A 115,343-nucleotide genomic window follows, 5' to 3' on the forward strand; every position below is an offset into this window, starting at 1 on the left:
TAGCAGAATTAGAAGCGTATATCATTTTAGCAAGCGCCCTATGTGAGTAATACATAACTGGATATGCAAGCAATGTAATTAACAGTAATGACAATAAACCACCTGAACCTGCATTAATAGGTAGAAAGAGTACTCCTGCTCCAATTGCTGTTCCAAAAAGGCTCAATGCCCATGTAGTATCTTGTTTATGCCACTTTTTAGGATCTAGATAGTTCTCATTTTTCACTGCAGTATTTTCAGCTTGAAATTCTATTTTTTTTGCAGTATTCCCATTCATATAATAAATCCCCCTTGTATCCTATTCTTACGTCTCTTTTTAGGCTTAAGAATATAGACCATTCTTAAAAAATGAATCGCTTACTAGATGCGCCATATTGTAAACGATTCCACCTAAAGCTGTCTCTCTTAATGTGCGAGGCATTTATCCTCCAACCCTATACTTCGTCAGCATTGTTGATATTGTTTACACCAGCTAATACGATGTCCGCTGCTACTAAACTATCTTGAAGAAATTCCCCCTTCTGGTCACACACCTTTCTGCAATTAATCGTTTCAGTCTGTCCAACTTTAAAATGTTTGATATTTTCTCCGTAGGTAACCGATTACCTCTCGACGCCCTCATTATAACGTTTATATTTGCAAGTCTAATATTTTTTTATTTTTAGAAAGACAGAATAAACAGAATTATGAATAGATAATAAATTACAATTAGTATATAGCAGTTGTGTCTATTTTTTGAAGCTGTATTAGTTAGCAAAAAGGGGAAAATAATACAGATATCATTTTTGTTAACACGTTAATTATATTGGGAACTCATTATAAAGATAGTTATATTCCCCTTTGCTGAAACATCTTATTTTAGATGTAAAAACTGTTATAATAAATAATCACTGTAGATATAAAGGAATAAATTAAGAAAACATAAAATCATCTAAACGAATATTTATTACTAACGTCGAATCAATATACATTTTTCAGAAAAAAAGAACTTCTTTTTCAAGGAGCCTCTACATCTTCTATAATGATTGACATGTTACGCCTTTCAAAAGGATAACACCATAAGTTTCCATTTACTATATGTAATATTTATTAAGTGTAGTTTTTTTCTAAATATGCATAATTTCATGTTTAGAAAAAGATAGTATACTGTCGTATTGTGTAATAAATATATAGCCTACCTATGGAAATAGGCATACAAAAACGTCACCCTTTTCTATGAGGAAACAGAAAGAATAGCACATTTTTCATTTTAGGGGGTATTTTATTTTGTTAGCTTGATAGCGATGTGGTTGTACCCCTTAAACTATAAACGTATTTTGTAAACGGGTTTATACTGTTCAGAACTTTGCAACGGAACCCTTTCTTTCATCAAAGCCTGTTGAGATTTATCTCGCATAATCCCTTGTCTTTCATGCTAAATGCATTTATAACAAAACTTTCCGAGCTGACCCGATTGTTGAACAAAGAAATACGCTACAAAATAAATCTTCTGATTAAACTTTTTACAAATTATCAATCTTTATTATTAATGATTAGACTGATTTATAAATTATCGAACCTTATTTTAAACCCACAGTAGTTGGAGGAAGCTTGACGCTAACAGATGATACACCTGAAATATCAGAAAGATAAAAAGTACCGGCATCCTTCCCATGAAGAATACCGGTACTTCTCATTTATCCCGCTATTTGTGGGCAGTAAGACTCCCACTGATTAAAGTTTCACTTTATCACCCATACAAAACCGCATGAAATACGCCTAACAGTAAGTATTGATCTTGTATATAATCCTCATCATATACATTCATCTCGATGTAATACATATCTTCCTCAAGACGAATATTCCAATCTGCGATTACATAGCCTTTTCGTAATAACTTTCCAAGCCCAAGTGAAGTTTTGTGAATAACATATTCTTCTGCCTTATATGTAAAGGTAAATAAGAAATTTGCATCCAATAACTTTCCGTCACATACAATTATTTCATGCTCTGCATCATTATTATCGATGTACGTTACTAAAATCTTTCTTTGACGCTGCCTACTTATATCTTTTGCAATAACGCAAATATTGTCCTTACTATCCTTTATTTCATAAATGATATTACTACCAACTTTCGGAATAAAGTCTAGCACTTTCATCAGAGCATTTTTATAATAGCCCCGTACTACGCCTACTTGCTCGCTTCCATTGTAAACCTCTACTGGCGTCGTGTCCGCTTTACTATCACACAGTCGTTTGTAAGAAAGCTGCATCATTCGCTCTCCTCTTAAGTACTGATCAAACGTCACAGGATATTCTATCGCGCGCAGTTCCTTATTTAGCCCATACAAATAGCGTTGAACGCTCTCTACTAATGTTGTAGTAGATATACGCTCCTGAAGTTCAAATTGTTGCCCACTGGAAGAAACCCTCCACTGATTGTCCTCTTCATAGAAGAAACCAAGAATTACGTCATCACAGTCACTCGTTTCATAATTCATATGTACGTTCTGTCCGTGTTGAACTTGTTCCATCCACTGTCCTAAATAAATGCCCAGCTCTGCGACCTTCATGCATGACTTTTGAAAAAATACTCTGTCACCCATACGAATCGTTAAGTCCCCTTCGATAAAGCCCTTTGCATAAGCAACATACCGTGGCTCATCCTTCTGTGGAATATCCTTGTCTATTTCAAACGAAAACGTTATCATCCTTTACTCACCTCTAGTTGTTACACAGCTCACACCTGACATCGCATCACTCTGAGAAACTATGTATATACACATATTTAATTAACGCACTATAACGCGTGAATGCCCTTAGCATAGTAGCGCTATTTTTTCTTCGCGAATTCCCTCAAAACAATATACTCCCACCATCTCCAAGGAAGTATTTTTTCATCATAATAGCAAACTTTACCCCTTTTCCAATCGGATAACAGAGCGTAGTTTTTTTTGCGATTGTAATAGAAACAATTGAAATGCATGTAATGAGTGTACATCTAATTGTTCAATTTGTATATGTTCCGCAAGATGTAGTGCGGTAGCCAGTTCTGGCGCAAACACTCCACAACGTTTGTAAGTAACCTTCTAAACTTGGACATACTGATACTAGTACATTAAAAAAAAATCCTGATTAGTCAGGACCCTTTCTTCTCTTTTACGGAGAAATTTTGTGCATTGCATTGATTTTATGACGATTAGAATTGCAGTCAAAATATTATCTCTTCCCCTTTAACTCTCTCAGGCTGATTTTTCTCAACGTCTGAACCTACTTACGTACCAACTGTGTAACCAGTAAGAATACCAATAATTATAGCAATAACTAAGAATCATGTGATTTAAATCCATTTTCCCACATATATTTTTCCGGAAAGTTTAGTTTCCATAGAGAACCGAACCGATGGTGCACTTACCCTAACTGACGTTTAAATGCTTTACCCGCAAAGAAGTAAGCGATAACCATAATGCCCACACACCAAGCGAGTGCAATCCAAATATCGTTGCCAACAGTCCCTTCATATAAGAGGGCACGAATCGCATTCACAATTGAAGTCACAGGCTGGTTCTCAGCGAACGCACGAACAATTTTTGGCATAGTTTCAGTAGGAACAAAGGCCGAACTGATAAAAGGCAGAAAAATTAGTGGGTACGAGTAGGCTGTCGCCCCTTCCATAGACTTCGCTGTCAACCCAGGAATGATAGCGAGCCATGTCAGCGCCAGCGTAAACATCCCAAGTATTCCAGCTACCGCAAGCCAATCCAGAATATTAGCGCTGGAACGGAAGCCCATTAAGAGCGCAACAAGGATAACCACCACGATAGTAAGCACATTAGCAACAAGTGATGTTAATACGTGAGCCCATAATACCGACGAACGCTTAATGGGCATAGTAATGAAACGTGCCATCAGCCCACTCTTTACATCCGTAAACAACCGTACGGATGTGTAAGCGACACTGGATGCGATAGCCATCAACAAGATTCCCGGCAATAAATAATTGACGTAGTTATCCGTTCCTGTCTTTATCGCGCCTCCAAATACGTAGACAAACAACAGCATCATCATAATCGGTGTAATCGCTACCGTAATAATCGTATCCGGACTGCGCATGATGTTACGCATTAAGCGCCCTAATAATACCCCTGTTTTGCTCTTCATTTACATCTCCTCCTTTTTGCCGATGATCGCAAGGAAAATTTCTTCCAATGTCGGCTGCTTCTCGATATACTCCACTTTTGCCGGTGGGAACATCTCTTTAAGTTCTGTAAGAGTACCAGTCGTGATAATTTTTCCGCCATGCAAGATAGCGATACGGTCCGCCAATTGTTCGGCTTCCTCCAAGTACTGAGTCGTGAGCAAGATGGTTGTGCCACCGCCAGCAAGTTCCTTGACGGTATCCCACACTTCAATCCGTGCTTCAGGGTCAAGCCCTGTCGTCGGTTCGTCGAGAAAAATGACTGCTGGCGTCCCGATCAAGCTCATGGCGATATCAAGCCGGCGCTTCATCCCTCCCGAATACTGGTCTGCCCTCTGGTTAGCTGCATCAGTTAGGCTGAATCTTGCAAGCAAATCGTCAGCGACTTGGGCGGGACTAGAAACTCCACGCAACTTGGCGATCATTATCAAGTTTTCTCTCCCCGTGAGCATACCGTCTAAAGCTGCGAACTGCCCTGTCAGACTGATACTTTGACGAACATGATCCGATTGACGCTGGACGTCAAAACCGCAAATATCTACTTCACCACCATCTTGCTTCATCAGCGTCGAGAGGATGTTGACCGTTGTCGTCTTGCCCGCTCCATTTGATCCCAGCAGTGCGAAAATTTCACCACGCTGCACCTCAAAATCCACCCCTTTTAAAACTTCCTTGTCTTTAAAAGATTTCTTTAACCCTTTTACAGAAATGGCTGCATTACTCATACTGTTTCCTCCTTATAAAAAATGTTTTGCGAAGATAAATTGCCTACGCCCTCTATTCAGTATTACTGATAATCTGTACTACTTAGTACTGAGTTAAAAATATAACTGAATAGCGATGGCGGCAACTCATATTTGTAACCAGCTAATCAGTCGATATTATTTATTGCATTTATTTTTTTCTCAATTTCTTCATGATACTCTCATTCAAATCTTCACGATACTTGGAGACATAAGTTTTAGCGTTTGCCACTAGTTCGTCAGCAAAGGAAGCTACGTCATCCCCAGTGATTTCAAGCACTTGTCTTCCTTCCGCCGCACCAGCTTCAAACAAATCGATTAATTCATACTGTATGTGCAGCATATCCATTCCATTACCCGCTGAGAAATTCCACATATAGTTTTGAATTTTCTTAAACACAAACTGATAGTCCTCCGGCAAGGCTCCAACTCGTGCCATCATCATTTTATACTCTTTTTTATCACCAATTAATTTTTTGAACATTTCCATCATATTAGTTTTCCTCCTTTTTTATAAAGCAGAACAAGAAACCCCAAAAATATCGGACACAATATCTTATCTTATGAAGCTAGTTTGACTTCAAGACGTTAATTTTTGATGATACAAAATCCCACTTTTCCCAAAATAATTCAAGCTCCTGACGGCCAGCTTCATTAAGCGAATAAAACTTTCGAGGCGGCCCCATATCTGACGGTTTCTTTTCAATATTCACAAGCTTTTTCTTCTCTAATCGTACGAGGATGGTATAGACCGTTCCTTCCACAACTTCGGTAAACCCAAGATCATTCAGATGACGTGTAATCTCATAGCCATACGTTTCACGGCGACTGATGATTTCCAACACACAACCTTCCAACGAACCTTTCAGCATTTCAGTTAAATTTTCCATATTCTGATCCTCCTTTACCCCCTATTCTGTCTGACTTATATTCAGTATTACAGAGTACTAAGGCGAATTTTTTACTGAATAGCTTTTGAGAAACCATACTATTCAGTATTACTTATTACAAGTACATTGTATGACTAAGTAGTGGTGGATGTCAACTGATTTTCAAAATTTTTCTAAAATCCGCTATTACCTATTGTTTACTGCATACATCTTGAGAAACTACACTATTCAGTATTACTTATTACGAGTACATTGTATGACTAAGTAGTGGCGGATGTCAATTGATTTTCAAAATTTTTCTAAAATCCACTATTACCTATTTGATACAACCTATTTTCTTTCTGAAGAAATCTCTCCACATACCTATCCAGCTAAGAAAAGAAAATACCCCAAAACGAAAATTCTACACTTTTTTATTTTGGGGCGCTATAATATTCCGGAGTTAATGAATATGGATGGCTCTCCTTATTAATAAGACGGATTATTTTTTGTTCTTCTACTATTATACCTGTGCATCTAATAAATTAGTTTTCGAATACATACAAATTCTTTATAAAGCCACTATTAAATGTACAACATCTTTTCATTACGATAACATCATAGCCATGTCTTCTGCTGCATTTGTAATCAGTTTTAAACCGAATGTTTCTTGCAATACATCAAGCACGCCAGGTGAAATAAATTCAGGAGCCTTTGGACCGATGCGAATATCTTGAATTCCAAGGCTAAATAGTCCAAGTAAAATGGCAACTGCTTTTTGTTCAAACCATGATAGCACAATACTAACTGGCAATTCATTCACTTCACATTGAAAAGCATCTGCTAAAGCGGCCGCTATTTTCACTGTAGAAATTGAATTGTTACATTGTCCTAAGTCAATGTAACGCGGGATCTCCGTACCAGGTACAACACCATAATTTACATCATTAAAGCGGAATTTCCCGCAAGAAGTTGTTAAAATTACCGTTTCTGGCGGAAGTGACGTTGCTAATTCACGATAGTATTCTCCGCCTTTTCCTGGGGCATCGCAACCTGCTATAACAAAGAAACGCTTTATTTTCCCTTCCTTTACTGCCTCAATAATTTCTGGAGCTAATGATAATACTGTATTATGATGAAACCCTGTTACTAACTGTTCATCCGACTCCATATGTACTTCTGGAAGTTCTAACGCTTTTTGAATCAATGGTGCAAAATCATCATTTTCAATTTTTTGTACGCCCTCTAAACCTGCAATATCATATGAAAAGAATCGATCAAAATATGATCCTTTAATTGGCATAACACAGTTCGTTGTAGCTAAAATGGCACCAGTAAATTTTTCGAAAAGACGTCTTTGATCATACCATGCCTTACCAATGTTCCCTTTTAAATGTTTATATTTTTTCAGCTGCGGATATCCGTGTGCTGGTAACATTTCAGAATGCGTATAAATATTAATTTCTTTTCCTTCTGTTTGCTTTAATAATTCTTCTAACGCAAATAAATTATGACCAGTAACTACAATTGCCTTACCTTCTACACGATTTTGTGTAATTTGAACCGGCTCTGGAACACCAAAGTGATTCGTATGTGCCTCATCTAATAACTCCATCACTCGTAAAGCTGATTTCCCGACTTTCATAGCCATATCAATATGCTCTTGCTCATTAAAGTTGGAATTTGTTAACGTCATATATAACGCTTCTTGCGTTGTAGCATCTACAAATGCATCTGTATATCCTAGCTGAGCAGCATGAGTACGATAAGCCGCAATTCCTTTTAATCCAAACACAATCGTATCTTGTAAACTTGCAATTGTTTCATTTTTACCGCAAACACCTATTACTTTACATCCGCCTGTTGGCGTTTGTTCACATTGATAACAAAACATTATCATCCCACCCTCTCCCAAGCATTCCTTACAACCTAAGCATAATACCCATTAATGAAAAGGGATGTGATATCAATCACAATAATATATAAAGATTTGTGACAGTTCACATTGTTGACATAATATTTTTATCGTCTTCTAATATTAATGCTTTCGCATAATCATTTATTTGCATAATGTATCGACGCACTTTTAAGGAACACAAATATCATATCCATCTAATATTTCACAAAATTTTCCTTGCTGATGGTACAATTAAAGTTATGGAGGGATAATATGGTATATATGATGTTTTATTATGGAATACTGTTTCTTATACTCGGTATTGCAATATTTCTGTTTATTATGGCTGGGTCACGAAAAATTAGGAATAAAAATCTTTCATTCGTAATGATCGGTTTAGGGATAAATATACTTACAAGTCCAGTGGCACTTTTTATAGGGGTGATGGCAACAGATTCTCCATATAGTACTAGACTTGATTTTTGGAAAGGATTTCTCTTTATTCAAGGAATACCTCTTTTCTTACTACTTATAGCTTTCATTTGGTGGTCTATTCGCCCGGCCAAAGTAAAAGTTTCAACGAGCATTGAAAAAGACCTTGAACAAAATATGAAAAGTACTAAGAAAAAAGAGACACGAGGCCGTCCCGTTACTGCCATACGTATTTTAATTCCAATTATTTTATTAGTAGGCTGTTTTTCTTACATATTGTATTTACAGGACGTTACACTAGAAAAAAGTCATTCTCCGAATAATATAAATACGATTAAAGTAGTTAAAATAGATTCAAACTCTTCTCTTGGTTCCTCTCCCGTCAGAATTAAATACGGTTGGTCGGAACATTTGGACACAAATATTGCAAATGACGGGGAACGTCTCGATTCTTCAAACGTTTCAATAGATTGGAAAAACGATTATGAAGCAACAATAACGCTACGCGGAAAAGAAACAGTACCTGAAGTTGTGGAATTTAATGTATCAGATAAATCCAGTAGTTCTGTTTTTAAGAAAGTACAAAAAGTGGTCAGTTCCTTTACCTTTCAAAAAAGTGAATCTCCAAATCTAATAAATATTATCGAGTTTAGGGAAACAATAAAATCAAAAGGACCAAGTCCCAGTTCAACTGTAAGAATCTATTATGGGAAAAGAGGTAGCATTTTAAAAAAATATAAAGAAGTCACTCTTAAGGACATGTATACGACAGAGAACTTCAATATCAATTGGAGAAACGATGAACAAGTACAGGTAGAAGTCTTAGAGGAAAATGTAGTAACAGCTACCATCGTGATTGATTTATCAAAATAAATCTATTTTTCACATGTTATAACTTTTTTCTACTCGGCACACGAGAGATACATAGTATTTACAAATTAAAAGATTTATACACATTATGAGCACCCTCTTTCTTTACAATACATTTACACTATCTTTACATTGTTTACATTATTTATATGATATATTTATATAGAAACTACTTAAGAAATTTCATGTACATTTTATCTTTATGATCTCTTATCTAATTGATAAAAAGATCATGTTATATTTTTATAACAGGGGTGAACTAGAATGACTGAAACATTAAAAACACTTATAATGCTTGATGTTACTTACGTTGTTATAGCAATTATGACGGTACTGGTATTTGTATACTTGGAATTAAAATCTCAGTAACGTATACAGGCGTAATTAATAGCTTCGCATTTAAATATAGCTAGAAGAAAGCGAGGAGGAAATTATTTCCCCTCGCTTTTATATTCCAACAGTTTCTTATTTCAACAAATCCAATGTATGTAAAAGTAATCCTCTGTCCCCTACTTCTCCATGACCAGGCACTACTAAGTTCATATTTCCATATCGCTTCAACACATTCTCAATCGATATCGACCATTCATTTACATATGCATCAGCAACATTCCCTAAATCTTTTGCCCCCGCAGATTTCACTAAACAGCCTCCAGCTAAAATGTTGTATTGCGGTAACCATACGACAATATTATCTTCTGTATGTCCTTTCCCTGGATAGAACGTTTCTACTTTCATATTTCCAAACTTCAAATTCGTAATTGTTTGTAAGTCTCCAAGTGGATCTTCATATCCATTTTTCTTTGCTAGTTCCGCAGTTAATGCTGTACTATGCGCTTTAATTCCTCTTTCTTTCAACGTTTTAATTCCGCCAATTCGATCAGCGTGCGCATGTGTAATAATGACATCCGTTACTCGCTTCTGAAATTTCTTTTCTACCATCTCTATTAGTTCCTTCGTTAACTTATCATCCCAAGAAGAATCGACAAGTACTAATCCTTTAGAAGTATTAAGAACTAGACCATTCGAAGGAACTGTTTCTCCGTTAAAATAACCTAACTCCGTATGAACCCATACATTTTTGTTTAACTGAGAAATTGAAATGGTTCCTGTCTCATTTTTTATTACTTTTTTCTCTAGCATTTGTTCCGCTTTCACAGAAGAAATTGTGCTAACAAATTGAGTTGTTCCTAGTAAACTAACACATACCCCTAATTTTAATAATGTATTCTTTTTCATTTTCTCCACCCTTTCTTTCAAACGAAATAGTTATTACCTATAATAGACAATTACCCTTAACAGTTTGTTCCATCTTTTCTTACATATTTTTCATACCATTAATAAAAAGCACACAAAATTTTGTACGCTTTTTAACTTAACTTTCCTTTTACCATTCACGTTTTTTATTAATCATCATTTTTTCTTCAAACGCCTTCTCTAAATCAATTTCTAACTTATTTGCTAAATCACATACATTCCAAATTACATCAAACATTTCTAAACCAATCTCTCTTTTCGAATCTTGTATTTTATCACGCTTTAATATAACTTCCACTAATTCACCTAATTCGGCCATCGCATACATCGTACGCTCTTCAATTGTTGTATCTTGAAATCCTTTTTCTTTACTGAAATTTGATACATATCTCTGGAATTCCGAAATATTCATATGTAATCTCCCTTCATCGTAAATATCTCATTTTTAATAAACTTAAAATCAAAATTGTTTTTTGTTAAATTATAACATTCATACTATAATTTATTTACAGCCCTTTAACGGAGGTGTTTTCAATGACTCTCTTCGCTTCCCCATCATTATTCATACTAGCAATCATTTCATTTGCACTAGCATATTTCATCGGAGTAAAGCAATACACTTGGCTCTTATCAGGATTCAATGAACGCCGTGTGCCAGATAAAGTTAAGTTATCAAAAATAGTGGGTCTTTATAATTTAACTGCTGGTGTTATCGCCACAATTGGCAGTGTCTTCACTACTCCTAATGCCAAAATCTTATTTCCTATCATAATAATTGGCCACGTTATAATTGCTGCCTATGTAAATACACGTATGGTGAAATGAAAAAGATCACCCAAATGGATGATCTTTTTTATAATTTATCAACATATTGCTTCGCTTCTAATAAGGAAAAACCAAAAGCTTCTCTTACTCTCTTAACTGCTGTAACTGTTTTTCCTTCTTCCATAAGCTGACGCAACTCTTTATTAATTTCAGGTTCTCTATCTACAATTCCCATTTCTTTCGAAATTAATTGTAATCTATCTTCCATCCTCTTTAAACGCGCATCCGTTTTCTTTTCGATTTTATTTAATTTTTCAGCGAGATACATAAATCCAAAGGCCGCTATCGGTATGACAATCCAAAATTCAATGACTGCTCCTCCTTACTAGCTTTCATATGTTTTATTTAAGTAACTTATGTAAATTTTACCACAAGAAACATTTAATGTATAATAGTAATATACAACACTGTTGATAAAACCTTTTATTTTAGGGGGATACTTTATGAAAAGATTTTTTAAGACGTTACTACAATTTGTAGTTCTTTCAATCGCACTACATTTATTATTTGATATCGTTGGCTGGCTTGTTTTCAATGCACCAATAAAAAACAAAACCACCATTATTTCCTTAATAACAACCTCATGGCTTATGTACATGTACCGATATAAATTTTTTAAAGCATTTACTTCGAATTAACTTAAACTAAGAAAACACTTCATCGATAATCGATGAAGTGTTTTCTTTTTCTCTCCTACACTCTATTTACTACTGTATAATAAAATTAATATTCTGTTTTTTCAAAAAGAAAGGAAGTCACTATGAACTTAAAAAGTAACAATATATACGAGAAAATGAACCAATATTCCGTTGCAGGATTAAGCCTTGCCGTTATATGTGACGGTAGACTTGATGAAGCGTCTGCCTTCGGAACACTTGAATCCGGAACAACTAGAACTGTCACTACGGATTCCATATTCAATTCTTGTTCCATTAGCAAGTTCATCACCGCCATACTCACGCTAAAATTATGTAATCAAGGCATAGTACATTTAGATGAAAACGTAAATGATAGACTCACATCTTGGAACATCTCTACCAATTTATTTACTTCACAGAAAAAAATCACGTTGCGAAACTTATTAAGTCACCAATCTGGAATCATTGATCCTCCTAATAGTTTTGAACATTATACACTTGCACAAGGGCGACCAAACATGTCTGAACTCCTTGCCGGTAAAACATTATATTGCCCAGTACCGATAGAAGCAGCTTATAAACCAGAAAGCGAATTTCACTACTCTGACGCAAACTTTTGTATTATCGAACTACTACTTGAAAATATAACTGGAAAACCATTTAATCTTTTACTTGAAGAATATATCTTTCAGCCACTTCAACTGAAGAATAGTACGGTATTCCCTACTGAAGATATAAATAAATTAGATACATTTGCTTGCGGACATAATAAAGATGGCACCGTTACAAATGAGAAGTATCCATTTTATCCATTCGCAGCAGCCTCAGGCATTTGGACAACACCAACTGACTTATCAACTTTAGTAATCGAACTCATTCATTCCTTACATGGAAATAGCAAACTAAAACTTTCTCAAAAAATAGTACAAGACATGATTTCTCCTCAAGGTTGCTCAAAATGGACTGGGTTAGGTGTTTTTCTAGATGATTCTAATGAAGACTTACAAATTTATTCATATGGATGGGGCGTTGGATTTCAATGTATGATGGTATGCTATCCATATCAAGGTAATGGTGCTGTTATTATGACAAACTCTGATTTAGGTGTTCATCAAATGGAAGGAATTATTGGCGAGGTTTTAAAAATGTTATCCTTATAATGAAAAGAAAGAAGCTGTTCCTTCCAGCTTCTTTCTTTATCCCGCTATTTGCCGGGCAGTAAGACCCCCATCTCAATATTCAGCGAAAGCAAAAAAGTTAGATGGGGGATCAACTGCCCGTAAAAGCCCGATTGGTGAAGGCTAATAATCAGCGGGGGATGAAGAAGCCCCCCACTGATTAAAGTTTCACTTTATATAACATTTTTCGCAACAATTTTTATATGTTCTGGTGCGATAATCTCCGTTATACTTTCTTGGAAATCTTCATGCAACAGTTCTTCAATATGTTCTAGCTGCACTTCGACATGTGTGCATTCTAAATTATGTATGTTTAATAGTGCATAATGATCTTTCTTCTTAATTACTAAATATTGATTTTCTTCTGTTACGAGTACCGATCCTAATCGTACTCCTAGTAAGCGTTGATCATCAAACTTCATAATTACTTCTCCTTCCCTCACATAAATGAAATTAAAATGAAAATAATTACATTTATGGAAAAGACTCTTTTTTAGACTATATCATAATTTACTAAAATATAAATATCATTTTTCCTTTTAATAAAAATTCCTATTCTTTCATATATTTCGATACAAAAAACTTTCTCAACATAAAATTAGAATTTTCAGTTTTTAAATCTATGAAAATCTATTATAATAAAGTTAATAAATGTTTGACCTCTCCTAATTCATGTACATATGGATGATCAGTAGTTGCTGCTACTGATCTATTTTTTTGATTTCAGAAAGTAAATACGCTGCATCCTTTCCTACACCACAAATAAGTGCAGAGCCCCTTTGAGATTGCCACGGCAAACCGATATAATATAATCCTCTTACGGGACTTATTCCCTTTACATGATTAGGAAATCCTTTCTCATTCACTGTCTTTTCTATTTCAATCCAGTTATAGTTCTGATTAAAACCAGTTGACCATATAATGCTTTCCCCACTATACGTGCCACCATTTTGAAACATAATGCTATTTTCTGATGCACTAACCACTTTTCCCTCTAGTTTAATTGCTCCACTACGAATAAGTTCCTTACCTTCAAAACCGAAAATGGGATCCTTTCTCTTCTGAAACCATTTTCCCCTCTTAGTATGTATTTTTGCATACAATAAACCCATTTTTTCTAGCCAATTAAAAATGCTTTTCCCAAAAAAATGTAACGGTAAAAATGTTAATGGATGACTGATAGACATTGTTACTTCATGAGTTTTTGCAAGTTCTACTGCGATTTGCATTCCTGAATTCCCTCCACCTACTACTAGTACTTTCCCCTTAGGAATTTGTGATGGTGATTTATATTGTGATGAATGTATTTGAAAAACATGCGATGAAAGATGTTGTGAAAATGAGGGGATGAATGGTTGCTGAAAACCACCTGTTGCGATAACAACCTTTTTTGATTGTAAAGTTTCTCTAGGAGTATGTAATTCGAATATATCTTTTTCTTTCTTTATTTTTAAAACTTCGGTTTGCAATTGGACTGGTAATTGAAAATGTCTTGCATATTCTTCTAAATAAGTTGCAATTTCATCTTTATGTGGAAATCCATTTCCTTCTCCTTTTAATATCATACCTGGTAAACTACTATATTCCCTCGGTGTGAAGAGCTGCAGAGAATCATATCGGTTTCTCCATGAATCACCAACTCGGTTTCCTGCCTCAAGTAGTAAATAATTATATCCTGCCTGCTTCAAATAGTATCCTATTGTTAAGCCAGCTTGACCAGATCCAACGATAATTATATCTTTCACTCTAATCCCTCCTAAAATATATGAATACTTGTTCATATATTCATACGTTTCTGTAATCATAACATTTTATTTTTACATAATTCAACATCTACAAAATATAAAAAGAGCAGTTTACTTTAAAGTAAACTCCCCTTCATTCTATCTTCCCAGTCTTTAGCGCCTGAGCCCAGTCATGCCTTTCCTGTTGAGCAGCTAATCCAGCAGCTTCTTCCCAATTATAAGGAACTGAAATTTGTTCAATTATCCATTCTCCCAAACCCTCTTCTATCACTACATATTTTGCATGCGGAGTTCCTGATTCCATTTTATGCACAATAGGTAATTCATCTTTGTATGCTGGAAGTCCTACACTCCCTGGATTTATAATGATTTTTCCGTTTGCTAAATAAACAACTCTAGGAATATGCGTATGTCCACATACTATTATTTTTTGTTCTATATTTTGGAGTTGATCCATTATATTTTTTTCACTCTTTAATACCGCACCATTTTCATTCATCTCTTCTAATAAATACACCTCATCTGAAGTCGGTGTACCATGACAAAATAAAATATCGTCTACAATACATTGTGAAAGATGTTGTTTTAACCAATCTATATGATGATTTGTTAATTGATTTCGAACAAAAGCTAGTGTAGTAGATTGCTCTTGTATAGGTTCCCAAATCATGCGATCACAATTGCCCTTAATATGTATCATCTCGTTATTCATTAATATTTCAATTGTTCCTAAAGGATCTAACGGCCCATACACGCTATCACCTAAATTTATTATCCTTTCGACCTTGCGACGTACAATATCTTTTAATACAGATTTTAAAGCGTGACTATTTCCATGGACATCTGAAATGATTGCTATTTTCCTATTCATTGTAAACACCTACTTTGATAAATTATTTATGACATCTCAATTTCTAAACCCTCTCCTCATAAAATATAATTCTATTTAAAAACGGATCAATCACAGTTAATTCGATTGTATCCCATGGTGTTTTTTCTATATTTGGCTTCGAGTAAGCATATTCTTTACTTAATAATATAGAATGATAATCCTCTACATTATCTATTTTGATCCGAATCGCACCACCTGGCGAAGCATCTCCATGATGTTCTGATAAATGTATTACAGCATTATGTAACGAAATTTGCATATATAATGGCATATGTTCCTCATACCGATGTTCCCAATCCAGTTTAAATTCTAAAAAATTCAAGTAAAATTGCTGCGCTTTTTCAATATCAAAAATTCTAAATATAGGTGTAATCATTTGTAATCTCCTCCTATTTATATACATCCGCCGCCAATTCCCGCAAAACATCCACATCCATCACTTCAAAGCATCCATTGTTTTTCTGTATTATCCTTTTATCACAAAAGGTATTTAATGTTCGTAATAAATGTCGATAACTCGTTCCCAGCAATTCAGCTGTTTCCGTTAAATTCCCACTAAACACAATTCTATTTCCGTGCTGAACCGCTCGTTCCCCTGCTGCTAACATGTAACTCGCAAGTCTATTTTCAAGCGGGTATAGTAAATTAATTGTACTATTTTTTGACAATCGATTTAATTTGTGAGCTAAAGAACCACAAATACATCTTAAAAATTTCGCATCATGAAATAATTGGTTTCTCACTTTTCCTAATGGTAGGCCAACACAATACGAGTCTGCCATCACTTGTACGTTTGAAGCAGTTTTTTGAGAGTGAATTACTTCTACATCCCCCAGTAACTGTAAATTATCATAAAAACATAATAATACAGATTTCCCGTTACTTAATGTATTAAATGCTTTCGCTTTTCCTTCCACAAAAAAATATAAATAATCTATCTCTTCATTTTCTCTACAAATAAACTCATTCTTTTTAAAAAATATAAGTTCCATATACGGTTTCATATCATTACTAAAAAATGAATCAATATTATTTTGTTTCATATACTCTGCTAATTTATTAGAATTACATACTTTCTTCATATTCCCCCACCTTTACAACTCATCCCCATTTTAATTAAAATTTTCTTCTTTCACTATGACATATGTCATAGCAATATACAATTTCAGCGTGATACAGTCATTACAAACATGAAATATAAAGGGGATATTACATTGTATAACTTTCTTTCTGTCTTTATTGGTGTGCTCATTGCCATTATGCTCCCATTGAACGGGATTTTATCTGAAATAATCGGTAATTATACAGCGAGTGTTGTCATTCACCTTGTCGGTTTAGTAGCAGTTGTTGTCGTTTTAATTATCAACAAAAATAAAATTCGTTTTGAGAGAGGAATTCCGCTTTATTTATACAGCGCCGGAGCCATTGGAGTATTCACAGTACTTTTTAGCAATATAAGCTTCTCCGCTCTTGGCGCTTCTATTACTATCGCATTAAGTCTACTCGGTCAATCCATTACTTCTATCATAATTGATCATTTCGGTTTATTAGGAATGAAGGTTGCAAAGTTTGAAAAGAAAAAACTAATCGGATTAATGTTCATTTCTTCTGGAATTATTATCATGACAATTTATTAATGGGGGCAAGAAAATGTTATATATTTGTATCGCTATTTTAGTTGGAGTTTCTATCGTTGTTGCTAGAATTATTAATGCGAATTTAGCAAAGAAAATTGGAAACTGGGAAGGTACATTTTTCAATTATATTACTGGATTATTTTTCTCTATGTTATTTTTAATTTTCAGTTCAGATTCATTTTATATTTCTAGTCATACGTTGCAATCTATCCCTATCGCTGTATACTTAGGCGGATTAGTAGGCGTTATCGTTATTTCATTATCAAACTATATTACTCCTAAAATATCGGCATTTTATTTAACGTTGCTCATCTTTATCGGACAATTATTTGCGGGGACTATCATTGATTTCTTCCTGTCAAACGAACTCTCTATAGGAAAAGTTGTCGGTGGGATTTTCGTATTAATTGGGCTTACTTACAATTTACTCGTTGATCGCCCTATTAAAACAGTGCATAATAAACACGTTCAACTATAATACTTTACGCTTACCTATCATATATTAATAGAAACGCTCTTCACACAAAGTAATAGAGAGGAGAATATCCTATTAAAAAAATCATTTTACTGCTAGGTAGCGTATTGATTATTTCTGGAATCGTATGGTTTATAAACTCTGGGAAATCTATTCAAGATTTCTATACTGCAAGTAAACCAAAGAAGAAAGCTACTATTATTTCAACTCAAAGAGACCCAGATGCACCCCCTGTTTTTTTAGGAAAACAGGAAATAAAAGATATACATGTTGAGTCAATTAAGACGAAAAAGGATATCTTTCTCACAAAAACAGATGAATTAAAAACGTTCATTACGAGTATGGATACCGCGAAAAAAGGGAAATTAACATTAGATGAAGAAGGCTCAGATTTAGTAGATTGTAACATGTGGATTACCTTCCAAGATGGGACTTATAAACAATATTTAATTTGGATAGTAGATAACAACAGTAGTGAAATTATGATTGCCCATCAAAACAATCCTGATGACTTAGATCTTACTTATTATCAATTAAATGAAGGCAATTCGAAAAAAGTATATAGCTTATTTAAAAAGATTATATAAAAGAGAAAGTCATGGGCACATTAGCTCATGACTTTCTCTTTTATATATATTCAGGGAACACTTTACAGCTCTTTTCCTGCTCTATATCATGTCCAAAGAAAACAATTGGGTTCTCTTTCCTAACAACTTCTTTTAAACGTTTAATTGAAGATAAAGCTAATTCCGGATCAAACCCCGCGAACGGCACTTCATCTTCAAAATTTTCTTTCGTATACGATGCATCGATCGTTAATAACACTGGGCCAGAGTTCTCTGTCTCAATGAATAGTGACTGATGCCCCGGAGTATGTCCTGGTGTATACAATAATTGAACACCTGGTACGACTCCATAATCCCCTTCAATGATTTTGTAGTTTAAATTCGGCAATATACATTCTTTCATATATTCTTCACTATGTTGTGCCGCCTCATATTCAGCCCGCTGCACAATAATCGGTGTATTTGTAAAAGCACCATTTCCTCCTGCATGATCAAAATGTAAGTGAGAACTAATAATATACAGAAGGTCTTCTGGCTCATACCCTGCACGCTTTAAAATATTTACGATTCTATCTTCTTCAGTCATTTTCGGTAAAATCTGCCCCTCAACAAATGTGCCGTTAAAAAGTCCTTCATTATTAACCGCACTTTCTGGCATACCTGTATCTACTAAAATAGGTCCTTCTTCAGTCTCCAATAAATAACACCATACTGGTAAGTTTAATAAATTCCCCGGTGTGAGCGTACTATTAACAGAAGAGTGATCTAACATACAACGACCAGCTGGTACGAAATAAAGCTTCTTTACCGTCATTATGTATCCACCTTTACATTTAATTTTGAATAAGACACATAGTAAAAATTCTTCTTTCTAGAAATAAAATCCTTCTAGACCATCATTCCATCTTTACTTACTATTTTTTCAATTTCCGAATAGTAAAACATGCTAAAACAATCGAGATGTAACATATAGCAATCCCTAAGAAACTAACGCTGAAACCATCTTCATGAATAGTCATAAGTTTTAATATATCAATATTAAATAAGCGACCGATGAAAAGGTACATGATAATAATTGCCGTTACTACAAAATAGTCATTTCTTCTTAATTGCATTGTCATTTGCTATTCACCTCGCAATGTTTTCTATCAAAAACATACCATATATACTTAATATTTAAAATAATTTCCAAGTTCACAAAAATAATTAAAGTATACTTTTTTACATACCAATCTTTCCCCCCTATAATAAAAGAGAAAAACTCTTACTTTAATGGAGGGAATAGAAATGAAAGCAATTGGTTTACATGAATACTTACCTATTGAAGAAGAAAACAGTTTAATTGATATTGAAGTTGAAAGACCTGTTGCCACAGGAAGAGATATACTTGTAAAAATTAACGCTATTTCCGTTAACCCAGTTGATACAAAAGTTCGATCTCCGAAAGATACAAAAGAAGATATAGCAAAAATACTTGGCTGGGATGCTAGTGGTGTTGTCGTGCAAACGGGCGAAGGTTGTACGTTATTTAAAGAAGGCGATAAAGTATTTTACGCTGGAAGCATTACAAGGCAAGGTACATACAGTGAATACCATCTAGTTGATGAAAGAATTGTTGGTAAAAAACCAAAAACGTTAAGTGATGCTGAATCTGCAGCAATTCCTTTAACAGCCATCACAGCGTGGGAAGGTTTATTTGAACGTTTAGGTATTGATTACTCTAAAAAAAGTGAAAACTCATTTAAAAACATTTTAATCATCGGCGGAGCTGGTGGTGTAGGTTCCATCGCAATTCAGCTTGCGAAATGGGCTGGACTAAATGTAATCGCAACTGCTTCACGCGGAGAAACGATAGACTGGGTGAAAAAGTTTGGGGCTAATCATACAATCAACCATCACAAACCTTTAAAAGAGCAAATAGTAGAACTTGGGCTAAAAGATGTCGATTACATCTTCTGCTTAAACAATACAGATCAACATTGGCAAGCAATATGTGACCTCATTAAACCACAAGGAAAAATTTGCTCTATCGTAGAAAATGAGCACCCTCTTGAGATGGGCATTTTAAAAAGTAAAAGCGCTACACTAGTTTGGGAATTTATGTTTACAAAAGCGATGTATGAAACTGGCGATATGATTACGCAGCACGAACTATTAAACAAAGTGAGCGAATTATTAGATGAAGGTATCCTTCATACAACTTTAAACGATACGTTAACACCGATACATGCAGAAAATCTTAGAAAAGCACATGCATTGCTTGAGAGTGGACGTACAATTGGGAAAATTGTATTAGAAAAGTTTTAATAAAAAAGTCCGATTTCTAAATATGAAATCGGACTTTTTTACTTTTATTTACTTGAAATCTCTTGATCATTTTGAACATCTAGCGGAGCACGCTTCCCTATTCCGAAAGCATAGAAACTAATTGTTACGATAGCTAAGAAAACAATACCTACAATTAGTGAAATACGAGTATCATCGTTAAACCACATTCCGATTAATACCATAATTAAAAAGGCAATCGTCAAATAGTTTGTAACAGGAGCAAATGGCATTTTGAATGGATGATCTTTCATCGCTGCTCCTTTTTCTTTTCTAAAATTAATTTGACTAATTAAAATGACGAACCATGGTACCATACCAGGAAGTACACTCGCGCTATATACATATACGAATAAGTTTTTCGGTGCGATATAACTTAATACAACACCAACCGCTAAACCGATAATTACACCAACTGTACCGAATAAAGGTACACCGTTATTCGAAATCTTCGTAAAGTATTTCGGTGCTTGTCCATTCACACCTAACGTATACAGCATACGTCCAGCACTATAAATACCACTATTACAACCAGACATTGCTGCTGTAATAACAACGAAGTTAATAAGTCCAGCAGCTGCCGTAATACCAACCTTTGCGAAAGTCGCTACGAACGGGCTACCAATTGTACTTAATTGATCCCAAGGGTAAACAGTTACAATAACGAAAATAGCACCGATATAGAAAATTAAAATACGCCAAATTGTACTTTGAATTGCTCTTGTAAGTGTCTTCTTCGGATCTTTCGCTTCACCAGCAGTAATCCCGATTAATTCCACACCTTGATACGCTCCAACTACAAGTGATAATGCAAAGAAGAATCCTGAAAAACCACCTGTAAAGAAACCGCCATTTGCCCAAAGGTTTGATATACCAATCGCTTCTCCGCCGTTACCAATTCCGAAGAAAATAAGACCAAATCCAGCAATAATCATTAATAAAATCGTAACGATTTTAATCATCGCAAACCAAAATTCAAATTCACCAAATGATTTAACAGAAATTAAGTTAGCTGCACCAAGAATAACCATTGCGATAACACCCGGTATCCAGGCTGGTAAATCTGGGAACCAATACTTCATATACGCCCCAACTGCGATAATCTCTGACATCCCAACGATAACCCACTGGAACCAGTTACTCCACGCTGTCATATAACCAGCTAACGGGTGAATATACTTATGACCGAACGTCGCAAATGAACCTGTACTCGGCTCCATGTACAACATTTCTCCCATGGCACGCATGATGAAGAAGATAAAAATACCTGCAATTGCATAAGCAAGCATTACTGACGGACCTGTCCATTTAATCGTGCTGGCTGATCCCATAAACAAACCAACACCAATTGTTCCGCCTAAAGCAATCATTTGAATATGACGTGCTTCTAAACCTCTTTTCAATTCTTTGTTTGCCACTTCACTTCCCCCTCTTAGATGATTCATAGCCGCATTTTAAAACAAGATGCTTTCCCCTAATTCCTTTCGGCCCTGAAAATGATGAAGCAAACGTCATTTTACACTAGCTTTAAAGCTATCCTAAAATCGTTTTTTGCCCCTAACAAAATTCTCAAAACCTTTCATCTTCCAATATTCTATAAATCTTAAAATTACTTATTTCATATTAATTCATTTATCTGAAAAATTCAATTATTTTTTCAATAAATTAATATGCATGATTACGTTTAATTTTTAACTTAATTAGAAATAAAATACATCTATTCAATATGATTCTAGTTTAAATGTTATTACAATATAAATAACCGAGGAGATCATATCTTCCTCGGTTTTATACAGCATGTACTTCAATATTTATAGTTGATAACGTCATTGTCCATCATTTAAATGAATTACATTTCCATCTCACCTGGAAATATAATATATTAGTAAAATTACATACCATATACATCCTTCGCACAGACTTCCTTATCAAAGCGAACGAATTTACTCTTTACTTCCATTCCAGCTGCTTCGTATACGCGAGGTGCACCTGTAATATTCTCAGAATCTACATTTAGATTCACTTTCGAAATCCCCTCTTCATACAATTGCCCGAATGCATGGTGTAATAACGCCAATCCTAATCCTTGTTTCCGCTTAGAACTTCTTACACCTAAGTGAGTAATTTCAGCTTTATTATCAGTACCCTTTTTACTAAAAATAAATCCCACTACTTCATCTTCAACCATTGCTAGTGACCATAACGTAGGATGAAACCCAGCTCTTTCAGTACGCTGCAAAAACTCTACTAACGTAGAAGGATGCGAATTCCAGTGGTCTGCAAATGCTTCATTAAAAGCTTGATGTAATCTTTCATCATCTAAACCTGGTATGTAATGTCGCACTATAACATCCTTTGGCCATAGTGGCGATGGAACATTTCTCTTTAATTCAATCCCCATCCCCCACCATATACGAGTTGGGATAAATCCATCTTCTTCTAATGCTTTTTCCTCATAGAAATTATTTGCTTGTGTTACAATCGTACCATTCAAGCAAGAGGAATTACTTACAAGCCCCGTAGCACGCTCTTCAAGCTTTGACCATATTACATGTTCAATTCCTTGATTTATATAAGCAGGGTTTACAAATACGGCAGATGGAAACTGCCCTTCATTCCCTGTCAAAATTCCATAAGCGATTATTTCTTCTTCATTCATAACAACATAAGAGCTTTTACTAACATCAATACCTTTCCATGAGTTATTAATATCCTCTACCGTTGTATCAACTTCACCGTAAATGGCTTGATCATAAATTGTACATAGTTTTAAAATTTGTTGTAAATCTTCTTGTCTAGTTGCTTTAACATTTAGTTTATTTACTAAGTTTCGCATGCATTCCACCTCATTCTAATTGAGAATTCGGACCTTATCGCAAAAAACATTTCATAATACTACTATTTTATGAAAAATATTAGTCCTCCTAAAGCAATCAACAATACACCCGAAAGCGGAAAACTCTTCTCTTCAGCTTTTATCTTTTCCTCAATAATATCTTTAATTTTCCCCTTCATATCATCTGGACATTTTTTAAATAAAATATTAGTTGTATGTAATGGCCTATTTAATATTCGAATTTTAACAGGAGATCCTGATAAATATATATTATTTTTATCCAAAGTAAATTCTATATTTGCTTCAGTAAGCCCTTCTTTCACTAATATATTCACTCGGCTAGAAGGTAAATTAAACACTGTATAATCGTTAAAAGCTAGCCCTCTAATATCGAAATGTGAGTATACGAGAACTAAAGTTATAAACAACAAAACTAGCACAACTATTGTTTTCACTAATGAAAGTTGATTTAACATATAAGAAGATGTTGTCATATAAGCACAAAAGAATGCCATTAAATTACAAAGATAGTGGTTGACAATGAAAGTTTTTCTTACAAATATAGTAAATCCGGAAATGATTAGTAAAGTACATACTAGATTCATTAACATATTTAACCCTCCCAAAAACTATAACTATACAACTTTGTTATATTTTAACATTAATTACATATTCATACCTATATTTTTTCATAAAATATAAAAGAGTCTCATTAAAAAATGAGACTCTTTTACCATTTCATATTTAAATCGTTTTTGAAGTTTGTTTACCAAAAATAAATACTTTAGTAAACACCACCATGATAACTACAATAGTCAGAAAATAAAGTGGCATCACCATCAACGAACCTGTATGAAGCTGACTCATTCCCCAAATTGTCACCGTTACAATTACATAGTAGCCTAAGCTAAACAATGCACCTGCTGTACCAATGACATCTTGAAAATCTACTAATGCTAAACTTAAACAGTTCGGTAACGCTATCCCAATTCCTAATAGCAATATAAACATCGATACTAAAAATCCAATCATATATATTATGTTTGGATTTGATCCAACTGAAGTAATAACAGTTAAAAGGATAGCTCCCCCTGTCATTACAAGACAACCGATATATATAATTTTCTCTGGTTTATAAGTAGCCAGTAAACGTTTTGAAACTTTCGCCCCAATAATTGAAGCAGAAGCGACAACGATTCCTAAAAATCCATACATACTAGGCGATAACTGAAAGTATTCAATAAAGATAAACGGCGCTTCTGCATAATAGCTAAATAAAACACCATTCGCTCCTCCAATTAATAGACCGTATGTTACTACTTTCGGATTTGTAATCAACCGTTTTAAAACAGAAAACACATTTATTTGATTCGTCACTGAGTCCGTTTTTGTTTCTGGAAGAGAAACAAACGTATACAGCAAAATTCCGACGCTCATAACTACTAAACTTAAAAATACTATTTTAAACCCAAACATTTGATCAAGAAAGCCACCAATTAACGGTCCTATCGCTGGTGTAAAAGCAATGACTGCCGAAATTTGAGCAAACATAACATGGCGTTTATGCCCATCTACACTTTCACGAAGAATCGTTTGTGTAACAACTGATCCTGCACTTGCCCCAAACGCTTGAATAAAACGACTTAGCAATAAAAATTCAATGGAACTTGCAATAAAGCATAAGAAACTCCCAGCGCCATATACGACAATTCCAAATAACATTGCCCGGCGACGACCAATTATATCTGATAACCATCCAATAAAAAATACGCCTAAAGCAAATCCAGCAAAATAAACACTAAGCGTTAACTGCACCTCATTATTACTTACATGTAACGCCTTTGAAATGTCTGGTAAAGACGGTGTGTAAATTGTTTCACTAATTTGCGGAAATGCCACAAGAATAATCATTAACCAAAGTGATGGTACTGAGACTTTTTTCATTTTTCATACCCTCCTATAACTTTGAAAATCTCAGAAATGAATAGACTTTCTTAGCTACGGAACAGGAGGGGCCATTATAGAAATTCGATCATAAAACAACAAAGAAAACACCTCAATTACGCATGTTAATACTTATAGGAGGGTAATATTAACATTGATTTTACAATATAGTCTTTCAATTATATGATAGGTTGCATTTGTTTTCTAGTGTTCATGATCTGAATATTTGTTAGTAGACGAATATCCTTTTTATCCCGCATTAACGGGAAGCCCGATTGGTGAGGGATGAACAAAACCCCACTGATTAAAGTTTCACTTTATTCTCTCAGAAAATTAAGGCGTTTTAAAAAAGATAATAACTTAATACATTGCCTTAGAAGGAAAATATGCAGATGGAAAATACTCCTTGCATTCGTACCTTAATGATTAGACAAGATTAAAAAGTTCAACTAAGCAACGAAATGCCCCCCAATCTAACAATCGGGGGGCATTTCGTTACATTTTCACTGATTGTTTTTCTTGATAGATAATTTCTCCATCAATAATTGTTGTTTCTACTTTTAAATCTTTAATTTGGTTTGGATTGACACTTAAAATGCTTTCATTTAATATAACTAAATCCGCTAACTTACCGACCTCTATACTTCCTTTTATCTCTTCTTCAAAACTCGCATACGCGCCATTCCATGTGTATAGTTTAATAGCTTCCATTACGCTTATAGATTGATTCGCACCAATCTCCATCCCAGACTTACTTTTTCTATTAACAGCAACATGAATTCCTAATAAAGGATTATAGTCAGTAACTGGAGCGTCCGAACTACCTGCTGCAATGATGCCACGATCAATAAAATCACGAGCAGCGTACATGCGGTTAACACGCTCACCATAGTGCCGTGCATATATCTCTCCAAATTCATATGGAAATGGAGGATTCGGAATTGGAACTATCTCGAGGTTTTTCATTCTCTCTTGTAAATCTGGTGAAGAAATTCCCGCGTGCTCAATCCGATGACGGTGATTTTTTCTTGGCGATTCCTCTAGCGCTCTTTCTACACAATTTAAATACATTTCAATAGCTTTATCACCTTGTGCATGTACAGTGATTTGATAGCCTTTTTTATGTGCTTCACCTAAAACTTGATAGATTTCTTCCTCACTATAATAAAGAATACCATAATTGTTAGAGTCACTAGAATATGACTTGCGGGTTGCAATTGTAGGACCCGTGCTACTTCCATCTGTAAACAATTTAGCTGGTCCAACTTTAAATCTCTCATCTCCGGTACCAGTTACCACACCAGCTTCGACCATTTTATTAACAAATTCATGGGAGTTATTTATTTGACATATCATTGCATATATTCTGACACGAATATCCCTACTCTTCACAGCTTGTTGTAGTAAACGAAAACTCTCAGGTCCATCTCCACCTGCGTCATGTATACTCGTTATGCCAGCTGCAACGAAATGATCTGATGCAATTTTTACTGCCTTCATCATTTCACTTTCTTTATAACTGGCAACCTCGCTCATACTCATATTTGCTGCTTCAATTAACTTTCCTGTAAGCTTTCCTGCCTGATCCTTTTCAATAACTCCCCCACTCGTGTTCGGTGTGTTCTCGTTAATTCGCGCAATTTCTAATGCTTTGCTGTTCACTACGCTTATATGGTGGCAAGTACGAGTTATCATAATAGGATGTTCAACTGAAATTTCATCCAGCTCAGTAATTGTCGGATAACGCTTTTCCTTCACAGCGGTTTCATTAAAGCCCCAAGCACGTATCCATTCACCTTTTGGCGTTTCTAAGGCCTTCTTTTTCAGATCATCTAACAAAGCCTCGATAGAATCAATATGTTCAGCTTTACAACTGACAGCCAACTGATTTTGCCCATAAGAAATGAGATGAAGATGGGAATCAATGAATCCAGGAAGAAGCGTTTTTCCTTGCAGGTCAATTACATCCGTTTTTTCTCCTATAAAACTCTTAACCTCCTGATGTGAACCAACAACTACGATACGATTATCTTTTATTGCTACAGCCTCGGCCACTGTATTCTTTTTGTCTACTGTAATAACTTCTCCATTTATCAATACAACATCAGCTTTCATAAACTCAGCCCTTTCGGAATTACTCTTTTAGAGTGATTCGTTCCATATTTAAAGATATATCTCTGGAGATGCTGTTCCACTTTCCAGCAAAATTTATCAATAACTAATTAAAGTTGAGCTAAACATTCTTTTATTGTTTTAACGATAAAAGTAAAGTCTTCCTCTGTAATGCTTAATGGAGGAGCAAGCTGCAAAATATTATTGTAACCTGCAACAGTGTCACCATTTTTACCAATAATTAGCCCTTTTTCTTTACAAGCATTGATAACTTTGTTCATCTTTTCAATAGTAGCAGGTTCTTTTGTTTGCTTATCTTCCACTAGTTCAATACCTAAAAGAAGTCCTTTTCCGCGAACATCTCCTACGTTTGGATGTTCTTTTACATCTTCTAATTCATATAACAGTCGTTCACCCAATTCTTTGGAACGTTCAATGAGTTTCTCATTCTCCATAATTTCTAAATTCTTCAAAGCCAAGGCGCAAGCAGCTGGATTTCCTCCGAACGTATTCACATGGCGGAAGCGATCATAATCTTCACTGCCTACGTATGCCTCATAAATCTCTCGTCTGACTGCTGTTGCTGACAAAGGAAGATACGCACTTGTAATACCTTTTGCCATTGTAATGATATCTGGTTTAACGCCATAATTCATAAATCCAAATGGCTTCCCAATCCGGCCAAATCCACATATAACTTCATCACAAATAAGCAACGCACCGTGCTTCTCGCAAATTTCTTTTACTTTTTCCATATATCCATCAGGAGGCATCAAAATGCCGCCCCCAGTAATAATCGGCTCCATAATCACGCCGGCTACTGTTTGACTTAACTCCCATGTCATAACACGATCGATTTCATCAGCACTTGCCAGTGTACGAACATCATCTGGATTACGATACGTATCAGGTGGTGCTACATGCAAGAACCCTTGCCCAAGTGGTTCATATTTATACTTTCGCTGCGCTTGACCTGTTGCTGCAAGAGCCCCCATTGAGTTACCGTGATAAGCGCGATAGCGTGAAATAAACTTATAACGTCCATGATCACCTTTTTGTTGATGATATTGACGAGCAATTTTAAACGCCGTTTCATTTGCTTCCGATCCACTGTTAGAAAAGAAAATGACATATTCATCCTCAAGCCATTCATTCAATTTCTCTGCTAATTTAATAGCAGGAACATGACTTTGTGTCAGAGGGAAATATGGCATTTCTTCCAGTTGTTCAAAAGCCGCTCTTGCAAGCTCTTTTCGGCCATAGCCAACATTCACGCACCAAAGACCGGACATGCCATCTAAATAACGGTTTCCATCAATATCCGTCACCCATGCTCCTTCTGCTTTTGTAATAATTAAATTCGTTGGATTAGGGGATGCTCCTTTCATTGCATGCCAAAGGTACTTTTCATCTGCTTGTTTCAAACTTTTTGTTTGTTCTGTCGCTTGCACAATCACCAACTCCATTCTTTTATATTTTCATATCACTCTTTCAATAACGAGCCGTGAGCATTTTCTTGCGAGTATAGAATTCTACGCCATCTTTTCCATTTGCATGGAGATCACCATAGAAGGATTTCTTATAACCTGAGAATGGGAAGAATGCCATTGGAGCAGGAACCCCAAGATTGACCCCAAGCATACCTGCATCAATTTCTTCACGGAATTCACGAATAGCTTTCGCGCTATCGGTGTACAGGCATGCACCATTTGCGAACGGTGATGCATTAGCAACATGAATCGCTTCCATCAAGTCTTTTACACGTACAATAGAAAGAACCGGTGCGAAGATTTCATCTTGCCAGATTTTCATTTCCTGTGTCACATTGTCAAAAATTGTTGGGCCAACAAAATAACCGTTACCGTTTGCTGCATCATCTTCACGTCCGTCACGGATAAGTGTCGCTCCCTGCTCTATACCAGATTGAATGTATCCGAGTGTACGCTCTTTATGTCCGTCACGAATAACGGGACCAAGGAACACACCTTCTTCCAGTCCATTACCAATCGTAATAGCATTCGCCTCTTGAAGGAGTCTATTAACAAGTTCATCTGCAACGTCTTCTTCCACAACAACAACAGCCGCCGCCATGCACCTTTCACCAGCTGAACCGAAGGCAGCACTTGTAATTTCTTTCACTGCAGAACTAAGGTCCGCATCTTTTAATACGATCGAATGATTTTTTGCACCCGCAAGAGCTTGTACACGTTTACCGTTAGCTGCTGCTGTTTTATATATGTACTCAGCCACAGGTTGAGAACCAACGAAAGATACAGCCTTCACATCCTCATTGTCAAGTATGCCATTCACGACATCATGTGCACCATGCACAATATTTAGCACGCCATCTGGAAGACCTGCTTCTTTAAATAGTTCAGCTATGCGATTAGCCAGCAATGGTGTTCTTTCAGATGGTTTTAATACAAACGTATTTCCGCATGCAATCGCGAGTGGGAACATCCAGCATGGCACCATCATCGGAAAGTTAAATGGCGTTATTCCTGCGATTACTCCGATCGGGTAACGATACATCCCTGATTCAACACCAGTCGCAATATCAGGAAGTTGCTCTCCCATCATTAAAGTAGGTGCACCTGCGGCAAATTCAACACATTCAATCCCTCGCTGTACTTCACCGTAAGCTTCTTTATAACTTTTTCCGTTTTCCAAGGTAACGAGTTTTGCTAACTCTTCCCAGTTTTCAATCAATAACTGTTGATAACGAAATAGAATCCGAGCACGCCGAGGTACAGCGACCCTTCTCCAAGTTTTGAATGCTTCTTTCGCAGTTGCTACAGCTCTATCTAAATCTTCTTTAGTCGAAAGTGGCACACGAGCAATAATCTCGCCTGTTGCTGGATTTGGTACATCTTCAACTTGTTTACCTGTGGATTCTATCCATTGTCCGCCAATATAATTTTTCAACATTTGTACATTTTCCGTTACTACCATGGTGAAACCTCCTATTTTAAGATAACCGTCCTTTGTATTACACCGCTCGAAAGAAAGCGCATTCATTTGATTATATATAAACTGATTTACATATCTCCAACATTACTAATCTTGTCCATTGAATACGCAGGAGCAGTCATCTGCTTAGCATTTGTCCACTCCCAGTTCACATTATTTCAGATCAATCTCATGGTTCATCTTATAATTCTTTTTCAAAAATACGGGGCAATCCCATTCACAAACAAGGTCCTTAGCCAAGGAAACAATCCAGTCCTTTGTAACATGATACTTTTTTCCATCAACAGTAATAAACACTTCACCATCTGTCACATAGAAAACTTCCTGTTCTTCTACATGCCACATTCCTTTATTCGGTTCACCTACCCATGGTTCCCATGTGTTAGCACCTAGTTTCTCTGCTTCTTCTGCTGTAATTTTTTTCGCAAAAAACATGATGATATCCCTCTCTCTTATTGGTAATTTTGATGGAATACGTTCCTATAAATCTACTGTTTTAACATTGGTATCTGTATTAATATTGGTAGCTTTTAAACGTTTAAACTCTTTTCTCATAAAGTATATAGCAATGAGAATACCTGGAATTTCTGCAGCAGGACCTGCATACCATACACCTTCCACACCCCAGAATTTCGGGAAAATAAATAGAAATGGGAACAAGAACAAAAACATTTTGCTAACACTAATAAACGTTGCGATCCAATTTCTCTCTTGTGATTCGAAATAACCGGAGATAAGTAAACTGACTGCATTAAGCATAAATAAAGAATTGAATACAACTGTCGTCCAAATGCCCAGTTTCTGCAATTCAGGATTACCACCGGAGAAAAATGACACAATTGGATCTGCAAAAATGATTAGTATGGCTGTCACAATAACAAAGAAGGAAACTGTAAAAATGAGCCCCATCTTAATTGCTTGCTTAACACGATCAAGATTTCCCGCACCGTAATTATAACTAATAATTGGTTGAAGTCCTGTCATCCCACCGAGCGCTGCTAAGGCGAGCAAATTTGTAATATAACCGTTTTGAATCGTAAAAGCGGCAACGTGCAGCCCACCACCGTAGCTTTGTAGTAAGTTGTTGAAGATAATAATGGCAAAAAACATCATAAACTGACTCGAGAAAGATGCAAATCCCGTCCAAGCTACTTCACCAATCGTCTTGAAATTAATCATCATATCTTTCATTTTCGGCTTAAGTTTTGTTTTACCAAACCAGAAATAAAAGATTAGGAGAACAGGGATCGATTGCGAAATCGTATTGGCCCATGAAGAACCCATCATCCCCATGTCATACTTCGTTACCATAATCCATTCTGTAAACCCAGCAACAACTGCTGCGACTAACCAACTGTTCATTGATAATCCAGGTTTTTCATCAATATTAGTCAAAATACTTAATACAACGGCCAATATCGTTAATGGCAATGAAATCCATAGCAGTCGGCTATATTGCACCGCATACGGAAGCGCTTCATCACTTGCTCCAAATAGAATCATAATGTCAGTTTCAAAAGCCAATCCAAGTATAGCTAACAAAGAAGAAAGGAAAAGAGTAAACCATAAAGTTTGTCCCATAATACTTCTAGCTTCTTCTAGCTTTCCTTTTCCCAGTCGAAGTGAAATGACTGCTCCGGCTCCCACACCCAAAAGAACACCGATCATACGGGTAATAACCATGACAGTAAATCCAATTCCTATCCCTTCGATTTCCAGCTCCTGAAAGCCACTGACGAAATAGCCATCGATAACCGATACAACTCCTAGAATTACATTGGCCATAATCCCTGCCAAAGCAAACCGTAAATATAGTAACGGAATACTTTTGGTTCCAAGCACTGAATCATCTATCGGCTTATTCATTCCTTCCGGCTTCTCTAATTTCGATGACGGACCGTTGTCCACTATTTTCATGAGCATATCCCCTTACAAATAATTTATATAGCAAGTTAAGCTCAATTAATTCACATACCAACCTACAGGCTTGGCATGCTGGTGGATATTGATTTGCTTCGTTTCCATAAAGTGCTCCAGTCCGGCAACACCTAAAGCCCTACCGATTCCACTTTGCTTATATCCGCCCCAAGGACCTTCAACATAAGCAAGATGATAACTATTAATCCAAGTAATTCCCGCACGCAATTTACTAATAACACGTTTTGCTCGGTCCATATCTTCAGTAAATACAGCACCGGCTAATCCATAAATGGAATCATTCGCTTTTTGGATCGCATCTTCCTCATCTTTAAATTTCTGTACAACAAGGACTGGTCCAAAAATCTCTTCCTTAACAATACGCATATCTGCATTTACATCAGCAAAGATTGTTGGTGCAATGAAAAATCCTCGATCAAGCCCATTTTCTATTAAGCGATTACCACCACAAACTAATCTTGCACCTTCTTCGACTCCGCTATTGATATACTGTAAAACTTCATTCATATGAGTCTCGTTTGTTAGGGGCCCCATTTCAATGGTCTCGCTTTCCCCATTTCCAACTACAATTTTGTTCGCACGCTCGGCCAACCGTTCAACAAACTTATCGTAAATGGTCTCTTGTACAAGCAAGCGGGATGCAGCTGAACAAACTTGCCCAGCGTTGTGGAAAATACCAAACATCGCATTATCAACTGCAGTTTCAAAACCCACATCGTCGAACACAATAAGTGGAGATTTACCACCAAGTTCAAGTGTGATTTTTTTCATATTACCCGCAGCTGCGCGCATAATACTTTGACCTGTTTTTGTTCCACCAGTAAAGGCAACTTTGTCAACATCGTGGCTCTCTGCAAGCTCATTTCCAACCTTTGAGCCAGGTCCTAATACTAGATTTGCTACTCCGTCCGGAAGTCCAACCTCTTCGATGATTTCAAATAATTTGAATACGCTTACAGGAGTGACGTCGGCAGGCTTAATTACAATTGTATTTCCTGCGGCAAGTGCAGGAGCAATTTGCCAAACAGCTAGCATAAGTGGGAAGTTCCAAGGTACAATCAGTCCACAAACACCAATTGGTTCATGAATAATCACTGTTTCCGAAGAATCCTCGCGAGTGTAAGATTCCTTTTTCATACCTTTAATCAAGTCAGCATAATAACGGAAGCATTGAATCGATACCGGAATATCCACAAAGGTCGTTGCTCGAATAACTTTACCGTTATTTTCCGTTTCCAAACGTGCAATTTCAGCTGTCTTCTCTTCAAGACGGTCTGCAATCTTATATAGATAATCAGCTCTTTCATCAGCCGATAAATCTGACCAAATTCCGCTGTCAAACGCTTTACGAGCCACCTTGATTGCTATCTTCGCATCACCCGCCGATCCATGAGCAGAAGTTGCCATAACCTCTCCGGTTGCAGGGTTAATAATGTTTCGTCTATCACCGGATAATGCTTCTACCCATTTCCCGTCAATGAACATGTTAATTTCCATATAGCTCTCTCCTTTACGCAATAATATCAACTAGTTTGAAACCAATATGCGCTATATTGACCAACATCGTTTTCTGATTATAGAATGGGAATGATTTGAGTCGTTCCTTTTCAAATCGATATCCACCTGCACTCCCTGTAACAATCCATTGTGCCAATAACTTACCAAACAATGTCGAGAGAGACGCGCCATGGCCCGTATAACCCGTTGCGAAATATGCGCCTTCTTTGGATCTACCGATAACCGGGAACGTATCAATTGTCACACCGATAAATCCACCCCACCTGTAATCAATCTTGCTTCCTTCTAGTTTTGGCATTATTTTAACCATGGCATCGTAAACACTTTGATAAACAGCATCGCCTAAGTTTGGACGAATATCGCCACCGCCAAATACGATTCGATTATCTGGTGTGCGCCTGAAATAGTAAAGGAAACTGCTTGTATCAAAAACCATGCGATCATTAGGAATGACGGTATTCAAAAGTGTTTCTGGAAGCTGTTCAGTAGCAATAATACGTGCTGAAATTGGCAGTACGCCTTTATTCAATTCAGCCATAATTTTCCCGGAGTAACCATCTGTAGCAACAATAATGTCTTTCGCTGTAACAGCACCTTTTTCTGTAACAACTTTCACACTATTCCGGCCATATTCAATAGATAGTGCTTTCGAATGCCCAAAGATTTTTGCACCTATCGATTTAGCTGCTTCTCCCAAACCAATTGCATAGTTCAGTGGTTGGAACGAGTAGCTCGAGTCGTCGACTAAGCAACCATAATATTGCGGGGAATCAATTTCTTGATGCAACTGACTTCGATTAAGCACGCTACATTCATATCCAAAATTTTTGTTTAAGTATTCACTTTCAAGTTTCAATCCTTCAAAATGCTTGGCTTTGTAAGCCGCCACAATATGACCTGTCTTTCTAAAGTTACAGTGGATTTGATGCTCATCGATGATGTTTTTAACTAGTTCAACACTAAGCAGCGAAAGATCGTTAAGTTGTCTCGCCTCTTTAGCACCATACTTCTTAGCAAGCTCCTGCATCGTTGGCTTATAGCCCGGCAATACCATCCCACCGTTACGACCACTTGCGCCATACCCAATTGTTTCCTGCTCAAGGACAATGACACTCTTCCCTAACTTTTGCAAATGATATGCAGAAGAAAGACCTGTGAAGCCTGCGCCAATAATGACAACATCCGCCTCTTTATTTCCTTCAAGAGGTTTTCCTTTGTCATATCTGTTTGCAGTCGCTGTCCACAATGAGAGAGTATCCATTCGATCCATCTTATCCATAGCTAATCCTTCTCCTTTCGTGACATGTGTGTTACAATACAGTCAAAAATATTCAAAATATTCACACTTATTGAGTTAATAATATGACTTGGAGTTCCCTCCAAGTCAATAGCCATTTGAGAGTTTTTTGAATTCATTTTGCGAAAAAAGTGGAGTAACTCCACTTTTTTCATCAGGGGGTACATCTATGAAGATTGGTACATTTGCGAAGCTTTTTCACGTTACAACCGATACAGTTCGTTATTACATTGAACTAGGATTATTAATACCAGATAAAAAAAACACCCAGTATCAAATGAACCAATTGTGTTTCGACGACATGACTTTTATTACTGAGCTAAAAAAATTTCATTTTTCATTGATAGAAATCCAACGAATTTTATCATATCGACGTGTCACAAACTTCTCGGACCATGAGGATATCGACTACTACAACAACTTACTCACTGATAAAAAGAACGAGCTGAACAATAAAAAAGAAGACATATCAAAAGCGATTCATTTGATTGAAAAAGCGGTTCAAACTAGCTCACCTTCACCTAAAGAAGAGAATGTTACAGGGATTCCGCTTGACTTTGTAAATCTGCTCTATTGCCCAAAGTGCCGCATTCCACTTGAAATGGAAGATGTAACGATAAAAAAAGTCTACATTCACACGGGGAATTTAACTTGCACTTGTGGATACGAGGCAGCTATAGAGGACGGTATTATCATTACCGCAAACTTGTACGAAACGTCTCCTTATCCATCATATTTTTACGATAAAGAAACGATTAAAGAAATCAATCCCAAAATGATTAACTTATTTGAAAAAAGTAATTTTCAATTTCAAAAAGTTCTACAAAATATAGATTTGACAAACAAATTAATTGTGGAAACAAACATTGACGCTTTTGTATCACTACCAAAATATATTGATACTCTTGAAACGAGCGCATCCTATGTATTCAGTGGCTATTCGCTCGCAATGCTCAAGAAGGTTAGAAATAGAATTGAGCGTATGAATCCGAAGCCACGCGTCCTTTATATTTTGAATTCCGATTTAAATCTGCCATTAAAACCGCTTAGCATCGATGTTTTTGTGGATAGTTTTACAATAACTGATTTTTCACTGCTCAACTCAGAGTTCCCAAGTCACGTTCTAAAAAACTATTTACATAGCAGTTCAACAATTGTCGGTGGATACTCGTATTATGATAGCTCGGCCAAATCCTTGAAAAATATTTCAGCCTTATATCCAAATTCCCATGAGCATATTTTACATCCAAAATACTTAGAAGAAAATCTATCAGTTAACGGATTTCAAATCATGCAAAATGAAAATATTGGTTACTGTACAGATCCAGGACCTTATTTCGATTATCATGTAAGAGACGAAAAATTCCACATGCTCATGTATTTGGCTAGTACGAAACAATAGCACAAAAAAGCGCCATCACAAGTGACGGCGCTTTTTCTATGTAAGAGCTACTAGAAGGTATCCTTCTAGCCTACTCCCATTTGTAAGTCCAAAATTGTTCAAGTTGCAGCCATTTTAATGTTGCTGCATCTTTGTTTTTTATTTTTGCATGCGTTTCTTCTAGCATCGCTTCTGTTTGTGAACGATGCGCGCCTAGTGCAGCTAATTTATGTTCAAATACTTCACTAATATTATTTACAACATCCGGCTCACCGAGTACTGCTTCGCGATTTCTCGTAATCGCAACCGCATGAATGGCTGGACGTTCTTCTTTTGGCATACGTGATACAGCGCGAACGACAGCGCGGCCAAATGCATCATGATCTGGATGTACGCCGTGTTCTGGATAAAATGTAATAATTCGAGATGGATTTACTTCTTGAATGATCGCTTCGATTTTATCAGCAACGAAATCAACATCTTCAAATTCTAACGTTTTATCATGGAAACCGAGCATTCTTAAATCTTGAATCCCCATCGCTTCACATGCATCTTTTAATTCTTTTTCACGGATATTTGGAATCGTTTCACGGTTAGCAAACACGTTTTTCCCCATGTTACGTCCCATTTGTCCTAAAGTACCACACGCATACGTTACAGGTACTCCTTGATCTGTTAATAAGCGAATTGTTCCTCCCGCAGCAAATGCTTCATCATCTGGATGCGGAAATACAACAAGTACATGTCTCTCCATAAGTTTCCCTCCTTCTTACTTAAATGGCGTTAAGCTTAATTCAAGTGCAACTGCTAAGCGGCCTTGATTATCATGCCCTGCGAGTAATAAACGCTCTTTATCGTCTACTTCCCAGTGCGTAATACCTTCAGCATATACCCAGCCATGATCCATTTTCAAACCAACTCGGTATGGGTTTGTTCCAGTTATTTTCCCGCGCTCAAAGCGAATAATTGCATTTCGAATGAATGCTCCAACTGTCATCATCTTTTCATTAAAGTGTGACGCATACGCTCCGTTCGTCGTTTCTAAATGAATATATACATCTTTATTTACAAAACGTTCAATTTCATTTTGAATAAGAGAACTATCTTTTACTATTTCCATCGGAATTCACCTCTTTAAACCATTTTACGCAAAAATAATGTAAATTGCTATCTCTATATTAGAGGACAACGCTCACTTTTCCTAATAATTTGCACTGTGTTTTTTATATTTTTTATATCATATGTAAAAAACATATTTTTTCCTTCACTTTGTTAAATAGTTTTCTTTCTTTTTTGAATTTGCTACAATATAAATTATGCAGAGGGATGCATGTTTACAATTGAATACATACTTTAAAGAAGGTGACACGATTGGAACAATCAGCACATGAAGTAGCAAATTGGCAATATTATTTTGCAATTGCCGTATTTTTAGTCACGTACGGATTTATTATTTCTGAGAAATTGAATCGTGCTGTAATCGCACTATTCGGTGCTGCTATTATGATTATTTTTGGAATTGTAGATTTACATACTGCTTTCACATCACATATTCAATGGGAAACAATCACCCTTTTAATTGGTATGATGATTCTCGTGCATATTACGAGTCAATCAGGCGTATTTGAATTTGTAGCCATTAAAGCAGCAAAAGCAGCTGGCGGAAAACCAATCCGCATTTTATTATTGCTATCCCTATTAACTGCTGTCGGTTCAGCTTTTTTGGACAACGTAACAACCGTATTATTAATCGTACCTGTTACTCTATCTATTACACGTATTTTAAAAGTAAACCCTGTTCCTTATTTAATTTCAGAAGTACTATTTTCAAATATAGGCGGAACAGCAACATTAATCGGTGACCCGCCGAACATTATGATTGGATCAGCAAATAAGCATTTAGATTTTAATGCCTTTTTACTAAACTTAGCTCCAATCGTAATTATTATTTCTATCGTTACACTTGGCATTATTTACTTCATGTATCGTAACAAACTAAAAACAACACCTGAGCAAATCGAAAAACTAATGGCATTAAATGAAAAAGATTATATTAAAGATCAAAGCCTCCTTTTAAAATCCATTTCGATTTTAGGACTAACTATTTTAGGCTTTGTACTTCATTCTATTATTCATGTAGATGCTGCCGTAATTGCGATGACAGGCGCTACACTTCTTATGCTAATCGGTGTGAAAGAGCATGATATTGAAGATGTATTTGCCCACGTTGAATGGGTAACCATTTTTTTCTTCGCCGGATTGTTCGTTCTCGTTGGCGGGTTAATTGATATCGGACTTATTTCCTCACTCGCAAAAGAGGTAATCGACGTAACAAACGGTGATATCGGTTTCGCTGCGATACTTATTTTATGGGTATCTGGCATCGCATCTGCGACAATTGACAATATCCCATTTGTCGCAACGATGATCCCACTTATTCAAGATTTAGCTACAGGACTCGGACTATCTGTCGATTCCCCGCAAATCGAAGTACTATGGTGGGCGTTATCACTTGGCGCTTGCTTAGGAGGAAACGGAACGTTAATCGGCGCATCAGCAAACGTAGTCGTTGCTGGTATTGCAAAACGTGAAGGACATGGGTTCTCTTATATGGACTTCTTAAAAATCGGTTTCCCCTTAACGATCATTGCGCTATTGTTATCACATGCTTACATTTATTTACGTTACTTAATGTAAAAGTTGTATTATATGAAATTATATCTTCAAAGAAAAAAGGTATGCAGCACTACGCCGCATACCTTTTCTCATCACCAAAATATACCTATAATTGCTAATCCACCTAAAATCATACCACCAATTTGTCCGACGATTGCCGGTGATAATTGAACACCTTTCCTCACTTCAACAACCGGTCTTTCGTGCCTTAGTTGTTGTACTTCACTTTGAAGTTGATGTACACTTCCGTGTAATTCTTTAATTAGTTCTTTTAATTCAGCGACCTCTTCATTTACTGGTTTTGTTTTTTCTAAATTCATTTTGCATAACTCCTTATAAATCCAATCAGTTCACTGTAAAATTTCGCCAATTATCATTATTTCTCCTGCATACCATATATTCAACAATTCTATTTTTTATAGTTTCTTTTCACACCTAAAAAACATAGCTTCATTAAAATTTGGCAGGTGTACCTTGGTGAAAATACATTTGCCACCTTCCTTCTCTAAATTTCCAAATTGAACTACGTAACGAGTGTTGATTATTTATTTCATTGAATATTCGATAAGTAGTTAATACTACATCTTTGGATAAAGGATGTACTTCAAAATCACTTAAAGTCATTTTTACCACGCCTATTCCATTTTTATCAATATCCTCATTTTTATATAAAACTTTACCAGAACTCCCAAACTCAAAAAAATCATCTGCAAGTATCTTTTTAAGCTCTTTTTGAGATGTGCGAACCTCTGGCTTAAGTAATCGTTCCTCTAGCTGATATAAACACTCTCTTAATGGAGAGAAACCTTCCATTAGTACACCCCTCCCTTCTGATCATCTGAATATTAGATTTTCCTCACCACACTATACAATTATTCTGTATGTTTTTACTAGTTTTGCAGCTCCATCCATTCATCCCTCAATATCCCCATAATCATACGATCAAAACACTTCCCATCTCGCTGAACTGCTTCTCTCATAGATCCTTCCATCTGAAAACCCATCTTTTTATACAGTGTAATAGCCGCCTTATTATAAGAAATCACATCGAGACCAACGCGGTGTAAATTCAATTCATAGAAAGCATACTTTAGAATAAGATGCATCGCTTCTCTCCCATACCCTTTTCCTCTATCATTTGCATCCCCTATTCCAATTGCTAATAAACCTGCTCTGTTATTCCACTCTATGCCATGAATTGCAACAAAACCAATTAAACGATCATCTTGAACTGTTCTTAACATGAAAGAAACACTATTCGATCTCCGCCCCTTTAATAGTCCATCACTTACTATTTCTTGTAACGATTGCGGGAATGCTAAGTCTGTATCTACATTTCTTAAATACTCACTATCCTCTTGCCACATAGCCATTACTTCAGCATCTGTTTCTCTAATAGCTGATAATTTAATAGTTTTATTTTGAAAAAGATTAATTGTCATCTGAAACTCCCCCTTTTTTAAATAGCGGGGACAATAATTCTAGCCTATTTATCCCCTTGTTCCATATACTGCTTTTTTAATGGGATACTTACAATAAGCACTAACATCGGCACATCTCCTCTTCATTAAATTAACTTCATTGTATAATTTTTTATTTATTCTAACAATAAAAAGACCCTCCAAATTTAGAGGGCCTTTCCTAATAGCAAAACTGTATTATTTCGTAAACATTTTCTCCGCTTCATCCATCGCCATTTTATTTCCTAAAGCAGAATAGTCAAGCCATGGTTGGTCATTAATAATGTATACGTGCTTACCTTTTACAGCTTTTAAGTCTTTCCAAATTGGTGTTTCTTGAAGTTGTTTAAATGCTGCTTTTGCTTTATCGTCTCTATTTACAACAACGAAAATAGCATCTGCATCAAAGTCAGGTAATACTTCTTGTGAAATGACTTCGAAAGGACGGTTCCCATCAATTTTCTCTACACCATTTGCAGGTTGTAATCCTAAGTCTTGGAACAAAATTGGTCCCATCGGTCTTTTCGTACTAAATACACGTAATTCTTTTGCGGTCACGCGAATTGCCATTACTTTTTCGTTATTACCTAGTTCTTTATCTATTAAACTTTTTACTCGTTTTGATTGTTCTTCATAGTCTTGAATATATTTATCTGCTTCTTTCTCACGGTTTACAAGTTTACCTACTTCTTTTAAATGATCTCTCCACGTACCTTCATCCAAATTAAAAGAATGTGTTGTTGCAATTTTTTCGTATTTCGCTAAATCTTTGCCAGCATATTTTTCATCAACATAAATTTCAGTTGGCTTTAATTGAAGTAACGCTTCCATGTTTGGATCTGTTACAACGCCAAGTTTCTTCGTATCTTTCAACTGTTCTTTTGCGTGCGGTAAGAAATCTTTTAAATCTCCACCAATAACAGAACCTACTGGTGTAATTCCTAAAGCAAGTAAATCATTTGTTAAGTGAATAGACATTGAAGCAATTTTTGGATCATTACTTTTTTCCGTTTTTTTAGTTGCCTCTTCATTAGGTTTCGATTGACCACATGCTGCTAATACTAAAATACACATAATGCTAAATAAAATGGAAAGTTTCTTTTTCATATGTTCTCCTCTTTGAAGTATTTATTTTGTTTTTGTAAGTAAATAAAGAAAATACGGCGCTCCTAAAGCCGCTACTACTACACCAGCTGGAATAGAGTTTGGCTCGAATACAGAACGACCTATCGTATCTGCGAGTACTAAAATAATCATTCCAATAATGCCAGCTAACGGAAGGAAGTGCTGATATGTACTCCCTACTAACTTCCTTGCAATATGCGGAGAAACTAAGCCGATAAAGCCAATTCCCCCTGCCATTGATACACTTGCACAAGACAATCCTACCGCTGTAGCTAAAAGCAGTAATCGTTCTTTTTGAACAGATACACCAAGTCCTGCTGCTACACTATCACCTAGTGACAGTGCATTTAACGTTTTAGATTTCAGCCATGCGTACGGAGTTAGTATCAAAATCCAAGGTAATAATGCTAGGACATGAATCCAATCTCTTCCCCACACGTTACCAACTAACCATCTAGAAGCGAATGTATACGTCTCATCATTTAACTTGAGCGAGAAAAATAATGAAAGTGCACTAAAACCAGCTGAAACTGCAATACCAACAAGAATAAGTCTAATAGGAAGTAAACCTTTTGACCGATCACTCGCAAGCAAAACAATAAGAAATGCAGCTAACACTCCTCCGCCAAATGTAAATAACGGTATTAAAATCGATGCACTCTCGTTAATAGAATGAAAGAGAGTAACGAATACAATAAGCCCGAAAGATGCACCCGAATGTAATCCGAGAATACCGGGATCTGCGAGTGCATTACGAGATAGCCCTTGCAAAATCGCACCGGAAACCCCAAGGCCAATTCCTGCTAACATTGTAATAATTATTCTTGGCATACGATAATCGTACAGCACTGTCGCACTCTCAAAATCACCATAGCCAAAAAGCGTTTGAATTACTTTGAGCGGTGCGATGCTCAGCGTCCCCGTATTTAAGCTAATCAAAATTACAGCGATACTTATACATCCGAAAATTGTAGTTACAGTAATAGCTCTCTTTTTATCCGTGTTAAAAAGATCCTTCACTTATAACTCCCTCCCAACTTTACGTGCTATATAAAGGAAGAACGGAACTCCAACAAGAGCTACCATAATTCCTATCGCAAGTTCTTTAGGAGGATTTACTGTTCTTGCTCCTAAATCAGCTAATACCAATAACATAGCTCCTAATAATGCTGACATAGGAATAATAAGCCGATAATTAACACCAACTAATTTTCTAGCAATATGCGGAATGACTAGTCCTACAAATCCAATAGAACCAACAACTGAAACAGAAACACCTGCAAGAATGACTACTATAATCATCCCAAGTATTCTCGTTCGGTTCGTTTTCACACCTAAATTTGTAGCAATATCATCCCCCATTGATATGAGTGAAATAGATCGCCCTAGCACTGTCGCAAAAACAATCGTTATGAGAATAATAGGCACTAAAAATTTCAAGTGTTCCCACTTAACCCCCGCAACACCACCAGCAAACCAAAACGCTAAATCTTGGCTTAAATCATAATAAATTGCAATACCTGAACTTAATGAGTGTAAAAGCGCTGCCATAACTGCTCCAGCAATCGTTAACCTCATCGGTGTTAACCCTCCTGATGTTGCCGATCCGATAATAAAAATGAGTACGGTACTTAAAACTGCTCCAATAAAGGAAACAATCATTAAGTAGGAATACGGCATATGCGGGAAAAAAGCAAAACTAAGTGCTACTACAAACATCGCACCCGCATTTATTCCGAGCACACCTGCATCAGCTAAAGGATTTCGTGTTACCCCTTGCATAACAGCCCCAGCGACTGCAAAAGCAGCACCTACAACTGCCGCGCCAATCACCCTTGGAAGTCTTAGCTCATAAATAATTTGATGCTGCGTTAATTTCGGATTGTAATCAAAAACCGCTGCCCATACCGTTTGCAAATGAATATCCTTTGCCCCGAATGCAATAGCTAAAAATATAGATCCGATTAAACATAAAATTGTTAAGCTCATGAAACATACGAACTTAATATGTATCCAACGATTATTGCCAGCATGTACAGTAGACTTATGTAACATGTTTCATTTCATCCTTTATATTCAGTTGTTTTTTATAATCATTTTTTATTTATAATTATTACTGATAATAATTATCATTTTCATTTAGATATTATATCCCCACTTTTTTTAAATAGCAAACTATTTTTTTACTTTGTTAAAATATGAAAAACACTTATTACAATCTCGTTCCAAAACTTACAAATACATGCAAAATAGAATACTGTTATATTTTTGAAATTGTAGTATACTTAGTCATTATTTTGATTTTTCTAATAAAAAATTTGAAGGTGACACAATGTTTTATGTAAAACAACTACTCTATTTCACTTACGAACAAGCATTATCTTGCTTATTCCCAGTCGTTATTTTTTTAACACTAGCCCTTTCAAAAATCATTTTGATTCCAGGGTTATACCGGTATGATTTCATACTCATCGTATGTCTTCTGATGCAATGGATTATGTACAAGACAGGTCTTGAAACAAAAGACGAACTAAAAGTAATTACTGTCTTCCATCTCATCGGCCTTTTACTAGAAATATATAAAGTACATTTCGGTTCATGGAGTTATCCTGAAGAGGCATATTCGAAGATTTTTGGAGTTCCACTTTACAGCGGTTTTATGTACGCAAGTGTCGCAAGTTACATATGCCAAGCTTGGAGAAGATTACATTTACAAATGCATCATTGGCCGAGGGCTATTTTTGCCGTGCCATTAGGAGCTATGATTTACTTCAATTTTTTCACACACCATTTTCTATACGATTTTAGATGGGTATTAACTTTACTTTTATTCATTGTATTCTCTCGAACTTTTGTGGAGTTTTCCTTACAAGGAGTTACATATAAAATGCCGCTCGTTCTCTCATTTTTCCTAATCGGATTCTTTATTTGGATTGCGGAAAACATCGCTACCTTCTTCGGAGCATGGCAATATCCAAATCAACGTGAAGCGTGGAATCTCGTTCACTTAAGCAAAATTAGCTCCTGGTTCTTACTCGTTGTTATTAGCATTATGATTGTTGCACAACTCAAACATTTGAAGGAGTCGAAAAGGTGATACTGCTTATGTAAAAAAAATTAAAAAACAACTTATCCTCCCTACTTGTCCAATAAAAAAGAAATCCACTCTGTAAAAACAGTTAGCCCATCACTCATTAGAGAGTGATGGGCCTTTTTTAATAATATTTTTTAAACCGTCCTCATAAAGTGAAACTTTAATCAGTGGGGGTTTTGTTCATCCACACTGATTATTAGTTGAACCAATCGGGCTTTTAAGGGCAGTTGATCCCCCACCTAACTTCTTTGCTTTCGCTGAATTTTCAGGTGGGGATTTTACTGCCCGTTAATGCGGGATCAAAGGCATTATAGGTTCATCATAATTTACAAGAGCATAAGCAGTTGCACATTATGAACCACTACTAGCAGTAGAGGTTGCTGCAGAGGAAGCCGCAATCGTTGCCATCATAGCTGCCTGTTGTGCTTGTATGAGGACTTCTATCATAGTTTGTAAACCTGTGTTGGTAGCTTTACTTTCCTCACCTTTCTGACTTACGAACAGTTGAATAGCAATAAGAATATTCGTATCTGTATGCCAACGGAATAATTTCTCCCCCTGCAATTTTTCAATCAACGCTTTAATAGAATGAATCTCTTTTTCTCCATCCTCAAGTAACGCTAGTAGCCCGATAGCTGGATAATGCATCTGTTTCACTTTTACCTTTTCTTGTTTTAACAAATTCCATATGTTTGTGCATGTTGCAACTAACATTTCTTCACGGACATCCTTCTTTAGCGAGAGGATATGACTTAAAAACTGAAGATCATTCCCTTTACGCAAACCAGCTTTCGCTAGTTTCTGATAAAGACGTTCTACTCGGTCCATAAGTGTTTCTACATTCTCTGATTGTCCTGCTAGTAAAACCGCGAGCGGATAATCATTTGTACCAGTAAGAAAAAGATGATCCTCTTTCATGCGTTTATATACTTGCATCGAACGTTGAATGTGCGTGCCATGCTGTTCATTTTCTTCTGTTAAAAGCACAGCTGCTGCGAGATAGGTAAATATACTTCGGCTAAAACCACCAGCGACCAATTGTTCATATAAATCTAAAAAATTCCGAAAAGCCTCCTTGTAATCTGTAAAGTGAATATCTAAAGTTGCGGCCACTACAAAGCGATGATAAGACTTTAAGTATGAAAACATCCCTACCTGATTCTTAATATAACTACTAATTTCTAAAAAACGTCTGAGATCAAACAATTTATCACTACTTGCATACATAGCAGCAATCATCATTCCTGTTCGAGAATCACTCGTTTTCCATTTTAGTTCTCCCTTTAACTGTGCATATGTATGTGTGTATTGCTCCAACTTTTGTTCCAATGTAATCATAGTATTCCCCCATTTTCTAGTTCCTCTCTTTTATTATACGTATATTCCATATTTAGGAATACCCTATTTCATACAGATTTTGCAACCTTATACTTTCTTCTGTATTATTTTCAATATTTTTCTATTAAGTAATACAAAAAAATAATAACTACCATAAAATTTAGGATGCTTCTTTATCCTAATAAGTTGGTTTTCTTTCCTTCTTCATCAGCATCACGATGATTAGCGTTCATAATCCTTCAAGAAGTTCAACAACAAAAAAGGATAGATAATAAATTATCTACCCTTTTTTGTCTATATATTATTTAACATTACCAAAAACTAAAGAGCCTTAGTAATACGTTCCATCGCCTTCATTTGGCCAATATGATCCGCTTCATGATACAGCATCATACCGTAAAGCTCTCCAACTGTTTCCAACCCTAAAAATAGCTCTGGAAGTTTATTTTCAAATGCTTCTGCTGGAATTTCGTTAATACGTTTTGCTTGTTCTTTTAATTGGGCCGTTAACACTTCTAACGATGGTCCTTCTGTTTTCCATTTAGATGGTCTTGATCCATATCCAAACATATCTGGATATTCCGTTGGTAATTGTTTAAACTCTCTTCCGAACATGAATGTTTCCGCTGCTGTTAACACGTGACCAATGTGCCAACGAATTGTATTGTTAAAGCCATCCGGCTGCGTATCCGCAGTTTTATCATCTAATGTTTCCATAAATTTAAGTAATGCCCCGCGCGTTATTTCAAATTGTTTTAAGCCAACTAGTCTATTCATTTTATCGTTCCCCTTCTTGATGTACTATTTATTATGAACTAAGAATGTTAAACTTATTAAAGTTTCACATTGTTTAATCTATCAGAAACAATTAAAAAACACATCTAATATGCTTAGTAAAAATAATAAAAAGGTTCACCTCTCGTAAATATAGAATTACTTACTACACAAATAGTTTAGTAAATAAAAGAGGAGTGTAGTTGCATGTTACATGTTTTAAAACAACAATATAATCTTATTAGCTCTACAAGAGAAACTCTATTTTCGTTTTTGGAAGAAATCTCACTAGAAAAATTACATAGCACTGTTCCTAATTTCGGGAGCGGTAGCATTATGAAGACGCATATTCATGTAGCCGATTGCTATCGATACTGGCTTGGATCATTCGCATTCAAGCAAAAACGAGCAGATTTTTCATTCGCTAGTGATTATGAAATTGAGCATGCAGATGTCGCGAAAGTCCGTGCTAGATTTAAGTTAGTAGATGAGACTGTACAACGTTTTTTAGATGAATACAATGACCGTTGGCTCGAAAATATAGCAAATGAAGTGAAATGGCAAAAAGAACCTTGGAGCACAACTCCGCTATGGCTTTTAACTCATACAGAAACACATGAGTTTCACCATAAAGGACAAATTGTATCAATGGCTCGTCACCTTGGATACACACCTCCTGATACAGACCTTAGTTAGTTAATTACTGCAACTATACTTAATAAACACAAAAAGAAAGAGCACGTTTTGATTAATCTTTTTCAAAACATGCTCTTTCTTTCCGTAAATAAGTTAATCGTTTATTATATTACTTGCTCACCTATAACACCTGTTAATTAAAAGACTCCCTCGTTACCTCAATAAATTGCCGTAACGGCGATGTCATCCATTTATCTTTATGCCAAGCAATTTGTGTATAAATCGGAGAAATTGCATTTTCTAAATGTAACTCTTTTATCGTCCCTTCTCGTATATCTTTTTCTACTACTATAGCTGGTAACACGGCTATACCTAAATCTGCAATAACACATTGTTTAATTGCCTCTACACTAACAAACTCAATCTTATTTGCTGGATACACATCTTCCGTACGAAACAGCTCTTCAAATAAAGTTCGATACGAGCACCCTAGTTCTGTTAACAAAAGTGTTTCCCTCTCTAAATCTTTTATAGAAACGGAAGTTTGTTCAAATAAACGATGCCCTGGAGCAGCTACTACTTTTAATTCTTCTTTCATAAGCGGCTCCACATGTAAAGCATCTTCTGTTTTACATTCGTCCAAAATAAATGCAAGATCGACTTTTCCCTCCATCAATTGTTCTTTCGCATCTTTATTGGAATGTGCGGGTTTAAATATAAGCTTTATTTGAGGAAATTGTGCTTTAAACCTCTTTAATATAGAAGGAAGTCTATATGTACATTGACTCTCTTGTGCACCGATTATTAACGTACCTGCTATTTCCTCATCATCTTTCACTGCCATTTTCGCTTCGTTACTAAGTGCAATCATCTTGTCGGCATATAGTTGAAACTTCCTGCCCGCTTCAGTTAAGAAAAGACGTTTTCCTAATCTTTCAAATAATGGTGTACCAAGCTCTGCCTCTAACGTTTTAATTTGCGCTGTCACGCTCGACTGAGCAAAGTTCAATTTCTTCGCAGTTTGCGTAAAATTCAAAGTGTCCGCTGCTACTTTAAATGTAATTAATTGTTTTATCTCCATTTATCATCCCTCTTTTCAATCAGCATTTCCGATTGATTCCATCGAAATAATCCTCTTTGTCTATTGATATTTATATTGTATGATAAAGAGCATCGACAAACAATATAATGGAGGTATTCCATATGAAAGCACTTTGTTTCGAAACATTCGGAAACGCTGATGTACTACAATATAAAGAAATACATGATCCAATCATAAATCCAAATGAAATTCTTGTTCGCACGAAAGCAATCGGTTTAAATTTCGCTGATATTTATAGACGCCGCGGCGATTATCATCTCGCTGGCAATCCGCCTTATATATTAGGTTATGAAGGCGATGGGATTGTTGAAAAAGTAGGTGCTGAAGTTACTACTATCCATCCTGGAGACCGTATTGCATTTGCTGATGTCCCATTTGCAAACGCAGAACTAGTAGCTGTTCCATCAGAGAAAGCAATTCCACTTCCTGAATCTATCTCTTTTGAAACAGCTGCTTCTGTATTATTACAAGGATTAACTGCACACTATTTAACAAAAGATAGCTATCAAATAAAACAAGGTGATATAGCTTTAGTACACGCTGCGGCTGGCGGTGTTGGTCAACTTCTCGTTCAGATGATTAAATTACAAGGCGGAAAAGTAATTGGTCTAACATCATCAAAAGAAAAAGCACAGGTAGCTACGTTAGCCGGCGCCAATCACGTATTTTTATATACTGAATCCTGGCATACGAAAGTACTTGAAATGACTAGTAGTGCTGGCGTAAATGTAGTATATGAATCAGTAGGTTCTACATTAGAGGAAAGCTTTAGCGCTACTAAAATTGGTGGTACCGTTGTATTTTACGGAATGGCTGGTGGTAATCCTGCGCCTGTAGATCCACGTATGCTTATGGATACTTCAAAAACTTTAACTGGCGGAGACCTTTGGAACGTTCTTACTACGTATGAAGAACGCAAGCAACGCTCTACTCAATTATTTGATTGGATCACTGCAGGAGAATTAAATATCGCGAGTCCTAGGACATTCTCTTTACAAGATGGTGCCCGTGCTCATGAATTATTAGAGAGCAGAAAAAGTACAGGGAAGATTTTATTAATCCCGTAATCGTTCCAATTTAAAAAGGAAAAATAAACATATAAAAGAGCATCGATTACGATGCTCTTTTATTATGGAATTTTATTCGTTTCTTTTTATTTCAGTAATTTCCGGCTCATCATATGAAATAATGTCGATTATATGGTTCAAACAAGGAATTTGATAGTGAATGAACTGCTCTTCAGGAAATATAAATTCAGCAATTGTTCCTGCTTTAACAAAATCTAAATATCTTGATTTTGAGTAAACTCTAAAAATTCTACCTTCTGAAATTTCGTAGTCATCCATTACAGTAAACGATTCATTAGTAACGGAGTAAGCAATATACGAGTCAAAATCCAATTGAACAATTGGCAGATTGTCATCAACATCAATGGATGATGCTTCTATTTCAACCTCATCTGTAATTTTCGCGAGTCCCTTAGTTTTGTTAACTTTACACCTATCAATAAGTACCCTCAGTGAATTTTCTTCAGGTTCAAACAATTTGTTTAAATATATATATCCTTTAAATTCCATCAAATCTTGAAAATCCATTACTTCCCCCCATTTTGAAAATCTATCTGAAACAGTTGCGATTCTCTTTACATTACTACTCAACCAAGATTTTATACACCTATTCTAATCAACTGTAACATAAATCATTGTACACTCTTACTTTATGTTGAAAGTGGTACTGTTTTTGGTACAAAGTCAACGAAAAGTGATTTAAATCAATAAAAAAAGACCCTTCCGCTTATGCGAAAAGGCATACGAACTTATTTGTTATTTTGAGTAAAACTCACCCTAAAGAGATTTCATTAAGATCTTTCTAGCTTCGTTTTCTTATTTCTATTTGAGATATAATTATATTTCTACACTTTCTTTCCCTTTTGCAACATAACTCATATCTCCAACCGACTCGACTGTATATGTTCCATCTTGATATACAATCTTCGTCACACTAGCATTTTCCACTCCAAGTTTTGTTTTGCTACTGTCTAACATTTCTATTAAGGTTGTAATCAAAAGCCCATGAACAACAACTAAAACATTACCGCCACCATTTCCAGCAGCTTCTTCACTAATTTTATCAATCTCTGCTTTTATACGAGTAGAAAATAATTCCCAATCTTCCGCCTGTTTCGTAGGGTCTGCTGCTCTAATAAGATTAATCACTTCTTGAATAGAAAACTTCATGAGTTCTTCTGGTGATGCAACGCCCGCAGCTTTTCCAACCACATCCCACATATTTTCAAGCTTTTCACCTTCAAAAATACCAAAATTTAATTCTCGTAAATCTTTCCTTTTCTCAAGTTTCAATTTTGATTGCTCACTATATTTTAATACTAAATTAGCAGTTTCAATCGCTCGGCCGCTATCACTACTATACGCATTTGTAAAATGAATATCTTTTAATCCCGTTCCTAAATTTGTGGCAACTTCCACACCTTTTTCTACTAACGGAGAGTCTGCCCAACCTTGCGCGCGATGATTCGTATTTAATATTGTTTTACCGTGTCTCGTAACATATAACGTAACTACATTCTCATTGCTATCTTTTTCTCGCTTATTCATTTTATTCTCTCCCTTTACATTTCTATATCAATTTTACCACCTTAATTATTCATTGAGCAAAATATATGTAAGTAGATTCGTTTAATAAAAAAGCTACCTTTCTGTATATTCCTACAAAAAGGTAGCGTATTTTATGATTACACTTCTTAACTGATACCCCTACTCAGCAAAAGCACTCGAATATTGTACAATTCCTTCTACACCTTCAAGAGCATTTTCTGTTAATTCCATTACCATAAACACTTCTTCAGGCACTTCAAATGGCGCTTTTATATTCCACTCACTTGCTTTCTTAAAACCAAATTTCGGATAGTATTCTGGATGCCCTAACACAACAACCGATCCATATCCAAGTTTTTTCGCTTTTTCTAATGCAGCTACAATAAGTTTCCCGCCAATTCCTCTTTTCTGATGGCCCCTAGCAACCGACACTGGCGCAAGCGCTAATGATTCTACAGACGCTCCATCTTTTTCTATTGTAATTTTTGATAACATAATGTGACCAACTATTTCTTCATCTACCGCAACGATAGATAACTCTGGAACAAACGCGTCACATTCTCTAATACGTTTTACAAGTTCATGTTCTTTTTTATCACTAAATTCTTCACTTAAAAATGCTTGTTGTACAACTTCTTCTGTTTTTCTATAATCGTTTTTTTGTTCTTGTCTAATTGCTACCATTTTAACTTATCCTCTATTCTTTCTTATTTCCTTTTCAATTTTACGAAGCGCTTTTTTCGATCCGCGCTCAATATCATGCTGCATTTTTCTTTCTTTATAATCAACAAATAGTGTATTTAAATCATATCCTTCTGGGTATAATTCTTTCGCCGCTACCTCTAAAGTAATACGTTTTACATTCACTTCAACGAATTCACCGTTATAATATAAAACGACATTATAGAAATTATCTTTTTCCTTATATACAATCCCGAAATCGTTATGATCTAACAATTTCACACGGTCGCCTTTTCTGTATTCATAGTGCTCTTCTCTTTTTTCCTGCACGAATTTCGGTTTTCTAATTTTACTTTCATTCACTTTTTCTAGAGCGTATTCTTTATTTCCCATATACTCTTTCGCTCTTTGCAGTACATGTTCTCTCACATTCATTTTATTCGCAATCCAAAGTGCATTACTTTCACCTGATTTACCGATCACTAATTTATAAAGTGGCTCTAGTGTCTCACTATTAAATTGCATTGCTGCGTTCATAAAATCACCATGCATTTCTGAAAAGCGTTTAATTTCACCGTAATGCGTACTTGCAATTGTAATACATCCCGCAAGGTAAAATTCTTCTAAAATAGATATCGCAAGCGCCGCACCTTCATTCGGTTCTGTACCGCTTCCTATTTCGTCAAATAACAGTAACGTATTATTATTTGACATCCTCATGATTTCAGAAAGATTTTTCATATGAGACGAAAATGTACTTAGTGCATTTTCGATACTTTGATTATCACCAATGTCTACAAATACATTTTCGAAAATAGCAATTTCTGTTTCTTTATCTCCAGCGATATGAAGGCCTGACATTGTCGCTAATGTTAACAATCCGATTGTTTTTAGCACAATTGTTTTCCCGCCCGCATTTGGTCCTGTAATAATTAAACTTCGATAGCTTTGACCGATTTCAAAGTTCAATGGTACTACTTTCCCACTTAAAAGCGGGTGCTTACAATTCACTAAATGAATGTAGCCATGATCATTTAATTTCGGCTCTATTCCATCGATTGATTTACTGAACTTCGCTTTCGCAAATACCATATCATATTGACTAATCAATTCCATATTAATTTTTATATGATAAATATTTTCTAATACCATTCCTGATAAAGTCGCTAAAATTTGATACTCTTCCATCGCTTCTTCTGCTTTCAAACTTGCGAGCTCCGCATTTAACTTTGTAACCGTATGTGGTTCTATAAATACAGTAGAACCTTTAGCCGAAGCTTCAACGATACTCCCGGCAACTTGATTTTTATAGGTAGATTTGATTGGAATCGTATAGCGATCATCCTTTTTACTAATAAAGAATTCCTGAATATACTTCTTATTTGCACTACTATTTAAAAACTTCGTTAAACGTTCTTTTATTTTTCCATCAACAGAATCAATGTTATTTCGAATTCGTTTTAACTCTTTACTAGCCGCCGCATCAATGCTATTTCCTTTAATCGAAAAGTTAATTTCTTCTTCGACACTTTTAAATTCAGTCATTGAATTTGCATAAGAGGCTAATACTGGAGCAAAGAATTCTTTATCTAGCATAAACCTTTTAATCTTTCGGCACCCACGTAAAAAGTCTGAAACGCTCACTAACTCTGCTGGGTCTAAAATCATCCCTTTTTCTAATTTTTGAATTGTACTAGCGATATTGGAAATTCCGAAGAAAGGAACATGCCCTTCTGCATCTACTATAGCTCGTGCTTCTGTCGTTTCATTTAAGCGATTTCTCACTACTTTTATACTTGTACTCGGCTCTAATTTATTTAATAATTCCTTACCTAATCCACTTACACAATATGATTTCACTATTTCCATTAATCCGTTATATTGTAACTTTTCAAAAGTCATCGTATTCATTTTGTTTCTCCTCACTATGATTGATTTATATCATAAATGAAGATACCTACTCATTAGATTCCAATGAGTTCTACATTATTCAATTACCATTTTTATACATCAAAAACATATACAAAAAAGCTGCGGGGATACCGCAGCTTTTACATTTACAAGGCAAGTGTAATAACATATGAGGAAATAAGCCATAAAAAACAGATGGCAATCCCCTTATTACACGCTTTATAAAGTATTGTAGGTATCTTCATAGGTTTCGAAATAAATCCATGACAAAATTAGGGGTATGATGTACATAAAAATCCCCTGGTCTCATCCAATTTATTTCATTAAATTTTTCCTATTTAGTACCTACCGCACTCACAAAAAGCACCTCTCATTAATTTATATTATAGTCATTGAAATCTAATTTACTGAAATCATCATACTATATGTTTTGTAATAAGTAAAGGTGCCAGACTATTGCCTTTCACACCTGAGGAAGGTCCCTTTTTTCACTTCGTAGACTGTAAAACTTTCATATAATCAGCCTTTTTCTCAAGGGTCTTTTTCGCATCTTCAGCCGTTAATATATAATCTACTGCAATATTTTTTAATACATCCTTATTAACGTCTGGCAGCTTAATCGTTATATCTTCCACACTACTCTTACTATTTTCAATCGTTTTATTAAATTCCTTAATAATTCTTGCAGCCTCCGCTAATGTTTCCATATGTACAGGATTGTTTACATCTAAAACAGTATTACTTCTAAAAACTGCCGTATAATACTGCTTCAAATTTTTCTTCGCTATTTCTTTCTCGGCATTCTTATCGAAAACAGTATCCCCCGCCTGTATTTGAGCGAAAATAAGGATAGTATTATTCTCTTTTTTTTCATAATATGTATTGAATCTTTCTTGTAAATCATTCGCTTCTTTTTTTATTTTATAGTTATCATTATTTACTTTTGGAGAGATTTGTCCCTCGAAAGAAAGTTGAAATTGCAAATACGGTTCATCGACTTGCTGTACAGAAACTACCCGCCACTTTGGACCAAGGAAATCTTTTCCGCTATCCAGTGTTTCAACTTGGTTTAGTTTAACAGAAATACCATACTCCGATTTTGTATAACTTTGTGCTTTTTGTTCAAGTTCTTCATCCGTTATATCACATGATGTTAATAGTAATAAAATAAATACTATGCTATATTTCATTTTTGTTTTTTTCATATTTCCTCTCCTTTTTCTACTACTTCCTATACAGAAATACCCTTAAAAATTTAAAATTACGATTTATATAAAGAACTTCCTCTAATAACCGCTACATCAAATTGTCTCCGCTAACATTAATAATAAAAACTCATCATCTTGCTTTAGAAAGCCCTAATAACCAAAAGTGTAAAAACACCCATTCATTATTATTTTACACTTATAGTGTAATTTTACACTATAATCATTTTATCGTAAAGCAAATATAACATCTATTAAAATCACGTTAAAAACATACTAATATTTAGTTCTATAGCAATCACAGTACGATTTTTATTATTACGAAAAACAATATATAAATCTTTTATATTCAACGCTCGGTCGTACATTATAATTTTTGAAGCCTCCCCATTTCAGGCAAGGCTTCTTAATTTCCAGCAGGGATTTTTTGCAGTTTGTTGTATTTCATAGTTATACAGGAATATGACTCATATTTAAAAAGGAAATGATTATGACTGAACTTAAAGATCGACTACAAGTAGATGATAAAGAGAAATGGGATTTAACGGATATTCACCATATATTTGAAGATTAAGAAAGCGATTTTCATAAAATTGAAGTATTAACGAAAGAATTTCACGAGTTGTTGGTGGTTCTGGGGTAAGAGCTACATCCGCCAGAACTGATCTATTACCTTTAAACCAAGGAGATGTTCTTCGAGTACGAATAAGAGAAGCCACGGGTGACATTATTTATTCCAACGCATCTCTTGTTGTTTCAAAAGTCGACTAGTTCATTTATTAAAATAAAAATTTAGGTATGATAACAATATAAAAAGAAGAGGAAGACTTATATTTCAGTCTACCTCTTCTTTTCATCACCAATTTACTGCTGAACATATATGGAAACTGAGCCTCCACTTACATAGAATTGCCCCAATCCATCCTTATTAATTGTTACAGTATTTGTTTGATTACCCGTAATATCGTACCATACTTCCCCAGCGTTATTCTTTCCAACATCCATCCACTTTGATCCTCCTGGTCCATCAGAGATTAATGTCGCTAAACCAGAATTAGCATGTACACCATCACCCTCTCTTGTCCAGCCAATCACATCTGGATGGTCCAAATAATCACGTTGCGTACCATATGCAAAGTTTTTTCGCGCCGTCAAAATCGGATCAATTTTATCTTTTAACGCTGGAATTTCATAACTACTATTTCCGCTTGTCCCATAGTAATCACCATAGAAAACTGAAGGATAGCCCTCTGCACGTGTTAAAATAAATGCATATGCCAACGGTTTAAACCACGGACTTACTACAGATTCCAATGACTGCCCAGGTTGAGAATCATGATTCTCAACGAGAGTAACTGCGAGTGCAGGGTGATTTTGCATTACTGTTCCATTTAAAATATTTCTCATATCATAATTCCCATTTCCTGTTGAAGCATAATGAAAATTGTAATGAAGCGGTGCATCAAACACAGATTGATTATAATTGACTTTCGCTAAATAATTGTTTAAAGCCTGAATATCATTTTGCCAATATTCTGCTACCGTAAACATTTCTTTCCCCGTTTGCTGTCTGACATGATTTACCCAATCGCGTAAATATTCATGATCAATATGTTTAACAGCATCCAAACGAAAACCATCTAAATTTAATTCATTCGCATACCACATTCCCCATTTTTTCATCTCATTCGCAACATCAGGATGATCAAAATCAAGATCTGCATACATCAAATAATCATAATTCCCATTCTCGCTAGACACTTCCCAGTCCCACGCTTTACCTATCCCCCTAAATTTATAAATTCGATTTAATTTTCTTCCTTCATCCCAATCCGTTCCGTCAAAATGATACCATTTCCATTTGAAATTAGAATAAGCATCTCTGCGCCCTGGAAAGTTAAAACCCGTCCATGCACTAATTTCATAATCACCTGACACTTCAATATTTCGATTGTTACGGTCTACCTCAACAGCTGTTACGGTTTCAGTATAATCAGCCCCACCTTTATGATTCATAACTACATCACCGTATACGTCGATGTTTTGCTTATGTAAAGCGTCAATTGCAGATTTCAACTGTGCTTTTGTCCCATATTTCGTCCGCACCGTTCCTTTTTGATTAAACTCTCCCAAATCATATAAATCATAGGCCCCATACCCTACATCATTTTGCGAAGTCCCTTTATATGCAGGTGGTATCCATACAGATGTGATTCCTTTATGGGCTAAACTTTCAGCATCAGAACGCAAACGATTCCAATGATCCCCATCATTCGGAGCGTACCACTCAAAATACTGCATTAGTGTTCCATTGTTTATCGTTGCTGCTTCTGCCTTGTTTCCCTCATATATATTAGGAAAAAGCAAAATAAAAAACAAACAGACTACCGTAATCCTTTTCAACATATTTACACCATCCCCTTCAAGAAAACGTTTGCATAATTCTTCAAAATTATTATAATATTCGTTCTACAGTTAGTAAAGTAACAATCTTTTAATCTCTCACATTATTTTTCAAAATATGAATTCAACTATTCCACAAGTACCCCCACATAGTTTAAAATTCACATCGTATTCAAAATTGTATACAATTTATCTATAAAAGTATGACGGAGGGATTTCTATGACAGACTTTCAAAAACAATTTTTCGCACGTTTACATATAGAAGAAAAAGAAACCGTATCATTTGAAGATTTATCTCAAATTATGTATAGAATGGCGCAAACTGTTCCATTTGAAAACTTAAATGTTCTCGAAAATAACTTTAAAGAAATATCAAAAGAGAATTTAAAAGAAAAAATTTTAGTAAACAACCGTGGCGGTCTTTGTTATGAACTAAATCCTACTATGTATTACTTTCTTAAAGACTTTGGATTGGATGTTTATTTAGTTTCAGGGACAGTTTATAATGCTGCAAACTCTATATGGGCTGTCGATTCCGGACATATCGCAACTGTTTTAAAACATCATCATGAACTTTATTTAATTGAAGTAGGATTCGGATCATACTTACCTCTTGCACCTGTTCCTTTCTCAGGTGAAGTCGTTCACTCAGTAACAGGAGATTATCGTGTTCGCAAAGAAACAACTGAAAAAGGAAATTACATTTTAGAAATGCGTAAAAACAATGAGTTTCTGGATCAATCTTCTAATGATGATTGGACGTTAGGTTATGCATTTTATATAGAAGAAGTGGATGAAACGAAAGCAAATGCAGCACAAAAAATCATCGTTGAACATGAGGGCTCACCATTTAACAAAGTACCTCTTATTGTAAAACTTACACATGACGGACACGCTTCTTTAACAAAAGATAGTCTTACAATAACAAAAGACGGTAAAAAATCTAAAGAAGAAGTTACAGACGAGCAATATACAAATCTTTTACATTCGAAGTTCGGAATTACACTATAACTGTTTAAGCCTTGCTATTTACAGCAAGGCTTTTCAATTTTCAGCAGGGATTTTTTGCAATTTGTTGTATTTCATAGTTATATAGGAATATAACTACATATTTAGAAAGGAAATGATTATGACTGAACTTAAAGATCGACTACAAGTAGCTGATAAAGAAAAATGGGATTTAACGGATATTTACCATACAATTGAAGATTGGGAAAGCGATTTTCATAAAATTGAAGTATTAACGAATGAATTAAACAAGTTTAATGGAAATATTCACGATGGCAATAGTTTATTAGCTTATTTAACAAAGAGTGAAGAAATTTCTAGCATAATATCTTTAATGTTCGCTTATGCACGATTACACTCTGATCTTGATACACGCGATACTAACGCTCAATCCCTCGTCGATAAAGTATCACAATTACACGTGAAAGTAAGTGCGGCTAAATCTTTCTTTTCCCCATTCTTACTTAGCGTAGATGAAAACACATTACATGCTTACATAGAAGAAGCAGAAGGCTTACAATATTATAAAGAAGACTTATTTGAACTATACCGTTATAAAAAACACGTATTGAATAAGGACCAAGAAGAGATTTTATCACAAATGGGTGAAGCACTTTCCTCCCCGCAGCATACATTTGGCATGTTAAATAATGCAGATATACTATTTGGTGACGTGACTACTGATGATGGAGAAAAAGTAAATTTAACGCGTGGAATGTATGCAAAGTTAATAGAAGATGAGAATCGTGAGAAACGTAAAGAAGCTTATAAAGCTTATTACAAACCATATGTTCAGTTAAAAAACTCTATCGCTTCTACTCTATCTGCTGCTATTAAAAATAATGTTACTGTTTCAAAGCTAAGAAAATATCCATCAGCTTTAGAAAAATCATTATTTGGCGATATGGTTCCGAAAGACGTATATGAAAATTTAATCGATACGACGAAGAAAAACATTCAATCATTACATACATATAATGAACTTAGAAAAGAAAAATTAAATGTAGATGAACTAAGACAATACGACTTGAGTGTTGATTTAGTAAAAGGTGTAAAGCAAGACATTCCATACGACGAAGCGTTTGACATAATGATCGCGTCACTAGCTCCTTTAGGTGAAGAATATATCGAAACATTAAAAAGCTTTAAAGATAAACGCTATATAGACGTGAGAGAAACACCTGGAAAACGTTCTGGCGCTTATAACTTTGGTGTGTACGGTGTTCATCCTTTCATTCTTTTAAATCATCACGATGATTTAAATAGCCTTTTCACTCTAACTCATGAATGTGGCCACGGTATGCATACGCATTACTCACACGGATACCAACCAAGAATTTCTGCACACTATACTATCTTTGTTGCAGAAGTCGCTTCTACAGTAAATGAAGTGTTATTAATTCACTATTTATTAAAAGAAGCAAAAGAAACGAACGTGCGTAATCATTTAATTAACCATTTTATCGAGAGCTTTAAAGGTACTTTCTTTACACAAATCATGTTTGCTGAGTTTGAAAAAATCACACATGAAATGGCCGAGCAAGGTAAACCATTAAATGCCCAAGTCTTTAGTGAAATTTATGAAAAGTTATTTAGAGAATATAATGGCGACTCCCTCGTATTTGACGAAGAAGTAAAATATGGCTGGTCTAGAATCCCTCATTTCTACCGTCCATTTTACGTGTACAAATACGCAACGGGCTTCGCCTCTGCAATCCAAATCGCCGATAAATTATTAAGCGGCGATCCAAATGCTCAGAAAAATTATATTGAATTCCTTAAAGGTGGAAGTTCTGACTATCCATTAAACCTACTGAAAAAAGCTGGCGTTGATTTAACTACGCCAGAACCGATTGAGAGTGCATTGAAACAATTCACTCAACTTGTTGAGGAGCTTTCAGCATTATAAAAAGCATGCAGAGTATATGCTCTGCATGCTTTTTCATTTGAATTACTCTATTCTATATGCTGTTGCGTCACACAGTGAATCATACCCCCGTATGCATACAATTCGTTAACATATATACCGACAATTCTTCTACCTGGAAATTGCCCTTCAATAATTTGAAGCCCTAACTTATCATGTTCATCACCGTATATAGGAACCAATACAACTTCATTGCCAATATAAAAATTCAAATACGAACCTTTACAGTCTGCCTCTTTTACCACTTGTCTTGTTACAGGTACTGGGATGAGCTGAAATGGATTTCCATCTATATTTCTTGCTTGTCGCAATTCTTGATAATGTTTTTCTTGCGCCTCCAAAAGATACGACTCTCCTTCCTCAAAAGGATCATATTCATATAGAATCGTATTTTCATTTACAAAACGTGCTGCACCATCAATATGGTAATCCGTATCTTCATCATAATTATCTTCTCCGCGAATACCAGTTATCCATATAAAATTCGTTACCCCTAAATACTTCGTTAACTCCATTTCAATCTCTTCCTGACTTAGTGTAGGGTTTCGATTCTCATTTATAATAGAAGTTTTTGCTGCCATTAAGGTTCCATTTCCATTTATCTCAATCCCTCCACCTTCTAAGCAAATACTAGATTCCATTTTTGGAATGCTATGCATTTCACTTATTTTATTTGGAATAACAGCATCGTTTTCATACGGATATTTATCCCCCCAACCATTAAATACCCAGTGTGTTAGGCGGAGATTCCCCTCTTTATCTTTTACAAATATTGGTCCATTATCTCTGATCCAAATATCATTAGTTTCTTGAATTAAGAAATCAATTTTAACCATATTCACTTTCGCTTCAATTAACTTCGATTGGACATGTGCTTTTTCTTCTTCATCATATACAACAATATGCACATTTTCTCCGTAATGAAGCTCCTTTGCCATCGTTACCCAAATATCATCTAACTTAGCTCTGTAACCTTCACCTCTATGCGCTTTATCATGAGGCCATTGGAGCCATGTCCCCTCATGTTTCTCCCATTCTGCAGGCATATAAAACAAACTATTTTCTATATTTCTCATACATGTTCACCCCTTCTCTGAATGTAAGTACAGTCTATACTTTGACATCGTGTTAAGGTCAACAGAAATATATTCATTTACTTGTAGTAATTTTATAAAGCGATTCTTTATTTCTCCTTGTGATACACTACTTCTCCTTGTAAAACCGTCACTAATACTTTCGCATTTGGAATCTTATCGGCACTCATTTTAGTAATATCTTCATTTAGTAATATCATATCAGCTGATTTTCCAACTTCTATCGAGCCAGTTATATTATCAAGCCCTAATGCTTTCGCTGGCTTAATTGTATAAGCATCAATAGCTGCGTATACATCAGACAAACCCTTTTCATCAATGCTTAATGCATTCGAAATCGTCACTAGTGGATTGAGTTCATTTACATCCCAATCACTACTAAGTGATACGTTTGCTCCTGTTTTCCAAATCCGCCCTAACGGCATAATTCGTTTCATTTGCTGATTTGAAAAATACGTACTTGCCCAGCTTTGTTTTGGATCTTCTGCAAAATCATGACCTACTTGAAAATCAGCGCTAATACCTAATTTAGCAAAACGATCTATATCACTATCTTCTACCATTTCCACATGCGTAAGTGTATACGGCTGCTTTGCGCCTTCTTTTTTCGCTGCTTCAATCGCATTTAAACTCTCTCTTACCCCACCATCGCCAATTGTGTGAATGAGTGCACCGTAACCAATTTTATTAAGCTCCGTTAACCACCATTTCATTTTTTCTTCCGGAATATAGTTCAAGCCATACGGGGTTCCTTTAAACCACTCAAATTTATATTTTTCTAGTATTTTAGCTGTACTGTTAATGCTAATTCCATCACTATACATCTTCACTTGATTAATAAGCATTCGAGATGATACATCATCACGCTTAATTTTTTTGAAATACTCAATTTGTTCTGCTTCATTTAAGTTCGGATATACCCACGGACGAAGTACTACTCGTGACGTTAACTTTTTCTCATCGTTAACTTTATTCCAAACATCTAACCAGCCTCGTTTCCAATAGAGACGTCCATCACCGACTGTAGTAATACCATTCTTTGCAACCTCACCTAAACCGTCTAACAAACCTTCATAATTTTTTTCAAACAGATTTGATTGAGAATTCCATGCTTTTTCCATCACAATATCCCCAGCTGTATCATAAAGAATACCAAATGGTTCTCCTGATTCAGGATCTCGAATGATTCTTCCGCCTTGCGGATCTTTCGTTTCTTTATTTATTCCAGCTAACTCGAGTGCCTTTGAATTAACCCATACAGAATGAGAGGTTCTTTCCATAATTAACACTGGATTATTAGGAAATAACTCATCAAGAACTTGTAATGGAGTTTGTTGTTCTGATTTTTCGTCCATATCTTTTAACAGCTCTTCTAAACTAAATCCAGTTCCGCTGATCCATTCCCCATCTTTAACATCTTTTTTACAAACCTTTAAATACGAGCGTTGTTCTTGCAGAGAAGCATCTGGTGAGACACTACAATTCCCTGCTGCTGGTGATTTTGCTTCAAATATATGATTATGATTGTCCACAAAACCAGGGAGGATAAAACGTCCTTGTAAATCCACCACTTTCGTATTTTCATTTATAAATCCCTCTACATCCTTGTTTGAACCAACAAATGTAATTTTCCCCTCTTTAACGGCTACAGCCTCTACGATGTCTTGCTTTTCATTAGAAGTATAGATTGTACCATTTTTAAACACTACGTTTTTAGGTAACTGATTAGGTAAAACAGCGCTACCACTCTCACCTTCTCCTACTCCAGAAGTACATGCCGAAATCCATACCATGCTTAGAATCAGACAAATGATCATGATTGTTCTTCTCATATTCTCTCTCCTTTTTATTATGATAAATTGCTTTCGTACATAGAATAAGGATTGACATAATGTTAATGTCAATCCTTATTCTCATTCTATTTTCGTAACTAAAAAACAAATTTGTGTCACATACTCTTCTACTAAACAATCACATTCAGGTCCCTTTATATAAACTTCATATGGGTGACTATCTATTATATAGCCATTACTTTCCACCCACTCTTCTAACGCCATATAAGCATAACCTATATAGTCATAGCTACCATAATGCATAGTAGTAACAATTTGATGGTGATTTAATTTTTTTATTTCGCATTCTTGTACTACGTCTTTATCGTTATCATGCAAAATCGGAATTCTTAATTCAATATCGCTTTGATTCGGGATATACTCTTCATCATAAAAAACCGTAGAGGGCGAACCAACTATTTGAAAGTTATGCTTTTGTATTTTTTCATATAAATCATAAAAATAATCATCCATATCATCTATATCTATTTGTAATCTTTGAGCAATTACCGTTATTTCATTTCTCATTCCAATTAATATATCGTAACTTCTATGACGGGCAATATTAAGACCATTGTTCATACTTACCATTTCATTCATTTCAGAAATAACCTGTAAATTTTGTTTCACCTCATGAGACAACTCTATAATTTGCGCTTGCATATGGTGAATAAATGAATCTTGATCTGATGACTGCAGAATTACTTTAATTTTCGGCAAAGGAAACTTGTACTCTCTGAGCTTTTTAATTTTCAGTGCTATTTCTAGCTGCCCTTGCTCATAAAATCTATATCCATTTACCGGATTCACATATTCCGGTTTCAATATTTCCTCTTTATCATAATGTCTTAGCATCCGTGTACTCATTTTACAAATCCGAGAAAATTCAGTAATTGTATACATATACATACCCCTTGAGTATATTTCTTTTTTAAATTTATTTACTAAAACCAATCAAAAAACTTTTTAATTGAAGAAACTTCATTCTGATTACTCAATCCTTTCATTTTTGAAGGTAACAAATGACTCGGACAATACCACGTTAAACAATTCATTGCGCCTCCCATAGTCGAAATGTCTCCTACATGAATTTGAATAACTTGTTTCTCTGTATGCTGTTGAATATATCGTAAAACTTCCCCGTCTTTTGCTAATCCAAACTTAGGAACATAAAGGGCATCACATGTTTCTAACATATTTATATATAAACCTTTTGCCGATGCTATTTCTTGATCATATTGTCCTTTCTCTGTATATGAGGAAGGAACAACGATAAATTCAGCTTCTGGCATTTGCTCTTGAATAATCTCTTGAACATGATATCTAAATTCATGATCCCCTAAAAAATCACTAATAAACATTGTATGTTCATCAATAAATTTAACCATTCCGTCTGCGTGTGCTAGTACATCCCCTTCTTCAGCAGGAATAATAATAACTCGGCTCACATCTAAATCCCATTCTAACTGCTCAATAATTTCCTCTTCTGTCCAATCATCATTATCATCAAATATGCGTTCTGTTAATATTACAGTATCTTTTTTATTCCAAATAAGATTACCACCATCTAATATTAATGGAGATTTTACATATTCAAAGTCATTCTTTTTCAACCATTTATTAAACTGTTGATCTAAATATCGCCCTTGATCATCTGGCAAATAATTTGGTCGATATTTAAATTTAACTAGATGATTTGTGACAACCGGTGCAACATCTCTTAGCCAAATATCATCATACTCGAAAAAGTTTGTATGAAAGTCTTGCTCTTCAACAGATAAAGATATAAGTTGATCCGCAATTGATTTCTTTTCATTTAAACATTCATTAAAGTAAATCAAGTCTTCATAAAATGGTTGATAATATTCATTCGATTCGTCTGGTATTGCAGTAAAAATAATGCCACTATGTTTTTGTTCCATATTATTTACCTCGCTTTTTAATAGTAGTTACATAACTGATTTTACAAAGCCAACTATTCCTCAATTCATGTCTTTTTTCATTACAACTCATGCAACATGTACATTTCATGAATGGATTATAGCATGGAGAAATATTATATATTTATATAAAAAATATAAAGCTGACATTAAGCCTTAAATTGACTCTTGACAAGTTTTTTAAATACCATATTTTAAAACAACAATAAATGATTAAATGATTTTTTTATCACGATTCAAACCCATTACTTCTAATAGATCGTTTTGATTATATAAATTCACTAAATGCGTTTCTACTCCTATACAAATTCCTTCTAGTGGAAGATCATTTGGATCCTGACCAAAGGGATCTTCAATTTCAACCCCTATTGCTTCAATACCTATGAATGCAAAACTTATAAACGTAGTCGCAAGTACTGTAAACCATCCGAGACTATCAACAAGACCAATCGGTAAAGTCGCACAAAATATAATCAATAAAATTTTTATATGAGCAAAATACGCAAAAGGAATAGGTGTTGTTTTGATACGATCACATCCACCCACAGATGTAAGTAACGTATTCAAATCCGTTTCCATACTAATTATCGCATTTGGATGAAATTGCCCCGTTTTCAAACCTTTTGATAGTATAGTTTTCAACATAAAAACTATACTAAGCGGTAAATGATTGGACTCAACCAAAAATGTTTTTTCCTTCTCAGAACAGACAGCAAGCAATGATTTCACTTCAGATAAATCTTTTTCCTCCCTCAAGTGCCCTTTCGCTAACTTTGGAAATGCAATTAATAAATGTAAAAATTTTATTTTTTCCTGCTCCATACTCTTCCCTTTAGAATCCCAATGACACAAAAAACTAATTGCTAAATTTCTAGTACAAGCACCAATCGTGCCAAATAGCTTTCTACCTTCCCAGTACCGATCATAGGCAGTATTCGTACGAAACACTAATAGTAATCCTAAAGCTCCTCCGACGATTACCCAAGGAGTCTGATTTATATTTATTTCTGCATAGTAATAATTAATCACAGCTACTATCGTTGAAATACACGTATATAATACGATTTGTGGGAAAATATCTCTTATAATTGTCCCTTTTAATGTAAATATTTGATGTAAACTATTTTGATTATTGTAATGAACCATATTTACAAAAACCTCTTTCTCTATTAACCTTTTATTCTTTTAAATCATGAAAGTATACAATTAAATAATAGAATCATAAACCCTATCATTATGAGGCTGGTTAAGATTATTTCTTTCAATACTGTTACTTCTTTTTTCAAAAAGATAAAATACCTTATTTATTCAACAACAAATCTTCACTCTTCTAAATCACGACGCATTATTTTAGAATTTGCAATGAATAAAGCACTAATTAATACAAGAATCGCGCAAGCATATAACAATGAATCCATTGGACTATCATGGTCTATAATAATTAGACGAACAATAGCCGTAATACCTATATATATAAAATAACGTAATGGAAAATGAAAGTTCATTTGAAAATACTTTATAATCATTACGATGAATTCAAAATATAAAAAGAATACGACGATACTATCAATCAAATGATAACTAGATTCCTCACTATTTAATTTAAGTTCTTGTATAAATTGAATAACTTCTTTCATAAGAAACACACTTAAAACCATTCCCAAACAGATCAAAGCAACATTTAAAATGTACTGTAGAACGATAGGGAACAACGAAAAAACTCTTTTTATATTCTTTAACACAAATATTTTTCTCCTTTTCCATATAAAACAATAATGACAATATATTTAATTATCATTACATCAAAATTATGCATTTTATTCTTGTTACAGATGTTAAAACAAGACAAAATAAGTAAAGATAGCATTTCACCTATTTTGTCTATAAAGCAACATAATGAAACTATAATCGATTACTTCAATTGAATCGGTTGTTGCTGTGTAACACAATGAATCATTCCGCCATTTTTATAAAGCTCTCTCACATCAATACCGACTACTTTACGATCTGGGTATAACTTCTGAATCGTATCGTTTGCGATTTTGTCATTTGGGTCATTATAGTTAGGCACCAATACAACTTTATTCCCAATATAATAATTGATATACGATCCCTTATAATCGAGAGTTTTTCCACCTTCTAAAGTAACTTTATCTTTACTAAGCGGTAAGTATTCATATTTATATTTCTTTCCTGAAGCATTTTTTGCATCTAACAATTTATCCATATCTTTGTTTGACAAGCCCCATTCAGCCAAGTCATCTTCTTTCATCGTTACAATGGTAGATTTATCATGGAATTTAGCAAATCCATCAATATGAAAATCCGTAATATCTAAATTAGGCACTCCATCTAACCAAATAAAGTTTGTCACCCCAAGGTCACTTATATATTTTTCAATTTCCTTTTCTGATAAATCAGGATTTCTATTTTTATTCGTTACTGCACTTCGAGTTAATAAAGCAGTCCCATTGCTGTCTAATTCAATTGCGCCACCTTCAAGGACGAATTTCCCCCAATCAATTCTTTCAATCCCTAATTGTTTACTAACATTCTCCCGTACACGGGCATCATTTTTATAAGGAGTTTTCTTCCCCCAACCATTAAATGCTGGATCTAATATTTTTAGATTTTTATTATTGTCATAAACAAAAATTGGTCCACTATCTCTTGCCCATACATCATCAGTAGGCGCTATAAAGAAATCAATCTTCTCCATATTTAGCCCTTCATCTGTTAGAAGCTTATTAATTCGCTCTTTTTCTTCCTGATCATATGCAACAATGTGGACTTTTTCACCCTCAGTTAAAGTACTTGCCATCTTAACCCAAATAGGTTCAACTTCTTGTTTATACTCTTGACCGTATGTGTATTCATGTGGCCATTGTAGCCATGTACCTTCATGTTTATCTTTTTCATCCGGCATCGTATATTTCCCAACGTTTTTCTGTACCTCTACTTTTTCACCCTCTTTCCCTTTAGCATTTTCATTATTCCCTTCAAAAGAACATCCACTAATAATCGCTGTAGATAATGTAGCTATTAAACAAAACTTTACTACTTTTTTCATTTTTTCAACCTCCTGTTCGTGTCTCCAATAATGTAAAGCTTCACATAGTGTGAAGCTCAAGCTTTTTCATCAATGTAAAAATTACCAATTATTCTTCCGCATGATAAATTACATAATTTCAATACAAATAGATGACATTCACAAAACAAATCCCCTATATTTAACATTAATATCATTTAACTTCCTTCATAAATTTATTCTAATATTAATCCCCTCTCATACATGCTTGTTCACTAAATAAAACATTATTAAATAAAAAAATCGGTATTGATAATTACATATCAATACCGATTTTAAAATAATTATTTTTCTTCTATTAAATCATTCGCTAATTTCCTAAACTCTTGATTAAATGTATCATTCATACCATTTTGTACGTTAGAGAATAATATTACAAACGTTCTTTTATCCCAGTTAAAATTATTAAAAGTGTTCCAACCAGCTAATACACCATGATTATGATAATAATCTGGGTAAATATAGAAACTAAATCCATACTTTCTAGCGGGTGATACAGTAAACATATCTGACAAACTTTGTTTAGAAAGCAGCTTCCCATCCATAATTGCCTCATCTAACCTTTTCATATCATCAACTGTAGTGTACATTTCACCACAACCATATAGCCAATTCATCCTTAAACGAGGCGTAGCTACTAACTCATTATCTTTTTTCGTATATCCTTCTGCTAAAAACATATCTCCTGGGAAAGTGGCACCCATCCCAGATTCATGCATTCCAACAGGAGTAAAAATGTTTTCTTTCACATAGTCAGCAAGTGGTTCATTTGTTATCTTTTCTACAATATATGCAAGTACCATATAATTATAATCTGTATATCTCCATCCCGTTCCTGCAGGAAATTGTAACGTTTGCGCTCCGATCCAAGTTACTAACTTTAAACGTGACGCTGCATCAACACTACCTTGCCCCTGTTCTGGTAACCCGGACGTATGTGTTAACAAATTTCGTAACGTAATATTTTTATCTGCTGGAAACGATGGAATATACTTATTTACATTGTCTTCAATATTTAATTTCCCTTTTTCTCTTAGTTGCATGATAGATATTGCAACGACTGTTTTCGTAATAGAACCAATGCGATATTTCGTTCTTGGCGTTGTTAATACATTATCTTTTACATTCGCATACCCGTAACCTTTCCTTAAAATTACATGGTCTTTACTAGCTACAAGAACACTCCCATTAAATCCTTTATCTTTTAAATATTGATCTAGTTTTGCTGCTGCAATCTCATAACGTTTTTGCTGATTCGCATCGACTTTCGGTTTATCATTTTCAAATTTATTCTTATAACCTGAAAATGCCTTCAAATTATATTTCTTATCTTTATTTGCATATGTTAGTGCAGCGACACTCCCACAAAAAACAGCAAAAATAAAGAAAACAATTAGCCATTTCTTAAACATATAGGGACCCTCTTTTATCCAGTTTCACTTTATATTTTTCCATTCTATTCTATATCTTTTAATTTTCAAACACTTTATAATCTATCTATCATTCATTATATTACACTAGATTCCTTTTTCTCACACTCAAATTTTAACTACTCTCTATTGTAGTTCTTTTTTACAAATTTTCTACCTAACAATCGGATACATCCAACTTTAATTTACATTTTTTATGTAACATTCGTTACACATTAGCAAGAATGGAGGTGGTGATTTGAAAAAGACCGATAAACGCAATCGTTTAGATGATATGATGTTTCATTATCGAGTAACAAAAAATGATATAGTTTCAATTGAATATTACGGAAAACAAATCATGATTTTAAAAGGAAATGAAGCTGACAAATTTTTAAACAAAATAAATCGGGCAAATAACGAAAAAGAAAAACAACTTATTATAGCTAAAATTACAGGTAATTTCAAAAGAGGAAATGAGCGTTAATGAAAACGAATCTCATTTCTAAATTGATTATACAGCATATAAAAAAAGAAATGTCACTCCCATGACATTTCTTTAGGTTTTCTTCATAAAAGATTTACATTTTTAATATTCATTTACTTTTACATAAACTCACTGCTGAAACGCTTAGTAATGCAGCTATACCCATCAATGCATATGTGTAGCCTTTCCCATCTACTATATAACCAAACAAAGCAGGTGCAAAGATAATAGCAATTTGATTAAGCGTAAGCGCAAAACTCACTGTTAAACCTACCGATTCCTCACTTGCAGACTCAGCAGCTTCGACCATAAAAAGACTAAACCAACCAATTGCAAAAAAGCCTAACAGTCCGCTTACCACAAATAATGCCCCAAGTCTCATTGTATGTATACTCATCACAACAACTAAAATTAAGAAAAAAGAAATACATACACATATAAACAACGGTGTACGACGATTCCCTTTGTAATATGTATCACTTATTGTAGCTAATATAATTCGGCCTATCATTCCTGCAAATAGCATAATCGAAAATACTTTCCCTGCTAAAATAGGTGTTATCGATTTTTCAACAGTTAAAAATTTCATAAAATGTCCGACTAATATCATTTGTAAAGAAATCATACAAATACCTGTAATAAAAATTGGATACAGCTCTTTTTTACATATCACCTTTTTTAATTGCATCCAAAAAGAAAGCCTTACATATTCTCGGCTAGTGTGTTCTCGGGGGATCGATTCCTTATAAAATATGAAAAACAATAACCCACCTACTATACATATAGTTGCAATAACATTTATCGTATAAGATAAACTAAATTTAAGTGTAAGCAAAGGGATCGTAACTCCTGCTAACGCCCCGCCAATAGGTATACCAGCTTGCCGTATTCCCATAGCTAATCCGCGCATTTCTTTCGGAAACCATTTCAAGATTACTTTACTTCCCCCTGGCTGGGATACGCTATAAAACGTTCCTATTAAAAGAAGGACAAATAATAGCCCCATAAATTCCCTTGCTATATGAGCAAGTAAAAGCGCCCCGCCAAGTAATACAGTGCTCGCTCCAATTAATATTCTTTCGCTATATCGATCAAGTAACCTTCCGACAAAAAGCATACAAAACAGCGGACCTATATTTACAGCACTTATTAACAACCCAACCTGCATATTCGAAAGTGCATATTTCTGTTTCCAAAATAAAGCGAGTACCCCTACTCCATATGTTATAAGTGTTGCACTTGCCTGTGCTACCGTTGCCAAAGTTAACATGATCCATTTATTAGAACTACTGTACTTTGCAATTTCCCCTTCACTTATCAACGTTATCTCCCCCATATCCCTTTCATTGTATGAAGGTTCTGATATCATGTAAAATAAGTGTTAATAATAGAATCCATCAAAAAAATTGATACCTTTTTCGGGGTGATAATAAATGGACATAAAAGATTTAACGGTTTTTTACGAAGTTGCGAAAGTAGGAAATATATCTCATGCTGCTAAAAACTTAAACTATGTACAATCAGGTGTAACGATGCGTATAAAACAACTAGAACTCGAGTTAGGTGTGCCTTTATTTTATCGAAACGGAAGAGGCGTTACTTTAACTTCTAACGGAGAAATTTTATTAACATATGCAAAACAAATCATCCACTTAATGGATCAATCCATTCAAGCTGTCCAAAGTAACGGAACCGAGCCAAAAGGCACGTTAAAAATCGGGTGTACAGAATCGACAACAGCCGTTCGTCTCCCACCTATATTAACGACCTATTATGAAAAGTATCCAGAAGTTGAATTGATTCTAGAAACAAATACGACAGACCAATTAACTCAGCTCGTTTTAGAGCGAAAACTAGATGGGGCTCTTATCGCTGGAAATATTCAGCATACTGAACTTCATACACTTTCATTTCGAGAAGAAGAACTCGTTCTCATTAGCAAGACTCCTCTATCTTCCTTTAAAACAATAGGAGAACTGAATTTACTCGCTTTTAGTCAAGGATGTTATTACAGAAAACTATTAGAAAACTGGCTTCAAGAAGAAGGGATTTCACCTAAAAGAATACTAGAGTTCGGAACAATTGAAGCAATACTTGCATGTGTAAAATCAGGTATGGGCACGGCTATTATGCTGAAATCTATTATTCCAGATTACGAACATGTTTTATCTTTAAAGACATTACCAAATCACTTTAAAAAGGTTCCTACTACCTTTATTACTCGAAAAGATATTTTCCACTCAGCTGCCTTGCAAAAATTTATGGAGATGATCAACAATGCGTGAAAAGAAAATACGCGGCATGAAACGAAAAACAAAAACTCTTATAAATAGAATTGCAGACGCCACTAAAGCATTTCCATCTACTTTCTATAACGGTGCATACTGGCATATGCCTTTACCGGGCACTCAAGCTTTTATCGATTCTATTAAAACACCTAGAAAAGTAAAGCGATTATGCATTCAAACATTATTAGATAGAGCGGATCTTTTAATGAAAATGAAACCGAACGATACAAATACATATCGAGTCGTTGTTATGATTACAATAGCAAGTTTATGGCACTCACAAATCATCATCTTTAAAAACAATGACTACATTTACACGTTGTTGTTCTTCTTTATAATGACTCATATAATCTCCCCTTCTCATTACGTTTCCTGATTGAAAGCCTTATATGATACGAAGTTCTTTACTTTTGAAAAATACCACGCGCAACAATTTCCCATGACTTTTGAAATTCTTCGTTTATCTTCTCTTCTTTCCATCGCTCAGAAAAAGCAGGGTGGTAGAACGGTGATAGGAGTCCAAAAATCATATGCGCTAAAAATAAACTGTCTTGTTTTTCAATCTCGTTACGCTCTCTCCCTTGATTTATAACCTTCTCCAGTTGCCTAACTAATCTTTCTTCGTGTTTTCGGATAACAGCATTCTTTTGCTGCACTAACGAACTATTCAATGTAAATAACTCTTCGTTTTCAAGTAACTCTTTCTTTTTAAGCTGAAATAAACAAAAGAACCACTCTTGTAAAATGATTTCTGTATCTCCATCTTTTCCCGCAATTTGCTCAAGCTGATCCGAGTACTTGAACAACCACCTTTCTAAAATAGCATCGCGTAGCGTGGCCTTACTCCGAAAATAAGAATATAAAGCCGCATGACTAACATCAAGTGACTTCGCAATACTAACAAGTGTCGTCCTACTCCATCCATATTTCATTAACTCTTTTTCCGCTGCATCTAAAACAACATTTTTCGTTAACGCCTTATCTGTCATTTTTCTCACCGTCCATTTTATTTACATAATAAAATTATCTTCTGTTATTTCAACAACTTACATTTTTTATTATTTGTAAGTTACAATCAAAAAAATTCATCTTTCAAGTAGGTTATAAGATTAGCACATCCGTTTACAACTTACAATATTTTATTTTTGTAAGTTGTAAACAATAAAACCACCGCTTTTGAAATACAAGCGGTGGTTTTATATTAATTACATAATAAACGATTCATTATCTCTTCAAGTAATATACCCGGCTTTACTACCTCATTTTCCGTACGCCATCCAATAAATCCATCTGGTCTTATTACTACCGCTCCCCCATTTTCTATCCCGTATAGTTTTCTAAAAAAGTTACCTTGATCGATGAAATCACTAGCTAAACCTACCTGATACACTTTTATCTTTACGCCTAATCTCGATGAAACAACATTTGCAGCTTCAGTCCAAGCACTAGACTCTCCTCCAGAAAGTAATACAAAGTTGCTACCAAATAGATCAAGTATAGAAACTTCTTTTCCTTCATAAGTTCCCCAAAAATGTGGCGCACGCGTTCCCGGGCGTCCGTTCAAATCAACTATATCCATTCTATGCGGTGTGTTACTTTCGTCTATAATTGCTTCTGAGCAATACTGATACCCAACAGTGACAGCTAAACTATCCAAATTACTCAAATTACCTTCCTCTCTGCCCGCAGCACGAAATAATATACTACTCGCGTGGTCCGTTGTTAATTTTGCAACAGGGTATCTCTCTTCATGATATGTTTCTAACAATTTTGGTTTTGCTGCCCCTTTTATAACAGCCGCTAATTTCCAAGCTAAATTATGCGCATCTTGTATTCCTGTATTTGAACCAAATCCTCCTGTTGGCGGCATAATATGCGCTGAGTCGCCAACTAAAAAAACGCGATTATCTTGAAATTTCACCGCTGTACTCTCAGTCGCTTCCCACGGTAAAACACTTAATATTTCTGACTCAATATTTGTACTTCCAATTACGGTTTGAATAATTTGTTTACAACGTTCTATAGTGAAATCCTCTGGCCCTTCTCCTTTTAATGGATCGTAGGATACATGGTAAATCCATCTTCTTTCGTTATCAACTGGAATAAGTGCACCAAGAACATCCGGATGAAGTACCATAGAAAAACCAAATGCATCTCCTTGTATAAACTCACTTAAATCCGCTTCAAAATAAATATTCATATAATAACCGCCAATGGTTCCACGACCCTCAGTTGTAATCCCTAATTGCTCACGTGTTTTACTTTTGGCTCCATCTGCTGCAATTACATAGTCACAATGTATGACACTCTCTTTTTCTGTTTTTCGATCTCGAATCGTTGCTATTACTCCGTTTTCCTTTTGTTCAAAAGAAACTAATTCATGATAAAAAGATAGTTGCCCGCCTAATGTTTTTGCTTCTAGTAACATCATCTCTTCTAAAGTAATTTGATAACAAGCAGTTTGTTTTGATGGACTAATCTCTTCTATTTTTTGAAGTAACTTTTCATCGTTTCCATATTGAGCGGTCCTCATTTTTGCCAATTCTTCCTTATTCGCCTCAGCTATTGTATGAACCGCTATTCTTCCTCGGCAATTTTCTAATGCTTTACCCGCCGATCTAATTCTTTGTTCTAAACCTAATTCTCGAAATAACTCCATCGTACGAAAAGTGATTCCACCTGCTTTCGGATGAATGGCAGTAGACGGATGCCTTTCAATAAGTAAGTACTCAATGTTATGTTTTGCAAGAAATAACGCAGACGCTAACCCAGATAATCCCCCTCCAACAATTAAAACTGGTACATAATTCGATTTCATATATTTACCCTCCACATCATTGTTCTGAGCTCAGTGACATAAATATAATCAAAAAACCAACAAAAATATAGACTTATATTTCATTTTGAATTATCATATAGATAGATTACGCTCCAAAATTTCTTTTACCTTTTCATACATCTATAATCCACCTGAATTGTGTCTGTATGAAAGTGTAAAACAAAAGAACTTACTTTACGTTGAACCATGTTCTATCGTAAAAATCAAAAATAATACAAACATTATAAGCGGTCATAACCTTAGGGATTATTTAAGGTTGCGGCCGCTTATTTTATTGTTACATCATTTTTTGTTTTTAAAACTTCATCTATTGTGTTATGTAGTCCTTCCAATCCCTTTTCTATCTCCCTATAATTTTCAACAATAAAAAATTCATTCGTCTCGATTTTCTTTCCCAATATTGCACCTCATACAACAATCATGTAGCATTACCGTATCGATCTAATGGTTCATCATCTTAAACCTTTCGACTAATTACCAGGAGGTAAAGTGATTGAAATGAATAAACAAGAACAATTAAATGCTATAAAAAAAGATTTTATTGATTCACAAAAAGTATTATTGGCAATTGGCGATGAAACACGTCAAGCTATTTTACTAGTTCTCATGGAAACGGAATGTCAAACCGGATTACGTGTAGGAAAAATTACGAAACAAACACATCTTTCTCGACCAGCAGTATCACATCACCTTAAGATTTTACGAGAAGCCGGTATTATTTTAATGCGAAAAGAAGGTACAAAAAACTTTTATTATATTGATATACGTACAAAATTAGGTTTATTAAAGAACCTTGTATTAGATATCGAAAAGCTATTGCACAACTTTTATTGAAATTTGGAGGTATAAGAAATGAAAGCGATGATAATTGATAAATACGGGAAAGTTCCAATGCGTATGGCAGAGGTACCTACCCCTGAAATAAATGAGTATGAGGTGCTCGCAGAAATTCATGCAGCTAGCATTAACCCGATTGATTTTAAAATACGCGATGGAAAAGTGAAGATGTTGCTTAAATATGAAATGCCCCTAATCCTTGGTAATGACTTTTCCGGTGTCATCGTAAAGGTTGGATCAAAAGTGACTCACTTTAAAGTCGGTGATGAAATATATGCACGTCCAAGAAAAAATAAGATTGGTACTTTCGCGGAATATATAGCCATTCATGAAGATGATATAGCCTTAAAACCGAAAAATTTAAGTTTTGAGGAAGCGGCGTCGATTCCTCTCGTTGGCTTAACATCCTATCAAGCTTTACATGACATTATGCAATTACAACAAGGACAAAAGATTTTGATTCACGCTGGATCTGGTGGAGTTGGTACTTTCGCAATTCAGTTAGCAAAAATAATGGGCGCTACCGTTACAACGACTGCTAGTGAGGCTGGTGCGAATTTAGTAAAGTCTCTTGGCGCAGATGAAATTATTAATTACAAAACAGAAAAATTTGAAGATATACTAACAAATTATGATGCGGTATTTGATACAATCGGTGGTACAACACTTGAAAAATCATTCAATATTATAAAAAGCGGAGGCAACATTGTTTCCGTTTCAGGGATGCCGAATGCTCGATTCGGTAAAGAATTCGGTTCAGGATTTTTCAAAACACTCTTATTTTCATTAGCAAGTAAAAAACTTACTGCACTTGAAAAAAAACATAATGCTCAATATTCATTTTTATTTATGAAACCAAGCGGAGATCAATTACGTACTAGTGCAAATTATATTGAAGCTGGAAAAATCAAACCGGTAATCGATCGTGTTTTCCCTTTTGAAGATGCTCAAAAAGCAATGGAATATTCGGAGGCTGGAAGAGCAAAAGGAAAAATAATTGTAAAAATTAAATAATAATAAAAACTCATTTTTTTAAAATGGAGTTTTTATATTTGCTGTTAAATAGACATAGTGCAGTGAAGTCCTTACAATAGATTTCAAGGGGAAATATCATATTATACTTTTAGCTAACTTTACAAAGAATACATACGTACAAATACATAATATAAAAAATAAACAAGGAGGAGATAAAATGACTAAAAATAATGAAGCTGGTTGGAATTTAGATAATAGTTATACGACTTTACCACAATCATTTTATACAGAAATCCCCCCTACTCCCGTAAGTTCACCGGAGTTAATTAAACTAAACCATTCATTAGCAATATCTCTTGGCTTTAATCCAGAAGAACTGAAGAAGGAAGCCGAAATTGCGATTTTTGCTGGTAACGCAACACCAGAAGGAGCTTATCCATTAGCTCAAGCATACGCTGGGCACCAATTTGGTCATTTCAACATGTTAGGAGATGGTCGTGCCCTCTTAATTGGAGAACAAATTACCCCTTCAGGTGAACGTTTTGATATTCAATTGAAAGGTTCTGGCCCTACTCCATATTCACGCCGAGGAGATGGTCGCGCTGCCCTTGGACCAATGCTACGTGAATATATTATTAGTGAAGCAATGTATGCACTTGATATTCCGACTACTCGTAGTTTAGCAGTCGTCACAACTGGTGAACCAACATATCGTGAAACAAAGTTACCTGGAGCAATTTTAACAAGGATAGCAAGCAGCCATATACGCGTCGGTACATTTCAATACGCTGCAGCTCGTGACTCAAACGAGGACCTTAAATCACTAGCCGACTATACGATAAAAAGGCATTATCCAGAAATTGAAGCTCATGAAAACCGATATACTGCGCTACTTCAAGAAGTCATTAAACGACAAGCAAATCTCATCGCAAAATGGCAACTCGTCGGCTTCATTCACGGCGTAATGAACACTGACAACATAACAATTAGTGGCGAAACGATTGATTACGGTCCTTGTGCATTTATGGACAATTACGACCAAGGAACAGTATTTAGCTCTATTGATACACAAGGTCGCTACGCATATGGAAATCAGCCATATATGGCCGCATGGGACCTCGCGCGATTAGCTGAATCTTTAATGCCGATTCTACACGAAGACGAAGAAGCAGCCTTAAAAATTGCACAAGACGAAATTTCAAAATTCAGCGTGCAGTACGAAAACAATTGGTTCCTCGGTATGAAGAAGAAATTAGGACTATTTAACGAAGACGAACAAGACAAAGCACTTATTGAGAAACTTTTAAAAATGATGGAGAAATATAAAGCGGATTACACAAATACATTCCGTTCTTTAACTCTTAACACGTTAGAAAGTAGTCCTCTCTTTGGTAGCGATGAATTTAAAGAATGGTACAATCAATGGCAATCTCGATTAGAACGACAAGAAGAATCGAAAGAGAACGCCTATGAGATGATGAAAAATAATAACCCATCAATCATCCCAAGAAACCATCGCGTAGAAGAAGCACTAGAAGCTGCTGTTACAGGTGGAGATTATAGCGTAATGGAGAAACTTCTTGAAGCTTTATCAAACCCTTATGCATACTCTACAAATCAAGAAGAATACTGTGTTCCACCTGCACCGACGAATCGTCCTTATCGTACTTTTTGTGGGACTTGATTTAGAGCACTAAGACGGTTTTTCTGCTCCTAATTGTATTATTTATTAGTGTAATCCCCACTAAATTCAAGTACACGATTCGTTATTTGCCATAAAGGAACATTATAAACAGAAAAGGTGTTTTCGTATAAAAACACCTTTTCTACTTTTTTCTCCATCTTGTGAAAAAAATGTAATTTAATACTCTAGTTTGCGTTTCTTTTATGTATTACATATCGATAGCATATTCTATGTGATTACAGTTGTATATTATCACCTCTATCAATTTCCTCCCATGCGAAAAAGATACATACACCAAACAAGCTGTCACGAACAAAGGAGAGCTCCTTACTTCCTACCTATTTCTTTCCTAATGCATTAACTTGGTAACTGTTCTATTAAAATTCTTCTATTCAATCTTAATTTTTTCTTATTATATCCAGGTACATCGATAAGGAACAACTATTCTCGAATATAAAAATCCAGCTATTGTACAAATGTTGATAAAAAATAAAGGAAAAGAGAATGAATCCATTTTAATATATCTAATGAGAATTTATATGTTCCAATATCTTCACTATATTCCTCAACAATCTTTTATTAAAATTCATTTCAATAGTTTTAAATTATGACGAATTACTTTCAACATAATGTGAAGGTAGCTCTAACAACAAAAAACTGGCTTGTAAACCTTTAATGTTTACAAGCCAGTAAATAATATCAACTAAAGCTAGCACTCCTAAAATAATACTTTAGAGTTGTCTTCCCTCTAAGTATACTAACTCAGGTCTCGTTGGAGACCACCCTTCTCCGTGAGTCGATTGTAACTTATTGACGACAGTATTTGCGGTTGCTGTTTGTTGAATCTTTGGAGTAGTATTTATCGTAAAAACTGTAATACCTGTAACAGCTAAACTCATTACCATTAAACTCAGTTTCTTCATTATTTTAACGCCCCTTTAGCTAAATTTGTTTTTCTTGCTTCAAGACTTAAACAAAAATATTCACTAGACGTTTTATAATCACACATCTCATATAACCTAGCTGCCATCACCTCAGCATATTCTTCTACATAATAAGAAAGATTCTCTTCTTTGAAATAAGAAATCCCTGTAACAATTACCCTTTTTAATTCCTCGATATTCACATTATTATTTAATGCTTTTAAAATATTGAAATGATGTGTATATTCTTCATTCTCTACTTCTAAACAAAGTTCCAATCCTTTTTCAATAAGAATAGAAGATATCTTTTTTTCACCTAACTTAGAATATTCCCTAGCTTGTAAAAAAACAGCTTTGAAATGATTAGGTATTTTCTCTGTTACTTCTGATAAGTGACGGATAGCTAACTCAGAAAGGTTTTGATTTGCATATAGCCACCCTAAGTTGTGCCGCACGAATGAAATTAATCTTTCTTCATTATTTTTTTGTAATAAATTTAATGCAGAATTTAAATGTTCCTCGGCCTGTTCAAACTGTTTTAGAGATACACAACTCATTCCAATAGTATTTTCGCAAGAAGCAGTATTACTTTCATAACCTTGGTGTTTAGAGAAGATATCTTTTGAAATAGTTGCATAGTGAACAGCTAAAAGTGGTTCATTATTATTATGATAGAATAAGGCTAACTTAGATTGAAATTCAGCTTGTTCAATTTCTTCTGGAACGTCTTTCAAAAAAAACTCTGCTTTTTCATAATATTTTTTCGCTTCTTTATAATCTTTAAGTATAGTAGCATATACCGCTTTACAAAAATGGTAATAATAAGATAAGAAACCATCCGTCGGAATTTTAAAAGAATCTATTTCGTCAAAGCTTCTCTTTGTGATACTAAATCTATCAACAAGCGTTTTATAACGAAAATCTAGTAAGAAATAATATAATAAATTTTGTTCTTGCAACATTTTATTTGATTCTTGTTTCAAAACATCAATATTTTTATCAATTTCTTGTTTTAAATTAGTTGCTTTTGACAATTGTTGTTGTAACATTGCTTGATACCATTCATTAAGTTGCTTTGTAACCTGTTCGCTTCCCTTCACTGGAATGTTCATAAGATCCCCCTTTTTTGAATATTCTCACATAAATAATAACAAATAGATATTAAGATATAAATATCTCATTAATATTTCTCAACATTTATTTAACATTAAATCCATTAAATTAATCACATGCTGTAAATTTTTTAAAACACTATAAAAATCTATAAATACAATATATTAACACTTTATAAATGTGTATTCACACTCCACCATTATTTTAAACACCCTTCTTCATCAACCCTGCAATCCCCCTACTTCCCTCACTCCCAACTTTCTCAAGTTTTTCTATAACTAATTCTCTTCTCTCCACAGAATGATTTTGACTTAACTTCGCTTTTCCTTCTATTTTATTTATCTTTATTTTAAACCCAACTATTCCCCTACTTAATCCTTCCATATAATTCGGGTCTACATCCTTCAGTGAGTATGTGCTCTTTGGATCTTCATATTTATGTACTAAATCTTGAAGAGAATCTATTAATTCCTGTTCATCTTCAACCATTTCTAACTCTCCATATACATGGACCGCAACATAGTTCCATGTCGGTACTGCTTTATTTGTTTCATACCATGACGGAGAGATGTAACTATGTGGTCCTTGAAAAACAGCTAACACTTGTTGATTTCCACTATCTTTCCACTGCTCATTCGGACGTGCAAAATGCCCGTATAAAGTAAGTGTTTCACTATTTAACAATAACGGCAAATGCGTTGCGTACGGTGCTCCGTTATGTTGAGAAAATAAAGTTGCAAAGCTATTTTGTTCAATCATTTCGTACTTCGTCTCTTCATCTTGTATAGTAAAATGTTTTGGTATGTACATAAACGTCCTCTTTTCTTATCTTCTTATTTCCTATTATATTTATGTGACTTATCATTTGGCAGGAGCAGATTGTAATAGTTTTATACGATCAGTTCATATAGTAAAACCTATTATTTTTTTATTTATACAAACTCCCTTATTCAACGATTTTTCATAGCTTTTTCTAATACATATTCAATAAATTCCGTTTTACCTAAGCTATAACTTGCTCGACTTTCCGCCGTTTCTGCTAACTCTTTCTTTAACTTCTCATATTCAATAGTAAGATCTGGATTTCCACGAAGGTAATCACGAAACGCCACATGCCTTCTTAACTCTTCACTATTCTTATCGCATACATATAAATGATGTTCCATCCAAATTGTATGCTTTCCATCCCACGGAACATATTGATCCTTTCTCCCAAAGGCTTCTCTCCCCTTAAAACTCCACTCTTCTTTATGAAAATAACCTATGTGTTCAAGCCTCTTTATTACTTTTGGAAAAACATCATAATCTTCTATTACAACATCGACATCTAATATCGGTTTAGAAGCAAGATCTTTAATAGATGTACTCCCAACGTGCTCTATAGAAAGAATGAATTCTCCCATTACGTTATTAATTAACGTCTGTAATTTACAAAATTCACTTTCCCATTGTATATTATATTTCTCAACAGTAATAAATTGTTTCAATTGAACACCTTTCTCAAATCACTTTTATAACCTCTGAATATGCGTATCCTTAAAATCAGTTTCATACTTCAATCCATACCCAAGCATTCGATCCATTCCAATATGTGCTGTCCATATTAAACCAACCATTAAAATCGTATCCACCTTAAAATAGACCCCTATTAAAACAAGTAATATTGATGTGATATATGTGTGAAATAGATTATAAATTTGCGCACCAACACGTTTGTTAATAGCGTACGCCACCATTGCTAAATCAGGTGCAAAAAGTAATACGATAAATAATAACCAACTAAATCCACATAATGCATATATATAAACCGCAGCTAATAAGACGATCAATCCTTCAAAGTGTATAATTCGTTTCTCCAAAATTCCTCATTCCTTATCTGTGAGCTTGAAAATTTTATTCGGATTCAAAATATTTTGCGGATCAAGAGCTTTCTTTATTTTCTCCATTACTAAAAGCGCGGCCCCATGTTCTTCTTCTTGATACTTCTGCTTCCCTATTCCAACGCCATGCTCTCCTGTACACGTTCCGCCACGTTTAAGAGCATACAGTACGATACTTTCGTTTATTTCGTCCCCTTTTTTCACTTCATCTTTATCGTTCGGATCAATCATTAATAGCACGTGGAAATTCCCGTCTCCTACATGGCCAAGAATACCACCAACAAGACCCACTTTATCTAAAGTCTCTTTCGCATGCTGTATTGCACCAGCTAATTCTGAAATTGGTACACAAACATCCGTACTCATTAGTTTTTTACCAGGATAACTATGAACGTAAGAGTAAGCTAAATTATGTCTTGCATCCCATAATTTATTTCTCGCCGCAGTTTCAGTTTCAAAAGCAACTTCTTTACATTTATGATCAAAAACAATTTCCTTCGTAAACTCGATATCTTGCGTTAATCCCGCTTCATTTCCGTGAAACTCTAAAAACAGTGTTGGTTCTTCTCTATAATTTGTTTCATTATAATGATTTACTTGTTTCATAGATAGTTCATCAACGAGCTCTATTCTCGCAATTGGAATACCAGCTTGCAATATGTTAATAACAGCTTCAACTGCATCACTTATAGCCGGAAACGATGCTCTCGCAGCCATAACATGTTCTGGTATGCCGTATACTTTTAATGTTAGCTCTGTAAAGCATCCAAGCGTACCCTCTGATCCTACGAAAATTCCATTTAAATGATAACCTGATGATGACTTCGCCGCTAGATTTCCAGTATGTATCACTTGTCCATCAGCAAGTACCACCTCTAAATCACGAACTTGATCACGCATAACTCCATATCTCACCGCTGTCGTTCCGCTTGCATTCGTAGCAGCCATTCCACCTAACGTTGCATCTGCACCTGGATCTACACTAAAAAACAGACCGTACTTTTTCAATTCTTTATTGAGCTGAGAGCGTGTCACTCCCGGTTGTACCTTCACTAGAAAATCTTTCTCTCTTATTTCAAGTATTTTGTTCATTAATGAAAAATCAACTGTAATCCCCTTTTCATAAGGAATTATATGACCTTCTAAACTAGAACCTACTCCAAATGGAATGACAGGTTTTTTATGCTCACTCGCTACTTTCATTATTGCTCTAACCTCTTCCGTCGTTTTTGGAAAAACAACTACATCAGGTAAACTACTAGTATGGTAAGATTCATCTTTACTATGTAACTCTCTTACTGTCTTATTAACCACTACTTGATCTTCAGGAAGTACATCCTTTAATTCATTTACTAAACGCTCAATTGTTATTTCCATTACGTACTCTCCTTTTATATTATTTACTCTACATTAATTATACCATTTTTATACAAAATAATCAGAATAGTAAGTTTACCTTGTTTACACATAAAAAAAGAACTTACAGCACACGCTACAAGTCCTTTTTAACTACATTTTAGATGATTTCTTTATTAACAGCATAAACCAAATTAATGTGAATGCCATCAGAGAATGAGAGAACCCTACAATATAAGTTAACCCTTTAAAGTCCGCTCCATTTAGTTGAAGAAGACCTCTCGCTGCCAGCGAACCTAACATTAATGTTAACGCAATATTATGTAAAATAAACCAGTTATTAAATCCTTTCACTTCATGAAACGCGAATACTTTTGCTAATCCTAAAGCAATTAAAAAGAAGAAAAAGCCAAGCACTAGCGTGTGTGTATGCAAAAGATTTAATAGTGTAGATCCTAGAATCCCTTTAAATTTTCCATACTCTCTAGCGAATATTCCTGATAGTAAACCAATAATTAAATACGTAAACGATGCATTATATAATTTCTTCATTATGTACCTCCTTAAGTAGAATGTGTAGTGCGTCATATTTAGTAATAATGATAGTTATATAGTAAAAACCCCTAGTTTCCTAGGAGTCATTGTATAAGCATCTTACTCTTTACAGTCAATCCTAATTATAAAATATCCTTTTATACAAAACAATCGAACTTTATGTGAACAAGCAGGGCTCTATTAAAATATGTTGCGCTTTTGTGTTACACAATCCATACTAATTATTATAACTTTTAAAGGGGGTACAATAGATTGATAGTTCTTGAAACTGAACGACTCACTCTTCGTTGGTTCAATATACAAGATGCTCCGTTCATTCTCGAGTTAGTAAACGATCCTGCATGGATTCAGTTTATCGGTGATAAAAGGGTTAAAAACTTAGAAGATGCAAAAAATTACATCTTAAACGGACCTATCGATATGTATAATAAAATGGGCTTTGGTCTTTACTTAGTTGAACGAAAAGGAGATCTCACTCCACTTGGTATGTGCGGCCTTATTAAAAGGGATTCATTAGAAGATGTTGATATCGGCTTTGCCTTTTTAGAAAAATTCCGTTCAAAAGGGTACGGCTATGAATCAGCTGCTGCGGTAATCGAATACGGTGTACATAAGCTAGGTATGAAACGAATTGTAGCAATTACTTCTATAGATAATGCTGCTTCAGGCAATCTGTTAGAAAAAGTAGGATTGCGATTCGAAAAAATAATTTCAGACTCAGGAGAAGATTTAAAGTTATTTGGGTATAACGCGTAATAAAAAGGGCGCCATTCACGGGCGCCCTTTTACTACTTCACTTCTACTGTATAATTCCCTGTTCCTCCACCATATTGATATACGTGTAAATAATACTTCCCAGGATACGTATAGTAGCTGCCCACTAATTTATTCCCTTGCGGCTGGGCATACGTAACATAATTATTTAAATCTGCTTCTGAATAAAGAACCCAGTTTATTCCGATATTATTTTCATTCGTTACGTTAATTTGAAGGTTTTTCGCAGTTTCTACATTTATTTCAAAATAATCACTTGTATCACCGTTTCCTAAACTAGCCCGTAACAATTGATTTGACTGCAGTTTATTCGCTGTTTTAAATGAATTATTCGGCTCTTGTTCTACACTGTTATCTTCTTTCTTTTTAACTATTACGCTCGTTGTAACACTAGTAGCTGCTCCTTTATCGTCTGTTACTGTTAATTTTGCCGTATATGTTCCTTCTTTTGTATAAACGTGAGTTGGATTTTGTTCATTACTTATAGTACCATCGCCAAACTCCCATTTATAAGAAGCAATTTTCCCATCTTCATCTTTTGATCCATCGCTTTTAAACGCGATTGCTTCATTCACATTTCCGCTATACGGACCATTTATAACCGCAATTGGTGCTTTATTCACTGCACCTTCTTCTGTATTAATGCCGTGGAACACAACATCATATTCAAATTGTCCTGATGCATTCACACGATAATTCACAAAGTAAGCTGTTACTGTTTTATAGCCTGTCCATTCTTTCGCACTTAAACGTTTTAACGTATCATTTACGTTTTGCGTAATTGCTTTCCAGTCTTCATATTCTCCTTTTGTAGCTGTTCCTGTATATGTTCCTTGTAGTGTAAATGTATTAAAGAACTGTGATTTATTTTTCTTTACTGATACATTACTTAATTTTGCTTCCGCCGTAATTTCTGCCGCAATATCTGAAACTGGTTTCGGTGCGTGAGTTGCTAAATAATCATCTGATACTAATGGAACATTATATTTCTCACGGTTATCTACTAACATTTGCATATAGTCTTGATACTCTTTATTTAAATTCGCATCTTTACTTAAAGCAGAGCGATATGCATCATATGCTGTAACATCATTTTTCCTAATAAGATCATGTATTTTGTCAAACATATCATATCTCTTATTGTACATATACGATTGTAAAGCGAAGGAATAATTATAGAAATCCCACGTTCCATACTTCGCATTTAACGTTCGCTCTGCCGTATAACGTTCTGCTGGATTTGAAGATAGCCCTCCTATAATGCCGACGTTGTCCGTTCTCGTTGCACCTGCAAAGAACTCAGCATTCCCTTCTTCAAACCAAGATAATCTCTCATTCTCATACATCTTACCTTGCCCCCAAAGTCCTGGCACTTCATATCTACCTTGTAAGTAATGCGTGAACTCATGTCGGAACAATTCTTCTAAACTATAAATACTTTCTTCTGGCGTACGTTCATAAGTAAAGAACGTACCTGTTCCTTCTATATAAAGGCCGCCGTTATTCGTTTCATATCCGTACAATTGACGGTTAAATTGATATTCAGCTGGACTATTATAAATAACCATTGTTAATACGTCATCTGGATTTCCTTTTTCTAAAGGTTGATCACTTTCAACCGTACGATGGAATTGTGCTTTCACTTCTTTTGCTGCCCAATATAAACGTTTCACTTTCTCTTCAGTCACTTTATCTCCGGCTTTTAAAACAATTGCACCATCATCAAACGTATACGTTTTTGGCAAATATTTTTTCTTACCATCTTCTCGTATTTGATCTAAATCAACCACTTTACCATTTGCATCTTTTCCGCCATAATTCGTCGTAATTTGCTCAGCTGCTACGAAATATTGCTCACCTAAATATGGGTAAATTTTCATCGCATCTGTTACAACTTGCAATCCTTTCGTCCCTGTACTATGGAACATACCGAGTCTACCTGTATAATAAATCCCATTATTAATAAGCCATCCGTTTTTCGCTGTAACTGTTCCCATTAACGCAAATCTACTTAACTCATTAATATAACTATCTATTTTTTGATACCACATTGTATCTTTCGGTGCTTTATTCGTATCGTACAAATACGACTGAATATCATAATCGACACCTTGCATAATATCGTACACTGCATTACCTGCTGAACGATTATCTATAAATGTAGAAAGACTATCATTATATTGCTTGAAAATGTTCGCAGCTGATGAAATCGTTTCCGCATCACTAGAAGCGTTTCCTATTAATTTTCCATATGACGATACAACTTTATTTTGTTCTAACGTACCGAGTTTGAAATTTGAGTTTTGAGAAATCGTTTTCAATGCAGGTAAGCACTTGTCATGATAGCTTCGTTCATTAAGTTTACTTAGTTCTGTATGATAAAACCCTAAATAAAACCCAGAACGTAATACCTCTACTAACGTTTCAATCCCTTTTGAATCATCCTTCGTATAAGTTTGTCCTTGCTGCTTCAATTTATCAATAATCGCCTGCATCCTACTATCATTTTGATAGAATGCAAGGCTGTCCTTATTAAACTGAAATAGCCCCGTAATTTGTTCCCAATTAATAGTTACGAGCAAATCTACTAACTGCTGATTACTTAATTGATTCAACTCAGCAATTGTATATGTTTTCGCTACAGCTAATTGCTGACTTTCTTTTTTTACTTCTGGTGGTCTTTGCGATAAATCGGCTAATTGTAGCCTTTTTTCAAACGATTTGTTTTCTAGCACTTTAGATGAGTGTGCTAACTCTTGCATCGGCAATTGTACACCAACTGGCTCCATTTTGAGCACATTTCGATAAGAAACTTGTTCCCCCTAGTATCCTCTGCCGATATGTTCCCTTGAAAACTACCTAACATTAAACTAGCAAAACTTACCCCTACTAAAATTTTTTTTGAATAGCCTTTCATAATCTCCCCTACCTTACATTTTTAGTGTCCCGCCCCATAATTTTACTATTCTGACTTTTTATTATGTATTGAGAAAAAATGATGTAACAAAAATTATCACACACATCCATTTATCGATATAAAATCATTCCATTAAAATTCACTTAATATCCCGATATATTTATGTTAATATTTTAAATATTAACATAAAAAAAAACATCCTACTTTTCATACGAAAACCTTTAAATTTCAAAGCACAACTCATTTTCATTTGAAAACAGAATGTGGATTGCATGAAATGAAGTTGAGAAAATCAGAAAACGCTTTCATTTTATGCCGCAATTTTTGTGAAATAATACATAAAATAAAAGGAGCTTACTAACAATGAACGTCTCTTTACTTACACCTACTACCGATTTACAAGAAGAATACTTAGATTTCTATAACGAATGGAAAGATAGCGGTGAAACGATGATTCCGTGGGTTATCTCAAAAGATCCTGCCAACTTCCCAGCTATGATTCAAGAACTACTCGATGCCCATAATGGAATAAATATCCCTGAAACTTGGGTACCGGATTCTACATATTGGCTCGTTACAGCTGAAAATAGAATTGTAGGAGCTGTTAATATACGTCATAGTTTAACTGATCATTTGTTTAATGCTGGAGGCCATATCGGTTATGGCATTCGTCCTTCTGAAAGAAGAAAAGGCTATGCTACGAAGTTACTAGCATTATCATTAGAAAAAACGAAGGAATTAAACATCACGAAAGCACTTGTCGTTTGCGACGAAGTGAATACGGCTTCAGAGAAAACGATTTTACATAACGGCGGTCTTCGTGATGAAGATTTCACTGAAGAAGATGGTAATGTTGTAAGAAGGTTTTGGATTGAACTATGAATAAATCATCCAACGAAAACACTCTTTTTATAAAGAAATATAAAGCAAGCAATGAATTAGAAGTAAAACAACTTATTGCTTTATACAATGAAGAATCTAATCTACTTCACTTATTACGAAATAATAAAGTAAAATGTGCGTATGTTGCCTACTATAACAAAGATGTAGTAGGCATTTTTATCGCCTGGAGCAGTAACTTCCATCCATACTGCACATACTTTCGAATATACACGAACCCTCTCTGCTCAAAACTACAAATTAAAAAACATTTATTAACTGAGGTTCAAAAACGAGAAAAATTCACTCTACCATTGCAGACTTCCATATGGGAAACTTTAGCTCAGTTAAAAGCCTTTTATGAAGAAAATAATTTTATTGAAATCCGAAGAACATATATGCCGATATTAGACTTACAAAAAATAGTTCTTACCAATACAGTTCTTACTTCAAATTATCGTTTACAAACTATATCAAATATTTTATCCGATAATAGTTTACTTAAAAAACTAGCTCACTTAGTAAAAGCAAATTACGAGCATACTCACTTAGTAAATCCTGTTGCCTCATTCCCTCTCGAAACTTGGCAAGAAATGATTTTGGCTGATGATGTACTACTAGATGGGAGCTTTCTCATTATAGATGAAGAGAATCAAATTATTGCGTACTCTTTCCTCCATACATCAGAAAAGGATAATACGTTAGAATTAGGATGGTGTGGGACTCACACTACAGAAGATTTACCATTACTGAAACTGCTCGTTTTCGAACAAACTACATATGCAAATAAACACAGCTATTCTTTCATACAAGGTGAATTCGATTCAACGAGTATATATGCAATGGAAATATTAAAATCCTTGCCTTTTAATCCTTGCCCTACTTGGATTACGTATCAAAAAGAAACCAGAAAGTGATTACACACTTTCTGGTTTCTTTTATACTGCTTCTATTTCAAACTGTACTGTAACACCACTTGGATCTACTACCGTAAATCCATTTGAAGTTTCATTTAGTTCATGTTGTTTTTCTATTAATCTTTCTTTCACTTCATCTAACGCTTCTTTATGAGGCAGTACAATCGTATACACTTTTAGTCCCGTTGCATATGCTGGTGGATGTGGATTATTTACCCCGTTCCACGTATTTGCACCAATATGATGATGATAGCCTCCTGCCGAAATAAATAAGCAATCATCTTCAAGCTGTTGTACTTCAAAACCTACTGTATCTACATAAAACTCATGTGCCTTCTCAACATCAGCTATTCGTAAATGTACGTGCCCAACCACCGTTTCGGCTGGTAGGCCATCAAACTCATAATCAACGAGCACTGCTAGTTCTTTTAAATCAAGTGGCGTACTTCCTCCTGGCCCTTCTCCCCACTGATCTCGCGGTCGGTCTGCATATATTTCGATACCATTACCCTCTAAGTCTTGTAAATAAAACGCCTCACTATACGTATGATCACTTGCGCTATTAAACCTTGAAATTGGTAAAATTTCATTTGAATATGTATAACGCCCTTCTTGCTCAGCTGGACTATCAATTACGTTCTTATTACGAAGCACACCAAATAATGCCGAAGCAAAAGCCTCACGAGTCGGAACCAAAAAGGCAACATGATATATACCAGTCGTACGTGGTTCTTGCAGTACCCCATCCTCCAACTTTTCAAGAACAAGCAGCGTATTCTTACCACCCTTTCCAGATAAATATGCTTTATTCCCCTCTTGTTTAATTACTTCTAATCCTACTACATTCTCATAAAAAGCAATTTGACGCCCTAAATCTTTAACTTTAAATTCCACATGACCAATATATGTTTTCGAATGAATTTGTACCATGAATAGCTTCCTCTCCAGTTCCCTTTAGTTTTTTATGTAAGTTGATAGGCAATAGGCCCATTCAACGAATACACCTTAATTTTGTTTTTTTGTAGCATCAATTTTTAGCCATTTTTTCGATATATCGCTTAATGTTCCATCTTGTTCTAATTCTTTTAACGATTTATTTATATCTTCTAACTTTTCACTCTTTTTTGCAAATGGAAATGCAGTCTCTCCCCATTCAAGTGGACCAAATCCTACTTTCACATTATCTAGTTTCGCCTTTGTTATTGTTGTTTCTACTTGAACTTTATCATTATAATAAGCATCGACGCGTCCAAATCCTACTTCATTCAATTCCGCTGTCGGATCCTCTGAGTATGTTTTAATCGTAAAAGCATTATTTTTATTTAAAGCTTTTAACTCTTGCTCTCCTGCCGTACCAAGTCCAACACCTACAGTCTTCCCTTTCAGATCCTCTATCGATTTAATTGTATTATTATCTTTCTTCACTGCGAAAACAGATCCTGAATACACATACGGGATTGAAAAATCATATTTCTTTTTTCTTTCCGGAGAAACGGATAGTTCATTTGCAATCGTATCAATACGACCAGAATCTAATAAACCAAATAATCCTTCAAAATCAGAAACATTCCATTCTACTTTATATCCAGCTTTTTTAGCAGCTGCTTCAATAATTTCAGCATCAAAACCTTTTACTTTCTCACCCTCTTTAAAAATAAATGGACTACGACCTGCAGAAGTCCCAACTTTCACTACTTTTTCATTCGTTTTTTCACTTGATACGTTTGAACCACATGCAGACAAAGCTCCAACTGATAATGTTAATGCTATCGTTAGTAATAATGACGATTTCCTCATAACTCTTCCTCCTAAATAACGAAATGATTTCCTTCTTCAGATGCATTTAATTGTCGTAAAAACTTTTTCGTACGTTCATTTTGTGGGTTTCTAAAAATCTCTTTTGGCGTTCCCTGCTCTACGATAATTCCATCCGCCATAAATATAATGCGATCCGCCACCTCTTTTGCAAAATTCATTTCATGCGTAACAATAACCATCGTTATATGCTGTCTTGCCAAGTCTTTAATAACTTGCAGTACCTCATTAACTAATTCTGGATCAAGCGCAGAAGTCGGTTCATCAAACAATAATACAACGGGATTTAAAGCCATTGCTCTAGCAATCCCTACCCTTTGCTGTTGCCCCCCTGATAACATCGTTGGATAAAAATCTTCTTTATCAGCTAATCCTACTTGTTTTAATATTTCTCTCGCTATTCTCTTTGCCTCTTCTTCACTTTTTTTCTGTACAACCGTTAATGGCGTTGTAATATTTTGCAGTGCTGTTTTATTTTTGAATAAATTATAGTTTTGAAAAACCATAGCTGTTTTTTGCCGTAATTGTATTATTTCTTTTTTATAAATTTTCTTCGCATGAATCTCTAAATCTTCAATTCTAATACTTCCATCATTCGGTTGTTCTAATAAATTCAAACATCTCAATAGGGTCGATTTCCCTGAACCAGAAGGTCCAATAATTACTACCACTTCCCCTTTTTTCACAGTAAGTGAAATTCCCTTTAACACTTCATTAAGTTTGTAGGATTTATACAAATCACTTATCTCAATCACATACTTCACCTCATTTCTGTTATAAATACGGCGCATCAAGTTTCTTTTCTAATTTTTTCTGCCCCCAGCTAATTGCAATTGTAATAATCCAATACACAATCGCTACCGCTAAATAACTTTCCATATAACGATACGATTGAGCAGCTAACATTTTCGCTTGTGCTAAAATTTCAGCCACCCCAAGCGCAAAAGATAACGAAGATTCTTTTAACAATCCAACAAAATTATTTCCAAGTGACGGCACTGCTACACGAATAGCCTGCGGAAAGATAATTTGCCGCATGGCTTGTGCTTTTGTCATCCCTACTGATAAACAAGCATCCATTTGCCCTGATTCAACAGCATTTAATGAACCTCGAATTATCTCTGACAAATAAGCAGCATTATTTAAACTGAGACCAATTAAGGTTGCTTGCATAGCTGTAAGTACTGTAAAAGCCGGAAATATTTGTGGCAATCCGAAATACAACACAAACAATTGAACTAATAACGGTGTTCCTCTAAAGAAAGAGATATACACCCTTGCAATTGGATATAAAAATTTCGGTTTGTTTTTTGTTATCATTGCCAAGCCAATCCCTATAAAGAAAGAAATAATCATGGAAACAACAGTAATCCCTAAAGTTATGTATACATACTTAAATAATTGCGGAAAACTTTCTAAAAAATACGTTACATCAAATTTCATTCTATCCCCCCTCTCTAAACAAAAAGCTCTTCTTATACATATAAGAAGAGTTGAATGTTAATCCATTTCCCCCCATCTTCCAAACGCATCATTCGTTTGCTGGAATTAGCACAGTACTTTTGTAGCCTGTTGCTGAGATTTCATCGGGCCAATCCCTCCATCTCTCTTGATAAGAAAACTAATAAATTTTTCCATTTATTAAGTTGTTATTATGAAGAATACAGCTGAATTAAAACAATGTCAATAGGAAAACTAAGAATTAAACCCAGACTTTTTTTCGTACATACGAACAATACGCCATCAAAATTACTCTTCTTAATAAATTGCACACAAAAAGCCGGTACTTCTAACAAACTTAGAAATACCAGCTTCCAATCTTTTACTCTTATAGCTTATGATATTTATCTCATTTTATGTACTTCAGCAACTAGCTTTCCACCTTGTATGCCCATATACAACTTAACAGGAGCATCATTCGTGTTTTCAAATACTAAGTCTAAATATGGATACGCAATTGTAGCATCTCTTCCTTGTGGTACATAACCTACTGTTTTAGAATGTGTAGTTCTCTCTACCATTTTCAAACCAGCTTGATCTGCCGCATTGAATAAAGTAGATGATGTTTGACAAACACCACCACCATATCCATCTACTAATTTACCATCTACAATTTCTTTTCCTAATTGGTACCCTTTATCTGGTGTTGTATCTCCAATTAGTGCATTAAAAGAGAAACGGTCTCCTTTTGCTAAAACAACTCCACTTACGCTCTGAGCAGATAAACGAATATTTTCAATTCGACCACCTGTTGAACCACCTAAATTCGTTTCATATCTACCAATTACAGTACCACTGCCTTGCGCATCACTTAATGTTGCAGTAGGTTTTTTCTCCACAATTGGTAACTGATAAGTAGAATCCCACATACCTACATTTAATAATTTGTCTACTAACTCTTTTTCCATTAATTCATACGAAGGTTTTCCTTCTTGCCATGATCCATCAGGCGCTATACGCGAAGGGACCATCTTTTTATCGACGCTTTTCCCAACTTCACCAGCAACCTTCGTTACCGATTTTTTGAATTTCGCTTCATCTTCAAAATAGCCTAAACTCGATAAATCTAGTTTCTTCACTTCAGTACCAGTACGACCATCCACTAGGCTAATTGAATCCTGTACATCAGCCTTAGCCTCTACAACGTTCCCACCAATATCACTCACTAATGCAACATCACTTACTTTTGCGCCACAACCACTTACTATAGCTACGCATAGCACCCCTACTAATATACCCTTTACTTTTCGGAACAATATACTCTCTCCTTTTCCCCAACATCATTTCTTATGTATTATTTCATTTTTATGTATGTTTTGTTACAATCATTTTACAATATATTTAGAAAATGTTACAAGTTATTTTTTACTCTATCTAAATTACTCTTTTCTTTTGTAAATGTCTATACATATTAATATAAATTTTCGAGTTTGATAAGATTGTAACTTTTATGTAACCTATCCCTATCCAGTATATACCATTTAACGCATGAAATACAATTGTAAAACTCTTTCATTTCACCTCTTTATTCACCTACATGCTTTATAAAACGTAATGCTGATTTCTCATATATGATCATTATTAAACAACTGAAACCAAATTTTTATAGATCAAAACAATCAATCCCTTCAGCGCATCTAGGTATTTGCCGTGCCACTACTCCGCTTCTACACATACATTATGGTGAATTTAACCTAATTATAAAGAAATGGAGGATGTGTTTATGTATCCCTACAATCCTTATGATCCATATAACCAATATGGTTACCAACCTCAGTATGATTTAGAGACACAATACCAACAATATATAGATCAATCAGAACAAGTTAATCCATATGATCAAAATCGCCAATTTCAACTTCCAATCTCTTTCCCTGGTACTGGAAACCGTCAACTAGAACGACGAGTAAATGAGCTTGAGCAAAGAGTACGTCAACTAGAAAACACAGTTGAGCGTCATACGCGTAGATTAAACCGCTTAAATCAGCGTTTACGTACAGTAGAAAATAGACTAAACATTCCATTTTCAGCATTAGAAGACGGATTTTAATTTCGAAAATAACAAATATATAAGGAAGGGGCTCCCCCTTCCTTATATAAATTGACGAAAGTTTTTTCCATCTCTATACTGATAAGAGTTAATGAAATGGAACAAGGTGATAAATATGGATTTTGAAATAAATTTTCTTTCCTTTTATGTAGTACAAGTAGAAGGAAAAGGTGAAGCAGTTGATAAACGCTATAAACATTTTCAAACATTAGACGCTGAAGAGTATGAAGATAGCTCTTTAAAAGAATTTTTGAATGGTGAATTATTAAAAATTTCAAAGCGAAAAGTAGAACGTCACGCAAAAACAGAACAAGCCCCAACCAAAATTGGTCGCTTTATTGTAGAAGAAGGACATGAACTTGATTCAAACCCTCATTACAACCTTTTTAATCGTATTCGCTTTGCAGAAACAAAAGAAAACTTCAAAGATATGAGCGAACCTCTCGTTTATACATATCTTGACACAAGCGCTGTACGTGGTGGTGTATTTTTAATCGCTCAAGCAAAACTACGCAAATACTTTGATGATCCATTCGTTTTCGTTATGAAATGTGACTTTGAACCGAAAGTTGCTTCTATTTCAGATGAATCAACACTGATTCGTAACGTTGAAATGGCCATCACAACAAAAAACATGAAATCTATCCAATATCCGTACATGCCTGAGGAAGGCATGGTCGAAGTAGGCGAACTAAAAATACACCAAGCATCACACGCCCGTTACTTTGAAGACTTCTTAAAATTCGTCGAATACGAACGCTCTATGCCTGAAATTATGAAAACACAAGTAATGGACATGGTATACGACCAAATTGAAGATGTATTTGAAGAAGGTACTGAAGAACGCGAACAATTCGACCAAGCGATGGAAGTATGGGCCGCCAGTCCGAAACGTGAAATTATGGAACAATTTTCAACCGAAGAAGTAATGGAAGCTACCGCTCAAATCGTCGAGCATGCTCCTGAAGTGGAATTAAAGCTAAAAGCAGATCATATCTCTGTGAAGGCCCTGCTTGCTGATTTTGGAGACTTAATACATATTGCAAAGGTAAACGACCGCTATGTATTAATGATTGAGGCTGACACACTTACGTTTGAAAAAGGCTTCTCTCCGATTGAGTTTCTGAAGCCGGATGAGTTGCAAGACGTAATTGAGCGGATTGAGAATAAGCAGCAGTATTCTTATGATCCGAACGGGAGTGAATAAATGCTTCCATGTACTAAACGTTATTTACATAAACAAACTATTTAGTATCTTTTTGTTTTACAGCATTACATGCTCGCTATTTGGAACATAGTTGCCATTTATATTAAAAACCGATTCTACTAAGAATCGGTTTCTCTGCTTTATAACAAAATATGCTTATTTTTAAATTTTTTTGTAAGGTCAAGTAGATCCCTTCCTTGCTCTACAAGCGTATTTCCATTACAGATATTTGCTTCAATATTTCTAGTTGACCAAGGTCCTTCTATAAGTTTTTGGTGTCCTTTCAGTCACTATGTATGTTGGTAAAATTAAAATTTCACTTCACTACCTCAAATTTATTGTAATCGTAAAAAGATAATTGAAAACGATATTTTGGATGCTCTCTCACCCAATCGTAGGCTTCTTCTAAAATATCCATTATATTTTGCGCGTCATTAAGTTCACTACATTCATTCTTTTTCTGTTTGCATAGAGGGCAGAACCCACTCACTATCTCGGCATTCATCGCACGAATAGTTTTACTTTCTAGGTCAACTACTAGACGAAGAATAAGAGAATGCTCCGCTTTTGTAGTCACCATCATTTCCGCAATCCCATCCTCATTCCAAAAGACTCCGTTTAATTCCATCTGTACGTTGACGTCTTTAATATCCAAGTCTACCACTATCACACCTCCCTTGTATAAAAATCTTATCTTACTCTTATATTTTAATCGTTAATACCCCACGGTTAAAATATTAAAGATCGCTTCCATTTAACTGTCCACTCTTTCATTTCTATGAGTTCTTATTTTATTAATACATTTTACAATTCTTACTACGCCTTTATTTTCAAAGCAATTATAACAACAAATTAATTTCTATTTAATATGAAGACTTTATCCACCGTCAAAGCGATAAAATTAAATTTATGTAGTTAGAAATGGAGGAGGATCTCATTTAACCTCTGTATTCTCCTCCATCTCAGCCAAATACCTAAGTTGCCGCTCTGCCTTTCTCACTGCAGTAGGAAAGTGTTTTTTTAGAAGTTCTACTGCAGATTCACTTATATAATATCTTTCCGTTATACTTTCCCACGTGTCACTACTTTCAAATACACTCCATACAAAAGGACGCTCTGCACTTTTTTTCATTTCTTTAAATGCCCATTTTCGCATCTTTTTTTTCGCTTTTTCTGTTAGTTTTCCGTTCTTTACAAGTTCAAGCTCACCATGTCTCTTGTATCGCTTATTAATATCTCTCTCACTATATGCTTTAAGAAATATATTCGCTGTATTCTCAGCATCTGCGAAAGCACGATGTTGCCTACCTTCCCACGTTAAATCAAGCTGCTCCACTGCAAATTGTAAACTTGGTGTATGCTCAAATAATTCTTCATACGCCTGGAAAACAAATTTTTGCACATCAAATCTGCTCTCTTTTTCCATACATGGGCATTCTACACCATGTAATGTACAATCGTGAGATAGAAAACGATAATCTTCTTTTCCCCATGAAATAAATATAGAATCTTCTCCGATAAACTTAATAAATTTCTCTATAATTTGAGGGAACTTTTCTACACCAATTAAATCTTTCTTTGTAATTCCAGTTAATTTTGTTGTATGACGAGTTAATGGGGCACTTGGTTTTACTAACTCTGAAAATTCTCCAATAATCTTCATTGTACTCACATCTATTTTTACAGCTCCAATATCAACTATTTCTGACGGATCTTCCGATTTATACGGCCTAAAATTCCTTTCAATATCAAACACAATAAAATGTGTAGCGTTTTTCAATTTGTATACCTCTTTCTAATTCCTATTAATACGAGAAGCCTATTTAACAGCTTTACTTTATTTTCAGTATCTATTTATACATGCAGTTTATACATTTAATTATAAACTAAAAATTCAGTCTTTTTTATAAATATACATAGTAGGACACCCATCAAAAAAAACGCAAAAAAAAGAAGGGCAAGCCCTTCTTTTTTTCATAATTACTTCTTGTTTACGTTTGTAGCTTGAGGTCCACGGTTACCTTGTTCTACTTCGAAAGTAACTTCTTGACCTTCTTCTAAAGATTTGAAGCCGTCGCCTTGGATAGCTGAGAAATGAACGAATACGTCTTCTCCGCCTTCAACTTCGATGAAACCGAAACCTTTTTCTGCGTTAAACCATTTTACTTTACCGTTTTGCATTTAAAAAATCCTCCTACAATGTACCTATATGTACATATTCATTTTCAACCACTTTACAATAATACGTCATAAATTAAAAAACTGCAACCCCCCGAAGGAGATTTAACATTGCTACCCCCTTGGAAGTTACAGCTCATTTAAATCTCTATATTATTAAAAGTAAAATGGTTTAAAGTAACTATATCATATCAATATAATAAAAGTAAAGTTTTTTTAAGCTATACAGCTTTTTTCTTCCATTGCATCGTTTTTAATTCACCTGATCCAGCTACAACATAGTCTTCTTTTTCATTCACAATGCGCCAACCATGCCCTTTAACCGAATCACATACTGTAACAATTCCTTCTTCAAGAAGCACACGGCAAACAGTGCTAATTCCCGCTTTATTTTGCGTTGACGTTGTATATAACACATGTTGATCTACACTTAAATCTAAATAGCTACTCGCTTTTCGTTCACTTTGACATGTATGCCAACATATTTTTTCATTCTCAATACTCTCATCTATTTTACAAAAAGAAATATTCCCATTAATTCCCCTGCACGATCCACTTGCCGCTACTAAATAGGAATTATGTATAGTCAACGCAGAAATCATCTGGTTCATCGCTATTTTAATCCTTTTTAATTTACGTGTCTCTAAATCAAAAAGCCAAACACCACCATATTTAGTATGTATTTTCGTACCGATAAATAAGTAATGTTTATATAAAAATAATGATCGAATAGATGGTGCCTCACTATCGTAATTAAGAAATGGCTGAATAGTCTCCCATGTGGAACCAAAATTATTAGAATGATACAGTGTTTTATCTCCATGAGCAATTACTGTTCCATTTTCATTACTACATACATTCCAGCTCGTTGCTTTCGTTGGAAAGCGCTGGATCGTCCACGTTTCTCCACCATTCATACTACGAATAAAAACGCCTTCGTCTCCTACTCCGTAAACTACGTTATCTTCACTATGTAAATCCCGAATTCGTTTTTGGAATCCAGTTAAAATCTGTTTCCATTCTCCATCTTTTTCAATGAATAAACCATTATATGTAGTAGCTAACAAAAGCTTTCCATCTCTTAACTTTGTAATAGCGGTTGCACTGAACTCTGTTTCCACGTTGACACTCCCATTCCTAGAACTTCTCAGCAAAAGCAATTGCAAAATTACTGCATTTTTCAACGTCCTCTTCATCTTCCGGAGCTAATTCAATTTTCAATCCTTCTTGTACAAGCTCTGCTCCGCATTTTACAAGACGTTCTTCAAATATCGTTACCGCTTCACAAAACAGTTCATACGCCGTATCACCTGATCCAAAAACAGCCACTTTTTTACCCGTTAAATCTATATTTTCTAACTCATCATGGAAATCTTCCGCTTCAAATGGTAATTCACCATCACCCCACGTATAAGATCCTAAAATGATTCCATCATAAGCTAATAATTCTTCAGCATCCATACCTTCCATCTCTTGTAATACTACTTCATGATTAAAGGCATCTAAACTTACTTTAATTAAATCAGCAATACTCTCTGTATTCCCTGACATACTTGCATACGCTATTAAAATTTTCGCCACTTTGGCATCCCCCTCTTACAATAAATGATTCTCATTCTCATTATATTAATAATGAGAATCAATTTCAATTATTATTTTCATCCGATTTATATCCTTTTCATTTATGTTAAAAGAAATCGTACATCTGACTATTACTTTTTCATTTTGAGTATTAACATTCATATTCGTCTATTGCCAAATCTAGTTTCTCAACTTATTGTATATACATCCTTTCACATTTAATATGTTGCATATATAATGCGAAAGGCCATTTACACATTTCATTTTTTTCAGGTAACAAACAATTTCGACTTTACAAAAAGAGGAGTCTTTATAATGAAAAAAATTTTTATTAGACTTTTAAAAATATCATCCCTTTTGACAGCACTATTATTAACAGTAGGTGCCAGTATTCTATTTGGCACTTCATACGGCCATAATTTACGTGTCATCGCAGCGGAAAGTATTTTAACGTCTCAACATCCGCAATACGCAAAAATTACATTACTGTCTGATAACGAGTTAAATGATATTTCTCAATCCATTACAAATCCAAAATGGAAAAATAGCGAGTTTGCCAATACAAAACTTTCAAAACAAGAATTAGAACGAAAGAAAAATTTACCACTAACTGTTTCGATTGAAACAGTTAAGAAAAAATATAACGACCATTTTTTCGAAGGTAAATTAATGACTATTAATAATCCATTAAATGTAAAGCTCGTTACACAACAAGGTTCACAAGGAAAAGACGTTGGGGAAAAAATATATGTCATGGCAAAACGAAACCATGCACTTGCTGCTGTAAATGCTAGTGGGTTCTGGGATGAAACGGGGCATGGTGGTGGTAAAACAGGCATCGGTATTGTTATGGAAAACGGGAAGGTCATAAACACACCGCAAGACATTAATACCCCTACTCTCGTCAGTGGACTTACAAAATACGGACAAATGGTTTCAGGAGAGTTTTCTGCTAATCAACTGTTAAATAAGAATGTCGTTTCCGCTGCTGGCTTTATGCCTCAACTAATTGTAAATGGCGAAAAAATGATTACAAATGATGGCGGATGGGGCTATGGTCCCCGCAGTATTATGGCTCAGAAAAAAGATGGATCAATTATGTTTTTCATCATTGATGGAAGACAACCTCATAGTATCGGAGCTTCTTTAAGAGACTGCCAAGATATTCTTTATGAAAAAGGGGCCATAAATGCAATGGCAATGGACGGGGGCTCGTCAGCAACATTGTACGCAATGGGAGACATTTTAAACATCCCTTCAACCTTATCTCATAAATCACGCTATTTACCAAACGCCTGGATTGTTACCGCGAACCCTAAACAACAAGTTCATGTAACGATAGATGGCAGCCCAGCAAGCTCTCAAAAGATTTCCGAAATGACAGGATCTACTGCTGTAGCTATAAATAAAAAAGAACGGATGACTATACAATCATCCGTTCTTTTTTATTACTTTTTAAAAATACCAAATGGTTTTCCAACTGGTAATACAACTTTTCCGAAGTGTGTATTTAACACGGCTGCTGCTGAACCATAGAAAGATAATAATGAAATACATAGTTCAGAATACGCTGCTAAATTATGCATTGCGTGCGGCATAACACCTAAAGTACTTAATGAAAGACCGATAAATAAGAAATCAATAAGGACGAAAATCATAAATAATACTTTATGTGTTTCCATTGCACCAATTGTCATAAAGATCGTGAAAATCAAGTATCCGATAAAGGCTATACCAAGCTGTTTTGAATCTGCAGTTTGGGCTAATTTTTCGCCAAATACTCCAAGTTGAATTAACCAAGTCATTCCAACACCTAACCAAAATAGGCCGTACGCACCAAATGCTGTTGTACCGAACGTATTATTATGCTTTGCATCGTGAATGCATGCAAAGATTTGTGCAAATCCTCCTAAAAAGATTGCCCATGGTAATACAAGTGAAACGCCATCTGTTAAGCCTAACTTTTGAGATGATGCTACAAGTGTTACCATCGCTAATCCAAATAGACCAATTCCAGATGGATCTGCTGTTGTCATTTTCACATGATGTGTAGTAGTTTGATTGCTCATATAAACCTCCTGATTATAAACATACTCGAATACAATACTTAAATCAGAAGGCTATGTCAATGGTTTTTTTTGTATGTTGTCAGACCTTATTCCCTATAATAATCGAATACACTTTGGGCCATTTCATACGGTTTTATATTTACATTTGGCAACTCATTTACCGGCATCCATAAAGGAATATAACTCCCTCTATCTTTCAGCTCGAACTCCTCGCCTTTACCACTTCCGAAAACTCCACCTATAATATGGGCATTATAATAATACTCCGTACCTTTATACTCCACCTTTGCAATCAGATGCTCCACTTGTATATGTACCCCTAATTCTTCATAAACCTCTCGCTTCGTTGCTTCTTCAGGTGTTTCTCCTTCTTCAATTCCCCCGCCTGGAAAAACAAAATACATCTCATCTTCTCGAACACGTTTTATAAGAGCAATTTTACCGTCCTGTACAATAATAGCCACGCCGCGATTTCTTCTCACTTTATTACCTCAACACCAATCGCAACTGTTCCCCATTCTTTTTCTTGTTCTTTCGTATAGATTTCATATGTACTTTCTAACATTTCTTCTATACTAAGTTCTTCACAATCAAATAATTTTTTATCAATTTGTTTGTACATTGCTTTAAAGCTTTCGTATCGTTTTATCTCCGTTACTTTTACAGCCATCGTTTCTGCTGTCGTAAGGTTCGTAAATACAATTTCATCGTCTTGTTTTATAAGTTGACGTTTTTTATCGTATAAGCGTACTTCATATACTTTTTTCCCTAATCGAATTGACTGAAAAGGTTTATTATATAATCCCATTTCGTATCTCATGCATTCCACTCCCTTTTATTCATCTTGCCTACTAACATTTTTGCACATTACTATTTCATACAACATAGTTCGCCTTACTTCACCTTGCATATAATGTTCCATATCCATTACTTTCTTTAGAGAGGATGCTAAAATTGGTATGTTATATTTAAATCAAAAACCTGAATATAATAAATATGATATCGGTGATTATACTTACAGTAAAGTAGGCCCTATTATTTTTTCTTGGAATGATGAAACAAAATTAAAAATAGGTAAGTTTTGTTCATTAGGAGAAGAAGTCGTTTTCGTACTTGGCGGTGAACATCGTGCTGATTGGATAACAACATATCCATTTAATGTCCTCTTCGAAGAAGGAGCACATATTACTGGTCACCCTTCATCAAAAGGTGATATCGTAGTTGGCAATGATGTATGGATTGGTTATCAATCCTGCGTTTTATCTGGTGTTACAATTGGTAACGGGGCCATTATCGGTGCAAAAAGTATAGTTACAAAAGACGTACCTCCATATGCAATTGTGGCTGGGAACCCTGCCAAACTAGTTCGATATCGTTTCCCGCAAGAAATCATTGAAAAACTAGAAAACCTTGCATGGTGGGACTGGGACATTTCCGTTATAAAAGGAGCTATTCCATTTCTACTCTCCAACAAAGTCAACGAATTTTTCACTTCTCCCGAAGAAGAAGCTACTTGATCCAAACAAAAAGAGCATCCTATTCTTTCAGGATGCTCTTTTTGTATTTATTTTTTATTTATTTGTAAGTGATTACATGGAGAACATTGAAATGGAATTTTATCTAAGCAATTAAAGTTCGTTTCGCAAATTTGTTCTATCGTTGGAACAAATAGAATGACCACTATGTTACTTTCTATTATTTGTGTAACAGGTGGCAATACTGTACCTACTTGATGTTCAAAGCGAATACTCGCTTGATTAATATAATTTCCTGAACCACTTGGTGCACTCTGAACTGCTACTTGAAACGAAACTGTCCGCGCTTCACCCGGATTTAAATTTCCTATAAGAAACCCTGATACTGGACTTACATTTCGTAATGGAACACTATCGACTATTACGCTTCCAGGGATAAATCGAACACTACTATCTAATATGTCTTGAAAACGAATATTTTGCATGACAGTATCACCTGTATTTGTAATGACTGTCGTAAACGTAATGACATCTCCAATTGTTGCCGCCTGTAAATCTGCCGTTTTTACGACTGTCGTTGAGACATTTTGAGGGATAAACGGGATAACAACTGTATTGCTATCACCTTCAACTACTACAGGCGGCTCATTCGGATTTACAGTTGCGAGCCCAGTCGCTGTAGCAGTATTTGTAACTAAATTATTTATTTGTCCTCCCGTTATTACAACTTGGAAATTAATAATTGCCGCATCATTCGGCTGAAAATCACCTAACGGAATACCCGTATTCGGATTGGTAAATGGAAGAGGTACATCATTTACCGTTACCGTGCCATTTATAAATAACGTATTTGGATCAATGATATCTGTTAAAACAATATTCGTCACAGGAACTGTACTATCATTTATAACGGCAATGCCGTAAGTGACAACATCTCCTACCATTGCTACTTCAAAGTTTGCTCCTTTTGCAACAAATAAGATTGCAGTGTTTACCGTTACAATAACTGTATTACTCGTGTCCATCACTGTAACTGGCGGCTCTCCTGGTACTAAAATATATTCTGCTAACACTCCAGCGACGTTCACTACTGTACCACCATCTGGAAAACTCGTAATTGTAGCTTCATATGTTACAATCGCCGTCTCACCGACTGGAATGTCTAAAATCGTAAATCCAACCTGCGGATTTACTCCTGGACGCGCTACTCCATTTACCGTTACACTATTTGGTACAAAAGCCGCTTCCGGAGATAGCACATCAATAAATTGAACATTCATTGCATCAGCCGTACCAGTATTTAATATGCGAACACGATACGTTACCGTTTCTCCTACTCCAACAATTGAATGATCTACTTCTTTCAGCATATCTAAACTGCCTCTATTTACTGGTGTGACTGTCGTATTACTTGAATTCGTAATTGTAAACGGTGGTTCTCCTGGAATCAATTCGAAATCACCAGTTACTCTCGCTGTATTCATAATGCTACTAGAAGGTGGAATTGCGATTACATTTACTTCAAATGTGATTAATACGCTATCCCCTACTGCAAGATTTGGTAATGAAAAGCCTACAAAAGGATCTAAACCTACTTGTGGAATCCCATTTATCTGTACACTTCCAAGAACAAATTCTAAACTAGCGGATGGAACATCGATAAACTGAACATTCGTCGCCAGTACCGTTCCTGTATTCGTAACTTGCACACTATAAATTAACGTATCTCCTAATCGCGTTGCTTGTTTATTTACAGATTTTATAACGCTAAATCTTCCTCTATTCACCCTCGTTATTGTCGTATTACTTGGCTGATTTACTACAACTGGTGGTTCTCCTGGTACTAAAGTAAAACTCCCTGTTATATTTGCAACGTTCGTAATTGTTCCTGATGACGGGATGTTTGTAACTGTCGCTTGAAACGTCACTATTACCGTTTCTCCAACGAGTATATCTCCAACTCCAAAGCCAGTAATCGGATTTAAGTTTGGTTGCAGGGCTCCATTTATCGTTACACTATTTGGGACAAATGACGCTCCTGCTGAAATCATATCAATAAACTGAACATTGTTAGCTGTTACTGTTCCCGTATTCGTTATTTGCACTGTATACGTTAATACATCGCCAACGAGAGTCGCAGCCCTGTTCACCTGTTTTATAACATTAAATCGTCCTCTATTTACAGTTATGAGTGTTGTATTGCTTGGCTGATTTACTACAACTGGTGGTTCTCCTGGTACTAATATAAAGCTTCCAGTCACATTTGCCGTATTGGCAATCGTTCCGTTTGATGGAACACTGACAACTGTTACTTGGAATGTGACTTCTACACTTTCCCCTGGATTTATATCTGGAAGCGAGAATCCATTATTAGGATTGAATCCAGGTTGTGACACACCATCTATCGCTACACTGTTCGGTACAAACATTATAGACGAAGGTAATATATCACTATATTGAACATTCGTTGCTACCACTGTCCCTGTATTTTGAACTACTGTTGTATATGTGATTGTATCGCCTATTGCAACAATTGGCTGACTTACTGATTTTAAAACATTCAAACCAGTTTCATTTATTTCTGTTAATGTCGTGTTACTTGTCGTTGTCTCAGTAATAGGCGGCTCTGTCTCACTTACAACAAATGTCGCTGTAACATCTACAAAGTTTACAACTGTTCCACCTTGAGGGATGATCGTTACCATCTCTTGGTATGTGACAAGTACAAAATCATCTACAGGTATATTTGGAACTGTAAAACCGATAAAAGGATCTAATCCTGGTTCTGGTACTCCATTTATGCTCACACTTCCCGGTACAAATTTTACACCAGAAGAAGTCGTATCGATAAATTGAACATTCATCGCTGGCACTGTTCCGAGATTAAAAATCAATACATCATACGTTAAAATTTCTCCTACAGTCGCTACTTCTTTATCTACTAGTTTTAACGGAAAAATAAACGCTATATTAATCGTCGTAACGACTAAATTTGTTAATATCGTTTCCGTAATCGGTGGTTCTTGCGGGTTTGGTTGCGAAGTAAATGTAACGTCTGCATCATTTAATATGACTTCATTATCTGGAATTTCTGTAATCGTCACTTGGAACGTTACCTCAATACTTCCGCCATTAATTAATAATGGCGTAACTGTAAATCCTATTTCTGGATTTAAATCCAGTTGCTGCACCCCATCTATCGTTACACTATCTTCTACAAATGTCGTCCCTTCTGGTATGACATCTTGGAAGAACACATCTGTAACAGGTATAATTCCTACATTTGAAATTAACACGGTATACGTTAATACATCCCCAACTGTTCCAGTTGCAACGTCAACTGTTTTTGTTGCTGTTACTTCACCAGGAGGAGGTAACGGTATTGTAACTACTGTCGTATTACTTGAATTTGTCGTTGTTACAGGTGGTTGTAAAGGATTTAATAAGAACGTGGCTGTAGCAGATGCCGTATTTAATACTGCTCCGCGCGGGGATGGCGCAACTACTGTAACTTGGAACGTTACAGTCAATGATGTCCCAGCTGCAATATTAGGAATCAGAAAACCAACATTTGGATCAAACCCAGGTTGTGGCGTTCCATTTATCGTTACACTATTTGCTACAAATGTTGTTTCTAGAGCAATTGGATCAATGAAAGAAACATTCGTCGCTAGTACTGTGCCGTTATTCCGAATGACAACAGAATACGTGTAAGTTTCTCCAAGTGCAGCTTGTTGTACAGATGAAGATTTTTGTATATTTAACTGTGCTGTATTTACTTGTGTCACTACAAAGTTACTATTCGTAACATTCGTTATAGGAGGCCCTGCCGGATTTATAAGGAAACTTGCAGTAACATTCGATTGATTTCTTATATTCCCCCCGCTTGGAACAATCGTCACTTTAACTTGAAACGTAATTGTAGCGGTTTGCCCGACTGGAATATTTGTAACTGGAAAACCTTTCATAGGGTCCGCACCTTGCTGAACGACTCCATTTATCGTGACACTATTCGCTACAAATGTAGCTCCAGATGGGATTGGATCTTGAAAAATAATATTTGTGGCAGGAACAGTTCCTGTATTTTGAACACGAATCGTATATGTTAACGTATCTCCTTTACCTGCTTGTGATGTATTTACACTCTTTATTACATTAACTGAACCTACATTCACTCGCGTCACGACTATATTACTAATCGTTACAATTGTAATCGGTGGCTGCAAAGGACTTACTTGAAAATCCGCAGTTACATTTGCATTATTCGGAAGTACTCTATTCATTGGCACACTTGTGATTGACACTTGAAAAGTGACCGTTACCATCCCTCCTACTGGAATATTAGCAAGTGGAAATCCAGTTGTTGGGTTTAAACCTGGTTGGGGCGTTCCATTTATCGTTACACTATTCGCTACAAACGTTGTTCCAGATGGAATCGGATCAAGGAATGATACATTTGTCGCTGCTACTGTTCCACTATTTTGTATAGTAACTGTATATGTTAGCGTATCTCCTTTACCAGCTTCACTTGCATTTACATTTTTCCTCACATTTAACCCTGAAGAATTCACCACTGTCATAACAGTATTACTTGGTACTGTTACAGTAATCGGTGGCTCTGTTGGATTTACAAGGAAATCTCCAGTTACATTCGCATTATTTACGACATTATTTCCTTGGGGAATTTCATCAATTAATACTTCAAACGTAACAATTACACTCGCACCAGTAGGCAAATTATTTAATGGGAATCCAAGTTCTGGATCAGCCCCTTCTTGTAAAACACCATTAACCAATACACTATTTTCAATAAATAGCGTTCCTTGTGGAATTGAATCTTGGAAAAATACATTTGTAGCTGGTACACTACCTGCATTAATTATTTCGATTGTATATACTAAAACATCCCCTACCGTTGCAACACTCGTATTCACAGATTTTATAACTTCAAAGCTCCCTGTTTGTACTGTCGTATTCACGACGTTACTCGGAACAGTAATAGTAACTGGTGGTTCACTCGGATTCACTTGAAAACTTGCGGATACAGTTGCACTATTTAAAATATCTTCATTTTCTGGATCCTGTACAATTAATACGTCAAATGTGACTACAACGGTTTGAGCCGCAGGAATATTTTGAAGAGAAAATCCTGTATTCGGATTCAATCCACTTTGCGGTACTCCATTAATCGTTACAGAATTTGCAACAAATGAAACAGCGGAAGAAATAGTGTCTTGGAAAAACACATTTGTTAACGGAACGTTTCCTGTATTTTGAACGGCAATCGTGTACGTTAAAGTATCTCCTACTGCCGCTTGAGCTGTATTTACTTCTTTTATTACATTTAAACCACCTGTATTAACTTGTGTTACAACTGTATTCGTTTGTCTATTAATCGTTACTGGCGGCTGATTCGGAATAACGACGAAATTAGCAGATACATTTCCGCGATTCGCAATCGTACCTCCTGATGGCGTTGATGTCACTCGTACTTGAAAAGTCACTACCCTACTTCCACCGGGAGATATATTTGCTACTGTAAACCCAGCCGCTGGATTTGCTCCAGGTTGCGAAACTCCATCAACAGTTACACTATTTGGGATAAAAGTCGTTCCAATTGGGATTGGATCTTGAAAAGTAACATTTGTCGCAAGTACATTTCCGATATTTTCAATTGTAACTGTATACGTAAGAACATCATTAACCGTTGCAAAAGCTTTATCCACTGTTTTTCTCGTTCTTATATCAGCTATATTAATAGTAGTAAATACAGTATTACTTGTCGCTTGCCCTGAAACTGGTTGTTGACCAGGCACTGGAGTAAAGTTAAATGTTACACTCGCACGATTTGGAATTGGATTTACAAGAGGACTCGATGTTACTCGAACTTGAAAGCGTACTACAGTCGTTTGCGAAACATTAATACTTCCAAGATTAATACTACTTGCTGGATTCGCTCCTGGTCGCGCTACTCCATTTATCGTAACACTATTTGTTACAAACGTTGTTCCAGCAGGTATACTATCAACAAAAATAACATTATTTGCAGCGACATTCCCATTGTTCGTGACATTCACTGTGTAGGTTAATACGTCATTAAGTGTTGCCGTCTGTAGGTCTACAGATTTTTGCAAACTTAGATTTGCACGGTTTACCGTCGTCTGTACTGTATTTGAAGAAGCTGTACTTGTGATAGGAGGACTTCCGACGAAAGGACGGAATTGGTAAGATACCATTGCACGGTTGGAAATTGGATTTGGATTTGGGAATGACGTAACTCTCACTTGAAATGTAACAATTCTTTGAGCGTTATTTGGGATTGTACCTAAATTTATTCCACTAGCTGGATTCGCACTCGGCTGCGTTACTCCTCCTACTGTCACACTGCCGGCTATAAATGTCGTTCCATTCGGAATACTGTCTTGTAATACAACGTTATCTGCACTTCCCGTCCCTGTATTCGGAACGGTAATCGTATATGTGAGAATATCTCCAACTGCTACCACTGTTTTATCAACAGATTTGACAGGATTTATAATCGGCCCCGTCGCATCTATTTGAACACCAAAACCAGCTGCAGCATATCCATCTCCATTTGTAATGAAGCGAACTGTTGCTGACGTTTGATTATTCACTAATGATGATGAAGCATCTACATTCGTAATATCCCACCCTTGTCTTCTGACAGCCAAGGCTGCCCCTAACGGCTGATTCAAATTTCCAAACGTGCCGCTCGTATCTAAATTCCCATTGTCATTACAAATTTGTGATTGAAAGAAATTATTTGCGGGATTTCTCGGTCCGAATAATGCAACTGTAGCATTAGCGTTCGGCCCAAAACGAAGTTGATCTCCAACAATGTTAGAATCACCTTCTTGAGCAGTTACAAGTACTCTTCCTGTAACTGTCCCCGTAGACGGCGTTGCAAAACCAGAAATAATAGCATCAACTGGTGGCGATGAAGCATCGATGATTTCTTGACCTGCATACACTGATAAATTTCGAAGTGGTAAACTCGCATTTTGATAAACTACCTCAAGTGTCCAGCCTACCGATCGACTAATAGTTGAATTGGCAGCAGTTCTCGCAGCAGGAACACTCCCGGTTGTATATGTCCCCGCTCCTCCTCCATTAACAAAGTTTGTTACATTGGCAGATCTAACGTAATAAAACTGATTCCCAACTGATCCTTGTTGAGCAGTTGCAGGATCTGGTGCAACTGAAAATGTTCCTGCTGGTGTTGTAAACGAAATATTATCATTTAAAAATGCAGTAACATCCTCAGTATCAGTCCTGTATGTGCCAGCCCACACTAGTTCTGCGTATAAAACACTACTCCCTGCTGGAAGGTTTAAAATTGCACTTGAAGAATTTAATGGCCAATCATTTGTCGTTCCTGCTGGGAACCCTGGCACTTGAAGCGATGTATTTACTGTAGTAAATACATCAATCGTACCGAAGTTATTGCCTGGTGCAGGAGATGTAGGACTGAGTCCCAACGTGTTCCCAGTGAACGTGACGGCACCAGTTACTGTCGTTGTAAAGCGATTCATAAAAGGCACATAATCATCTCATTTCATTTATAGTAAAAAGTGCTCTATACTATAAAATGTAGACAAACTATAGAGTGTACGTTGTCCAACAAAATTCCGCACATACGAGAGGGGTTCATAAAATTATGCGCTACGTAATCATAACAGGAACTTCACAAGGTTTAGGTGAGGCGATTGCCACGCAATTGTTAGAAGAAAATACAACGGTCATCTCTATTTCTAGAAGAGAAAATAAAGACCTTACTAAACTCGCAGAGCAAAATAACAGCAAATGTATTTTCCATGCCATAGATCTTCAAGATGTACATAATTTAGAAACTCGCTTTAGCGAAGTCTTTTCATCTATAAAAGAAGACAAAGCTTCGTCTTTTCATTTAATTAATAATGCGGGCACAGTTGCACCAATGATGCCAATTGAAAAAGCAGAAAGTGAACACCTCATTACGAACGTTCATATTAATTTAATCGCACCAATGATCCTTACTTCCACTTTCATGAAACATACGAAAGACTGGAAAGTAGAAAAACGCATTATAAACATTTCATCTGGCGCAGGAAAAAATCCTTATTTCGGATGGGGAGCTTATTGTACAACGAAAGCTGGCGTAAATATGTTTACACAGTGTGTAGCGACCGAAGAAAAAGAAAAAGAATATCCAGTAAAAATCGTCGCTTTTGCACCTGGTGTTGTTGATACAAATATGCAAGCTCAAATTCGTGAAACAAATAAAGAAGACTTCATAAATTTAGATCGATTCATCGCATTAAAAGAAGAAGGAAAGCTACTGTTACCCGAATATGTTGCGAAGGCAATTCGTAGCTTACTAGAAACAGAGGACTTCCCGCAAGGTGAGGTAATTCGAATTGATGAATAACAAAAAGGCACGCTATACTAGTGTGCCTTTTCATTCTACTTCTCTAAGAATATAAGTACAGACTCCATAATCTCTTCATAACCAATTTCTTGATAAATTTTATTTGATGTTGGATTTGCCAGATCAGTATATAATGTCGTTGTTTTGTAACCTTCATCTAACATACGTTGACTAAGTGCAGCTACACAATTTGATGCGTACCCTTTTTTCCTTTCTTCTTTCGGCGTATATACGAAATTAACTGTTATATTATTTGTAGTTGGTCTTGTTTTTGCAGCTACAGAGACTAATTTCCCGCCAACCTCCAGACCAAATAGACGGTTGGTAGTTATTAATGTATGTGCGGTTTGTTTCGCTTCCTCTTTCGTAGTAGGTAACTTCACGTCTTCACAAAATTGATATATCCATTTTTCTATTAATGGTAGCTCATCACTATTTATCGTACGAAAAATCCCATCGTTCCACTTCTTCTTTACTCGTTTTAATTCATATACACCTTGCTCCATTCCAACTACAATTTTTTTCTGTTCTAATATCGCAATCTCTTCAGCTAACTTCTTTATGACTTTCTTATTGCCAATGAAACCAGGAATATCCGGATATACTTTCGTTAACTCCTTTGCAAGTTCCACTATATCCTCTTCCGCAATTTCAGAAGTTGCAACAATCATTTGTCTTTCCACAGTTTGAAGAAATACAATCGTAACCTCTTCTCCACGTTTCGCTACCGCCATAAATATCGGTTCTTGAACAACTTGTAAAACGCCTAATATTAAATTATTTGCCTGCTCATTCTTTTCTAAAAATGATGTAACATCTTCTTTAAAACGGAGAGCCTCTTCATATACGTGTAATTGAATCATCGACAATCTCTTCCCTCGATTTATATTTTAATTAAGTATTGGCGATTAATTCATTAAATCCTCCTTTTACGATTCAATAATATTTGAAACTAATGTGTTCAAATCATTTTCAGCATGCAAAACTCTCTTCTTTTCCTTCTCAAATATCTCTTCTTCTTTTCGAAAAGATTCTTTGCGTTTTTGAATCATACGCTCCATCTCTTTTTTACTCGGACCACCATATACATTTCTTTTTTGAATAAAAGCTTCTGGTGATATAATTTCTTTCCACTCTTCTTCTAATAAAGTTACTCTTAACTTTTCTTGCAAGTACATATTTACTTCTTTGAAATGTAATTCATGTAATTCTTTCTTCTGCTGCATAGACATATTCGCAATCGTACTTGCTGCATGATGTGCATGCCGGAATGATATTTCATAGTTCTTTGTTAAAACATCTGCGAAATCTGTAATCGTAATCGCGTGTTTATATGAACGACTTTTTAACGTTTCCGCTTCTACCTTCATCGTTCGAATAACTGCGTTCATAATACAAAAAACACGAATCGCCTTTTCGATTCCTTTATATAAATACGGCTGCAAGTCATCCTCCGTATCGACAATATCGCCAAATGGTGTATTATGAATCATTTGAAATACAGTAAAGGCTTCCCCTAAAGCACTACTCGTAATAGCGCGTGCATGTTCAATTGAAACAGGATTTCGTTTTTGCGGCATAATGCTACTTATTTGTACATATGGCTTCGCTACAGTAATCCCATCGTATTCTTTCGTCGCTAATAGTAAAAAATCATGGATCCATCTACTTGTGTTCGTCATAATAACCATTAGCAACGAACTAACTTCTAATAAATAATCCGCTCCAGCGACAGCATCATATGAGTTCTCAATTACATTTGTAAATCCCAGTAGCTGTGCCACTCGCTCTCGCTTAATCGGGAAACTTGTTGTAGAAAGGGCAGCTGCCCCCATTGGAGAATGATTTACAAAATGATACGCTTTTCTCGTTCGTTCCAAGTCTCTTTGCATCGTATCATAAATTGCTAAAACATAATGACCAAATGTTGTTGGTTGCGCTGGTTGTGTATGTGTATACGCAGGCATAATTGTTTCCATATGTTCCTCAGCAAGCTCCAGCATACTTTCTTGTAGCAATAAATGATGTTCCATTAACTGTAATACATATTGCCGCAAACTCATGCGATACATCGTTACACCCATATCATTTCTACTCCTACCGATATGCATATTACTGACAAATTCACACTTTGCTTCTTGAGAAAGTAAATGTTCAACTAAGAAAAAAAGATCTTCATGTTGCTCTGTATATAGCAACTGATCCTTTGGAATTGCTCCTACTTTTTTAAGTGCTATTAGTATAACTTTAGCTTCTTCTCTTTTCATCAACTTTTCTTCAGTTAACATAATAATATGTGCCCTATGCACTTGAAACATATCTTTCAATAAATAATTACGCTGAAAATCAAATACATGCTGTAGTACACAGTCTACATATGTTTTCCCAGGGAAATCAGCGCCTTCATTTTTAATAAACTCTTCTTTACTCTGTTTCATCACCTTTTCCCCTTTCGCCTAAGTATTACTACCCATCATACCCAGCGATAGCTAAAAAGTGCTTGTACATAAAGTGAAACTTTAATCAGTGGGTGGTTCATCCCCCACTGATTATTAACCTTCACCAATCGGTCGTTTACGGAATAAAAATAAACTCGGCGCTCATAGCACCGAGTTTATTTAATAAAAGTCGCATCATACTTATCACTTTGCAACACTTGGAAGTGTAAATTTGCTAAATGTTTACGTATTTCAGCACTGTCATCTTCATTTAAATTATTCGCTAAAAATACAATTTCTGTACAGTTCCCGCGTTTATCCATTGCATAAACCGC

General features: G+C 35.3%; 106 protein-coding genes, 7 pseudogenes and 1 riboswitch (1 of these 114 running past the window's edge). Of the genes and pseudogenes, 30 read left to right on the plus strand and 83 right to left on the minus strand.

Going from position 1 to position 115,343, the window contains the following annotated elements:
* The 8 genes and pseudogenes from BAU27_RS21955 to hcp form a co-directional block, all read right to left on the minus strand.
* Positions 1–277: pseudogene (locus BAU27_RS21955) on the minus strand (septum formation initiator); the annotation flags it as partial.
* Positions 278–1,729: 1,452 nt separating this feature from the next.
* Positions 1,730–2,692 carry a tubby C-terminal domain-like protein gene (locus BAU27_RS21960; RefSeq protein ID WP_071771925.1) on the minus strand — a complete coding sequence of 321 codons (963 nt, stop codon included), beginning with the start codon at positions 2,690–2,692 and terminating at the stop codon, positions 1,730–1,732.
* Positions 2,693–2,814: 122 nt separating this feature from the next.
* Positions 2,815–2,957 (minus strand): annotated as a pseudogene (locus tag BAU27_RS32960) (short-chain dehydrogenase); the annotation flags it as partial.
* A gap of 435 nt (positions 2,958–3,392) precedes the next feature.
* A complete protein-coding gene (locus BAU27_RS21965) occupies positions 3,393–4,142 on the minus strand; it encodes an ABC transporter permease (RefSeq protein WP_071771926.1) in 750 nt (249 codons plus the stop codon).
* The gene (locus BAU27_RS21970) at positions 4,143–4,904 is read right to left on the minus strand and encodes an ABC transporter ATP-binding protein (RefSeq protein ID WP_071747529.1); all 762 of its coding nucleotides are present in this window, start codon (positions 4,902–4,904) and stop codon (positions 4,143–4,145) included.
* A 169-nt stretch (positions 4,905–5,073) separates the two neighbouring features.
* The gene (locus BAU27_RS21975) at positions 5,074–5,415 is read right to left on the minus strand and encodes a DUF1048 domain-containing protein (RefSeq protein WP_071747530.1); all 342 of its coding nucleotides are present in this window, start codon (positions 5,413–5,415) and stop codon (positions 5,074–5,076) included.
* A gap of 76 nt (positions 5,416–5,491) precedes the next feature.
* On the minus strand, positions 5,492–5,812 hold the full coding sequence (locus BAU27_RS21980) for a PadR family transcriptional regulator (RefSeq protein WP_071747531.1): 321 nt from the start codon (positions 5,810–5,812) through the stop codon (positions 5,492–5,494).
* A gap of 586 nt (positions 5,813–6,398) precedes the next feature.
* Entirely contained in the window at positions 6,399–7,685 is a 1,287-nt protein-coding gene (gene hcp, locus BAU27_RS21985; RefSeq protein ID WP_071747532.1) for a hydroxylamine reductase, read from the minus strand.
* A gap of 276 nt (positions 7,686–7,961) precedes the next feature.
* Between hcp and BAU27_RS21990 the strand changes: the two genes are divergently transcribed.
* Entirely contained in the window at positions 7,962–8,993 is a 1,032-nt protein-coding gene (locus tag BAU27_RS21990; protein WP_071771927.1) for a hypothetical protein, read from the plus strand.
* A 462-nt stretch (positions 8,994–9,455) separates the two neighbouring features.
* Here BAU27_RS21990 and bla2 read toward each other — a convergent pair whose 3' ends face one another.
* Positions 9,456–10,229, minus strand: coding sequence for a BcII family subclass B1 metallo-beta-lactamase (gene bla2, locus BAU27_RS21995; protein WP_071771928.1), 774 nt, complete (start codon positions 10,227–10,229; stop codon positions 9,456–9,458).
* Positions 10,230–10,377: 148 nt separating this feature from the next.
* Complete coding sequence (locus tag BAU27_RS22000) at positions 10,378–10,659, minus strand: MazG nucleotide pyrophosphohydrolase domain-containing protein (protein ID WP_071771929.1); 282 nt, start codon at positions 10,657–10,659, stop codon at positions 10,378–10,380.
* 122 nt (positions 10,660–10,781) lie between these two features.
* On the opposite strand from BAU27_RS22000, the gene BAU27_RS22005 reads away from it, so the two are divergent.
* Complete coding sequence (locus tag BAU27_RS22005; protein WP_071771930.1) at positions 10,782–11,072, plus strand: DUF3784 domain-containing protein; 291 nt, start codon at positions 10,782–10,784, stop codon at positions 11,070–11,072.
* Positions 11,073–11,100: 28 nt separating this feature from the next.
* On the opposite strand, the gene BAU27_RS22010 is transcribed toward BAU27_RS22005, so the two are convergent.
* Entirely contained in the window at positions 11,101–11,382 is a 282-nt protein-coding gene (locus tag BAU27_RS22010; protein ID WP_071747536.1) for a hypothetical protein, read from the minus strand.
* A gap of 133 nt (positions 11,383–11,515) precedes the next feature.
* Here BAU27_RS22010 and BAU27_RS22015 point away from each other — a divergent pair, with 133 nt between their 5' ends.
* A complete protein-coding gene (locus BAU27_RS22015) occupies positions 11,516–11,710 on the plus strand; it encodes a hypothetical protein (protein ID WP_071747537.1) in 195 nt (64 codons plus the stop codon).
* Positions 11,711–11,832: 122 nt separating this feature from the next.
* Positions 11,833–12,870, plus strand: a complete 1,038-nt coding sequence (locus BAU27_RS22020; protein WP_071771931.1) for a serine hydrolase domain-containing protein — start codon at positions 11,833–11,835, stop codon at positions 12,868–12,870.
* Between the two features lie 191 nt (positions 12,871–13,061).
* Here the strand turns inward: BAU27_RS22020 and BAU27_RS22025 are convergent, their stop codons facing one another.
* The 5 genes from BAU27_RS22025 to yeiL all read right to left on the minus strand — a co-directional run bounded on the left by BAU27_RS22025 (position 13,062) and on the right by yeiL (position 16,607).
* Complete coding sequence (locus tag BAU27_RS22025; protein WP_025150487.1) at positions 13,062–13,310, minus strand: hypothetical protein; 249 nt, start codon at positions 13,308–13,310, stop codon at positions 13,062–13,064.
* Between the two features lie 279 nt (positions 13,311–13,589).
* Positions 13,590–14,633, minus strand: a complete 1,044-nt coding sequence (locus tag BAU27_RS22030) for a flavin-containing monooxygenase (protein ID WP_071771932.1) — start codon at positions 14,631–14,633, stop codon at positions 13,590–13,592.
* Between the two features lie 133 nt (positions 14,634–14,766).
* The gene (locus BAU27_RS22035; RefSeq protein WP_071771933.1) at positions 14,767–15,504 is read right to left on the minus strand and encodes a metallophosphoesterase family protein; all 738 of its coding nucleotides are present in this window, start codon (positions 15,502–15,504) and stop codon (positions 14,767–14,769) included.
* A 43-nt stretch (positions 15,505–15,547) separates the two neighbouring features.
* Positions 15,548–15,901, minus strand: coding sequence for a glyoxalase superfamily protein (locus BAU27_RS22040; RefSeq protein ID WP_071771934.1), 354 nt, complete (start codon positions 15,899–15,901; stop codon positions 15,548–15,550).
* A 13-nt stretch (positions 15,902–15,914) separates the two neighbouring features.
* Complete coding sequence (gene yeiL, locus BAU27_RS22045; protein ID WP_071771935.1) at positions 15,915–16,607, minus strand: transcriptional regulator YeiL; 693 nt, start codon at positions 16,605–16,607, stop codon at positions 15,915–15,917.
* Between the two features lie 108 nt (positions 16,608–16,715).
* On the opposite strand from yeiL, the gene BAU27_RS22050 reads away from it, so the two are divergent.
* The 3 genes from BAU27_RS22050 (at position 16,716) to BAU27_RS22060 (ending at position 18,224) form a co-directional block, all read left to right on the plus strand.
* Positions 16,716–17,162, plus strand: a complete 447-nt coding sequence (locus BAU27_RS22050; protein ID WP_071771936.1) for a DMT family transporter — start codon at positions 16,716–16,718, stop codon at positions 17,160–17,162.
* A gap of 13 nt (positions 17,163–17,175) precedes the next feature.
* The gene (locus BAU27_RS22055; protein ID WP_071771937.1) at positions 17,176–17,640 is read left to right on the plus strand and encodes a DMT family transporter; all 465 of its coding nucleotides are present in this window, start codon (positions 17,176–17,178) and stop codon (positions 17,638–17,640) included.
* A gap of 89 nt (positions 17,641–17,729) precedes the next feature.
* Positions 17,730–18,224: a hypothetical protein gene (locus BAU27_RS22060; protein ID WP_175546554.1), complete on the plus strand. Its 495-nt coding sequence runs from the start codon at positions 17,730–17,732 to the stop codon at positions 18,222–18,224.
* 40 nt (positions 18,225–18,264) lie between these two features.
* On the opposite strand, the gene aiiA is transcribed toward BAU27_RS22060, so the two are convergent.
* A complete protein-coding gene (gene aiiA / locus BAU27_RS22065; protein ID WP_071771939.1) occupies positions 18,265–19,017 on the minus strand; it encodes a quorum-quenching N-acyl homoserine lactonase AiiA in 753 nt (250 codons plus the stop codon).
* A gap of 100 nt (positions 19,018–19,117) precedes the next feature.
* The gene (locus BAU27_RS22070; RefSeq protein ID WP_071771940.1) at positions 19,118–19,324 is read right to left on the minus strand and encodes a hypothetical protein; all 207 of its coding nucleotides are present in this window, start codon (positions 19,322–19,324) and stop codon (positions 19,118–19,120) included.
* Between the two features lie 166 nt (positions 19,325–19,490).
* Here BAU27_RS22070 and BAU27_RS22075 point away from each other — a divergent pair, with 166 nt between their 5' ends.
* Positions 19,491–20,510 (plus strand): zinc-binding alcohol dehydrogenase family protein, encoded by a 1,020-nt coding sequence (locus BAU27_RS22075; RefSeq protein WP_071771941.1) that lies wholly within the window; start codon positions 19,491–19,493, stop codon positions 20,508–20,510.
* A 44-nt stretch (positions 20,511–20,554) separates the two neighbouring features.
* Here the strand turns inward: BAU27_RS22075 and BAU27_RS22080 are convergent, their stop codons facing one another.
* From BAU27_RS22080 to BAU27_RS22130, 11 genes are all read right to left on the minus strand, one after another.
* Positions 20,555–21,946, minus strand: a complete 1,392-nt coding sequence (locus BAU27_RS22080; protein WP_071747549.1) for an amino acid permease — start codon at positions 21,944–21,946, stop codon at positions 20,555–20,557.
* Positions 21,947–22,419: 473 nt separating this feature from the next.
* The gene (locus BAU27_RS22085) at positions 22,420–23,364 is read right to left on the minus strand and encodes a GNAT family N-acetyltransferase (RefSeq protein WP_071771942.1); all 945 of its coding nucleotides are present in this window, start codon (positions 23,362–23,364) and stop codon (positions 22,420–22,422) included.
* Between the two features lie 62 nt (positions 23,365–23,426).
* Complete coding sequence (locus BAU27_RS22090) at positions 23,427–23,975, minus strand: hypothetical protein (RefSeq protein WP_071771943.1); 549 nt, start codon at positions 23,973–23,975, stop codon at positions 23,427–23,429.
* Between the two features lie 133 nt (positions 23,976–24,108).
* Positions 24,109–25,308, minus strand: coding sequence for a multidrug effflux MFS transporter (locus BAU27_RS22095; protein WP_071747552.1), 1,200 nt, complete (start codon positions 25,306–25,308; stop codon positions 24,109–24,111).
* Between the two features lie 495 nt (positions 25,309–25,803).
* A complete protein-coding gene (locus BAU27_RS22100; RefSeq protein ID WP_071771944.1) occupies positions 25,804–27,423 on the minus strand; it encodes an amidohydrolase in 1,620 nt (539 codons plus the stop codon).
* Between the two features lie 107 nt (positions 27,424–27,530).
* Positions 27,531–28,886, minus strand: coding sequence for an aspartate aminotransferase family protein (locus BAU27_RS22105; protein WP_175546553.1), 1,356 nt, complete (start codon positions 28,884–28,886; stop codon positions 27,531–27,533).
* Positions 28,887–28,911: 25 nt separating this feature from the next.
* Complete coding sequence (locus BAU27_RS22110) at positions 28,912–30,372, minus strand: CoA-acylating methylmalonate-semialdehyde dehydrogenase (RefSeq protein ID WP_071771946.1); 1,461 nt, start codon at positions 30,370–30,372, stop codon at positions 28,912–28,914.
* Between the two features lie 171 nt (positions 30,373–30,543).
* Positions 30,544–30,825 carry a cupin domain-containing protein gene (locus BAU27_RS22115; RefSeq protein WP_071771947.1) on the minus strand — a complete coding sequence of 94 codons (282 nt, stop codon included), beginning with the start codon at positions 30,823–30,825 and terminating at the stop codon, positions 30,544–30,546.
* Between the two features lie 45 nt (positions 30,826–30,870).
* Complete coding sequence (locus BAU27_RS22120; RefSeq protein ID WP_071747557.1) at positions 30,871–32,307, minus strand: MATE family efflux transporter; 1,437 nt, start codon at positions 32,305–32,307, stop codon at positions 30,871–30,873.
* Positions 32,308–32,352: 45 nt separating this feature from the next.
* Positions 32,353–33,825 (minus strand): aldehyde dehydrogenase family protein, encoded by a 1,473-nt coding sequence (locus tag BAU27_RS22125; protein ID WP_071771948.1) that lies wholly within the window; start codon positions 33,823–33,825, stop codon positions 32,353–32,355.
* A 13-nt stretch (positions 33,826–33,838) separates the two neighbouring features.
* Positions 33,839–35,125 (minus strand): NAD(P)/FAD-dependent oxidoreductase, encoded by a 1,287-nt coding sequence (locus BAU27_RS22130; protein WP_071771949.1) that lies wholly within the window; start codon positions 35,123–35,125, stop codon positions 33,839–33,841.
* Positions 35,126–35,312: 187 nt separating this feature from the next.
* Here BAU27_RS22130 and BAU27_RS22135 point away from each other — a divergent pair, with 187 nt between their 5' ends.
* Positions 35,313–36,545: a MerR family transcriptional regulator gene (locus tag BAU27_RS22135; protein WP_071771950.1), complete on the plus strand. Its 1,233-nt coding sequence runs from the start codon at positions 35,313–35,315 to the stop codon at positions 36,543–36,545.
* Positions 36,546–36,615: 70 nt separating this feature from the next.
* Here the strand turns inward: BAU27_RS22135 and bshB2 are convergent, their stop codons facing one another.
* Positions 36,616–37,278, minus strand: a complete 663-nt coding sequence (bshB2, locus tag BAU27_RS22140) for a bacillithiol biosynthesis deacetylase BshB2 (protein ID WP_000439465.1) — start codon at positions 37,276–37,278, stop codon at positions 36,616–36,618.
* 15 nt (positions 37,279–37,293) lie between these two features.
* Positions 37,294–37,644, minus strand: a complete 351-nt coding sequence (locus tag BAU27_RS22145) for a YojF family protein (RefSeq protein ID WP_000407039.1) — start codon at positions 37,642–37,644, stop codon at positions 37,294–37,296.
* A 251-nt stretch (positions 37,645–37,895) separates the two neighbouring features.
* On the opposite strand from BAU27_RS22145, the gene BAU27_RS22150 reads away from it, so the two are divergent.
* Entirely contained in the window at positions 37,896–39,221 is a 1,326-nt protein-coding gene (locus BAU27_RS22150) for an ArsB/NhaD family transporter (protein WP_071771951.1), read from the plus strand.
* A gap of 71 nt (positions 39,222–39,292) precedes the next feature.
* Here the strand turns inward: BAU27_RS22150 and BAU27_RS22155 are convergent, their stop codons facing one another.
* The 6 genes from BAU27_RS22155 to BAU27_RS22180 form a co-directional block, all read right to left on the minus strand.
* Entirely contained in the window at positions 39,293–39,520 is a 228-nt protein-coding gene (locus BAU27_RS22155) for a coiled-coil domain-containing protein (RefSeq protein WP_071747562.1), read from the minus strand.
* Positions 39,521–39,653: 133 nt separating this feature from the next.
* A complete protein-coding gene (locus BAU27_RS22160) occupies positions 39,654–40,013 on the minus strand; it encodes a nuclear transport factor 2 family protein (RefSeq protein WP_071747563.1) in 360 nt (119 codons plus the stop codon).
* 77 nt (positions 40,014–40,090) lie between these two features.
* Entirely contained in the window at positions 40,091–40,642 is a 552-nt protein-coding gene (locus tag BAU27_RS22165; protein ID WP_071771952.1) for a GNAT family N-acetyltransferase, read from the minus strand.
* A gap of 216 nt (positions 40,643–40,858) precedes the next feature.
* Complete coding sequence (locus BAU27_RS22170) at positions 40,859–41,767, minus strand: iron-hydroxamate ABC transporter substrate-binding protein (protein ID WP_071771953.1); 909 nt, start codon at positions 41,765–41,767, stop codon at positions 40,859–40,861.
* A gap of 21 nt (positions 41,768–41,788) precedes the next feature.
* A complete protein-coding gene (locus BAU27_RS22175) occupies positions 41,789–42,805 on the minus strand; it encodes a FecCD family ABC transporter permease (protein WP_071771954.1) in 1,017 nt (338 codons plus the stop codon).
* Complete coding sequence (locus BAU27_RS22180) at positions 42,806–43,840, minus strand: FecCD family ABC transporter permease (protein ID WP_071771955.1); 1,035 nt, start codon at positions 43,838–43,840, stop codon at positions 42,806–42,808.
* Between the two features lie 277 nt (positions 43,841–44,117).
* On the opposite strand from BAU27_RS22180, the gene BAU27_RS22185 reads away from it, so the two are divergent.
* Entirely contained in the window at positions 44,118–44,882 is a 765-nt protein-coding gene (locus BAU27_RS22185; protein ID WP_071747568.1) for a DUF817 domain-containing protein, read from the plus strand.
* 348 nt (positions 44,883–45,230) lie between these two features.
* Here the strand turns inward: BAU27_RS22185 and BAU27_RS22190 are convergent.
* Together BAU27_RS22190 and BAU27_RS22195 are read right to left on the minus strand one after the other, a co-directional pair.
* A pseudogene (locus BAU27_RS22190) lies at positions 45,231–46,267 on the minus strand (DUF4003 domain-containing protein).
* A gap of 271 nt (positions 46,268–46,538) precedes the next feature.
* A complete protein-coding gene (locus tag BAU27_RS22195) occupies positions 46,539–46,994 on the minus strand; it encodes a DinB family protein (protein ID WP_071771957.1) in 456 nt (151 codons plus the stop codon).
* A 204-nt stretch (positions 46,995–47,198) separates the two neighbouring features.
* Between BAU27_RS22195 and BAU27_RS22200 the strand changes: the two genes are divergently transcribed.
* Positions 47,199–47,687: a DinB family protein gene (locus BAU27_RS22200; protein ID WP_071771958.1), complete on the plus strand. Its 489-nt coding sequence runs from the start codon at positions 47,199–47,201 to the stop codon at positions 47,685–47,687.
* 133 nt (positions 47,688–47,820) lie between these two features.
* Here the strand turns inward: BAU27_RS22200 and BAU27_RS22205 are convergent, their stop codons facing one another.
* Positions 47,821–48,708: a LysR family transcriptional regulator gene (locus BAU27_RS22205; protein ID WP_071771959.1), complete on the minus strand. Its 888-nt coding sequence runs from the start codon at positions 48,706–48,708 to the stop codon at positions 47,821–47,823.
* 122 nt (positions 48,709–48,830) lie between these two features.
* Between BAU27_RS22205 and BAU27_RS22210 the strand changes: the two genes are divergently transcribed.
* A complete protein-coding gene (locus BAU27_RS22210) occupies positions 48,831–49,796 on the plus strand; it encodes a quinone oxidoreductase family protein (protein ID WP_071771960.1) in 966 nt (321 codons plus the stop codon).
* Positions 49,797–49,868: 72 nt separating this feature from the next.
* Here BAU27_RS22210 and BAU27_RS22215 read toward each other — a convergent pair whose 3' ends face one another.
* The 5 genes from BAU27_RS22215 to BAU27_RS22235 all read right to left on the minus strand — a co-directional run bounded on the left by BAU27_RS22215 (position 49,869) and on the right by BAU27_RS22235 (position 55,141).
* Complete coding sequence (locus BAU27_RS22215; RefSeq protein WP_071771961.1) at positions 49,869–50,324, minus strand: hypothetical protein; 456 nt, start codon at positions 50,322–50,324, stop codon at positions 49,869–49,871.
* A 309-nt stretch (positions 50,325–50,633) separates the two neighbouring features.
* Positions 50,634–51,344, minus strand: coding sequence for a histidine phosphatase family protein (locus BAU27_RS22220; protein WP_071747575.1), 711 nt, complete (start codon positions 51,342–51,344; stop codon positions 50,634–50,636).
* A gap of 159 nt (positions 51,345–51,503) precedes the next feature.
* Positions 51,504–52,028, minus strand: a complete 525-nt coding sequence (locus BAU27_RS22225) for a GNAT family N-acetyltransferase (protein ID WP_071771962.1) — start codon at positions 52,026–52,028, stop codon at positions 51,504–51,506.
* Positions 52,029–52,034: 6 nt separating this feature from the next.
* The gene (locus tag BAU27_RS22230) at positions 52,035–53,936 is read right to left on the minus strand and encodes an endonuclease MutS2 (protein ID WP_071771963.1); all 1,902 of its coding nucleotides are present in this window, start codon (positions 53,934–53,936) and stop codon (positions 52,035–52,037) included.
* 488 nt (positions 53,937–54,424) lie between these two features.
* Positions 54,425–55,141: a hypothetical protein gene (locus BAU27_RS22235; protein WP_071771964.1), complete on the minus strand. Its 717-nt coding sequence runs from the start codon at positions 55,139–55,141 to the stop codon at positions 54,425–54,427.
* A gap of 615 nt (positions 55,142–55,756) precedes the next feature.
* On the opposite strand from BAU27_RS22235, the pseudogene BAU27_RS31940 reads away from it, so the two are divergent.
* Positions 55,757–55,912: pseudogene (locus tag BAU27_RS31940) on the plus strand (exosporium leader peptide); the annotation flags it as partial.
* A gap of 93 nt (positions 55,913–56,005) precedes the next feature.
* Here the strand turns inward: BAU27_RS31940 and amyS are convergent.
* A complete protein-coding gene (gene amyS / locus BAU27_RS22240) occupies positions 56,006–57,547 on the minus strand; it encodes an alpha-amylase (RefSeq protein ID WP_071747579.1) in 1,542 nt (513 codons plus the stop codon).
* Between the two features lie 217 nt (positions 57,548–57,764).
* Here amyS and BAU27_RS22245 point away from each other — a divergent pair, with 217 nt between their 5' ends.
* Positions 57,765–58,556: an arylamine N-acetyltransferase family protein gene (locus BAU27_RS22245; RefSeq protein ID WP_071747580.1), complete on the plus strand. Its 792-nt coding sequence runs from the start codon at positions 57,765–57,767 to the stop codon at positions 58,554–58,556.
* A 118-nt stretch (positions 58,557–58,674) separates the two neighbouring features.
* On the plus strand, positions 58,675–60,462 hold the full coding sequence (gene pepF / locus BAU27_RS22250; RefSeq protein WP_071771965.1) for an oligoendopeptidase F: 1,788 nt from the start codon (positions 58,675–58,677) through the stop codon (positions 60,460–60,462).
* 47 nt (positions 60,463–60,509) lie between these two features.
* Here pepF and BAU27_RS22255 read toward each other — a convergent pair whose 3' ends face one another.
* From BAU27_RS22255 to BAU27_RS22290, 8 genes are all read right to left on the minus strand, one after another.
* Complete coding sequence (locus tag BAU27_RS22255) at positions 60,510–61,556, minus strand: agmatine deiminase family protein (protein WP_071771966.1); 1,047 nt, start codon at positions 61,554–61,556, stop codon at positions 60,510–60,512.
* A 107-nt stretch (positions 61,557–61,663) separates the two neighbouring features.
* Positions 61,664–63,406 (minus strand): amidohydrolase, encoded by a 1,743-nt coding sequence (locus BAU27_RS22260; protein ID WP_071771967.1) that lies wholly within the window; start codon positions 63,404–63,406, stop codon positions 61,664–61,666.
* An 81-nt stretch (positions 63,407–63,487) separates the two neighbouring features.
* Positions 63,488–64,309 (minus strand): MerR family transcriptional regulator, encoded by an 822-nt coding sequence (locus BAU27_RS22265; RefSeq protein WP_071771968.1) that lies wholly within the window; start codon positions 64,307–64,309, stop codon positions 63,488–63,490.
* Between the two features lie 41 nt (positions 64,310–64,350).
* Positions 64,351–65,328, minus strand: a complete 978-nt coding sequence (locus tag BAU27_RS22270) for an agmatine deiminase family protein (RefSeq protein WP_071771969.1) — start codon at positions 65,326–65,328, stop codon at positions 64,351–64,353.
* A gap of 231 nt (positions 65,329–65,559) precedes the next feature.
* Positions 65,560–66,492: a bestrophin family protein gene (locus tag BAU27_RS22275; protein ID WP_071771970.1), complete on the minus strand. Its 933-nt coding sequence runs from the start codon at positions 66,490–66,492 to the stop codon at positions 65,560–65,562.
* Positions 66,493–66,668: 176 nt separating this feature from the next.
* On the minus strand, positions 66,669–67,088 hold the full coding sequence (gene psiE, locus BAU27_RS22280; protein WP_071747587.1) for a phosphate-starvation-inducible protein PsiE: 420 nt from the start codon (positions 67,086–67,088) through the stop codon (positions 66,669–66,671).
* Positions 67,089–67,258: 170 nt separating this feature from the next.
* Positions 67,259–68,416, minus strand: a complete 1,158-nt coding sequence (locus tag BAU27_RS22285) for an agmatine deiminase family protein (protein WP_071771971.1) — start codon at positions 68,414–68,416, stop codon at positions 67,259–67,261.
* 302 nt (positions 68,417–68,718) lie between these two features.
* Positions 68,719–69,846 carry a serine hydrolase domain-containing protein gene (locus BAU27_RS22290; protein ID WP_071747589.1) on the minus strand — a complete coding sequence of 376 codons (1,128 nt, stop codon included), beginning with the start codon at positions 69,844–69,846 and terminating at the stop codon, positions 68,719–68,721.
* A gap of 256 nt (positions 69,847–70,102) precedes the next feature.
* Between BAU27_RS22290 and BAU27_RS22295 the strand changes: the two genes are divergently transcribed.
* Positions 70,103–70,330 (plus strand): hypothetical protein, encoded by a 228-nt coding sequence (locus BAU27_RS22295; RefSeq protein ID WP_071771972.1) that lies wholly within the window; start codon positions 70,103–70,105, stop codon positions 70,328–70,330.
* A 109-nt stretch (positions 70,331–70,439) separates the two neighbouring features.
* Here BAU27_RS22295 and BAU27_RS22300 read toward each other — a convergent pair whose 3' ends face one another.
* Positions 70,440–71,651 (minus strand): MFS transporter, encoded by a 1,212-nt coding sequence (locus BAU27_RS22300; RefSeq protein WP_083596119.1) that lies wholly within the window; start codon positions 71,649–71,651, stop codon positions 70,440–70,442.
* Positions 71,652–71,763: 112 nt separating this feature from the next.
* On the opposite strand from BAU27_RS22300, the gene BAU27_RS22305 reads away from it, so the two are divergent.
* Together BAU27_RS22305 and BAU27_RS22310 are read left to right on the plus strand one after the other, a co-directional pair.
* Positions 71,764–72,615 carry a LysR family transcriptional regulator gene (locus tag BAU27_RS22305; protein WP_071771974.1) on the plus strand — a complete coding sequence of 284 codons (852 nt, stop codon included), beginning with the start codon at positions 71,764–71,766 and terminating at the stop codon, positions 72,613–72,615.
* Positions 72,608–72,928 (plus strand): annotated as a pseudogene (locus BAU27_RS22310) (DUF3916 domain-containing protein); the annotation flags it as partial. The gene BAU27_RS22305 and the pseudogene BAU27_RS22310, both read left to right, overlap by 8 nt.
* Positions 72,929–73,022: 94 nt before the next feature.
* Here BAU27_RS22310 and BAU27_RS22315 read toward each other — a convergent pair.
* From BAU27_RS22315 to BAU27_RS33250, 3 genes are all read right to left on the minus strand, one after another.
* A complete protein-coding gene (locus BAU27_RS22315) occupies positions 73,023–73,607 on the minus strand; it encodes a TetR/AcrR family transcriptional regulator (RefSeq protein WP_071771976.1) in 585 nt (194 codons plus the stop codon).
* A gap of 212 nt (positions 73,608–73,819) precedes the next feature.
* Positions 73,820–75,436, minus strand: coding sequence for an FAD-dependent oxidoreductase (locus BAU27_RS22320; protein WP_071771977.1), 1,617 nt, complete (start codon positions 75,434–75,436; stop codon positions 73,820–73,822).
* Positions 75,437–75,723: 287 nt separating this feature from the next.
* On the minus strand, positions 75,724–75,855 hold the full coding sequence (locus tag BAU27_RS33250) for a hypothetical protein (protein WP_254915713.1): 132 nt from the start codon (positions 75,853–75,855) through the stop codon (positions 75,724–75,726).
* A 91-nt stretch (positions 75,856–75,946) separates the two neighbouring features.
* Between BAU27_RS33250 and BAU27_RS22325 the strand changes: the two genes are divergently transcribed.
* The 3 genes from BAU27_RS22325 (at position 75,947) to BAU27_RS22335 (ending at position 78,953) form a co-directional block, all read left to right on the plus strand.
* On the plus strand, positions 75,947–76,291 hold the full coding sequence (locus BAU27_RS22325; RefSeq protein ID WP_071771978.1) for an ArsR/SmtB family transcription factor: 345 nt from the start codon (positions 75,947–75,949) through the stop codon (positions 76,289–76,291).
* An 18-nt stretch (positions 76,292–76,309) separates the two neighbouring features.
* Entirely contained in the window at positions 76,310–77,308 is a 999-nt protein-coding gene (locus BAU27_RS22330) for an NADP-dependent oxidoreductase (RefSeq protein ID WP_071771979.1), read from the plus strand.
* 178 nt (positions 77,309–77,486) lie between these two features.
* A complete protein-coding gene (locus BAU27_RS22335; protein ID WP_071771980.1) occupies positions 77,487–78,953 on the plus strand; it encodes a protein adenylyltransferase SelO in 1,467 nt (488 codons plus the stop codon).
* A 731-nt stretch (positions 78,954–79,684) separates the two neighbouring features.
* On the opposite strand, the gene BAU27_RS22340 is transcribed toward BAU27_RS22335, so the two are convergent.
* From BAU27_RS22340 to BAU27_RS22370, 7 genes are all read right to left on the minus strand, one after another.
* Complete coding sequence (locus BAU27_RS22340) at positions 79,685–79,876, minus strand: Phr family secreted Rap phosphatase inhibitor (protein WP_002165311.1); 192 nt, start codon at positions 79,874–79,876, stop codon at positions 79,685–79,687.
* Positions 79,876–80,988 carry a response regulator aspartate phosphatase gene (locus tag BAU27_RS22345; RefSeq protein ID WP_071771981.1) on the minus strand — a complete coding sequence of 371 codons (1,113 nt, stop codon included), beginning with the start codon at positions 80,986–80,988 and terminating at the stop codon, positions 79,876–79,878. The genes BAU27_RS22340 and BAU27_RS22345 overlap by 1 nt, the downstream gene beginning before the upstream one ends.
* A gap of 205 nt (positions 80,989–81,193) precedes the next feature.
* Entirely contained in the window at positions 81,194–81,799 is a 606-nt protein-coding gene (locus BAU27_RS22350) for an FMN-binding negative transcriptional regulator (protein ID WP_071771982.1), read from the minus strand.
* A gap of 140 nt (positions 81,800–81,939) precedes the next feature.
* Positions 81,940–82,476 carry a GrpB family protein gene (locus BAU27_RS22355; protein WP_071771983.1) on the minus strand — a complete coding sequence of 179 codons (537 nt, stop codon included), beginning with the start codon at positions 82,474–82,476 and terminating at the stop codon, positions 81,940–81,942.
* Between the two features lie 24 nt (positions 82,477–82,500).
* Positions 82,501–82,848 carry a DUF4260 domain-containing protein gene (locus BAU27_RS22360; RefSeq protein ID WP_071771984.1) on the minus strand — a complete coding sequence of 116 codons (348 nt, stop codon included), beginning with the start codon at positions 82,846–82,848 and terminating at the stop codon, positions 82,501–82,503.
* 6 nt (positions 82,849–82,854) lie between these two features.
* Positions 82,855–84,246: an FAD-binding oxidoreductase gene (locus tag BAU27_RS22365; protein WP_071771985.1), complete on the minus strand. Its 1,392-nt coding sequence runs from the start codon at positions 84,244–84,246 to the stop codon at positions 82,855–82,857.
* 132 nt (positions 84,247–84,378) lie between these two features.
* Entirely contained in the window at positions 84,379–84,777 is a 399-nt protein-coding gene (locus BAU27_RS22370) for a DUF2871 family protein (protein WP_071747608.1), read from the minus strand.
* A gap of 255 nt (positions 84,778–85,032) precedes the next feature.
* Between BAU27_RS22370 and BAU27_RS22375 the strand changes: the two genes are divergently transcribed.
* On the plus strand, positions 85,033–85,536 hold the full coding sequence (locus BAU27_RS22375; protein ID WP_071747609.1) for a GNAT family N-acetyltransferase: 504 nt from the start codon (positions 85,033–85,035) through the stop codon (positions 85,534–85,536).
* 32 nt (positions 85,537–85,568) lie between these two features.
* Here BAU27_RS22375 and colA read toward each other — a convergent pair.
* Positions 85,569–88,471: pseudogene (gene colA, locus BAU27_RS22380) on the minus strand (collagenase ColA).
* 363 nt (positions 88,472–88,834) lie between these two features.
* On the opposite strand from colA, the gene BAU27_RS22385 reads away from it, so the two are divergent.
* Entirely contained in the window at positions 88,835–89,353 is a 519-nt protein-coding gene (locus BAU27_RS22385; RefSeq protein WP_071747611.1) for a GNAT family N-acetyltransferase, read from the plus strand.
* Positions 89,350–90,267, plus strand: a complete 918-nt coding sequence (locus BAU27_RS22390; protein WP_071771987.1) for a GNAT family acetyltransferase — start codon at positions 89,350–89,352, stop codon at positions 90,265–90,267. The genes BAU27_RS22385 and BAU27_RS22390 overlap by 4 nt, the downstream gene beginning before the upstream one ends.
* A gap of 21 nt (positions 90,268–90,288) precedes the next feature.
* Here BAU27_RS22390 and BAU27_RS22395 read toward each other — a convergent pair whose 3' ends face one another.
* From BAU27_RS22395 to BAU27_RS22415, 5 genes are all read right to left on the minus strand, one after another.
* A complete protein-coding gene (locus tag BAU27_RS22395) occupies positions 90,289–91,197 on the minus strand; it encodes a VOC family protein (RefSeq protein WP_071771988.1) in 909 nt (302 codons plus the stop codon).
* Positions 91,198–91,272: 75 nt separating this feature from the next.
* Positions 91,273–92,064: an amino acid ABC transporter substrate-binding protein gene (locus BAU27_RS22400; RefSeq protein ID WP_071771989.1), complete on the minus strand. Its 792-nt coding sequence runs from the start codon at positions 92,062–92,064 to the stop codon at positions 91,273–91,275.
* Positions 92,065–92,075: 11 nt separating this feature from the next.
* Positions 92,076–92,837 carry an amino acid ABC transporter ATP-binding protein gene (locus BAU27_RS22405; protein WP_071747733.1) on the minus strand — a complete coding sequence of 254 codons (762 nt, stop codon included), beginning with the start codon at positions 92,835–92,837 and terminating at the stop codon, positions 92,076–92,078.
* Positions 92,838–92,856: 19 nt separating this feature from the next.
* Positions 92,857–93,525, minus strand: a complete 669-nt coding sequence (locus tag BAU27_RS22410; protein ID WP_071771990.1) for an amino acid ABC transporter permease — start codon at positions 93,523–93,525, stop codon at positions 92,857–92,859.
* Positions 93,526–93,594: 69 nt separating this feature from the next.
* Positions 93,595–93,701, minus strand: a riboswitch (SAM riboswitch).
* 225 nt (positions 93,702–93,926) lie between these two features.
* On the minus strand, positions 93,927–94,838 hold the full coding sequence (locus tag BAU27_RS22415; protein WP_071771991.1) for a VanW family protein: 912 nt from the start codon (positions 94,836–94,838) through the stop codon (positions 93,927–93,929).
* A 467-nt stretch (positions 94,839–95,305) separates the two neighbouring features.
* Here BAU27_RS22415 and BAU27_RS22420 point away from each other — a divergent pair, with 467 nt between their 5' ends.
* Complete coding sequence (locus BAU27_RS22420; RefSeq protein ID WP_071747617.1) at positions 95,306–95,632, plus strand: hypothetical protein; 327 nt, start codon at positions 95,306–95,308, stop codon at positions 95,630–95,632.
* Between the two features lie 115 nt (positions 95,633–95,747).
* Positions 95,748–96,839, plus strand: coding sequence for a DUF3900 domain-containing protein (locus tag BAU27_RS22425; protein WP_071747618.1), 1,092 nt, complete (start codon positions 95,748–95,750; stop codon positions 96,837–96,839).
* A gap of 316 nt (positions 96,840–97,155) precedes the next feature.
* Here BAU27_RS22425 and BAU27_RS22430 read toward each other — a convergent pair whose 3' ends face one another.
* The 5 genes from BAU27_RS22430 to BAU27_RS22450 all read right to left on the minus strand — a co-directional run bounded on the left by BAU27_RS22430 (position 97,156) and on the right by BAU27_RS22450 (position 100,598).
* Positions 97,156–97,503: a hypothetical protein gene (locus tag BAU27_RS22430; RefSeq protein WP_071771992.1), complete on the minus strand. Its 348-nt coding sequence runs from the start codon at positions 97,501–97,503 to the stop codon at positions 97,156–97,158.
* A 270-nt stretch (positions 97,504–97,773) separates the two neighbouring features.
* A complete protein-coding gene (locus tag BAU27_RS22435; protein ID WP_071747620.1) occupies positions 97,774–98,619 on the minus strand; it encodes an exonuclease in 846 nt (281 codons plus the stop codon).
* A 200-nt stretch (positions 98,620–98,819) separates the two neighbouring features.
* A complete protein-coding gene (cspB, locus tag BAU27_RS22440) occupies positions 98,820–99,020 on the minus strand; it encodes a cold shock-like protein CspB (RefSeq protein WP_001179147.1) in 201 nt (66 codons plus the stop codon).
* Positions 99,021–99,238: 218 nt separating this feature from the next.
* Positions 99,239–100,138, minus strand: a complete 900-nt coding sequence (locus BAU27_RS22445) for a WD40/YVTN/BNR-like repeat-containing protein (RefSeq protein ID WP_071771993.1) — start codon at positions 100,136–100,138, stop codon at positions 99,239–99,241.
* Between the two features lie 16 nt (positions 100,139–100,154).
* Positions 100,155–100,598, minus strand: coding sequence for a flavodoxin (locus BAU27_RS22450; protein ID WP_071771994.1), 444 nt, complete (start codon positions 100,596–100,598; stop codon positions 100,155–100,157).
* Positions 100,599–100,913: 315 nt separating this feature from the next.
* Here BAU27_RS22450 and BAU27_RS22455 point away from each other — a divergent pair.
* Positions 100,914–102,008, plus strand: a pseudogene (locus BAU27_RS22455) (phosphodiester glycosidase family protein); the annotation flags it as partial.
* Between the two features lie 38 nt (positions 102,009–102,046).
* On the opposite strand, the gene BAU27_RS22460 reads toward BAU27_RS22455, so the two are convergent.
* From BAU27_RS22460 to BAU27_RS22470, 3 genes are all read right to left on the minus strand, one after another.
* Positions 102,047–102,667 carry an acetate uptake transporter gene (locus BAU27_RS22460; RefSeq protein WP_071747624.1) on the minus strand — a complete coding sequence of 207 codons (621 nt, stop codon included), beginning with the start codon at positions 102,665–102,667 and terminating at the stop codon, positions 102,047–102,049.
* 86 nt (positions 102,668–102,753) lie between these two features.
* Positions 102,754–103,149 (minus strand): NUDIX hydrolase, encoded by a 396-nt coding sequence (locus tag BAU27_RS22465; RefSeq protein WP_071771995.1) that lies wholly within the window; start codon positions 103,147–103,149, stop codon positions 102,754–102,756.
* Entirely contained in the window at positions 103,146–103,487 is a 342-nt protein-coding gene (locus BAU27_RS22470; protein WP_071771996.1) for an ASCH domain-containing protein, read from the minus strand. Before BAU27_RS22470 ends, BAU27_RS22465 begins: the two co-directional genes overlap by 4 nt.
* A 139-nt stretch (positions 103,488–103,626) precedes the next feature.
* On the opposite strand from BAU27_RS22470, the gene BAU27_RS22475 reads away from it, so the two are divergent.
* Complete coding sequence (locus tag BAU27_RS22475; protein ID WP_071771997.1) at positions 103,627–104,184, plus strand: CatB-related O-acetyltransferase; 558 nt, start codon at positions 103,627–103,629, stop codon at positions 104,182–104,184.
* Between the two features lie 47 nt (positions 104,185–104,231).
* Here BAU27_RS22475 and BAU27_RS22480 read toward each other — a convergent pair whose 3' ends face one another.
* The gene (locus tag BAU27_RS22480) at positions 104,232–111,704 is read right to left on the minus strand and encodes a DUF7507 domain-containing protein (RefSeq protein ID WP_071771998.1); all 7,473 of its coding nucleotides are present in this window, start codon (positions 111,702–111,704) and stop codon (positions 104,232–104,234) included.
* Between the two features lie 116 nt (positions 111,705–111,820).
* Here BAU27_RS22480 and BAU27_RS22485 point away from each other — a divergent pair, with 116 nt between their 5' ends.
* Entirely contained in the window at positions 111,821–112,570 is a 750-nt protein-coding gene (locus BAU27_RS22485; RefSeq protein WP_071771999.1) for a (S)-benzoin forming benzil reductase, read from the plus strand.
* 35 nt (positions 112,571–112,605) lie between these two features.
* Here BAU27_RS22485 and BAU27_RS22490 read toward each other — a convergent pair whose 3' ends face one another.
* The 3 genes from BAU27_RS22490 to BAU27_RS22500 all read right to left on the minus strand — a co-directional run.
* Positions 112,606–113,433: a GNAT family N-acetyltransferase gene (locus tag BAU27_RS22490; RefSeq protein WP_071772000.1), complete on the minus strand. Its 828-nt coding sequence runs from the start codon at positions 113,431–113,433 to the stop codon at positions 112,606–112,608.
* 66 nt (positions 113,434–113,499) lie between these two features.
* Positions 113,500–115,008 (minus strand): argininosuccinate lyase, encoded by a 1,509-nt coding sequence (gene argH / locus BAU27_RS22495; protein WP_071772001.1) that lies wholly within the window; start codon positions 115,006–115,008, stop codon positions 113,500–113,502.
* A 176-nt stretch (positions 115,009–115,184) separates the two neighbouring features.
* A protein-coding gene (locus BAU27_RS22500) for a serine hydrolase (RefSeq protein ID WP_071747630.1) crosses the window boundary here: on the minus strand, positions 115,185–115,343 show its 3' end. Its footprint extends 951 nt past the window's final position; only the last 159 of its 1,110 coding nucleotides appear in the window; its start codon lies beyond the right edge, outside the window; the stop codon is at positions 115,185–115,187.

It is taken from the genome of Bacillus sp. NH11B (assembly GCF_001884205.1).
GTDB classification, from domain to species: Bacteria; Bacillota; Bacilli; order Bacillales; family Bacillaceae_G; genus Bacillus_A; species Bacillus_A proteolyticus.

Excerpts from the sequence above, each read along its gene's own strand:
- BAU27_RS21960 (WP_071771925.1), bottom strand. The coding sequence starts at position 2,692 with ATGATAACGTTTTCGTTTGAAATAGACAAGGATATTCCACAGAAGGAT.
- BAU27_RS21965 (WP_071771926.1), bottom strand. The coding sequence starts at position 4,142 with ATGAAGAGCAAAACAGGGGTATTATTAGGGCGCTTAATGCGTAACATC.
- BAU27_RS21970 (WP_071747529.1), bottom strand. The coding sequence starts at position 4,904 with ATGAGTAATGCAGCCATTTCTGTAAAAGGGTTAAAGAAATCTTTTAAA.
- BAU27_RS21975 (WP_071747530.1), bottom strand. The coding sequence starts at position 5,415 with ATGATGGAAATGTTCAAAAAATTAATTGGTGATAAAAAAGAGTATAAA.
- BAU27_RS21980 (WP_071747531.1), bottom strand. The coding sequence starts at position 5,812 with ATGGAAAATTTAACTGAAATGCTGAAAGGTTCGTTGGAAGGTTGTGTG.
- hcp (WP_071747532.1), bottom strand. The coding sequence starts at position 7,685 with ATGTTTTGTTATCAATGTGAACAAACGCCAACAGGCGGATGTAAAGTA.
- BAU27_RS21990 (WP_071771927.1), top strand. The coding sequence starts at position 7,962 with ATGGTATATATGATGTTTTATTATGGAATACTGTTTCTTATACTCGGT.
- bla2 (WP_071771928.1), bottom strand. The coding sequence starts at position 10,229 with ATGAAAAAGAATACATTATTAAAATTAGGGGTATGTGTTAGTTTACTA.
- BAU27_RS22000 (WP_071771929.1), bottom strand. The coding sequence starts at position 10,659 with ATGAATATTTCGGAATTCCAGAGATATGTATCAAATTTCAGTAAAGAA.
- BAU27_RS22005 (WP_071771930.1), top strand. The coding sequence starts at position 10,782 with ATGACTCTCTTCGCTTCCCCATCATTATTCATACTAGCAATCATTTCA.
- BAU27_RS22015 (WP_071747537.1), top strand. The coding sequence starts at position 11,516 with ATGAAAAGATTTTTTAAGACGTTACTACAATTTGTAGTTCTTTCAATC.
- BAU27_RS22020 (WP_071771931.1), top strand. The coding sequence starts at position 11,833 with ATGAACTTAAAAAGTAACAATATATACGAGAAAATGAACCAATATTCC.
- BAU27_RS22025 (WP_025150487.1), bottom strand. The coding sequence starts at position 13,310 with ATGAAGTTTGATGATCAACGCTTACTAGGAGTACGATTAGGATCGGTA.
- BAU27_RS22035 (WP_071771933.1), bottom strand. The coding sequence starts at position 15,504 with ATGAATAGGAAAATAGCAATCATTTCAGATGTCCATGGAAATAGTCAC.
- BAU27_RS22040 (WP_071771934.1), bottom strand. The coding sequence starts at position 15,901 with ATGATTACACCTATATTTAGAATTTTTGATATTGAAAAAGCGCAGCAA.
- yeiL (WP_071771935.1), bottom strand. The coding sequence starts at position 16,607 with ATGAAGAAAGTATGTAATTCTAATAAATTAGCAGAGTATATGAAACAA.
- BAU27_RS22050 (WP_071771936.1), top strand. The coding sequence starts at position 16,716 with ATGAAATATAAAGGGGATATTACATTGTATAACTTTCTTTCTGTCTTT.
- BAU27_RS22055 (WP_071771937.1), top strand. The coding sequence starts at position 17,176 with ATGTTATATATTTGTATCGCTATTTTAGTTGGAGTTTCTATCGTTGTT.
- aiiA (WP_071771939.1), bottom strand. The coding sequence starts at position 19,017 with ATGACGGTAAAGAAGCTTTATTTCGTACCAGCTGGTCGTTGTATGTTA.
- BAU27_RS22070 (WP_071771940.1), bottom strand. The coding sequence starts at position 19,324 with ATGACAATGCAATTAAGAAGAAATGACTATTTTGTAGTAACGGCAATT.
- BAU27_RS22075 (WP_071771941.1), top strand. The coding sequence starts at position 19,491 with ATGAAAGCAATTGGTTTACATGAATACTTACCTATTGAAGAAGAAAAC.
- BAU27_RS22085 (WP_071771942.1), bottom strand. The coding sequence starts at position 23,364 with ATGCGAAACTTAGTAAATAAACTAAATGTTAAAGCAACTAGACAAGAA.
- BAU27_RS22090 (WP_071771943.1), bottom strand. The coding sequence starts at position 23,975 with ATGTTAATGAATCTAGTATGTACTTTACTAATCATTTCCGGATTTACT.
- BAU27_RS22095 (WP_071747552.1), bottom strand. The coding sequence starts at position 25,308 with ATGAAAAAAGTCTCAGTACCATCACTTTGGTTAATGATTATTCTTGTG.
- BAU27_RS22100 (WP_071771944.1), bottom strand. The coding sequence starts at position 27,423 with ATGAAAGCTGATGTTGTATTGATAAATGGAGAAGTTATTACAGTAGAC.
- BAU27_RS22105 (WP_175546553.1), bottom strand. The coding sequence starts at position 28,886 with ATGGAGTTGGTGATTGTGCAAGCGACAGAACAAACAAAAAGTTTGAAA.
- BAU27_RS22110 (WP_071771946.1), bottom strand. The coding sequence starts at position 30,372 with ATGGTAGTAACGGAAAATGTACAAATGTTGAAAAATTATATTGGCGGA.
- BAU27_RS22115 (WP_071771947.1), bottom strand. The coding sequence starts at position 30,825 with ATGTTTTTTGCGAAAAAAATTACAGCAGAAGAAGCAGAGAAACTAGGT.
- BAU27_RS22120 (WP_071747557.1), bottom strand. The coding sequence starts at position 32,307 with ATGAAAATAGTGGACAACGGTCCGTCATCGAAATTAGAGAAGCCGGAA.
- BAU27_RS22125 (WP_071771948.1), bottom strand. The coding sequence starts at position 33,825 with ATGGAAATTAACATGTTCATTGACGGGAAATGGGTAGAAGCATTATCC.
- BAU27_RS22130 (WP_071771949.1), bottom strand. The coding sequence starts at position 35,125 with ATGGATAAGATGGATCGAATGGATACTCTCTCATTGTGGACAGCGACT.
- BAU27_RS22135 (WP_071771950.1), top strand. The coding sequence starts at position 35,313 with ATGAAGATTGGTACATTTGCGAAGCTTTTTCACGTTACAACCGATACA.
- bshB2 (WP_000439465.1), bottom strand. The coding sequence starts at position 37,278 with ATGGAGAGACATGTACTTGTTGTATTTCCGCATCCAGATGATGAAGCA.
- BAU27_RS22145 (WP_000407039.1), bottom strand. The coding sequence starts at position 37,644 with ATGGAAATAGTAAAAGATAGTTCTCTTATTCAAAATGAAATTGAACGT.
- BAU27_RS22155 (WP_071747562.1), bottom strand. The coding sequence starts at position 39,520 with ATGAATTTAGAAAAAACAAAACCAGTAAATGAAGAGGTCGCTGAATTA.
- BAU27_RS22160 (WP_071747563.1), bottom strand. The coding sequence starts at position 40,013 with ATGGAAGGTTTCTCTCCATTAAGAGAGTGTTTATATCAGCTAGAGGAA.
- BAU27_RS22165 (WP_071771952.1), bottom strand. The coding sequence starts at position 40,642 with ATGACAATTAATCTTTTTCAAAATAAAACTATTAAATTATCAGCTATT.
- BAU27_RS22170 (WP_071771953.1), bottom strand. The coding sequence starts at position 41,767 with ATGAAAAAGAAACTTTCCATTTTATTTAGCATTATGTGTATTTTAGTA.
- BAU27_RS22180 (WP_071771955.1), bottom strand. The coding sequence starts at position 43,840 with ATGTTACATAAGTCTACTGTACATGCTGGCAATAATCGTTGGATACAT.
- BAU27_RS22185 (WP_071747568.1), top strand. The coding sequence starts at position 44,118 with ATGTTTTATGTAAAACAACTACTCTATTTCACTTACGAACAAGCATTA.
- BAU27_RS22195 (WP_071771957.1), bottom strand. The coding sequence starts at position 46,994 with ATGAATAGACTAGTTGGCTTAAAACAATTTGAAATAACGCGCGGGGCA.
- BAU27_RS22200 (WP_071771958.1), top strand. The coding sequence starts at position 47,199 with ATGTTACATGTTTTAAAACAACAATATAATCTTATTAGCTCTACAAGA.
- BAU27_RS22205 (WP_071771959.1), bottom strand. The coding sequence starts at position 48,708 with ATGGAGATAAAACAATTAATTACATTTAAAGTAGCAGCGGACACTTTG.
- BAU27_RS22210 (WP_071771960.1), top strand. The coding sequence starts at position 48,831 with ATGAAAGCACTTTGTTTCGAAACATTCGGAAACGCTGATGTACTACAA.
- BAU27_RS22215 (WP_071771961.1), bottom strand. The coding sequence starts at position 50,324 with ATGGATTTTCAAGATTTGATGGAATTTAAAGGATATATATATTTAAAC.
- BAU27_RS22220 (WP_071747575.1), bottom strand. The coding sequence starts at position 51,344 with ATGAATAAGCGAGAAAAAGATAGCAATGAGAATGTAGTTACGTTATAT.
- BAU27_RS22225 (WP_071771962.1), bottom strand. The coding sequence starts at position 52,028 with ATGGTAGCAATTAGACAAGAACAAAAAAACGATTATAGAAAAACAGAA.
- BAU27_RS22230 (WP_071771963.1), bottom strand. The coding sequence starts at position 53,936 with ATGAATACGATGACTTTTGAAAAGTTACAATATAACGGATTAATGGAA.
- BAU27_RS22235 (WP_071771964.1), bottom strand. The coding sequence starts at position 55,141 with ATGAAAAAAACAAAAATGAAATATAGCATAGTATTTATTTTATTACTA.
- amyS (WP_071747579.1), bottom strand. The coding sequence starts at position 57,547 with ATGTTGAAAAGGATTACGGTAGTCTGTTTGTTTTTTATTTTGCTTTTT.
- BAU27_RS22245 (WP_071747580.1), top strand. The coding sequence starts at position 57,765 with ATGACAGACTTTCAAAAACAATTTTTCGCACGTTTACATATAGAAGAA.
- pepF (WP_071771965.1), top strand. The coding sequence starts at position 58,675 with ATGACTGAACTTAAAGATCGACTACAAGTAGCTGATAAAGAAAAATGG.
- BAU27_RS22255 (WP_071771966.1), bottom strand. The coding sequence starts at position 61,556 with ATGAGAAATATAGAAAATAGTTTGTTTTATATGCCTGCAGAATGGGAG.
- BAU27_RS22260 (WP_071771967.1), bottom strand. The coding sequence starts at position 63,406 with ATGAGAAGAACAATCATGATCATTTGTCTGATTCTAAGCATGGTATGG.
- BAU27_RS22265 (WP_071771968.1), bottom strand. The coding sequence starts at position 64,309 with ATGTATACAATTACTGAATTTTCTCGGATTTGTAAAATGAGTACACGG.
- BAU27_RS22270 (WP_071771969.1), bottom strand. The coding sequence starts at position 65,328 with ATGGAACAAAAACATAGTGGCATTATTTTTACTGCAATACCAGACGAA.
- BAU27_RS22275 (WP_071771970.1), bottom strand. The coding sequence starts at position 66,492 with ATGGTTCATTACAATAATCAAAATAGTTTACATCAAATATTTACATTA.
- BAU27_RS22285 (WP_071771971.1), bottom strand. The coding sequence starts at position 68,416 with ATGAAAAAAGTAGTAAAGTTTTGTTTAATAGCTACATTATCTACAGCG.
- BAU27_RS22290 (WP_071747589.1), bottom strand. The coding sequence starts at position 69,846 with ATGTTTAAGAAATGGCTAATTGTTTTCTTTATTTTTGCTGTTTTTTGT.
- BAU27_RS22305 (WP_071771974.1), top strand. The coding sequence starts at position 71,764 with ATGGACATAAAAGATTTAACGGTTTTTTACGAAGTTGCGAAAGTAGGA.
- BAU27_RS22315 (WP_071771976.1), bottom strand. The coding sequence starts at position 73,607 with ATGACAGATAAGGCGTTAACGAAAAATGTTGTTTTAGATGCAGCGGAA.
- BAU27_RS22320 (WP_071771977.1), bottom strand. The coding sequence starts at position 75,436 with ATGAAATCGAATTATGTACCAGTTTTAATTGTTGGAGGGGGATTATCT.
- BAU27_RS22330 (WP_071771979.1), top strand. The coding sequence starts at position 76,310 with ATGAAAGCGATGATAATTGATAAATACGGGAAAGTTCCAATGCGTATG.
- BAU27_RS22335 (WP_071771980.1), top strand. The coding sequence starts at position 77,487 with ATGACTAAAAATAATGAAGCTGGTTGGAATTTAGATAATAGTTATACG.
- BAU27_RS22340 (WP_002165311.1), bottom strand. The coding sequence starts at position 79,876 with ATGAAGAAACTGAGTTTAATGGTAATGAGTTTAGCTGTTACAGGTATT.
- BAU27_RS22345 (WP_071771981.1), bottom strand. The coding sequence starts at position 80,988 with ATGAACATTCCAGTGAAGGGAAGCGAACAGGTTACAAAGCAACTTAAT.
- BAU27_RS22350 (WP_071771982.1), bottom strand. The coding sequence starts at position 81,799 with ATGTACATACCAAAACATTTTACTATACAAGATGAAGAGACGAAGTAC.
- BAU27_RS22365 (WP_071771985.1), bottom strand. The coding sequence starts at position 84,246 with ATGGAAATAACAATTGAGCGTTTAGTAAATGAATTAAAGGATGTACTT.
- BAU27_RS22370 (WP_071747608.1), bottom strand. The coding sequence starts at position 84,777 with ATGAAGAAATTATATAATGCATCGTTTACGTATTTAATTATTGGTTTA.
- BAU27_RS22385 (WP_071747611.1), top strand. The coding sequence starts at position 88,835 with ATGAACGTCTCTTTACTTACACCTACTACCGATTTACAAGAAGAATAC.
- BAU27_RS22390 (WP_071771987.1), top strand. The coding sequence starts at position 89,350 with ATGAATAAATCATCCAACGAAAACACTCTTTTTATAAAGAAATATAAA.
- BAU27_RS22395 (WP_071771988.1), bottom strand. The coding sequence starts at position 91,197 with ATGGTACAAATTCATTCGAAAACATATATTGGTCATGTGGAATTTAAA.
- BAU27_RS22400 (WP_071771989.1), bottom strand. The coding sequence starts at position 92,064 with ATGAGGAAATCGTCATTATTACTAACGATAGCATTAACATTATCAGTT.
- BAU27_RS22410 (WP_071771990.1), bottom strand. The coding sequence starts at position 93,525 with ATGAAATTTGATGTAACGTATTTTTTAGAAAGTTTTCCGCAATTATTT.
- BAU27_RS22420 (WP_071747617.1), top strand. The coding sequence starts at position 95,306 with ATGTATCCCTACAATCCTTATGATCCATATAACCAATATGGTTACCAA.
- BAU27_RS22425 (WP_071747618.1), top strand. The coding sequence starts at position 95,748 with ATGGATTTTGAAATAAATTTTCTTTCCTTTTATGTAGTACAAGTAGAA.
- cspB (WP_001179147.1), bottom strand. The coding sequence starts at position 99,020 with ATGCAAAACGGTAAAGTAAAATGGTTTAACGCAGAAAAAGGTTTCGGT.
- BAU27_RS22460 (WP_071747624.1), bottom strand. The coding sequence starts at position 102,667 with ATGAGCAATCAAACTACTACACATCATGTGAAAATGACAACAGCAGAT.
- BAU27_RS22470 (WP_071771996.1), bottom strand. The coding sequence starts at position 103,487 with ATGAGATACGAAATGGGATTATATAATAAACCTTTTCAGTCAATTCGA.
- BAU27_RS22475 (WP_071771997.1), top strand. The coding sequence starts at position 103,627 with ATGTTATATTTAAATCAAAAACCTGAATATAATAAATATGATATCGGT.
- BAU27_RS22485 (WP_071771999.1), top strand. The coding sequence starts at position 111,821 with ATGCGCTACGTAATCATAACAGGAACTTCACAAGGTTTAGGTGAGGCG.
- BAU27_RS22490 (WP_071772000.1), bottom strand. The coding sequence starts at position 113,433 with ATGATTCAATTACACGTATATGAAGAGGCTCTCCGTTTTAAAGAAGAT.
- argH (WP_071772001.1), bottom strand. The coding sequence starts at position 115,008 with ATGAAACAGAGTAAAGAAGAGTTTATTAAAAATGAAGGCGCTGATTTC.